64 protein-coding genes and 3 pseudogenes are annotated in these 93,898 nt (G+C 36.7%); 31 read left to right on the top strand and 36 right to left on the bottom strand.

Going from position 1 to position 93,898, the window contains the following annotated elements:
- Positions 1–231 precede the first annotated feature (231 nt).
- The 5 genes from A0J48_RS03325 (at position 232) to A0J48_RS03305 (ending at position 13,936) form a co-directional block, all read left to right on the top strand.
- Positions 232–2,637: an MASE1 domain-containing protein gene (locus tag A0J48_RS03325; protein ID WP_200320309.1), complete on the top strand. Its 2,406-nt coding sequence runs from the start codon at positions 232–234 to the stop codon at positions 2,635–2,637.
- Complete coding sequence (locus A0J48_RS03320; protein WP_200320307.1) at positions 2,630–7,123, top strand: PAS domain S-box protein; 4,494 nt, start codon at positions 2,630–2,632, stop codon at positions 7,121–7,123. Before A0J48_RS03325 ends, A0J48_RS03320 begins: the two co-directional genes overlap by 8 nt.
- Before the next feature lie 170 nt (positions 7,124–7,293).
- Positions 7,294–9,762, top strand: coding sequence for an MASE1 domain-containing protein (locus A0J48_RS26720; RefSeq protein ID WP_234300694.1), 2,469 nt, complete (start codon positions 7,294–7,296; stop codon positions 9,760–9,762).
- 6 nt (positions 9,763–9,768) lie between these two features.
- On the top strand, positions 9,769–12,195 hold the full coding sequence (locus tag A0J48_RS03310; RefSeq protein WP_200320305.1) for a response regulator: 2,427 nt from the start codon (positions 9,769–9,771) through the stop codon (positions 12,193–12,195).
- A 352-nt stretch (positions 12,196–12,547) separates the two neighbouring features.
- Positions 12,548–13,936, top strand: coding sequence for a diguanylate cyclase domain-containing protein (locus A0J48_RS03305; RefSeq protein ID WP_200320303.1), 1,389 nt, complete (start codon positions 12,548–12,550; stop codon positions 13,934–13,936).
- Between the two features lie 126 nt (positions 13,937–14,062).
- On the opposite strand, the gene A0J48_RS03300 is transcribed toward A0J48_RS03305, so the two are convergent.
- On the bottom strand, positions 14,063–15,274 hold the full coding sequence (locus A0J48_RS03300; protein WP_200320301.1) for a hypothetical protein: 1,212 nt from the start codon (positions 15,272–15,274) through the stop codon (positions 14,063–14,065).
- A 500-nt stretch (positions 15,275–15,774) separates the two neighbouring features.
- On the opposite strand from A0J48_RS03300, the gene A0J48_RS03295 reads away from it, so the two are divergent.
- The 6 genes from A0J48_RS03295 to A0J48_RS03270 all read left to right on the top strand — a co-directional run bounded on the left by A0J48_RS03295 (position 15,775) and on the right by A0J48_RS03270 (position 28,914).
- Positions 15,775–16,605, top strand: a complete 831-nt coding sequence (locus A0J48_RS03295; RefSeq protein WP_200320299.1) for a squalene/phytoene synthase family protein — start codon at positions 15,775–15,777, stop codon at positions 16,603–16,605.
- Positions 16,606–16,841: 236 nt separating this feature from the next.
- A complete protein-coding gene (locus A0J48_RS03290) occupies positions 16,842–21,626 on the top strand; it encodes a P-loop NTPase fold protein (protein WP_200320297.1) in 4,785 nt (1,594 codons plus the stop codon).
- Positions 21,627–21,764: 138 nt separating this feature from the next.
- Entirely contained in the window at positions 21,765–23,333 is a 1,569-nt protein-coding gene (locus A0J48_RS03285; RefSeq protein WP_200320295.1) for a P-loop domain-containing protein, read from the top strand.
- On the top strand, positions 23,334–25,490 hold the full coding sequence (locus A0J48_RS03280; RefSeq protein ID WP_200320293.1) for a WD40 repeat domain-containing protein: 2,157 nt from the start codon (positions 23,334–23,336) through the stop codon (positions 25,488–25,490).
- A 1-nt stretch (position 25,491) separates the two neighbouring features.
- Positions 25,492–27,840, top strand: coding sequence for a hypothetical protein (locus A0J48_RS03275; RefSeq protein ID WP_200320291.1), 2,349 nt, complete (start codon positions 25,492–25,494; stop codon positions 27,838–27,840).
- 3 nt (positions 27,841–27,843) lie between these two features.
- The gene (locus A0J48_RS03270) at positions 27,844–28,914 is read left to right on the top strand and encodes an AAA family ATPase (RefSeq protein ID WP_200320289.1); all 1,071 of its coding nucleotides are present in this window, start codon (positions 27,844–27,846) and stop codon (positions 28,912–28,914) included.
- A gap of 175 nt (positions 28,915–29,089) precedes the next feature.
- Here the strand turns inward: A0J48_RS03270 and A0J48_RS03265 are convergent, their stop codons facing one another.
- From A0J48_RS03265 to A0J48_RS03255, 3 genes are all read right to left on the bottom strand, one after another.
- Positions 29,090–29,416 carry a hypothetical protein gene (locus A0J48_RS03265; RefSeq protein ID WP_200320287.1) on the bottom strand — a complete coding sequence of 109 codons (327 nt, stop codon included), beginning with the start codon at positions 29,414–29,416 and terminating at the stop codon, positions 29,090–29,092.
- 307 nt (positions 29,417–29,723) lie between these two features.
- The gene (locus A0J48_RS03260) at positions 29,724–30,683 is read right to left on the bottom strand and encodes an orange carotenoid-binding protein (protein ID WP_200320285.1); all 960 of its coding nucleotides are present in this window, start codon (positions 30,681–30,683) and stop codon (positions 29,724–29,726) included.
- A 410-nt stretch (positions 30,684–31,093) separates the two neighbouring features.
- Positions 31,094–33,277, bottom strand: coding sequence for a recombinase family protein (locus A0J48_RS03255; RefSeq protein ID WP_200320283.1), 2,184 nt, complete (start codon positions 33,275–33,277; stop codon positions 31,094–31,096).
- A gap of 176 nt (positions 33,278–33,453) precedes the next feature.
- Here A0J48_RS03255 and A0J48_RS03250 point away from each other — a divergent pair, with 176 nt between their 5' ends.
- On the top strand, positions 33,454–34,767 hold the full coding sequence (locus tag A0J48_RS03250) for a proton extrusion protein PcxA (RefSeq protein WP_200320281.1): 1,314 nt from the start codon (positions 33,454–33,456) through the stop codon (positions 34,765–34,767).
- Between the two features lie 166 nt (positions 34,768–34,933).
- Complete coding sequence (mltA, locus tag A0J48_RS03245; RefSeq protein ID WP_200320317.1) at positions 34,934–36,244, top strand: murein transglycosylase A; 1,311 nt, start codon at positions 34,934–34,936, stop codon at positions 36,242–36,244.
- A 218-nt stretch (positions 36,245–36,462) separates the two neighbouring features.
- Here the strand turns inward: mltA and modB are convergent, their stop codons facing one another.
- The 4 genes and pseudogenes from modB to A0J48_RS03225 all read right to left on the bottom strand — a co-directional run.
- Positions 36,463–38,271, bottom strand: coding sequence for a molybdate ABC transporter permease subunit (modB, locus tag A0J48_RS03240; protein WP_200320279.1), 1,809 nt, complete (start codon positions 38,269–38,271; stop codon positions 36,463–36,465).
- Positions 38,272–38,502: 231 nt separating this feature from the next.
- Positions 38,503–38,811: a glutathione S-transferase family protein gene (locus tag A0J48_RS03235; RefSeq protein ID WP_234300693.1), complete on the bottom strand. Its 309-nt coding sequence runs from the start codon at positions 38,809–38,811 to the stop codon at positions 38,503–38,505.
- Between the two features lie 64 nt (positions 38,812–38,875).
- Positions 38,876–40,138 carry a flavin monoamine oxidase family protein gene (locus A0J48_RS03230; RefSeq protein WP_200320277.1) on the bottom strand — a complete coding sequence of 421 codons (1,263 nt, stop codon included), beginning with the start codon at positions 40,136–40,138 and terminating at the stop codon, positions 38,876–38,878.
- 114 nt (positions 40,139–40,252) lie between these two features.
- Positions 40,253–40,836, bottom strand: a pseudogene (locus A0J48_RS03225) (transposase); the annotation flags it as partial.
- Between the two features lie 205 nt (positions 40,837–41,041).
- Between A0J48_RS03225 and A0J48_RS03220 the strand changes: the two are divergent.
- A pseudogene (locus A0J48_RS03220) lies at positions 41,042–41,308 on the top strand (phytochelatin synthase family protein); the annotation flags it as partial.
- Positions 41,309–41,508: 200 nt separating this feature from the next.
- Here the strand turns inward: A0J48_RS03220 and A0J48_RS03215 are convergent.
- Positions 41,509–41,652, bottom strand: a complete 144-nt coding sequence (locus A0J48_RS03215) for a type II toxin-antitoxin system TacA family antitoxin (protein WP_200320275.1) — start codon at positions 41,650–41,652, stop codon at positions 41,509–41,511.
- A 240-nt stretch (positions 41,653–41,892) separates the two neighbouring features.
- Here A0J48_RS03215 and A0J48_RS03210 point away from each other — a divergent pair, with 240 nt between their 5' ends.
- Both A0J48_RS03210 and ggt read left to right on the top strand, forming a co-directional pair.
- The gene (locus A0J48_RS03210; RefSeq protein WP_200320273.1) at positions 41,893–42,795 is read left to right on the top strand and encodes a PDDEXK family nuclease; all 903 of its coding nucleotides are present in this window, start codon (positions 41,893–41,895) and stop codon (positions 42,793–42,795) included.
- 213 nt (positions 42,796–43,008) lie between these two features.
- Positions 43,009–44,643: a gamma-glutamyltransferase gene (gene ggt, locus A0J48_RS03205; protein WP_411841117.1), complete on the top strand. Its 1,635-nt coding sequence runs from the start codon at positions 43,009–43,011 to the stop codon at positions 44,641–44,643.
- Positions 44,644–44,651: 8 nt separating this feature from the next.
- On the opposite strand, the gene A0J48_RS03200 is transcribed toward ggt, so the two are convergent.
- The 7 genes from A0J48_RS03200 to A0J48_RS03170 all read right to left on the bottom strand — a co-directional run bounded on the left by A0J48_RS03200 (position 44,652) and on the right by A0J48_RS03170 (position 49,927).
- On the bottom strand, positions 44,652–44,909 hold the full coding sequence (locus tag A0J48_RS03200; protein ID WP_200320270.1) for a hypothetical protein: 258 nt from the start codon (positions 44,907–44,909) through the stop codon (positions 44,652–44,654).
- 367 nt (positions 44,910–45,276) lie between these two features.
- Positions 45,277–46,359 carry an AI-2E family transporter gene (locus A0J48_RS03195; protein ID WP_200320313.1) on the bottom strand — a complete coding sequence of 361 codons (1,083 nt, stop codon included), beginning with the start codon at positions 46,357–46,359 and terminating at the stop codon, positions 45,277–45,279.
- A gap of 226 nt (positions 46,360–46,585) precedes the next feature.
- Positions 46,586–48,019, bottom strand: a complete 1,434-nt coding sequence (locus A0J48_RS03190) for a bifunctional orotidine-5'-phosphate decarboxylase/orotate phosphoribosyltransferase (protein ID WP_200320268.1) — start codon at positions 48,017–48,019, stop codon at positions 46,586–46,588.
- 13 nt (positions 48,020–48,032) lie between these two features.
- On the bottom strand, positions 48,033–48,245 hold the full coding sequence (locus tag A0J48_RS03185) for a type II toxin-antitoxin system HicB family antitoxin (protein ID WP_200320266.1): 213 nt from the start codon (positions 48,243–48,245) through the stop codon (positions 48,033–48,035).
- Between the two features lie 37 nt (positions 48,246–48,282).
- Positions 48,283–48,432, bottom strand: coding sequence for a type II toxin-antitoxin system HicA family toxin (locus A0J48_RS03180; RefSeq protein ID WP_234300691.1), 150 nt, complete (start codon positions 48,430–48,432; stop codon positions 48,283–48,285).
- 47 nt (positions 48,433–48,479) lie between these two features.
- Positions 48,480–49,220, bottom strand: a complete 741-nt coding sequence (locus tag A0J48_RS03175) for a molybdopterin-dependent oxidoreductase (RefSeq protein ID WP_200320264.1) — start codon at positions 49,218–49,220, stop codon at positions 48,480–48,482.
- Between the two features lie 113 nt (positions 49,221–49,333).
- Positions 49,334–49,927 (bottom strand): cytochrome b/b6 domain-containing protein, encoded by a 594-nt coding sequence (locus A0J48_RS03170; RefSeq protein WP_200320262.1) that lies wholly within the window; start codon positions 49,925–49,927, stop codon positions 49,334–49,336.
- 114 nt (positions 49,928–50,041) lie between these two features.
- Here A0J48_RS03170 and A0J48_RS03165 point away from each other — a divergent pair, with 114 nt between their 5' ends.
- Positions 50,042–50,440, top strand: coding sequence for a hypothetical protein (locus A0J48_RS03165; protein ID WP_200320260.1), 399 nt, complete (start codon positions 50,042–50,044; stop codon positions 50,438–50,440).
- Positions 50,441–50,656: 216 nt separating this feature from the next.
- Positions 50,657–50,920 (top strand): hypothetical protein, encoded by a 264-nt coding sequence (locus A0J48_RS03160; RefSeq protein WP_200320258.1) that lies wholly within the window; start codon positions 50,657–50,659, stop codon positions 50,918–50,920.
- Positions 50,921–51,117: 197 nt separating this feature from the next.
- On the opposite strand, the gene mtnC is transcribed toward A0J48_RS03160, so the two are convergent.
- Positions 51,118–51,822, bottom strand: a complete 705-nt coding sequence (mtnC, locus tag A0J48_RS03155) for an acireductone synthase (RefSeq protein WP_200320256.1) — start codon at positions 51,820–51,822, stop codon at positions 51,118–51,120.
- 79 nt (positions 51,823–51,901) lie between these two features.
- Entirely contained in the window at positions 51,902–52,393 is a 492-nt protein-coding gene (gene ruvC, locus A0J48_RS03150; protein ID WP_200320254.1) for a crossover junction endodeoxyribonuclease RuvC, read from the bottom strand.
- Positions 52,394–52,626: 233 nt separating this feature from the next.
- Between ruvC and A0J48_RS03145 the strand changes: the two genes are divergently transcribed.
- Positions 52,627–54,000, top strand: a complete 1,374-nt coding sequence (locus A0J48_RS03145; RefSeq protein WP_200320252.1) for a gluconeogenesis factor YvcK family protein — start codon at positions 52,627–52,629, stop codon at positions 53,998–54,000.
- 65 nt (positions 54,001–54,065) lie between these two features.
- Positions 54,066–54,524 (top strand): tRNA (adenosine(37)-N6)-threonylcarbamoyltransferase complex ATPase subunit type 1 TsaE, encoded by a 459-nt coding sequence (gene tsaE, locus A0J48_RS03140; RefSeq protein ID WP_200320250.1) that lies wholly within the window; start codon positions 54,066–54,068, stop codon positions 54,522–54,524.
- A 19-nt stretch (positions 54,525–54,543) separates the two neighbouring features.
- On the opposite strand, the gene A0J48_RS03135 is transcribed toward tsaE, so the two are convergent.
- The 6 genes from A0J48_RS03135 to A0J48_RS03110 form a co-directional block, all read right to left on the bottom strand.
- Entirely contained in the window at positions 54,544–56,421 is a 1,878-nt protein-coding gene (locus A0J48_RS03135; protein ID WP_200320248.1) for a TubC N-terminal docking domain-related protein, read from the bottom strand.
- A gap of 232 nt (positions 56,422–56,653) precedes the next feature.
- The gene (locus A0J48_RS03130) at positions 56,654–56,959 is read right to left on the bottom strand and encodes a phosphopantetheine-binding protein (RefSeq protein ID WP_200320246.1); all 306 of its coding nucleotides are present in this window, start codon (positions 56,957–56,959) and stop codon (positions 56,654–56,656) included.
- A 15-nt stretch (positions 56,960–56,974) separates the two neighbouring features.
- Positions 56,975–58,288 carry a phthiocerol/phthiodiolone dimycocerosyl transferase family protein gene (locus tag A0J48_RS03125; RefSeq protein WP_200320244.1) on the bottom strand — a complete coding sequence of 438 codons (1,314 nt, stop codon included), beginning with the start codon at positions 58,286–58,288 and terminating at the stop codon, positions 56,975–56,977.
- Positions 58,289–58,290: 2 nt separating this feature from the next.
- Positions 58,291–59,940, bottom strand: a complete 1,650-nt coding sequence (locus A0J48_RS03120) for a PfaD family polyunsaturated fatty acid/polyketide biosynthesis protein (protein ID WP_200320242.1) — start codon at positions 59,938–59,940, stop codon at positions 58,291–58,293.
- Positions 59,941–60,039: 99 nt separating this feature from the next.
- Positions 60,040–62,793, bottom strand: coding sequence for a PfaB family protein (locus A0J48_RS03115; RefSeq protein ID WP_200320241.1), 2,754 nt, complete (start codon positions 62,791–62,793; stop codon positions 60,040–60,042).
- 146 nt (positions 62,794–62,939) lie between these two features.
- Positions 62,940–69,899 carry a type I polyketide synthase gene (locus A0J48_RS03110; RefSeq protein ID WP_200320239.1) on the bottom strand — a complete coding sequence of 2,320 codons (6,960 nt, stop codon included), beginning with the start codon at positions 69,897–69,899 and terminating at the stop codon, positions 62,940–62,942.
- 983 nt (positions 69,900–70,882) lie between these two features.
- Between A0J48_RS03110 and A0J48_RS03105 the strand changes: the two genes are divergently transcribed.
- The 4 genes from A0J48_RS03105 to A0J48_RS03090 all read left to right on the top strand — a co-directional run bounded on the left by A0J48_RS03105 (position 70,883) and on the right by A0J48_RS03090 (position 74,797).
- Positions 70,883–71,206 carry a hypothetical protein gene (locus A0J48_RS03105; protein ID WP_200320237.1) on the top strand — a complete coding sequence of 108 codons (324 nt, stop codon included), beginning with the start codon at positions 70,883–70,885 and terminating at the stop codon, positions 71,204–71,206.
- Between the two features lie 273 nt (positions 71,207–71,479).
- Complete coding sequence (locus A0J48_RS03100; RefSeq protein WP_200320236.1) at positions 71,480–72,679, top strand: ABC exporter membrane fusion protein; 1,200 nt, start codon at positions 71,480–71,482, stop codon at positions 72,677–72,679.
- Between the two features lie 204 nt (positions 72,680–72,883).
- The gene (devC, locus tag A0J48_RS03095) at positions 72,884–74,056 is read left to right on the top strand and encodes an ABC transporter permease DevC (RefSeq protein ID WP_200320234.1); all 1,173 of its coding nucleotides are present in this window, start codon (positions 72,884–72,886) and stop codon (positions 74,054–74,056) included.
- A 24-nt stretch (positions 74,057–74,080) separates the two neighbouring features.
- Positions 74,081–74,797: a DevA family ABC transporter ATP-binding protein gene (locus A0J48_RS03090; RefSeq protein WP_200320232.1), complete on the top strand. Its 717-nt coding sequence runs from the start codon at positions 74,081–74,083 to the stop codon at positions 74,795–74,797.
- A gap of 235 nt (positions 74,798–75,032) precedes the next feature.
- Here A0J48_RS03090 and A0J48_RS03085 read toward each other — a convergent pair whose 3' ends face one another.
- Complete coding sequence (locus A0J48_RS03085) at positions 75,033–75,356, bottom strand: hypothetical protein (RefSeq protein WP_200320230.1); 324 nt, start codon at positions 75,354–75,356, stop codon at positions 75,033–75,035.
- A gap of 213 nt (positions 75,357–75,569) precedes the next feature.
- On the opposite strand from A0J48_RS03085, the gene A0J48_RS03080 reads away from it, so the two are divergent.
- Together A0J48_RS03080 and A0J48_RS03075 are read left to right on the top strand one after the other, a co-directional pair.
- Entirely contained in the window at positions 75,570–77,042 is a 1,473-nt protein-coding gene (locus A0J48_RS03080; protein ID WP_200320228.1) for an aminotransferase class I/II-fold pyridoxal phosphate-dependent enzyme, read from the top strand.
- A gap of 146 nt (positions 77,043–77,188) precedes the next feature.
- Positions 77,189–77,698, top strand: a complete 510-nt coding sequence (locus A0J48_RS03075; protein WP_200320226.1) for a DUF2059 domain-containing protein — start codon at positions 77,189–77,191, stop codon at positions 77,696–77,698.
- A 97-nt stretch (positions 77,699–77,795) separates the two neighbouring features.
- Here the strand turns inward: A0J48_RS03075 and trpC are convergent, their stop codons facing one another.
- The 3 genes from trpC to A0J48_RS03060 form a co-directional block, all read right to left on the bottom strand.
- Positions 77,796–78,671: an indole-3-glycerol phosphate synthase TrpC gene (gene trpC / locus A0J48_RS03070; protein ID WP_200320224.1), complete on the bottom strand. Its 876-nt coding sequence runs from the start codon at positions 78,669–78,671 to the stop codon at positions 77,796–77,798.
- A gap of 90 nt (positions 78,672–78,761) precedes the next feature.
- Complete coding sequence (locus tag A0J48_RS03065) at positions 78,762–79,040, bottom strand: HetP family heterocyst commitment protein (protein ID WP_200320222.1); 279 nt, start codon at positions 79,038–79,040, stop codon at positions 78,762–78,764.
- A 271-nt stretch (positions 79,041–79,311) separates the two neighbouring features.
- Positions 79,312–79,500, bottom strand: coding sequence for a hypothetical protein (locus A0J48_RS03060; protein WP_200320220.1), 189 nt, complete (start codon positions 79,498–79,500; stop codon positions 79,312–79,314).
- Positions 79,501–80,563: 1,063 nt separating this feature from the next.
- On the opposite strand from A0J48_RS03060, the gene A0J48_RS03055 reads away from it, so the two are divergent.
- Positions 80,564–82,147 carry a sensor histidine kinase gene (locus A0J48_RS03055; protein WP_200320218.1) on the top strand — a complete coding sequence of 528 codons (1,584 nt, stop codon included), beginning with the start codon at positions 80,564–80,566 and terminating at the stop codon, positions 82,145–82,147.
- Between the two features lie 149 nt (positions 82,148–82,296).
- Complete coding sequence (locus tag A0J48_RS03050; RefSeq protein ID WP_200320216.1) at positions 82,297–83,157, top strand: response regulator transcription factor; 861 nt, start codon at positions 82,297–82,299, stop codon at positions 83,155–83,157.
- Here the strand turns inward: A0J48_RS03050 and A0J48_RS03045 are convergent.
- The 3 genes from A0J48_RS03045 to rsmA are packed head-to-tail and all read right to left on the bottom strand — an operon-like array spanning position 83,154 to position 85,340.
- Positions 83,154–83,477 (bottom strand): DUF3082 domain-containing protein, encoded by a 324-nt coding sequence (locus A0J48_RS03045; RefSeq protein WP_200320214.1) that lies wholly within the window; start codon positions 83,475–83,477, stop codon positions 83,154–83,156. The genes A0J48_RS03050 and A0J48_RS03045 overlap by 4 nt on opposite strands.
- Before the next feature lie 51 nt (positions 83,478–83,528).
- Positions 83,529–84,491, bottom strand: coding sequence for a 4-(cytidine 5'-diphospho)-2-C-methyl-D-erythritol kinase (gene ispE / locus A0J48_RS03040; protein WP_200320212.1), 963 nt, complete (start codon positions 84,489–84,491; stop codon positions 83,529–83,531).
- Between the two features lie 33 nt (positions 84,492–84,524).
- Complete coding sequence (gene rsmA, locus A0J48_RS03035) at positions 84,525–85,340, bottom strand: 16S rRNA (adenine(1518)-N(6)/adenine(1519)-N(6))-dimethyltransferase RsmA (RefSeq protein WP_200320210.1); 816 nt, start codon at positions 85,338–85,340, stop codon at positions 84,525–84,527.
- Between the two features lie 90 nt (positions 85,341–85,430).
- Between rsmA and A0J48_RS03030 the strand changes: the two genes are divergently transcribed.
- The 3 genes from A0J48_RS03030 to A0J48_RS03025 all read left to right on the top strand — a co-directional run bounded on the left by A0J48_RS03030 (position 85,431) and on the right by A0J48_RS03025 (position 88,327).
- On the top strand, positions 85,431–86,003 hold the full coding sequence (locus tag A0J48_RS03030) for a sporulation/spore germination protein (RefSeq protein WP_200320311.1): 573 nt from the start codon (positions 85,431–85,433) through the stop codon (positions 86,001–86,003).
- Between the two features lie 251 nt (positions 86,004–86,254).
- Entirely contained in the window at positions 86,255–86,377 is a 123-nt protein-coding gene (locus A0J48_RS27365; RefSeq protein WP_267910268.1) for a hypothetical protein, read from the top strand.
- Positions 86,378–86,635: 258 nt separating this feature from the next.
- Positions 86,636–88,327, top strand: a complete 1,692-nt coding sequence (locus tag A0J48_RS03025) for an MBL fold metallo-hydrolase (protein ID WP_200320208.1) — start codon at positions 86,636–86,638, stop codon at positions 88,325–88,327.
- A 32-nt stretch (positions 88,328–88,359) separates the two neighbouring features.
- Here A0J48_RS03025 and A0J48_RS03020 read toward each other — a convergent pair whose 3' ends face one another.
- From A0J48_RS03020 to tnpA, 5 genes and pseudogenes are all read right to left on the bottom strand, one after another.
- Positions 88,360–88,671: a DUF6679 family protein gene (locus A0J48_RS03020; protein ID WP_200320206.1), complete on the bottom strand. Its 312-nt coding sequence runs from the start codon at positions 88,669–88,671 to the stop codon at positions 88,360–88,362.
- 852 nt (positions 88,672–89,523) lie between these two features.
- Positions 89,524–89,739 carry a hypothetical protein gene (locus A0J48_RS03015; RefSeq protein ID WP_200320204.1) on the bottom strand — a complete coding sequence of 72 codons (216 nt, stop codon included), beginning with the start codon at positions 89,737–89,739 and terminating at the stop codon, positions 89,524–89,526.
- A gap of 539 nt (positions 89,740–90,278) precedes the next feature.
- On the bottom strand, positions 90,279–91,067 hold the full coding sequence (locus A0J48_RS03010) for a Nif3-like dinuclear metal center hexameric protein (RefSeq protein WP_200320202.1): 789 nt from the start codon (positions 91,065–91,067) through the stop codon (positions 90,279–90,281).
- Between the two features lie 137 nt (positions 91,068–91,204).
- Positions 91,205–92,563, bottom strand: coding sequence for a protein kinase domain-containing protein (locus A0J48_RS03005; protein WP_200320200.1), 1,359 nt, complete (start codon positions 92,561–92,563; stop codon positions 91,205–91,207).
- 995 nt (positions 92,564–93,558) lie between these two features.
- Positions 93,559–93,795 (bottom strand): annotated as a pseudogene (gene tnpA, locus A0J48_RS03000) (IS200/IS605 family transposase); the annotation flags it as partial.
- Positions 93,796–93,898 lie beyond the last annotated feature (103 nt).

Below are 93,898 nucleotides of genomic sequence, written 5' to 3'. Positions count from 1 at the left end.
GGGGAAGCAGGGGAGGCAGGGGCTTAAGCCCAGTTTTTTGGTAGAACCTAGATAAATCAAAGGTTTGAGGCTGAGAAATAGGAAAGTAGGTGCAAGGTTTTTGAAGGGTGTAGCATCAAAAGTGTGTATTTTGGATTGATATAGATCAGAAAATTTGGGGATGACAGATAGCTGAAACTGTTCCCTGTTCCCTGTTCCCTGTTGCCTGTTGCCTGTTCCCTGTTCCCTCCTATGAAGATTTTTCAACGGCTTGGTGTTGAGTATAAAAACCCTCGTTGGTGGTTTGATGTGTTAGTTATTGCCATGAGTTACTATGTTGTCTCTTGGCTGGTTTTGAAAAAAACGTCTGTTCCGGCTTTTGGTACTCCTGTTTGGCCAGGTACAGGTTTTGCTGTGGGTTTTTTGCTGCTGTGGGGGCGATCGCGTTGGTTTGGGGTCTTGTTAGGTGCAGTCTTTGCTAATTCTATCGGTATGAAAATACCAATTTTAGCTTTTATTGGAGGTGTTGGGACTACAATTGGCTCATTAATTTCTGTAATGCTAATACTGCGATTCACTGGCACTAATTACCCTTTGAATAAAGCTAGAGATGCAGTTATTTTCTCGCTGTGTACTTTATTTACTGGTACTATCTTTCAATCTTTGTTAGGTGTAGTTACAGTTTGTTTAGCTGGCTATGAATCCTGGCATCAATATTTAGCAGTCTCATTTAGTTGGTGGGTTGGTGATGCTGTAGGAATTTTAGTATTTGCTCCACCTATTTTAACTTTGTCCCGAAAGATACCTGATATAGAAGTTAAATCGTGGCTCAGTGGCGAAATGTTAGCAACGTTAATTATTTTAGGTATAGTCAGTTATTGTACTTTGATTCAACCAAAACCTTTAGAGTATTTACTGTTACCGCCTTTATTTTGGTCTGCTTTTCGCTTTGGCAGTAAAGTAACTACTTTATTAGTGGCAATGATCTCTACAGCAGCAGTTGTGACTACCAGTTATCGTTTAGGAGTGTTTTATGACGCAGCTTTGAAGAATCATTCCATTTTATTACTACAACTGTTTATGGGTGTCATATCTGTGACTACTATGGTCATGTTAGCTATTGTCACAGAAAATCATAAATATAGGTTATATCTAAAAACAGCCAATACAGAATTAGAACAACGAGTTTTTGACCGGACTAGAGATTTACAAGAAAGTGAAAGCAAAGCCAAGGAATTAGCAGCTAAAGCAGAAGCTGCTAACCAGGCAAAAAGTGTATTTATTGCCAATATGAGTCATGAATTGCGATCGCCTCTCAATGCCGTTCTTGGTTTTTCGCAATTGATGTTACGTGCTAATAATCTGCCCCCTGAGCAATATGAAAATGCAGGGATTATTTATCGCAGTGGAGATTATTTACTGACTCTAATTAATAATATTCTGGATTTATCGAAAATTGAAGCAGGTAAAGCTACACTGAATGTACATAATTTCGACCTCTATCGCTTGCTAGATGATTTAGAAGATATGCTACATTTAAGGGCAAGTAATGAGGGATTAAAACTCATATTTCAACGCACTGAAAAACTACCCCGTTATATTTGCAGTGATGAAGTTAAATTGCGTCAGATTTTAATTAATTTAATCAGTAATGCCATTAAATTTACCCGTGAAGGTGGAATTACAGTGAGTGCGAACAAAGGAAATGAAGAAACAACAGATGTTGTCAATCTTTATTTCCGAGTTCGTGATACAGGAGTGGGAATTGCTGCGGCTGAACTACCAAAACTATTTGATGCCTTTGCTCAAGCAGAAGCGGGAAAAGAGATGCAAGAAGGAACTGGTTTAGGTTTAGCTATCAGTCGCAGGTTTGTACACTTAATGGGTGGGGAGATTGCGGTTGAAAGTGAAATCGGTAAAGGTACAACTTTCAGTTTTTATATTCAGGCAACACTAGGTAAAGCAACAACTAGTAACAGTCCAGAAGAACATCAGCGAGTGATCGGACTGGCATCAGGACAGCCTACCTATAAAATTCTGGCAGTGGATGATAAACCTATTAATCGTCAACTGTTGATTAAGCTTTTGGAACCTTTGGGATTTGAGATTAGAGAAGCTAGTAATGGTCAAGAAGCGATCGCTATTTGGGATGAGTGGGAACCACATTTAATTTGGATGGATATGAGAATGCCTGTGATGGATGGTTACGAAGCTACAAAACATATCAAATCCACTACTAAAGGCAATGCTACGGCTGTGATTGCTTTAACAGCGAGTGTTTTAGAAGAAGAAAAGGCGATCGTTCTTTCGGCTGGTTGTGATGATTTTTTACGTAAACCTTTTGCAGAACATACAATTTTTGATGCCTTGGCTAAACACCTGGGTGTAAAATACATTTATGCAGAAACACAAGCGTTGGATTTGGATAATCCAGATGATAAAGCCGTGACATCAGCCAGCTTGACCTGTATGTCCACAGATTGGATTAATCAATTATATGCAGCGGCGCTAGAAGCTAATACTAACCTGGTTTTAAAACTGTTAAAAGAAATTCCAGAAACAGAGATTTATCTGGTAAAGTCACTAACAAAACTGGCTCGACAATTTGAATTTGAGCAGATTGTGGAATTAGCCGAACCCTTGATAAGCAATGATTAGCGATCGCACCAGTAAACCTCAAAAATCCCGACAAATTCCTCTGAGATTAGTGTTAATCATCCCCTTTGTCTTACAAATTGTGGGGGCAGTGGGACTAGTGGCTTATCTTTCCTACCGTAGTGGACAAAAAGCGGTAGAAGATATCGCTCAATCGCTGATGACAGAAGTGGGCGATCGGATTGAACAAAATTTAGCTAATTACTTGCATCAACCAACGGAAATTGTGAAAAATAATGCCGCAATTATCAAATTGGGTATTATTAACTGGCGTGATTTAGCTACAATAGAGAAATATTTTTGGCAGCAATCACAGATTTTTAATGATATCAATTCAGTAGCAATTGCCGATGAACAAAAACAAATTTTAATCATCCAAAAGCAAGATGATGGCTCTCGTGTAATTCGATTAAGGGATAAAACCACTAATTATAATTGGGACAATTATCTAGCTGATAGTCAGGGTAAACGTATCAAATTAATTAGACGTTCAACAACTTACGACCCCCATAAAGACCCCCCTAACAACCCTTGGTATGGAGCAATAAAAAAGGCTGGTGGTCCAATTTGGAGACTCAACGTTGCAATTATTAAAGCAAATAACCCGATTTTAGTTGCTGTTTACCTTGAGCCTTTATACGCTCCTAATAATACTTTTCAAGGAGTTCTCGGTTCTTCCATTTCTTTATCTCAACTAGGGGCTTTTCTCAAAAGTTTAAAAATTGGCAAAACGGGTCAAGCTTTTGTCATAGAAAAAAATGGGTTATTAATTGGTACTTCTACCGGCGAAATTCCCTTTCGTAAAGGGGTAATTGACCCAGCCAATCCTAACAACTGGGCAAAAAATGTAGACCCAAATCAACGCAGGCTAAATGCTCTTGCAAGTAGCAATATTTTAACTCAAAAAACTACTGCCTATTTAAAAAATAACTTTGGTAATTTTCATCATATTCATCAGCGAGAGCTATTGAGATTTAAATTTAAAAATCAATCGTACTTTGTGCAGATTTTACCATTACAAAGCCAACACAATTTAGATTGGCTGACAATCGTTGTTATTCCTGAATCTGACTTTATAGCAGAAATTCAAAACAATAATCGACAGACAATTTTATTATGTTTTCTCACATTTTTGACAGCAACGGGAATGGGAATTCTGACTGCTAGTTGGATTACTCAGCCAATTTTGCGATTTAGTCATGCGAGTCAATCCCTAGCTAAAGGAGAATGGCATGAATATTTATCAGAAGATATAGCAATTACAGAACTTCAGGTTTTGGCTGTTTCTTTTAATGAAATGTTAGCGCAAATTCATCAATCTTTTGATAGGCTAGAAATAGCCTTGAAAGAATCTACAGAAAAATATAAAATCCTCTTTCAAACCCTACCTATTGGTATTTTAATTACCGACGCAGAAGGAAAATTAATCGAAGGTAATACCATGTTAGGTAATTCTATGATCGGCCAGATTTTAGGCGTTACTTCTGCTCAAAATACCGAACATATACACAATACCAATAATTGGGAAATTATTTATCCTGATGGTTCTCCAATGGCATCTGAAGAATATCCTAGTGTGCGGGCTTGGAAAGAAAATCGCTTCATTCATGATGTGGAAATGGGAATTATCCAGACGGATGGTAGTATTTGCTGGTTGAGTGTTAGTGCAGCACCAATTCCCTTAGAAAATTATGGAGTAGCAATTGTTTATTTAGATATTACTGAGCGTAAACAAGCAGAATTAGAAACTTGGAGAATTCATAATTTCCTCAATTCTATTATTGAAAATATTCCCAATATGGTTTTTGTCAAAGATGCTGAAGATTTGAAATTTGTGCGTTTTAACAAAGCAGGGGAAGAATTACTGGGCTATACCAGAGAAGAATTAATTGGCAAAAGCGATCATGACTTTTTTCCACCAGAGACAGCAGATTTTTTCATTTTCAAAGATCGAGAAGTTCTGAAAAATGGTAAAGTTCTAGATATTCATGAAGAATTTATTTACACAAGGAATCAAAGTGTACGGATTTTACATACTAAGAAAATTCCTATTTTAGATGAATTTGGTAAACCGAAATATTTGTTAGGCATTTCGGAAGATATTACTGAACGTAAACAAGCGGAATTAGCTTTACAAAACAGTGAAGCTAGATTTCAAAAAATTGCTATCTCGTCGCCTGGAGGTATCTATATTCTTGTTCAACCTGTAGATGGTTCAATCTATTTTGAATATGTAAGTTCAGCTGTTGAAGATATTTGCGAGTTGACAGTTAAAGAATTACTAGAAAATTTCCATAACTATCAGGTGCTGATTCATCCTGATGATTTAGCGAGTTATCAACAAGTCATTGCTGATAGTATCAAAAATCTATCTCCTTTTCAGCATGAATGGCGCATTATTACCCCCAGCAAAAAAGTCAAATGGGTACAAGCAAGATCCCGCCAAGAATGCCGAGAAAACGGAGATGTGGCTTTGTATGGGGTAATGTTAGATATAACTGATCAAGTTGAGTCTAAACAACGCTTGGATCAACTAGCTCATCACATCCCCGGCATGATTTATCAGTATCGTCTCAGACCTGATGGTACTTCCCATTATCCTTATGCTAGTGATGGTATTCGAGAAATTTATGATGTCACTCCAGAGGAAGTAAAAGAAGATGCCACACCTGTTTGTCAAGTTATTCACCCGGATGATGTAGAGAAGATTAATCAGTCTATTTTAGAATCCGCTAACAACCTCACTCCTTGGTATATTGAATATCGAGTTTGTCATCGAAATGGTCAAGTAAATTGGGTTTTTGGTCATGCCACACCACAAAAACAACTGGATAATAGTATTATTTGGCATGGCTATATCAGTGACATTAGTGAATCCAAAAAACTCGCTGATGAACTATTAACTAAAACTACAGAGTTAGAGAGATTTTTTAACACTACTTTAGATTTATTATGTATTGCTGATACAGATGGATATTTCCGCAAAGTTAGTGCTTTATGGCCAGATGTTTTGGGCTATTCTTTAGATGAATTACAGGATCGGAAGTTTCTCGATTTTGTTCACCCTGATGATCTAGAATCTACCCTGGAAGCAATAAAAACACTTAGCAATGGAGAAGATATATTAAATTTTACTAATCGCTATCGCAGAAAAGACGGTTCATATATTTATCTAGAATGGCGTTCTAGACCTCAAGGTCAACTGATTTATGCCGCAGCAAGGGATATCACCGAGCGCAAAAAAGCTGAATTAGCCTTAGCGCAGGCCAAAGAGGCAGCAGAAGCAGCTACTAAAGCTAAAAGTGAATTTCTTGCTAATATGAGTCACGAAATTCGTACTCCCATGAATGGGGTTTTAGGTATGGCTCAGTTACTATCTAATACCAATTTGACAGAAGAACAACAAGATATTGTGCAATCAAATAGGAATAGCGGTTATGCTCTTTTAGTCATTATTAATGATATTCTGGATTTTTCAAAAATTGAATCAGGAATGTTGCAATTAGAAAAACATCCGTTAATTTTAAATGATATTATTAAATCGGTTTACAACCTATTTGCTAAACAAACAGCAACCAAAAATATTCAGTTAGAATATGCGATTACTCCTGATATTCCTACACATATTTTAGGAGATGCTGCTCGCCTTCGCCAAATTTTATTAAACCTAATTGGCAATGCTATTAAATTTACTGAACAAGGTAAAATTTATATTACCGTTGCCATTAATAGTAAACATAAAGATGAAAAGATAGAATTAATTATATCTATTCAAGATACAGGAATTGGTATTGAGCAAGAACGCTTAAATCAATTATTTCAACCATTCACCCAAGCAGATGCTTCCATCAGTCGTAAATATGGCGGTACAGGTTTAGGTTTAGCTATTAGCAAGAGTTTAGTCAATTTAATGGGAGGGACTATTTGGGTAGAAAGTCTCGGTCATATTGGTGGTCATCCTCTTGAAAATTGGTCATCAAATATCAAAAATAATAATTTCACGGGTTCAAGTTTTTATTTTACGTTTATCACAACAGCAGTTTTACCTAGTAACTTAATAGCAGAAAATTCTCCCCAACTATCTTCAGGGAAGACAATTAATGAAATATCTTCCATAAGAATTTTATTGGCAGAAGATAACAAAGTTAATCAAAAAGTTGTGCTATTGACCTTAAAAAAGTTAGGTTATAACGCAGATGTGGCTAACAATGGTTTAGAAGTTTTAAAAATATTAGAAAATAAATTTTATGATATAATTTTAATGGATATGCAGATGCCAGAAATGGATGGTTTAACTGCAACAAAGATAATTCGACAATCTGCCAAACCCCAGCCTTATATTATCGCTTTAACTGCTAATGCGTTAGAGGTGGATCGGCAAATGTGTTTAGATGTGGGCATGAATGATTATATCAGTAAACCTATTGTTATTACTGAATTTCAGGAAGCACTAAAAAATGCAACAATTCTTAAACTCTCCAAATTATAAGCATGATTGCAAGTCAGCACAGCAAACATATTTTTTCAATATCTCCTTAAGATTACTATTACCAAATATTGAAACCGAGAATATCAATAATTAACAAACATTAAAACCGATGTTCACTTCACAGTACCAGTTGCCGGAAATTGGTATAGAAAATTTGCATAATAAAGAAGATGAAATTAAGACAAAAAATTGAGCGATCGCTCACTAGAAATTACAAGCTACAACTCCTCATTGTTACCGTTAGTTATACTGCGGGAATGATCATGGCACTGGGACTTCATCGTTTAGATCCTCTGGCGTTAAGTGTTTGGCCACCTGCGGGAATTGCTTTAGGAGCAATGTTACTGTTTGGAATCAGAGTTTGGCCAGCAATAGTGATCAGTTTTATTTTATATATCATTTCTGGTGAAGATCCATTTGATTTTACATCATCAATCATGCCTCTGATATGCGAAATATTACAAGCTACATTTGCTGTCAAATGTTTAGATTATTTTCATTTTAATCGCCGATTAAATCGTTTAAATGATGTCTTTCAACTGATATTTGTGGGGGCTATAATTTCTACGCTTATTAAATGTATTTTGCAGATATCAACTATTTGTTTATTAAAAGAAGGATTTTGGATTGATTTTATTTGTATATCTCCCACAGGTGATTGGAGTAATTTGATTAATCTTTTTTGGACTTGGTGGGTGGGGAATGTCATGGGCATATTAATATTTACTCCCCTAATTTTATTAGTATATCCTGGTAATCAACCATCGCTCACATCAATTTTATTGAAAAGTAAATTAAAGAATATCAGATTACAATATCTGTTTTTATTGTGCTTAATCACTATTATTAGTTGCCTAGTATTTTACACAAAAATTGACAAACATCTTGCCAATTATCCTATAGAATATTTACCTTTACCTTTAATTATTTGGGCAACTTTAAAATTCGACCAAACTATTTCTAGTGTAGCTACATTTTTGGTATCACTAATTTCAATCTTAGCTAATTTTCAAGATGGGGGTCCTTTTCTGGCTAGAACTGGAAATATCAGCGAAGCAACTTTATTACTGCAAACTTTTATGGAGGTAATTACTATTACTAATTTAGTATTATCAGCTACGGTTAATGAACGTACACAAGCGGAAATGCAGTTACAAAGGTTAAACCAGGACTTAGAAAATCGTATACAAGAAAGAACCGCAGAGTTAGCCATTGCCAAGGAAAAAGCAGAGGTAGCAAATCAAGCAAAAAGTGCGTTCATTGCTAATATGAGTCATGAATTGCGATCTCCTTTAAATGCTATTCTCGGTTTTTCCCAATTGATAGTACGCAATAAAAATATCCCCCCCGATTTATATGAAAATGTAGGGATCATTTATCGCAGTGGAGAATATTTACTAACACTAATTAATAATGTTCTGGATTTATCCAAAATAGAAGCAGGTAAAACTATCCTCAATCCTACAGATTTTGACCTGTATCGCTTGCTTGATGATTTAGAAGATATGTTTCATTTACGGGCAAGTAATCAAGGCTTAAATTTAACATTTCAGCGGAATGAAAATGTCCCTCGGTACATTTGCTCAGACCCAGTTAAACTGCGGCAAGTGTTAATTAATTTAATTAGTAATGCTTTGAAATTTACACAATTAGGAGGAATAAGTTTAACGGTAAATAGTAGCAGTAAAAAAATCACAGATGTTGTAACTATTAATGTTCAAGTTTGTGATACAGGTATAGGTATTGCTACTGCCGAATTACCGAAACTGTTTGATGCTTTCTCTCAAACCCAATCGGGAAAAGATGCCCAAGAAGGAACGGGTTTAGGTTTAGCTATTAGTCGTAAGTTTGTACAGTTAATGGGTGGTGATATTTCAGTAAAAAGTAAATTAGGAAAAGGTACAAATTTTACGTTCTCTATTCAAGCTAAACTAGGGCAACCAAGTAATATTAATTTAGTCGAAGAACATCCTAGAGTTGTAGAACTCGCCCCAAGTGAAACTAAATACAAAATATTAACAGTAGATGATAAATCTATTAATCGTCAATTGTTAATTAAGCTGCTTAGTCCTCTGGGATTTGAGATCAAAGAAGCTAGTAATGGTCAAGAAGCTATTACTATTTGGGATGAGTGGGAACCTCACCTGATTTTCATGGATATGAGAATGCCTGTGATGGATGGTTACGAAGCTACCAAATATATTAAGTCTCAAATTAAAGGAAGTGCTACGACTGTAATAGCCTTAACAGCAAGTGTTTTAGAAGAAGAAAAAGCGTTTGTAATTTCAGCAGGCTGTGATGATTTTCGCCGCAAACCCTTTACAGAACATACTATATTGGAAGCAATATCTAAGCATTTGGGAGTGAAATATATTTATGCAGAACCTATTCTGAAAGAGAGTAGCAATTATTCAGAAAATGCATTAACTTCAGAAAATTTAACAATAATGACAAAAGATTGGATTGTAAGATTGTATCATACTGCACTAGAAGCAAATGTTAATGTCATAATGGAATTAATTCAAGAAATTCCAGAGACAGAGACTAGTTTAATTCAATCTTTAACTCAACTTATCTATCAATCTCAATTTGAAATAATTGCTGATTTAGTTGAACCTCTACTATTAGATACAAATTAATTGATCATGAAACCTAATCCCCAGCCTGAAAGTAAAGGCACGATTCTTTTAGTAGATGACATTCCTGAAAACTTACAATTACTCAGCGATATACTACTAAATCTTGGTTATACAGTTCGTAGAGTTACAAGTGGGAGGATGGCACTAAAAACGGTAAAAATTAAGAAGCCAGATGTAATTTTGTTGGATATCAAAATGCCAGACATGGATGGTTATCAAGTTTGTCAGGCACTCAAAGCAGAACAACAACTAGCAGATATTCCTGTAATTTTTATCAGTGCTTTAGATGAAGCTTTTGACAAAGTAAAAGCCTTTCAAATAGGTGGCGTAGATTATATTACTAAACCCTTTGAAATAGAAGAAGTAGTAGCACGCTTAGAAAATCAATTAACTATTCAAAGACATCAACGTTATTTATTAGATGAAATAGCTAAACGCAAAGAAGCAGAAGAAATACTTTATCAATCTAGATCATTACTTTCTAGTGTTTTAAATAGTGCGCTGGATGGAATTGCTGCTATGCAAGCCATCCGCCATCCCATCACGGGTGAAATTGAGGATTTTCGTTGCTTAGTCGTCAATCCAATTATTTCCAGAGCATTAGGAAGTAACCGCGATGAATTAATTGGTAAAGTAGCAGTTAAACAATTTTTGAATTATATTGATTCTACACTATTTGACCGATTTGTTGACGTTGTAGAAACTGGGGAATCATTAACTGAAGATTTATACTATCCTTTAGAAACATCTTGTTGGTATCAATATGCGGCAGTAAAATTGGGAGATGGTTTTGCTATTACAGTACGTGATATTACAGTCCGTAAACAAGCCGAAATTGCTCTTCAAGAATCAGAAAACAGATTTTCTACCATTTTTAATAATAGTCCCGATCCCATTTGGATTGCTACATTAGCAGAAGGAATTTGTTTAAATGTTAATGAGAGTTTTTGTCAATTCTTAGGATGTACATCAGATGAAATTTTAGGTCAATCCTGTGTAGACATTCAACTTTGGGAAAACATTGAGGATTTAAAATACTTCAGGCAAATGCTAATTCAGGAAGGGAAAATCCAAAACTTTGAAGTTGTAATTCGCACCAAGTCAAGAGAAGCTAAAAATGTTTTGTTTTCTGCTAAAAGAGAAAAACTGAATGGACAAGATTGCGTAATTGGTGTAATGAAAGATATTACAGAGCGCAAATTAGCCGAACTAGCTTTAGCCAAAGCCAAGGAAACCGCAGAAGCCGCTACTAAAGCCAAGAGCGAGTTTTTAGCTAACATGAGTCATGAAATTCGTACTCCGATGAATGGTGTATTGGGAATGACAGAATTACTCGCTAGTACAAATCTCACAGAGATACAGCGAAACTTTTTACAAACTATTAGAGAAAGCGGTGATGCACTGCTAAATATTATTAATGATATTCTTGATTTTTCAAAAATTGAGTCTGGGATAGTGGAGTTAGAACAAAGAGCTTTTATCTTAGAAGATATTTTGCAATCAGTGTTTAATCTTCTCAAGCTTCCAGCATTAGACAAACAAATTAATCTGCAATATTTACATCAAGCAGATATTCCCAAATTTCTGGTAGGAGATGGATCTCGTTTGCGTCAAATACTTCTGAATCTGGTTGGTAATGCAATTAAATTTACCGAGCAAGGAAGTATTTATATTGCCGTTGCTAGTCGAATATTACTAGAACAAAAACAGTGTGAACTGCTCTTTAAGATTAAAGATACAGGTATTGGTATTAATAGCGATCGCATCTTACAGCTATTTCAACCTTTCATTCAAGCTGACGCTTCTATTAGTCGTAAATATGGTGGTACAGGTTTGGGTTTAACTATTTGTAAGAGTTTAGTCGAGTTGATGGGAGGAACAATTTGGGTAGAAAGTTTTGGTCATGTTGGTGGTAATCCTCCCTTCAATTGGACTCCCAATCTGACTGAGCAAGGATCAACTTTTTATTTTACCATCTTGGTATCATTAGTCTCAGATATAGAACAGTCAAAAACATCTTTTTGTACACAGTTGGAAATTGATTACACAATCGCCCAGAAATGTCCTTTAAAAATTTTGTTAGCAGAAGATAACATAGTTAATCAAAAAGTAGCTAGTCAAATCCTCAAAAAACTTGGCTATCAAATGGATCTTGCTAAAAATGGGATAGAAGCTTTAAAAGCAGTTCAAAACCAATCCTATGATGTAGTTTTGATGGATATGCAAATGCCAGAAATGGATGGCTTGACAGCAACAAAATTGATTCGCCAAACACCGATTAATCAGCCTCGGATTGTAGCAATGACAGCCAGTGCTTTACCGAGTGATCGTCAAGCTTGTTTAGATGCAGGCATGGATGATTACATCAGTAAGCCAATCAAGATTGAAGAAGTTGTCCGCACTCTCTTACAATGTTATGGCAAGATGTCGTAAATATCATAGCAACGGACAAGGTGGTGAGGAAATCATAGGATGTTATGGATAACCCAAATTGCTACTTAGGAATTCACATCTTGGTGTAAGATATATTTTTGCTGAAACTAGCTCTCCTGAGTGGGATAATACAGAAAAAATATCTCCGACTATCTGATCATCTGGCATTTATGCCTGAAGAATAGATTAATCAGCTATTATGAAGCAACTATAGAAGAAAGTACCAATTCTGTTATGGAACTAAGAGGAGAAACTCCTAAAACAGAACCTCATTGAATACATTCCTTAACAGGAATAGCCCATTAATTTGAATTTCAACAGTTGGTTGATTTAGCCGCACCCTTGATAAACAATGAATCTTGATTCTGAAAAAGAAACTAAAGGTAATATTCTCCTGGTAGATGACATTCCCGAAAACCTACAACTGTTAAGTGATTTGTTAATCAAACTCGGCTACACTGTTCGCAGTGTCACCAGTGGCAGGATGGCACTCAAAACTGTCAAGGTCAAGCGGCCAGATGTCATACTTTTAGATATCAAAATGCCAGAAATGGATGGATATCAAGTATGTCAGGCACTCAAAATAGATGAAGATTTACGCAATATACCTGTAATTTTTATTAGTGCCTTAGATGATGTTTTTGATAAAGTCAAGGCATTTGAATCAGGGGGTATAGATTATATTACCAAACCTTTTCAAATCGAAGAAGTAGTAGCACGTCTGGAAAATCAGTTGACCATTCAACGTCAGCAACTTCTTCTGCAAAAAGAAATTAATAACCGCAGAGAAACAGAAGAGGTACTGTATCACTCTAGGGCTTTATTAGCTAGTGTTTTAAATAGTTCTCTGGATGGGATTGCTGCTATGCAAGCTGTTAGAGATCCCGTGACTGGAGATATTGAAGATTTTCGTTGCTTGGTTGTCAATCCTGTTATCGCTAGAGTCTTTGAACGTAGTCGGGAAGATTTAATTGGCAAATTGGTATTAAAGAAATTTCTCAGTCATATTGACCCAGAACTTTTTGATAAATTTGTGAAGATTGTAGAAACAGCAGAACCGCTAGAACAGGATTTTTATTATCCATCAGGAGATTCTTCTTGGTTTCACTTTGTGGCAGTAAAATTAGGTGATGGATTTGCAGTTACTATTCGTGATATTACAACGCGAAAACAAATTGAACTAGCTCTGCAACAGGCAAATCACAGACTGGAAATACTGGCAAATTTGGATGGTTTAACTCAGGTAGCTAACCGTCGTTGTTTTAATAATCGGTTGCTACAGGAATGGGAAGAATCGACACAAATACAGCGGCCACTTTCCCTGATTATTTTTGATATTGATGCCTTCAAATATTACAATGATTATTATGGTCATTTAGCTGGTGATGAGTGCCTATTACAAATTGCTCAAGCAGTGTATAAATTTATTCGTCATCTTGATGTAAATCGTCCTGCTGATTTAGTAGCGCGTTATGGTGGTGAAGAATTTGCGGTACTCTTACCTAATACAGATTTAAAGGGTGCTGTTAAGGTCGCAGTTAGAATTCAGGAAGCAATTCACAACCTGGCAATTCCTCATCTTAAGTCCACTGTCAGAGATATTGTCACAGTCAGTTTAGGAATTACGGCACTGATACCCAATAATGAAGTTAAACCAGATACATTAATTGCCGCAGCAGATAAAGCACTGTACGATGCAAAACAACAAGGACGCGATCGCTATTGTCTCCATGCTTTTTAAAGTAAACATTCAGCAGTAAGCTATCAGCAGTCAGCAAGAGGTAGAAGGACGATTAGAAAAGCAGTGAAAGATTGGGTGAAGAGTTTATAAAAATTTTTAGTAATCCCTAATTATTTACGAATTATTTTAAGGTACTGGATACCACTCACCAGACTGTAAAAATCGAATATCATTACCAACCAAATTGACATTATAAATCCATTTAATACTGGAACTGAGATTACTGACAGCATAATTATTACCTCCCAAAACCGTAACTTGCCATCCTGCTTGCACGGACTGACGACAATTTAATTTTTGGTGATCAATATTCAAGCAACGGTCGAAAAATTGAGGAGTTGTCCAATGTAAACGAATCATATCAACTGAGACCTTTCCCCGTTTAGCAGCATCTTTTTGAATTGCCGTTACAATTGAATTGGGTAAACTCTGCATTCCATCAGGTATGGGAGAAAAATTATGGTTAGCAATATCGTTTTTAGAAATATAGTAAACATAGCGATTAGCACCACTGGTCACTATCATTTGCCAACCTTCTACTTCTATATTTGGACAAGTCCCCATTTCTGGTCTTGAAGGACCTGCACCTCCACCTTGACACCAATTCCATTTTGTAGGTTTAATACTTTCTACTCGCAGATTAGAAGTTAAAACTTCATGGCGACTCACAACATCTTCTAACACCTTCACGCCAATATTACGAGGCATTTGTGCTGTTTGTTTGGGTAAAAATAAACTTAAATTTCCATAATTTAAATCTTTGCCATCCAGTCCCAATAAGAATGGTTTCTCTCTACCTTCTACAAGAACACGCCATCCTAAAATCGGCTTGACTTTGCAAGTAGCGTTAATGGGACAGTCAGGAAAACCTTTAGTTAGTTGTGCTGCAACAATACGCAAGCGATTGGGTTTTATTGCCAATTTTTTAGATAAAGTAGAGATAATAGTATTATTTAAACTTGCGATCGCATCAAGGGTAATAAATCCATTATTCGTGACATAATAAACCCACTTTTCACCTTGACCACTCATAGTTATACGCCAGCCAGAACGGGATCTAGCTTGACAAGGTTGAGGAGGAATAAGACCTGATTTGTTAGGTAAACAGTCTTCCCAGGTCGCTATTTCAGATTTAGTCAATTTTAGTGATTTGCTGTTAATTTGCAATGGCAGCGCCATGTTTTCCCGCACTGCGGTTTCTAGATTTTGGGGCAGATTTTTTGGTGTAGTGGCTATCGTTGCTTTAAGGGAATTCTGGGTTAGTATTTTTGGTGACAAAATCAGAGTGCTAATACCAATTAACCCCACCACACTACACAGAAGTATTTGGACTTTCATAATTTTTTCCATTTCATTGGGTCAACTTGTTATTTATTTGACTAAATTTGCGTAATTTATGTTTCTAACACATACAGCATCTTGCAGGTAAATAAAGCACAAAATTTACACCAAAAATCAAGTATCAAGCAAGTTTTACTCCTGAATGCTGATCTGAATTCTGGCGTAACTACTTAGACAACTGGGTGATTCAATTTTGCCTGAGACGCTGTAGCGTGACATTGAGCGCAACATCATATCCTAATCTAGCTAATTACTGATAGCAGCTTGTTTGTCTAGATTGTTCTCTATTCTCACAAAAAAGTTGTTGTCACCAAAACCCTATATACTAGACTAGAATTCCATAAATTTGAGATTTTTGTTAATTCCGATACCGTAAACTCTAAATTTTTAGATGAAATACTAGATAGTTTTTCATATTTTTTAAGTAGAAACTAAATCCAGTATCATCAAAAGACACGAAATTGATGTGGTGTGACCAGCAAGAGAGGAGTGAAACAATGGATTTACGTGGAGATGCATTGCAAATCCTAAAAGAAACTAGTCGAACGTTTTATATACCAATCAGTATTTTACCCCCAGGATTACAGGAAGCAGTTGCATCAGCCTACTTGTGTATGCGTGCCATTGATGAAATCGAAGATCATCCACAATTAGATAATGCCACCAAGTCATACCTGTTGCGAAATATCAGTCAAACATTACAAGCAGGAGTGGATGGTTTTCCGGTAGATGCTTTTTCTGTCGGGTTTAGCGGCCATGAAAATTCCTTAGCAGAAGTAAGTTTAAGAATTAGAGAATGGTCAATTTTAGCACCTGAAAGCATTGCGCCTCGCATTTGGGATGCTACAGCAGCAATGGCTGATAGAATGGCTTATTGGGCAGAAGTCAACTGGAAAATTAGCACCGAATCTGATTTAGATCGTTACACATTTAGTGTGGCAGGTGCAGTCGGCTTGTTACTCTCAGATTTATGGTGTTGGTATGATGGCACCCAAACCAACCGCACTCAAGCAATTGGTTTTGGCAGAGGTTTACAAGCAGTGAATATTCTCCGTAATAATGCTGAAGATTTAACCCGTGGTGTAGACTTTTTTCCCCAAGGGTGGAATCAAGACCAGCTTCAAGAATATGCACGTCGGAATCTATCCTTGGGAGATGCTTATACTAACTCCCTTCCTAACGGACCGGCTTTACAATTCTGTCAAATTCCTCTGGCTTTAGCACATGGTACTCTTGATGCTTTAGCTAATGGCAAGGAAAAACTCAGCCGTAGTGATGTTTATGCCTTGATTGAAAATCTGATGAGTATCAATGTGAAAGCTGGTTAATTATTACAAGAATAAGCCATCTTCTTTGATTTGTGAACAAGGAGAAAGTGGGTAATGGGTAAAATTTTCACCTATTACCCATAGCTGAATTATTATTCATGTCTGCGTTCACAACACAAATCGTTGTCAGATCCAATTCAGATAATTACTGTAAATAAACGTATAAAAGTATTTACAACCCAAAAGTATCGTAGTAAAACCAGTATCACCCACACACAACTGGTAACATTACTGGTATGGAAGCACCCCAAGGTCAACAAGAAATAAGCGGCCAACAATTTAGCAGCCCAGAAATCGAAGTTGGCATAGAAGCACCCCAAGACCTAGAAGCGGCAACCCCAGAACCGGAAAAACCCTTTGCCCAATTTATCTCTAATGTCCTGACTGTTGCCATTTCAGAGGATGGACGAATCATAGCCGTTGGTTTAGCAGATGGAACAATAGAAATTTGGGATTTGCTACTAAGAAAAAAAAGAGTGAGATTTAGCGCCCATGAAAATTCTGTGACATCCGTAGCCATGACTAAGGACGGGCAAACAATTGTTAGTGGTGGTACTGATGAGAAAGTAAGGTTATGGGACAGACAGGGGCAACCTATTGGTAATATTTTTACTGGACATGGCGGTCATGTCTATTCAGTTGCCATTAGCAAAGATGGGGAAACAATTGTTAGCGGTGGTGAAGATGGTACAGTGCGTTTGTGGAATCGGCAAGGAGAACCTATCAGCGATCCCTGGAATGAGAACGCTGGTGTTGTTAGATCGGTAGCTATCAGTAGTGATGGTGAGACTATTGTTAGCAGTCGCGGTGATCAAACAGTGCGGTTATGGAACAGACAAGGACAACCCATTGGCAATCTTTTCACCAAACATGAAGATTATGTAACTTCAGTAGCCATTAGTGAAGATGGACAAACAATTGTCAGTGGTGGTAGGGATGGAAAAGTGTGGGTGTTTGACAGAGAAGGAGAAAGCCTCGGCAACCCCTTTACTCAAAATTCTGGTTTTATTAAATCAGTAACCATCAGTAGTGATGGTAAGAATATCGTTACCGAAAATCCTGGTATTGTTCGATCAGTTGCTATCAGTAGCGACGGTCAAACAATTGTCAGTGCTGGCAGCAACCAAAAAGTTTGGTTGTCAAATAGGCAAGGAGAACTCATCAGTAATCCCTTGATTGGTCATGAAAGTTCTGTATACTCAGTAGCTATTAGTAACGATGGTAAGACTATCGTTAGTGGTGGAATAGATCGCACAGTAAGAGTGTGGAATAGGCAGGGACAAACCATCGCAGATCCCTTTAGTGGCCATCCAGATAATGTGACTGCATTAGCTATTAGTCACGATGGGGAGACTATTGTTAGTGCTGGTGAAAAAGGAACAGTACATTTATGGGACAAGCGAGGACAACCTTTAGTTTTCTGGGCTGGTCATCTAGGTTATATATACTCAGTAGCCATCAGCAATGATGGTCAAACTATTGTTACTGCTAGTAGTGATCATACATTGCAGTTATGGGATAGACAAGGTAATCATATTGCTGATACCTTTACTGGTCATGAAGGTTCTGTGTATTCAGTCGCTATCAGTAGCGATGGTGAGATGATTGTTAGTGGTGGCAGTGACGCAACAGTAAGATTATGGAACCCAGAGGGAAAAGCCATCACTAATCCTATTACTGGACATCAAGGTGCGGTTAAATCAGTAACCATCAGTCAGGATGGACAAACTGTTGTTAGTGGTGATAGTAACGGGACAGTAAGATTATGGAATAGAGAAGGAAAAGCGATCGCAAATCCTTTGAATGGCCATCAAGCAGGTGTCAAATCAGTAACTATCAGTCAAGATGGACAGACAATCCTCAGTAGTGGTGAAGATGGAACAGTAAGATTGTGGAACAGAGAAGGAAAACCTCTCGGTAAAACTTTTTTGTTCACTCAGCTTATGTCAATTCACGCAGGTTTTAGTCCTGATGGCAGTACCATTGTCACTGGTAGCGATGACGGAACAGTGAGGTTATGGGATGTTTCTGATCCCCAACGTAAGCGACAGATCGAAATTGGCCAACACCAACGAGAAGTTTGTGCGGTTGTTTTTGATCCCCAAGGAGATTACATTTTTAGTGCTAGTAAAGATGGTATCAAGGTTTGGCACTGGGAAGGGTTTAATATTCGTCGTGTTTCCCAACCTTTTAGCAATGACCAACCGACCGGTGAAGACTCTCTCGATGTAGCTAAGGAACTGCAATCTTTAGCTGATGTGTTGATGTTGCGGAGTCTTCAACCTCCTTTAGCAGTAGCCATCTTAGGTGGTTGGGGTAGTGGAAAATCCTTTGGAATGCACCTCATAGAAAAACAAATTACCAAAATTCGCTGTCAACAACTAACTGCAAAACAAACATGGGGTGAAAAAGGAGATGAACCAAATCTTTCTCCTTATGTTGGTCATGTTTATCAAATTAAATTTAACGCCTGGAGTTATGCTAAGTCTGATTTGTGGGCAAGTTTAATGCAGACTATTTTTGATCAACTTGACCGTCAATTAACTTTAGAAAAACAGTTAGGAGAAGTTTCTGATTTGCTGGCTGGTGGTGAAATTTGGCGTGTCATAAATCAGATGAATGATAGTGATAGGAAGGCAATTTTAGAATCGGAACTAACAGCAGAATTATTTGCTAACTTACAAGATAAAAATGCTGATAGTAATGCCCTTTGGGATATTCTCAGTCAAGTTAGACAAGAAGAACAGGAGAAACTCAAACGCACGGAGGAAGAATTACGAAATTTAGAAGCAGAAGTTAAAAATAAGAATCAAGAAATTGAGGATGAATTTAATCAAAAAATTAGGCAAATTGAACAGAGTTTTAATCAAGAGGTGAACAATATTGAGGCAAATGTTGAACAAGAAATGACAGATTTATCAATATTGATTGTTTTTCTGTCTCAACTCAAAGAAACACTTAAGGATGATTTTGGTGATTCGATCCTCAAAGATTTTCTCCATATCTGTGGCTTTAAAGATAGAAAAGATTTAGAAGCACAGTTTCCGATGCTGAAGTTAGATAAATTATCTGAATCTAATCTGATAGATATAGCACAGGAATTAGTTACTACAAAAGATGAAAAAATTCAAAATATTGTTAATAATGTCCAAAAAATAACTCATTTTCTGGAAGAACAACCTAGTCAAATAGTTGGGTTAATTGAATTTACTAAAAAAGACAGAAAAACATTATTTATCTTTTTAGGTGCAACTGCTTTACCATTTATTGCTTATTTTGTCATGGTTGCCGTTATACCAAAGCTGTTACCAGTTTTAAAAGAACTATCTATAGCTTTAAAACTTTGGGTAACAAGTGTGTGTGCTATCCCATCTATTTATAATGGAATAGAAATATTCAAAAGAATCCAAGTATGGCAAGTCAAAACAGTGAGATTTTTACAAGTGGCTAGGGAAAATGTCAAAGAAGAAAAACAGAAACTAAATCAAAGTAAAGAAGAAAAAATTAAAGCACAAATTAATCAACGCAAAGAAGAATATGAACAAAGTCAAGTTAAGGAAATTTTCGCTAGAAAGGAATTAGCGACACAAGAATTAACTGCAAAACAGCAGGAAATCGAAAAACTGCAATTACAAGTGGAAAGACAAAAACAGCGTGTTGGCTTAACTGCCCAGTATACATCTTTACTGGATTTTGTCAACAATCGTTTAGAGGATAATTCCTATCAAAAACTTCTGGGAATAATGCACCAAATTCAGGATGATTTACAAGATTTATCCGAACATTTAACCTATCAAACAGGACGTACAAATCCTGATAAAATAAAAGATTTGAAACCACTTTTCCCCAGGGGTCCAGCAAGAATAGTTTTATATATAGATGATTTAGACCGTTGTCCTCCTGATAGAGTTGTTCAAGTTCTAGAAGCTGTACAATTATTATTAAATACTGAACTTTTTATCGTTATCTTAGCAATAGATGACCGTTATATTGGTCGTGCTTTGGAACACATTTACAGAGGAGTTTTAAAACGTGGTGGTACTCCTTCTGGTGTGGACTATTTGGAAAAAATAATTCAAATTCCCTACAGAATGCGGCCTATTAGTAAAGATGTGACAGCAAGTTATTTAAAGTCTTTAGTAGATATTGAGGAGGAGGCTAAAAAAGACAATCAAGAAGATATGATTTTACAACAAACAAGAGGAGAAAATACTATTTCCAGCCAACAAATAAATGAGAAAATTAGCTTCTTAAAAGGATTAGAAGAATTCCCAGAAAATATTCAACAAGATGAAATTTTAGAAATACCTGTTGTTCCTGAAAAACAAACAGAGAGAGATGGGAATTTACAAGAATATACTCCAACTCCAAATTCAGGTATTAAAGTTATTTCTCAACCCAGAACTGAAGAATTTAATTCTGAAACTAATAGAAAGATACAACATTCTGCCAATACAGAACCCTTAGTAAGTTGGGAAAGATTTACTGCTGAAGAGTTCCAGTGGATATCAGAATCTTGTCAGCACGTTGACTTAACCCCAAGAACTGCAAAGCGACTAATTAATATTGGCAAAATCATTAAAATTATCTGGACACCCCTACCTAATGACACAACATGGAAACAAGAACCGAAACCAGAATATAAACAGACATTAATTGCATTTTTAGCTTTAGCTGGTAGATATCCCAAGGAAATGCGAAAGTTATTAGAAGAGATTTATTTGGAATTTGAAGAAACCGATGGATATACAGTCATAATTAAAAAAGATGAATGGTTAGACCGTTTACAAAAACAAGATGTATTTATGGATAGACATAACCAGAGGGAGTGGAAAAAGTTTAAAAATGACTTGATGAAAATGTCACCCCAAGACAAATTTTACTTTGAAAAGAGAACTTTCAATTTAGCTAGGTCTTTCTGTTTTGTTGGTGATGTTGGTTATGACCCCGATGATTATTATAATCGAGAGTATAGATTTGAAGACAGGAAGAAAGATTATGGTTTTCAAAGGGGTGAATAGAATTATCAATTGACAATTGATAATTGATAATTGACAATTAATTGATAATAACTTAGAAGTCCGGCTCCGATGCGGAGAGTGGTTGGAGTAAAGTTTATCGAACTCAAGTTTAAAATAGTTAATTTCAGGTAATCAATTATGATAGAATTTGCAGCTATTACTTCCGTAATTACTAAATATGCTCCTCAAGCTAGTCAATTAATCATTAAACAAGCTCAAAAAAACGAAGCCGTTATCAAAGTTCTGCAAGAATTAAAACTCAATCCTACCCAAATTCTTGAAGATGTTGATACTGTTTATGGCTACACTCTAGTAAAGTATGGTGTATTTAAGTCGGAAGCAATTTTAAATTTGTTTAGAGAGAAAGTAATTAAAGATTTTTTTTGGGATGCTTACAGTAATAATGCTCCCTTTCAGTTTGTAGAAAATACCAAAAAATTTCTAAATCAGAATAACGAACTAAAAACCCAGATAATTAACGCCAAAATCAACTTTTCCGCTGAATTAGAAGAATTTGGAGAAGCTTTTATTGCAGTCGCTAAACAAACAAAAGCCTCAAAATATCAGCCTTATCCAGATTGGAACTTAGATGTTTATCCCAAAGAATTTAAAGCGTTAATTTTTGAAAAAACTCGCTTATTTTGTGGTCGGGATTTTGTTTTTAAAGCTATTAATAACTTTTTCACAACTCAATCCAAAGGTTATTTTACTGTAATTGGGGATGCAGGAATGGGAAAAAGTGCTATTTCTGCTAAATATATTTCCGTGATTAAATGTCCTTGTTATTTTAATGTCTTTGCAGAAGGACGCAATAAGCCAGAACAGTTTTTAGCGAATATTCGTCAACAGTTAATTAAACGTTATTCCCTCCAAAATGCAGATAACGCTGATTTAAGGACTTTACTGCAAAAAGCCAGCGAAAAATTAACCCAAGGACAAAAACTAATTATTGTTGTTGATGCACTAGATGAAGTTGAACAAGAAGGAAATAGTAATCTGTTAGATTTACCACAAAATCTACCTGATGGCATCTATTTTTTACTAACGAGAAGACCTTATAATCAAGAAACAAAACGTTTAACTTTATCTCCCGATACTCCTACGGCTGAATTAGATTTAACAAAGGAAGATTATTCAGCTTTGAGTCAAGAAGATATCAAAGAATATATTCAGTTATTCTTGAATAACGAACCTAAACTGAAAGATTGGATTAACGAGCGTAATATTTCTGAAGAGAATTTTATTCAGGAAATAGCCGTTAAGAGTGAAAATAATTTCATCTATTTGCGCTATCTACTACCTGGTATTGCTGAAGGTAAATACAATGATTTAACTTTAAAGGGATTACCTCAAGGATTGCAAGATTATTATACAACTCATTGGCAGAGGATGGGCATGGATAAAGAAGCCAATGAACAGAAGGTGAAAATACTTTATATTTTGGTAGAAAGAGGTGAACCTATATCTCTAAATCTGATTGCAGAAATTCTGGATGAAGATGAATATGAAGTGAAATCAGTGTTAAATGATTGGGTTGAATATGTAACCCCGAAAGTAAATGCAGAGGAACAAAAAACTTACTATAGTATTTATCATCGCAGTTTCCTGGAATTTCTTAAAGGTCAAGATAAGTTAGGTAAAGGTCGGAAATTATTTAGAGAAGTTAATAAGAGTATGGCTAATTATATGCTCAAGGAGATGGAATAAATGGGGAGCATTGCCACTAAATTAGCTTCAAAATCAGCAGAATTTACAAGGATGTTTTTAGGACAGTTTCCTGAACAACAGTTAAAAGCGGGAAACTTAGAACAGTATTATCAAACTCTCACGGATTTTGATTTTATTTCTTTGAAAACTGAAAATCATAAATTTGGAGTAGAACCGCTAATCAGAGATTATGAGCTAATTGAAAATGCTGAAATATTAGAGAAATTAGAAGAGGATGAAAAACTAGAACCGGAACAAGTTAAAATATTGAAATTGATTCAACGTACCCTACAGCTATCAGCCCATATTTTGAATGAAGATAAAAACCATTTGGTAAGTCAATTATGGGGAAGATTACAGGGGTTTGAACAATTAGATATTCAGAAAATATTGGCAGATGCAGCAGAAAGTAAAAGTGAAATTCCGCGATTGCGTCCTGTTACAGCAAGTTTAACTACTCCAGGTAGAAATCTATTACGTACTTTGACTGGTCATAAAAGCTGGGTACAAGCAGTAGCAATTACCCCAGATGCTAAAAAAGCTGTTTCTGGTTCACATGACAAAATCCTAAAGGTATGGGATTTGGAAAAGGGAACAGAAATTTTTACTCTGACAGGTCATAATTACTCAGTATATGCAGTAGCCATTACTCCAGATGGTAAAAAAGGTATTTCTACATCAGTTGACAAGACGGTGAAGGTGTGGAATTTAGAAACAGGAAAAGTAATCTCTACTCTGACAGGTCATAAAGACTGGGTAACAGCAATAGCCATTACCTCCGATGGAAAAAAAGCTGTTTCTGGTTCTCGTGATTACACAGTGAAGGTATGGGATTTGGAAAAGGGAATAGAAATCTCTACTTTGATTGGTCATAATGACTGGGTAACAGCAGTAGACATTACCTTAGATGGAAAAACAGTAGTTTCTGGTTCACATGACAAGACCCTGAAGGTATGGGATTTGGATAAAGGAAAGGAAATCTTCACCCTGACAGGTCATCAAGACTGGGTAAATACAGTGGCTATTACCCCAGATGGAAAGAAATCTATTTCTGGTTCTCGAGACTACACAGTGAAAGTGTGGGATTTGAAAAAGGGAATAGAAATCTCTACTTTGACTGGTCATAATGACTGGGTAACAGCAGTAGACATTACCTTAGATGGAAAAAAAGCTGTTTCTGCTTGTACTGACCGAATCATCAAAGTTTGGGATTTAGAAAGAGGAAAAGAAATCTCTACTCTGACAGGTCATAATGACTGGGTAAATGTAGTAGCTATTACTCCAGATGGCAAAAAAGCTGTTTCTGGTTCCAATGACAAAACTCTCAAGGTTTGGGATTTAGAAATCTGGGATTTAGAAACAGGAAAAGAAATCTCTATTCTGACAGGTCATAACAATTGGGTAAATACAGTAGCTATTACCCCAGATGGCAAAAAAGCTGTTTCGAGTTCTGTTGATAAGACTCTGAAAGTGTGGGATTTGGAGAAGGGAATAAATATCTCTACTCAAACTAGCTATAAAAACTTGGTAAATGTAATAGCCATAAATATAATAGCCATTACCCCAAATGCTAAAAAAGCTATTTCTAGTTCTGTTGACAAGACTCTAAAGGTGTGGGATTTAGAAACAGGAAAAATAATTTTTGACCTGACAGGTCATAATAACTGGGTAAATGCAGCAGCTATTACCCCAGATGGAAAAAAAGCTGTTTCTGGTTCTGCTGACCAAACTGTTAAGGTATGGGATTTAGAAACAGGAAAACTAATCTCTACCCTGACTGGTCATAGCGGCTGGGTACAAGCAATAGCTATCACACCAGATGGAAAAAAAGCTGTGTCTGCTTCTAATGACAATACTCTGAAGGTATGGGATTTGAATCAGGAAATGGAAATCTATACTCTTCTTATTGGTTACAGTGATTTGGTAACAGCAGTGGCCATTACTCCTGATGCCAAAAGAGTGATTTCTGCTTATGACAACACCCTGAAACTTTGGGATTTAGATAAAGGAACAGAGATATCTACTTTTACTGGTGATAGTTCTATAAATTGCTGTGCAATTTCCCCAGATGGCTTAACAGTTGTCGCAGGAGACACATCAGGACGGATTCATTTCTTACGCTTAGAATTACCAGATATGCTCAAGGAGGTGTCATAAAATGGGGAATCTTGCCAATAAATTAGCCTCAAAATCACCAGAATTTAAAAATATGTTTTTAGGTCAATTTCCTGAACAACAACTAAAAGCAGGAAACACAGATAAATATTATCAAACCCTTACAGATTTTGATTTTATTTCTCTCAAAATTCAATCTCCTAGTTTTGGCGTAGAAGCCCTAATTAAAGATTATGATTTAATTGCTAATCCCGAAATATTAGAAAATTTAGAAGAAGACGAGAAACTAGAAAGCGAAAAAATTAAAACGCTGAAATTAATTCAAAATTCCTTACAATTATCATCCCACATTTTGAGTCAAGACCCAAATCAATTAGTCAGTCAATTATGGGGAAGATTACAAATTTTTCCACAACCAGAAATTCAGAAAATATTACAAGATGCAGCAGCAAGTAACAGTGAAATTCCTCGATTTCGTCCCATTACAGCCAGCTTAACTACTCCTGACGGACAACTACTGCGTACCCTCACAGGTCATGATAACGCAGTTAGAGCAGTAGCAATTACACCTGATGGGAAAAAAGCCGTTTCTGCTTCAGATGACAATACTTTGAAAATATGGGATTTAGAAACAGGAAAGGATATTTTTACTCTTATTGGTCATCACAGTTATGTAAATACAGTAGCAATTACCCCAGATGGTAAAACTGCCATTTCTGGTGCTGATGATAATACTTTAAAACTATGGAATTTAGAAACTGGTAAAGAAATTTATACCCTGAATGGTCATTACAGTTGCGTCAATGCTGTAGCAATAACACCAGATGGTAAAAAAGCCATTTCTGGTTCTGATGACCACACCTTGAAATGCTGGGATTTGGAAACTAGTTTAGAAATTTTTACTCTCACTGGTCATGAAAACTGGGTAAATGCAGTAGCGATTACACCAGATGGTAAAATTGCTGTTTCTGGTTCTGATGACAATACTTTGAAAATATGGGATTTAGAAACAAGTTTAGAAATTTTTACTCTCAGAGGTCATAACGGTTGGGTGAGAACAGTAGCAATTACACCAGATGGGAAAACTGCTGTTTCTGGATCTGATGACAATACTTTGAAACTGTGGGATTTAGAAACAAGCAAAGAAATTTTTACTTTAACTGGTCATAATAATTGGGTGAGAACAGTAGCAATTACACCTGATGGTAAGAAAGCGGTTTCTGGGTCTTATGACAAGACTTTAAAGCTGTGGGATTTGCAGACAGGAAAGGAAATCTCTACTCTTCCTTCTAAACATTATACAAATAATAATAATTCAGTAAATAAATTAGACATTACCCCAAATGGAAAGAAAGCTGTTAAACTGTGGGATTTACAAACAGGAAAATCAATTTCTATTCTCACTGGTTATAATGAATGGATAAATGCAGTAGCTATTACCCCAGATGGAAAAAAAGCCCTTGCTGGTTTAGATGATAAAACTTTAAAATTGTGGGATTTAGACACAGAAACAGAAATATCTTCCCTCACAGGTCATCATGATTGGGTAAATACAATCGCAATTACACCTGATGGGAAAAAAGCGGTTTCTGGTTCTGATGATAAAACTTTGAAATTGTGGGATTTACAAACAGGAACAGAAATTTATACTCTGACTGGTCATCATTCTTGGGTACAAGCAGTAGCTATTACACCAGATAGTAAAAAAGCCGTTTCTGGTGCATCTGATAACACTCTAAAAGTGTGGGATTTAGCAACAAAAAATTTAATTTCTACTCTCACTGGTCATTACGGTTCAATTTGGGCTGTTGCTATTACCCCGGATGGTAAAAAAATCCTTTCTGGTTCAGAAGATATCTCCTTAAAATTGTGGGATTTGAAAACAGGGAAAGAAATTTATACTTTATCTGGTCATAGAGGTGCAATATGGTCTTTAGCTATTACACCAGACGGGAAAAAAGCTATTTCTGGTTCTTGGGATAACAGTTTAAAATTATGGAATTTAGAGACAGGTAAGGAAATTTTTACCCTCTTTGGTCATAGTATGCGAGTGAAAACAGTAGCAATTACCCCAGATGGGAAAAAAGCCCTTTCCGGTTCTGATGATAAAACTTTGAAGCTGTGGGATTTAGAAACAGGAAAGGAAATCTCAACTCTCACTGGTCATGAAAACTGGGTGAGGTCAGTTGCAATTACAAATGATGGGAAAAAAGCGATTTCTAGTTCTGATGATAAGACCTTAAAACTGTGGGATTTAGAAACAGGAAAGGAAATTTCTACTTTTACGGGTGATTCATCAATCATAAGTTGTGCAGTTTCCCCAGATGGTTTGACAATTTTAGCAGGAGAACAATCAGGTCGAGTTCATTTCCTGCGGTTAGAAGGGGGTTAAAAAATGAATAATATCACCCAAAATTCAATTAATATCCCTAGATATCCTCCAGAATTTCAGCAAATCATCACCGCCAAAAATCACAACTTTGTCGGTCGTGAATTTGTCTTTGCTGCAATTAATAATTTTCTTAACCAATATGACCGGGGCTATTTTACTATCATCGGTGAACCGGGTATTGGTAAAAGTGCGATTATTGCTCATTATATCAGCAAAAATCCGGGAATTGTTTATTATAATGTAGAAATTGCTGATCCCCCCCAGCCCCCCTTAAAAAGGGGGGAGTATGAGCAATTTTTGATGAATATTTGCACTCAATTAATAGAAATTGCCCAACATCAAAGCGGTAAAAATATAACTGCTAACTTGACAGATTATACCACAGAAAATAGTGGTTTTTTATCGTTATTACTGCAACAAATCAGCGATAGATTAAATCCAGAACAAAGGTTAATTATTACTATTGATGGCTGTGACAGAATTGATATTAATAATCAACAACGTGGTTCAAATCTATTCTATTTACCCCGTTATTTGCCAGAAAATGTTTATTTTATCCTTACTCGTCGTCCGTTTCTATCAGAAAAATCAGGTTTATTAATTGAAACACCTTCCCAAAGTTTGGATTTATCGAATTACCCTGAACAAAATTGTGCTGATATTCAGGAATATATCAGAAATTTTAGCGATCAGAATATTAATGATAAGTTACGACAAATTAGTGAAAATGAAACTAATTTTATGTATGTTAGCGAAATCTTGACAGCTATTAATCAAGATATTGATCCTGAAAATTTACAATTTTATTATCAAAGTCATTTAGATAAAATGAATTTAACAACCAGTCAACAGCAAACAATGGCTTTACAGGTGTTAAATGTTTTAGTGCAAGAGCAATCAGTTACAATAGAAACGATAGCGGAAAGATTAGATGAAGATGAATATGACATCAAGGTGATTTTAGATAAATGGCGAGAATTTTTACGTTTAGAATCAATAGAAGAAGAAAACTATTATAGTCTTTATCATCCTAGTTTTCGTGATTGGTTGGGGCAGAAGTATAGCCTTTTCTAGGCTACTGAGGTACACCCAAACTTTGCTGGTTAATATTTTTGGATTTAAAGATGTACCTCACTAGATCGAGAAACGCTATATAGGGGATTATAAATCGCGACTACAAAGGCAAAATCAGCCTTTGCGGACTAACTTTACAGTGATATTCAGATAAATGAATGACAGCTATACCCAGCTACATCCGCGACAGAACAGCGACCTTGGATAGCTTGCCTTTATCCAGTCCTTCCAGTTCATTCAGATGTAGCCAGCCTTCCTTGATTAATCCAGCAAAGACAAAGAGGAGAACGGAGTATTGGTAGTCGTACTTACCCTCAACTTCATGCCTTTTAGCACTCAAGAAATCGTGTAACCGCCAGAGATCGCCCAAGTTCACGAGCGTACTTGCCTCCTTTTGAACTTGTTTAAGCAAAGCCTCAATTTCTCGTTCGTAGGCTTGATCAAAGGCTGTTCGAGCTATCTTCTTTTCAATTTCCGTCCACTCAACTTCACTTGCTTGCATGATTCAACCTGAAATTTGTGCGTTAGTTATTTGGTGAGGATTGTTTTGTTTGTCCAGAGTAATTGATCGCTCTTGGTTAACGGGACTTAGACAAAAAAAGATGGATGAAATAGCCTCAAATGATATCACAGAGAGATTTTGACATCGTTTTGGTTGGTTTCTTGATATATTTGGGTATCAGGCGTTTTTGGGTGTTTGATGTATTTTTCTTAGCAAACAATGGTTTGAGGCTTGTTTCATCGTCAAAAATGTTTCAGTCTGGTTAAGAGAGCGATCGCTTAGTGATTTACTTGTCTCTAATGTTTCCCTAGCGAACTAGGTTCAGAAGTTCTTTGGGAGAAGCTAATAAGTCAATTGCTACGAAAAAGATTTTGCCTTCAGGGTTGAGCAAGAACCGCCAAGCCATGTTCATGCCTACTGCTGCGCCAAACCAAGGGGTCTGAACTTTGCCTGTCACTTTCACCTGAGTATAGCCATCTTCTGCGGGTTCAGCGACACCGCGCTCTGGTATCAAATTGAGGTTCTGACACTCTTCCCGGAAAAACCGCAGGATTGCATCTTTGCCCACGATTGGTCTCTGGAAAGGAGGCTGCAAAGCACCGTCTGCCACGAATAGTTTGATCAGTTCATCAAAGTCATTTGCATTCAAGTTGTTCATATAGCTCAACACTGTTGGATTGTTGAGACCTTGAATCTTGACTTGAGTGCGCTGAGAAATTTCTCTGGGGGCGACTACAGGTTCAGAAATTCTGGTGTAGCCTTCTAGTTTACTAGCATCAAACCCCATGTCTACAACAGAGTTCCGCAAGACGGTAATCTGTTGTCCTTGATCCAAGGTTTTGAGAGTTTCCAATACGGCATTAGCGTTAGCTGATAGCTTGTAGCCAGCCGGAATTGGCGCGACAATGCCTTGCTCCATCCATTCCCCAAGCTGATTCCAGAAACCGAGCTTAATATTAGGCGACCAAGTAGCATAGGTACGGCAAATGGGGGTATCTGCGTGGTTTGCCAGATCGCACATAACCTGAGTTTGCTCAGGAAAAGTCATTTTCTTGATTTGGTTCAGGATTCCTTCTGCAAACTGCATACTAGCTGCGCCAGGAGCCGCAACCGTGATGGTTTTGCCCATTTCTAAGAAAGCGAACCATGTCCATGCCAGTTGATCTTCGGCGCTGAGTTGGTTGAATCGAGCGGTTAAAGCTGGCACAGCATCAGCCGACAGTGTGTTGGGGAAAATACCACGGGCAGAATCGATAGTAATTGCCATATAGAGGAATACCTCACTAAGTTTTCAACTGGCCCAACGTGGAGCGAGACTTACAGTTTTGCTCCCCAACCAAAATATCACAAATCTTTACAATAATTAAATAAACTTTATATATATTTAGCTCAAAAATCTGGCAAAACAAGGAGAGTCAAGACTGCTGGTTGATCGTTACCATCTGCGTCTAAGGCTTCTGTGTGTTGATTGCACCTAAACCACACCATTGACCCTAGGCATCGACCGAATTTAAATATGCTTATCCTAGTAGAGATGTTCCATGAAACGTATCTACATTCTTTTCACCAGATGTCTACTGTACTTGGGTATTCTGCGGTCGAGAAAATTTTAATTCTGCCATTGAACAAGTACTTTTAAGTAATTGCAATCATCTTTATAGTTAAATTTAAGTCCTATTAGGAAATATTAACCGCCCCAGAAGCATGAACTAAAGGTAACAGGGGACCGAGTTGTTCCTGTCCATTTACAGCTAAATTGCTGTGACACAAATAAATTCTCTGGGAAACACGAGCAAGTAAATCTGCTATAATGCGGCGTAACCTTTGCGTTTCTGCTTCTTGTTCATCTGCTGCTGTCCAAGGTTGGCCTAATCTATCCCGTAAGAACAAAGGCGCACCGTACAATGTGGCTGCACCACCTTTAGCCCAGAGGGGTGAACCGGCATCTAGCCAAAAATGCCATTTGTGATTTCTGCGACTAGCACGGTATTGGAAAATGGTGGCTAGGGTGACGGCTTTTCTGGTATTACCGATGGGACGCAAGGGGTAAGGGTTAGCGGTAATCGTACCACGGCGTAGGAGTTGAATAAATTCTGCAATCGCAGTTGTAGATGATGGCGGTTGTAGGTCGATTGGTTTTAATCTGGTGTCTACTTCCCAGTAATGTTGGGCGGTTTCTAATAATTCTCGCAGTGCGGCTAGTTGTTGATATGGGGGGCTGCTGTTTTGGCAGAGAAAGTGTTGAATAGCTAGATATAATAGGGAAATGGGACTAGCAATGATACCCTCTTCTAGTTGCGATCGCTGTTGTTCTATCCACTGTAATATCTCACCATAGGCTTTACTGGCTGCATAGCCGATTCTATCCCAGCGTTCAAAGGTTTTTACTTCTAGTAGGTGGGGGTTGTCTGGATGGGGTACAAAGCAGTAATCTGCAATTAAACCAGCCCTGACAGGATCTATATCGGTACTGTGTGTTGTATTTTGAGTGCTAAGTTCTGAAACAGTTTCTAATTCTAAAGTTGGTTTTTTCCGACTTAATACAACTAACATTTCTGCAACTTCATCTCGGTCTACCAATCTTCCCAAACCAGGATAAACTAAAGCTAGTAAGGTGAGTAAAGCTCTTATCTCTGGTGAACTAATTAGAGGAAGTTGGTCATTGAGAGATTCAACCAGAATATTTTGCTTAGTTAATATTTCTATCAAAGTATAACGGGCGATCGCATCTAAACCAGGCGCAATAATCGCCACCTCTTCTGGTGCAACTATTCCTGATTTTATCGCTCCAATCACCTCTTCTGCTGTGGCGCGCAAAAGTTGAGCGCGAGAACCAGTTTGAATCGACTGCACAAACTTTGGTAAACTTAACATTGCCATTGGTTCGGTGATTAACTCTACCATTTGTGTAGTTAGTTGATAGGCCAAACTATTTTGAGTGGGACTAACTAAATTTTCTACCCGACAACGTTTCGCTAACCCTTGTAGATATTTGGAATCTGCACCCAACCCCCAACGCACCGCCCCTTCAGAATTATAACTAAACGCCCCAATCGCACCATTATCTAATAAAAACTCAAACAAATTCCGGGCTATGGCTGGATAATCATCCACATCATCTGCTATTACTCTTTGATATCGTTGCATCAGCCGCTGCTGATAATTACTATTAGTTAATAGATGGTGGTTGTAAAGTTCTGTTATTAATGCATAAGTCAAAAATCCCCTTTCTAAACACCAATTACGCCAATTTAACAGCAAAGAACCGAAAAATTCTGGTGCTAAAATATTGCCAGTTTCCTCTAAACCTGTTTGCAAAATCTTAACAATTTCTTCACAAGATGTACCACTATAAGCTGCTAACTGCCATAAGTCTAATATCCGCCTCACTAGACGGTACTCATTCACTCCCGCACGTTGCAAAGTTTCTGCATCTAGTTGCGAACGCCACAGTTTAGTTGCTAATTCTTGCTCAGTTTCAGGGCGCAATCTTACAGGAAATTGTGCTTTAATTTGTAAAGATTCAATTAATAACGGCCAGAATAAAATCACTTCATCCTGAATAAAGCCCAAAGTTGTTTTAGCACGAATTGGGTATTTTCCTGAAGTCAAAGCCACAATTTGATCACTTAAGACGCGGCGATTATCATCATTCGCTGCTAAAACCAAAACCCCTGGTTCTGTTTGTCTAAGATTTGAGGTTTTAATAGTATTTTTATATTTCTGCTGCTGAGGTTTTTTAGTATAAAATAATTCTGTGTGTTGGTTGCCAATTTGTACCCAATGACAAAACTCCCAAGCCAAACGAGTCGTCTTACCGCTGCGACTACTACCGACAATCCAAACAGAATCAGAAACCACAAATCAACTCCTTCTACTTTTGTTAGTATAACTTTTGCGTTAACTTAAGTTATAGCGGTTGTCAGTTGGATGCGAAAATACAGTGTTCATAAAAATCAGTTACTAAAGAACTTTGAACCCTATTCTCTGTTCCCTGCTATCAATAATCACCAAATCATGTTGGATGTTCATCGACGATGAAAAACTCTGTGCTTAGTCAAAAAATCTACTCTTTTTTACTAGCTGCTTACAGATGGTATTTACTGACACCAGAACGCTCTTTAGAAGAAGCTTATCAATCAGCTTTGAAGATTAAGGAAATCGAAGACAAGCATTTTAATGGCAATAAAATATGCCCTGACTCTGCTATGTACAGTAGTAGTGTCATGGATTATTTTCAGACAGAGTTAAAGAAATTATTAAAAAATGTCCGAATGCGGTTGACAGAATTTAAAGCCAGCCGTTGGTTTTCTAATGAATCTAAGCAAGCAGCAGCCGCTAAAACCGGGATAGAATATCCCAATCCAGCTTCAGTTTTAGAGAAACTAGAATTTATTGATCAAGTCATTGCTAAATACATAAATAATGATTTAGAAACAACTCCTGTCAATTTAGTTTCTCCACCTAAAATTGTAGCAGATAATGGAGCTATTGCCCAACCGATTACAGCAAAATCATCATTGCCAAACAACGGTAGTAAACCCAAACGAAAAACGGATACTACAGGTGTTTTACCTCGGTCAATTTTAAGTACCATCACTCGTCTCCAAGTAGAATTAGATCCAAATTCTGAACAAGACGTAGTGCAGAATTTCCGCCAGACGCAAAAAAGAACAATTATATCTATTCGCTTTCTATTGTTATTAATAATAGTACCACTTTTAACTCACCAAATAGCTAAAGCTGTAGTAGTAGGTCCGGTGGTTGAGCGTTTTAGAAATGGGGAAACCGTGGAAATTTTTATTAATGAGGAAATGGAAGAGGAAGCATTGGTAGAATTGCAAAAATTTGAAGAAAGAATCAGGTTTGAAAATTTAATTAGTAATGCCCCGCCGCTATCCGTTGAAGCTATAGAAAATCAGATGAAAGAGAAAGCCCAAGAAGTAGCAGAGGAGTTTCGGCGTGCAAGTGCCAACGCGATTAAAAATGTATTTGCCGATATTTTTTCAGTAGTTGCTTTTATTTGGCTGTTACTTATCAGTAAGTCTTCTATTTCTGTTCTCAAAGATTTCTTTGATCATATAGTATATGGATTGAGTGATAGCGCCAAAGCATTTATTATTATTTTGTTTACTGATATCTTTGTAGGATTTCACTCTCCCCACGGTTGGGAAGTAATTCTGGAAGGTATATCAAAACACTGGGGTTTACCAGCAAATCGAGATTTCATCTTTTTATTCATTGCTACATTCCCCGTGATTTTGGATACCATTTTTAAATATTGGATTTTCCGTTATTTAAATCGCATTTCACCTTCTGCTGTTGCTACATATCATAATATGAATGAATAAATTCGTAATTTGTAGTAAGCATTCAGCCGTTAGCCGTCAGCCATCAGCTATGTACCTGAAATATTAAAATTTCCAGAATGAACATAAACAGATAATCCCTAACATTCCTGAAATTAAAAAGTCTGAATACTTACAATTAATTACTCTTGCCTTTCACCTTAAAATGATGAAAAAAATATTTAATACAACTGTTAGTTTACCCGTTTTTTTGACAATTTTTTTATTGGAAATGCCAGCCATAAAAAATCCAGAAATAAACAATCCAGCTATAAAAAATCCAGCTATAAAAAATCAAGATATCGTTTCTCCAGAATGCCAAATAACGAAGTGGAATTTACCAGTTGCTTTGAAAACTGACAGCACTAAAAATTCACCTGTACTTGTCCAAAGATTACCTGTTGGCTGTTGTGAAAATGATGCTTCTTGTTTAGATGAAAGAATTTATGGTGGTGTTCAAGATAAAACCGCAGATAAAAAGGCGTTACTCAAGTCTATGGATCAAAGTTTAAAATATTTAAGAACTGCTAGGGCTGCGGCTGCTTATCAAAGATATAAAATTGCTGGAATTACAAGAGATAGAGTTTATGGCAGTTTGCAAAGATTCCGCCAATTAGTGTTAACAACAAATTCTCCTCAAGAATTACAAGCAGCTATAGAAAAAGAGTTTGTCTATTATCAATCTATAGGTAGAGACAGTCAAGGTACAGTTTTATTTACAGCTTATTATGAACCATTATATTTAGCTAGTCGAAAACCCACCAAAGAATTTAAATATCCTGTTTATCGCTTACCACCAAATTTAGGTTCTTGGCCTAGACCTCATCCCACCAGATTAGAATTAGAAGGTGCAGATGGTTTACAAGGTGCTAAAGGAAAGTTAAAGGGTTTAGAGTTATTTTGGTTTCGAGACAGATTTGAACCTTATATCATTCAAATTCAAGGTTCTGCCAAATTAAAATTAACAGATGGAACGCAAACAAGTATAGGTTATGCTGGGAATACAGCGCATAATTATAAAAGTTTGGGACGAACATTAATAGAGGCAGGAAAACTACCAGAAAATGGCGTAACAATGCCGACAATTTTTGAGTATTTTCAAAAAAATCCTCAAGATTTGAATATATATCTTCCTCGTAACAACAGTTTTGTATTTTTTAGAGAAACTAACGGTAGACCAGCACACGGTTCTGTCGGTGTACCCCTAACACCAGAACGTTCCATCGCTACTGATAAATCTTTAATGCCTCCTGGTGCTTTAGCTTTAATTCGCGCACCTTTTCCCTTTGCTAATAATAAAGGTGAATTGGAACATCGGATAGTTAGCCGTTATGTCTTAGACCAAGATACAGGTGGTGCAATTAAAGGTGCGGGTAGGGTAGATTATTATTTAGGAACTGGCGACATCGCAGGCGATCGCGCAGGTGTTACAGTCAGCAATGGACAGTTATTTTATTTGTTGTTAAAAACTGAGAAATAGGGAATAGGTGACAGGTGACAGGTGACAGGTGACAGGTGACAGGTGACAGTGAATAGAAATAGGGAAGTTATTTTATTTATTGTTAAAAACTGAAAAATAGGGAACAGGGAATAGGGAGAAAAATTCATTCTTTCTTCTGAACTCCTGATAGCGCAGCGTGGCGTAAGCCATACTCCTGATAGCGTAGCGTGGCGTTAGCCATACTCCTGAACTCCTACCTACTCTTCCATCAACATCAACCTCACAGGATCTAAATGTACATACCAAGGAAAAGGTAGGTCTTTAATTGTCACCCATTTTTCCTTATAAACTTCCGCTTGCAAGTGATAATCATGAATATTTTCCGCCGGAGAATGTAACTTTAAAAATAAAGTCATGCGGTGGGGTGTTTCACTGGTTCTGACTAACCAACAGGGAAAAGTATTTTCTTGGTTAGGGTCATTGGTAAAAACAATTTGATGGGCGCGAATACCAATGTGATATAATTGATTAGGAATGGATTCTACAACATCCAAAGTACAACCCCAATCAACAGCTTCAACTTTTTGCGATGACACAAAAACAGCGCGAGAAAAGTTTTTACATCCAGTAATTTTAGCCACATTCATAGTTGCAGGATGCTGGAAAATTTCATATTTAGAACCATGATGTGCTTCTTTCCCATGTTCTAAAACTAATAAATTAGGACAAAGCCTATATGCTTCTTCCATATTATGTGTAACAAATAAAGTCACCCCAGAATAGTCAGCTAAAGTTTCCGTCAATTGTTGTTCTAACTGACTGCGTAAATGTGTATCAAGGGCAGAAAACGGTTCATCTAAAAGTAAAGCTTCTGGTTGACTGGCCAACGCCCTAGCTAAAGCTACCCGCTGTTGTTGACCTCCTGAAAGTTGGTGAGGATAGCGATCGCCTAAACCCTGTAATTCCATTGCTATTAATTGCTTTTCTACCTCTAATTTAATATTTCCATTAGATAACTCTTTAGGTAAGCCAAAAGCGATATTTTGCGCTACTGTTAAATGGGGAAATAAGGCATAATTTTGAAATAAAAAACCGATTTGGCGATTACGGCTAGGAACATTAATTCCTTTTTCGGAATCAAATAAAACTCTATCATTTAATACTATTCTGCCTTTAGTTGGTGTTTCTATCCCGGCAATGCAACGGAGAATCATGCTTTTTCCTGCACCAGAACCACCCAACAATCCTAAAGGTTGATTATCTGTATTAAAGGCAACTTGAAGATGGAAACTTGACAATTTTTTTTCAATGTCTAGAAATAAGCCAGATGAAGAAGTAAGAGGTAATGCTAAGGATTGATTTTCTAGTTCTATTTGCCTAGTTTCTGCTTTATCTTTGCTTCTAAATTTATGCTTACTTTCTTGCCACAAGTTAGTTAAAATAATACCTGATAGAGAAATTGCCACGATTACAATTGCCCAAAACCAAGCTTCATTCATATCACCAGCTTCCACCGCAAAATATATCGCCATTGGTATATTCTGCGTTTGTCCGGGAATGTTACCAGCTAACATCAAAGTTGCACCGAACTCACCTAAAGCACGGGCAAAAGCTAAAGTTGCACCTGCTAAAATTCCAGGTAATGCTAAAGGTAAACTCACTCGCCAAAATATTGTAAATTCCTTAGCACCTAGAGTTCTCGCTACTCGTAACAAATTAGCATCAATTTGTTCAAAAGCGCCCAATGAAGTTTTATACATTAAAGGGAAAGAAACCACAGTTGCAGCGATCGCCGCACCATACCAAGTAAATACTACAGTGAAGTTAAAAGGTTCCATCAATTTACCAACCAGACCATTTTTACCAAACAATAGCAGCAGTAAAAAACCCACAACTGTAGGCGGTAAAATCAATGGTGCAACGAATATCCCCTCAATTATAGATTTCCCTTTACCTCGATATCCCAACATCCAGTAAGCAGCAGTGATACCCAAAAAGAAGGTGATAAAAGTCGCTAAAAATGAAGTTTTCAGCGATATCCAGAGGGGTGATAAATCCTGTGGCATATTTTTTTAAATCCAACTTAGTTGGTATTATAACATAAATTACATCCAAAAACAGATACCCAACTTCTGGAAAAAATCGGGGATTGATAATATTTAAATTACTCATGTCACGGTTTAGTTACCAAATATTCTTGATTGAATTAACCGCAAATTATGCAAAGTAAGCAAAGGAAGATCACAGTAATTTTAAAGTGGTAAAGAGGTAGTTATTACCTCTAAGAAAATCACAAATTACCGATTGCCTACAGTATTTTTAAATGCTGGTCTTGCTGATATTTTATCCAGATATGCAACAATACTAGGATATTGACTATAATCGACCGATAAGAGTAATTTTGCAGAATGCAAATAGTAAGCAACTGCTATATATCCACCAGTGAGTTTTTCACTTAATACAAATGATTGTTGGTGCAAAATTTGATTAAGTGCCGCCAGTAAACTGGGCATTTCTTTTTCCCGTTTTTCTGCTATAAATAAAGCTGGTGAAAGGGTAGAATTAGCAAAAATTACCCACGGTTCAACTTTAGCTCTTTCTGACACATTTATTATAGTTGATTTTATGAGATATACTAGACTTTTGACCTTTAAATTTTGACTGACATTACTACCTCGATAAATGTACGGAATTATGAATTTGTTGAGCAGTTTTAATTCCTGATTCTAATGCTCCTTGTATCCATCCTCTAATTACAGAAGTATGTTCGCCCGCAAAATATATTTTCCCTTCTCTCCTACCAATTTCCTGAAATAATTTGTCTTCTTGATCAATAGTAGGATAAGCCCAACCTGCTTTTACCCAAGGATCATTATGCCAAGAATAATTAAATTCTCTCACTGGATATTGATTAGCTCCTGGGAGAATTTCTGCCCATCTTTGTAGTAATTTACGTAATCTTTCATCAGGTTTTAAAGCATCCATTTCTAAGGCACTTTTATCTTTTAGATAACCGTGTAATATGCCACGTTTACTATTAATATCCCAAGTAGGTTGCCATAGTTCTTCAGGGTGATCGCTAATCATTGCCCAACCATTCAAATTATCTTTTTCCCAAAATCTTTCAGGATATTCTACAAACATTCTGGTAGCAGCACGATAATTATAACCACCAATCATAGCAGTTTGTTTTTCTGAAGAAAGAGCAGGATCAAAACTAATTTTTTCTAATACAGTTAACGGAACAGTACAAACTACACAATCACCATAATAAACCTTTCCTGATTGACAAAAAACTCTCACTCCTAAAGAATTTTGTTCCACACGAATAACCGCATCTCCCAAATAAATTTTCCCTGTTAAAGACTTAGCAAAAGCAGTTGGTAATAAATCTAAACCTTGATCTATTTTTTTCCATTCCTGTATTTTTCCTACTGATCTTTGTACCCTGTCCACTTGGGTAGTTGCTCTAGCTAAATTTTCCCTTTGTTTTTCTAATTCATCCAATGATGATAAAGTCCTTTTTCCTTTATTCAAAGATACATATAAACCCTTATTGGGATAGAAAGGCTTCAAATTTAAACCAAAATGTTGAGTATAAGCAAAAGTTAAATTATGAGTAGAAGGAATTCTACAAGCACCAACATCAAAAAAATCTCCATAACTAAATTTATTTCTTAAAGTTAAAACTCTTCCTCCTGTGCGCTGACGAGCTTCTAAAATTCTCACTTGATGGCCAGCAGCAACTAATTCATAAGCAGCGACTAAACCGGAAATACCCGCACCAATAATAATTACATTTTGAGGAGATTTTGTTGGTTCTAATGCTCCTGGTGTTTTCGCTGTTGCTGCTATTACTTGATGATAACTAGTTGTAGTTGCTAACATCAAAGCACTACGCCATAAAAACTGACGACGATTAAACTTTAACATGGAATTTTAATGATGTTCTAACAACTTAATCAATTTGCCAAGGTCAATATTACCATCACCATGATCAACCAATTTTCAATTATTAATAATTATTATAAAAATGTTGAATATCGTTACAAAATATTTGTCTTTTTGCACTAATTCTTGCATAAAAATTAGTACCGCAAATCCCCTATCCATTACCCCTACTGCATCTAGTGGTCAGTAAGACATTATTTGTTATAGCTTGCGTAGCGTAGCCATACCAAATTTATAATCATGATTATGACCAAAATTTATCAAATTATCTTCTGGACTTCCTGTTGACAGATTGAGGGAGCTAAAAAGTTTTACCTGATGATGACCTAGAAGCCATAGTAACTTACTTGTTAACGTAATTACTGTTGAATCAATTGGAGAAATGGCGTATTTATCATGTAACTGTGGGCTTTTTTCTGGACTAATTTATTCAATTGATGATAAATCTTTTGGAAGATTTCTTGACTTCTGTGTGTGTTAGCCTTGGAAAAGGTCGAAATCCTTACATCAATCCCTGTATTGTTTAATCTTTTAAATAAGTCCCTCATACTTGTTAAACTATTATTCAAGGCATAAGCCAACCAACACTCAACGTAAAGACGGGTATTCAAAACCGGATAATCATTTTTTGGCAACCCTAGGATGTCTTTGACAATCTTGGGAAAAGAATTGATAATCATTATTAATCAATTTGTTTTAATGCTTCGCCCAAAATTTATCATATTTCGCTGCTCTTTTTATCACCTCTTTTTTAACATTCAACACTTCTGGGCAGACAGTTAAAAATTTACAAAGTTTGGTTCAAAAATGAAACATAGAAATCATCTAAAAATCTGCATTCAAACTTTAATTATAGGATTCTCATTAGCTGCTGGAAATGTCATTAGAAACTTAGCAGCAGAGAATTTAAAACAACCAGGAAATTTTGTAATTGTTAACTATTTACGTAAAGAAATAGGACAGGAAAGAGGCAGACATATTTCGCCTTTAGCTGCATATAATGAGGCAACTGATAGATTTTTGATTCTGGATGTTTCCCGTTATAAATATCCACCGATTTGGGTAAAAGCGGCTGATTTATATAAAGCAATGAATACGGTTGATTCTGATTCAGGAAAAACGCGGGGGTTTGTGTTTGTGAGTCGGGAATGATTCGTAATTAATTCTGTTATGGATTTTTGGATCCTACCTATAACCCGCAAGAAAATCAATTTTCTAGCTAATAGCTAAAGTCATCTAAAGATGACTAAATAATTTTAAAATTCCCCAGTTCACTTTAGTGGACTTGAGCTATTAGACCGGAACTTTAGTTCCGGGCAGGTATGGTAGCTAACAGATAAACAATTGATAAATTACTGTTTCAGTGATTTGAGTACATATTTCTTATATCGTTCAGCAGCATTAATTAATTTTAAACTGGGTTGAGGTGGGTTAAGTAATGCTGCAAGAAAAACCTTTTGATCTTCTTTACTTAATATCATTATTTCCTGATTCATAAAATTAAATTAACCTCCAATAAAGAAATTATAATTTGTGATAACAAATAACATATTTATCATATAATATTTTTACAATATTTCTGAAAATTAGATAATATGCCTTTTTACCAAGTTGATACAATCTAAAAAACATGCGAAAAACTCCACCCTGGCAATTTTGTCAATAGTCAAATTCTGGAAAGACAACACTTACAACCATTATTTAGAGATAATATTCAATCCATAGATCCAGATTAATTGATTATTGCAGAAGAATTTGGTAACTGGGAAGATAGCAAACGCAGAATTGATTTACTGGCGTTAGATAAAAATGCTAATTTAGTAGTAATTGAGTTGAAACGAGGAGAAGACGCTGGACAAAGTGAACTTCAAGCTATTCGATATGCAGCAATGGTTTCTACTATGGATTTTGAAGCTGTTGTCAATGCTTACGAAGAATTCCTAACTAAACTGACTAAACCAGAAGAAGACGTAAATAACGCACGTTCAGACATTAAAAAATTTCTAGCTTTGGAAGATGATGAAGAAGTTTTAATTAGTAATACACCACATATTATATTAATAGCTCCTAGCTTTTCTCAGGAAATTACTACAACTGTATTGTGGCTAAATGAACAGGGTATTGATATTCGCTGCATAAAACTAAAGTTATATGAGATTAATAATGAAATCTTCTTAAATATCGAGCAAATAATTCCTTTGTCTTCTGCTCAAGACTATCAAGTTAAAAGTAGAGAAAAAACTAATCAAGCAGTACGTGAAGCATCTAATCAACAACGAAGGGAAAAGAGTATAAAAATACTTATAGATTATGGTAAACTTAAGGATGGAACGAGAATTTACTTGAGACAGTCTCCCAAGCCTGGATTAAATATTAACGATATTGATAAAGATGCTAAAGATGCTACTTTCCAAGCAATACAGAAAAATTTTAAATGGGATCTTGACGGGGAAAATTACTCATTGAGTACGCTTTGTAGCAAAATTTGTGAACATCATAATGTTCCCCAGGACTTACGCAAAACAGAACGCAAGCAAGTAGGGGTAATTCATGAATTACCCCTACGAAAGAATAAGGCTTTTAGTCATATCTTGCGTAAGTCCTATTCCCGTAAGAAAAGGGGATTTTCCTGGTCCTGATTATTGGGCTATAGAAGGTGAACAAAAATCACTGTCAGACTATGCAAAAGAACTACTTCAAAAAGATGTAAATATTAGCAGTTGAATTTATTAAAAATGCCCACCATCACAAAAACCCAAAACCTCATTATCTCCTTCATCTCCCTCACTGCTATCCTCACCACCCAAGCAGTATCAGCCACCATTAGCGTACCTGTAAAAAGCAAAAAAGGAATGGTGACATCCGCCCACCCTTTAGCAAGTGAAGCCGGACTTTTAATGTTAAAAAAAGGTGGAAATGCGGTAGATGCAGCAGTAGCGACAACCTTTGCAATTTCTGTAGTTGAACCATTTTCCGCTGGTATTGGTGGTGGTGGTTTCTTATTATTTCATTCTCAAAAAACCGGAGAAATTAAAGCTTTAGATTTTCGGGAACGCGCACCCACAAAAGCTACAAAAAATATGTATTTAGATGCTAATGGTAAAGTGATTACCAGTGCAAGTACAGATGGTTATTTAGCAGTAGCAACACCGGGAACTGTAGCGGGTATGTATGAAGTACATCGTCGTTATGGCAAGTTACCTTGGCAGGAAGTTGTTAAACCTGCTATTTCCCTTGCTAAAAATGGTTTTATTATCAGTGATAGACCTTCTTGGCGTTCTCTTTCAGCCTTTGAAGAACGCAAACAAACAATACTAAAAAATCCCGCAGCTAGAAAAATCTTTACTCGCAATGGTGAATATTATCAACCAGGAGAAAGATTAATCCAAAGTGACTTAGCTAAAACATTAGAAACTATTTCCCAAAATCCTCAAAGTTTTTACACCGGAAAAATTGCCCAAATCATCGCTGATGACATGGCTAAGAATGGAGGTTTAATTACTCTGGCAGATTTAAAACAATATAAACCAATTTGGCGGACTCCTGTTTGTGGAAATTTCCGCCAAGCTAAAGTTTGTTCTATGCCACCTCCATCATCAGGTGGTGTACATCTATTGCAAATTTTAAATATTATTGGTGACACTGACTTAAAATCTTTGGGATGGCATCACCCAGACGCGATCCATTTAATGGTAGAAGCCATGAAAATTGCCTATAGCGATCGCGCTAAATATTTGGGTGATCCTGATTTTGTCAAAGTTCCTGTTTCTGAACTTATTAGTCCAGGTTATGCCCAAAAACGTCGCCAAGAAATCAACATGAATATGGCGACACCATCAGCAGAGATAAAACCAGGACTGAGTACAAGTCAAAAGTCAAAAGTCAAAAATCAAAAGTTTTTAGAATCAACTGAAACCAGTCATTTAAATGTAGTTGACACAGACAGAAATGCAGTTAGTTTAACCTTCACCGTTAACCTAGGTTTTGGTGCAGCAATAGTCACACCAGGAACAGGAATAATTTTAAATAACGAAATGGATGATTTTGCAACTGCACCAGGAGTTGCCAACGCCTTTGGGTTAGTTGGTAACGAAGCCAACAGCATCGCCCCTCGGAAAACACCACTTTCCAGTATGACACCCACCATTGTCACCGCCAACAACCGCTTGCGTTTAGTTGTAGGTGCGCCCGGAGGTAGCACTATCATCACTCAAGTATTGCAAATTATCTTGAATGTTTTGGAATACAAAATGGACATAGGTGCAGCCGTATCTGTTCCACGCATACATCACCAGTGGCTACCTGATGAGTTGCGAGTGGAAACATGGGGTTTAGAAGCGTTAACCTTGCAAGACTTACGCCGTCGAGGACACAAAATTACAGAAGCTGCACCTTGGGGTAATGCAAATGCAATTGCGATTACAGACAATAATTTCCTAGAAGGAGTCGCAGATCCCCGTGGTGAAGGTTTAGCTAAAGGTGATTAACAAGGTTATTAACTTTGCACAGTTGACTCTGCTAAGTCATTGCTAAACTCGTTTGCCCGTGCGCTAGGAACTAAATTCCAGCCTGCTTTCAAGAGTTTTTGATAAGTTGCCCAACCCTTAGAACCACCTGGTATTTGATAATCGGGAACGGAAAATTGAGGAAATGCAGTGTAAGGTCGCCAAGGTTGACCGGGTGCAGTTTGCAAATGCAAAATTTTCTCTTCATCGCTGCTAGACTTAGATAACCAGCACATTTGTCTTTGCATGGTAAACTCCTTTACGTTTAGCTTATGTTGCATCATGACAGGATTGTGTAAATACCTGCCTCAATCTTGTGGAAGAACTTATTAGCCTAAAAGATTAGACTAGAGGAATTTGATATTATTAAACTCAGGTAAATTCTGAAGAAGATAGACTCCTATATGCGGTGATCCGCGAGAGTAGAAGACAAACAGAGAACAAAAATGGTTGTTCTCAAAATGCTTTCTTCCAGTACAATATTTTTTTAATGTTATCTATGCTTGCAGGGATTGTATGTAACTATGACTACGATTTTGAGGAATAAATGCAAATCAAGTTATTAGTTTTTCTATTCAGAGATATAAGCTAATTAATATCTGCTAATCAATTAGCCTACTCTTTTCTTCCTGATGCTTCTGAAATCTCTAGTCCTGCTTCATTTTCAACCTCACCAGAGATAGCATCTATAGTATCTTTGATAACACCTGCCACAGGTACAGCAATTAATAAACCTAAAACCCCAGCGATATAAGTTCCCACCAGTAAAGAAATTATTACCCAAATTGGTCTAATACCTGTAAATTTACCCAAAAGACGGGGTGCGATCGCTTGATCAATTAATTGATCAATCACAACAGCTACAACTAAAATTTTTACCGCTAACCAGAAATCATGGGAAGCGACAATCAAAATTATGACTATTAAACTAACAACGTCTCCAAAAGGAATTAAGCTGAAAATTCCTACACTTAAACCAAAAAGTAACCCAAACTGAACTCGGAACACTAAAAACATCAATGTTTGGGAAATTCCCATCAACAAAGCTAAACTAATCTGACCAATCAAGTAATTTTGAAAATTTTGCTGGAGAGAATGTTTTACAGCTTGACCAAACTCTACAGGTAATTTTTTCAAAAATCCCTCAACTATTCTCTCACCATCTATTAATAGATAAATAGTCAAAACTCCTGTAATTAATGTTTCAGAAATACTGTCAATTGTATTAATAATTAAACTAAAAAGCTGATCAGAAATATACTCTAATTCATTAGGTAAACGATTGATAATATTAGTGAATATTTGACTTAAATCTAGTTGCCATCTTTGACCAAAAAACCAAATATTTAAATTTTGCAGTTTAGCTACACTGGTTTCAATCCACTGAGGCAATAATTTAACCATTTCGTGAAATTGCTGTAAAATATTAGGTATCAAAGTGATACCTACAGCAGCTAAAATTATCACCGTTAATAACACAACTAAAGTTACCGCATAGTTACGCTTCATTCCCCATTGCTGAACCACAGAAACGGGATAGTTTAAAATAAAAGCCAGCAAAATTGCTAAAACCAAAGTTGTCACCAATGGTTGAAAATATTGCAAAAGTGACAATAACAGCCACCCATTCAGAAAAATGAGCGGAAATAGTAAAGTCAAAATTAACCATTTCAGTAATTGTTCTAGGGAAAATTTTATCTGCATAAATGTAGTTGATAATACCTATCCATTAGCAACCTATATCAACAATAGAAAATTATCTCTCCCTCAAGGGTAGAGGATGGAAAGTAAGGATAGGTTTTTCTTTCTCTTTCTCTTGAAAAAAAGAGGGTTTAAAAAAAAGAGGGTTTAAACCTAATGAACCAATTATCAATTGTCAATTATCAATTATTCATTGATAAATAGGGTTGATTATCTCTATATACTAACTCTCCTGAAAAGCTAATAATTGTTCATCATTTATTCTTCCTACTTGGTGCAGAGTATTCACAATTTCCGAAATAGTTAACACAGAATGACCACAATAACCATTTTGTTTTAACCTATCTTTGACACCTTGCTCATGGTCAATAAATACCACAATATCATTAACTTTTAATCCCGCAGATTTTAACTTTTCGGCACCTTCCATTACACTTTTACCACTGATGAGAATATCATCAACCACTGCCACCGTTTCACCAGGATAAAAATTACCTTCAATTACTCTGCGTGTACCATGTGCTTTTACCTCTTTGCGGGGAAAAATCATCGGACAATGCAGCCGTAAAGATAAACCAGTTGCAGTAGGTAAAGAACCATAAGGAATACCAGCCAATCTATCAAAAGTGAGATTTTTTAAAATTTCCTCATAAGCAATAATCACCTGATTAAAAACTTGAGGATTAGAAATAATTTTCCGCAAATCAATGTAATAAGGAAAAGTTGCTCCTGATGCTTGGACAAATTCACCAAACATAATACAGCCAATATCAAAAAGTTGTAAAATCAAATCTTGGTGAGGGTGTTTATCTTTAACATTAATATCTGGCAACCAAACATCACATCTAGAAGCATCATGGATAAATTCACTTCTAAATTGATTAATTTCTGTGCGTAAAAATTGAATTTCCTGAGATAAATTAACACTACCCAACATATCTTGAGGAACAGGAATTAACAACCCATCATTGTTAGCATTTAACCCTGCTGCTAAAATTGGTTTTATATCCCCATCTCCAGCCCAAATACTCCGCACCATAATGATTCTTTCGGGAGCAAGTGAACGAATAGATTTTAAAACTTCAGCATTTATCGTTCCTACTTCCAAGCCTAATTGTTCTGGAGTTCCCCAGTTTTTTGACTCCTGGACAACCTGTAAATAAAGCGGTGAATTATGATTAGGAAATTGCTGTAAAATTGCTGCACCAGGGTTAGAAGTACAACATAAAATAAATACAGCTTTATCAGGATAAACTAAAAATGGTGCGACATGATCCTGTCCAGTATAGGGACTCAGAGTAACAGCATCTACCCGCCATTCTGTAAATACAGTACGGGCAAAAATACTGCTAGTATTTAAATCACTGTGTTTAGCATCTAAAATAATCGGAATATGATCAGGAATAGAGTTTAAAATTTTGATTAATAATTCTAAACCACGCACACCTAAAGCTTCATAAAATCCCAAAGTTGGCTTATAAGCACAGACAAAATCAGCCGTTTCCGTAATCATAAATTGCAACCAATTTTCCAAACCTGTCATCAAGTCAGATGATTGATAACGGGCAGGAATCATTTCTGGATTTGGATCAAGTCCTACAAAGAGTAAGCTTTGATTTTGGGAAATACTCGTATTTAATTTATCAAAAAAGTTCATTTAAAATTTCCTATTAAATTAAAACTTCAACTTCCTGGGCGATACTTGTAGGTTCAGAAATTGGTAAACCTTCCTCGATTAAACCTTCTATATGAAATTCTATAGCTTCAACAATCAGTTGTTGGACTTCTGCTAATGTTTCTCCCGCTGCTACACAACCTGGTAAATCAGGAACATAAGCACCATAACTGGTATTTCCTGTTTTAATGACTACTGTATAACGCATTATTCTTCCTCCAATTGAGCTTGTCTCCAAATACTTTTTAGTGTACGGGTACATCAATATTAGGTTGACCGGAAACTGTAACTGTACCAGGTTTATCAGGATGTTTAAACTGACGATGACTCCCTCTAGTTCTTGCTAAATACCAACCATCAGCTTCTAGTCGCTGAATTACTGCTCGTACTTTCATATTAATGCCTATTTGTATAGGTAAAATTCCTGGTGTATGTAAACTATTTACAACCCCGCAAACCATTCATAACCCTGATCTTCCCAATAACCTTTAAAAGCTGATAAATGGCTAGTTAAAGTAATTCTTGTCACCCATTTACTCTGTTTATAACCCAGTTTAATCGGAGAAGCTAGACGTAGAGGCGCACCATTTTCAACAGGCAAATTTTCGCCATTTTTTTGATAAGCTAACAAAGTTTGAGAATGGGTAGCTGAAGCTATATCCCAACTTTCATAATAACCATCGGCTGATTCAAAAAAAGCATACTTAACAGATGCTTGAGGTTGAGCTAAAGTAATAAGATCACGTAAGCGTATACCACCCCATTGTACAATCGCTGCCCAACCTTCCACACAAACATGACGAATAATCATAGAAGTCAAAGGTAAAGCCTGAATTTGTTCCATGCTAAGACTCAGGGGATTATTTACTTCACCGTCAATAATTAAGCGAAATTTATCAACATCAATAATTGGTGTACCACGGAAACTATTAATTATTAGAGCTTCTGGTTGAATTTCACTAGCAGCAAACTCTGGAACAAGTTTCTGTGGTTTAAATATTAATTCTTCAACTTTTTGATTGAGAGGTTCAGAAATCTTACCTACTAAATCTTCCAATGCTGGAGTCCCACAACCACCCAGAAACAACCCCATACTAGAAATTCCTGAAATTTGTAGGAACTTTCGGCGTGATAATTGAGGTTTGAAGATATGAATTAGGTCTTTTTGATTAGCATGATTCATGTTTTAATAGCTCCACATTTTTATCACAAAAAAACTGACATCTATTTGATAATAACCAGAAAAATATCTGCGGTTATCTGTGGTTATCTGCGTTTAATTATTAATTCAAAAAACTACCAAAACATAGAAGTTGTCAGTTCGTCTCCTCCAGCTTTTTGTCCTAACCGCCAATGAATAATTACAAATATTACCACCAATGGTACAGAAGCAAAATGTACGATTCTTAAAGCTTGCCAGTCCCCAAACATATCAACTATCCAAGGAAATTGGGCAGGTTTGTACATTCCGATTCCAGTCAATATTGCTAACAATAATATGGGAATAATAGATGTGTAAATAATTCGATGCCAAGCATAAGTTAGACGTTGAGGATTTTGAGTTTTTTGCAAGGCTTTGATATCATTACTGCCCACAAATCTATGTCGCCAACGTCGGGTGATTAAAACGTAAATTCCATACCATAAAAGATTGAGAGAAAATATCCACATCGCTGCAAAATGCCAGTGTCTACCTCCTGCTAACCAACCACCTAAAGTAAAAATCGGTGGTATCTGTAAACCTGCACGTCCACCAAAAACGGGATTAGCATTGTAAATTTGCAATCCACTGGTAAGCATGAGGAAAAGGCTAATGATATTGATAGAGTGAAATATTTTAGCACCTAGGGCTTGAGTTGGTAACTTCCGGGGTTTTGCAGAAGAATTCATAGCAGTAATATTTGCGCTGACCTAAAAATTATCTGTTTAAAATTTTACCCCTTCAAAACAAATCAGAGCAAGTCAAATCACTTTTCATTTTTGGGAATACTAAAAATAGGCTTGATGCTGAAAAATAAACAACAAGTACAGACCTCAGTATACATCAGAACACCAATATCACCCTGTAAAAATGAAAAAATCACTTCATTGCTGTTTACAGCAACATTTTTAGCCAGCTTTTTATCCAATTTGGGCATGGGAATAAATAGCAAGCAACTTATTTCCTCAGCCATAGCCCAAACAAATAATTCTCAAAGTTCGCAAATGCAACCCTTAGAGTTTACCGATGAGAATATTAAATTTACCTTACTAGCGCCTCAAGGTGCAAAGGTTATTAAAGAATCTTGGGGTACTATCAAAATTCAGGCAGGTAATAACTTTACAATTGAATTAATCTATGACTTACGCAAAATATCTCTCAAACCCTCTTTCCTTTGTGTCCTTTGCGTTCTTTGCGGTTAGTTTTTCCGTAAGTCGTGGGTAAGTCCTATCATCATATCAGATGAAACTGTATTCGACTCTGATACAGTTGCTCCAAATCCCACTATTTTTCACTTTTAGAATATAAAAAAATATTTCTTAACAAATCACTCCTGAGAAATAAATAAAATCTTACACATTTAGTACCTTGAAAATGGAGATTGCATAAAGCAATATAAGTCAATAGGAGTAATTACAATGGACTGGTTCAATAATTTTGAGCAATTTTTCCGACAATTAAGCGAATTCCAAAGTATGGTTTTCAATAATTGGACTTCAACCTTATCAAGTATGCAAAATCTGAATTTATCAAATCCACCAGAGAATTTGGAGCAAAATATGAAAATACAAGAAGATTTAGTGAAACATTCCTTAGACTTTCAAGAACAGGTCAGCCGTTTTTCCATCGACACCCAAAGAAAATTATGGGATAGTTATTTTCAAATGATGCGTAGATCATAAGCCATTAATGTAGGTTGGGTTGACGCAAGGAAACCCAACATCGTCTTATATAGTTACAACTTCATAGGTTTCCATGATTGCAACTTGGGGTATTAAAGTATGTTCCTAGATGTTAAAAACTAAAGAAGGTATCTCAATCCTTCGTAAGTTGTAAACTTAGAGATGATCTTGTAAACAAAAGCTTACAGAAGTTTTCATCATAATTCTAAAGGAATTTGTGAGAAATTTGTCACATACATAAAGTCATTATCTACAGCCGTGGTTTGTCTATTTAAGCCACAAACGTTGAAATTAGCAGATTTAGCCGCAGCTAACTCTTTGGAAGAGTCAGAGAGAAACAAAATTTCCTGTGGGAGAACAAGTAATTTATCGGCAATGGTAAGGTATGACTGACTCTCTGTTTTGTTGCCTGTAGTTGTATCAAAGTACATGGAGAATAATGGAGTTAAATCCCCCATGACAGTATTCTTAAACAAGAGTTTTTGAGCAGCAATAGAACCGGAAGAATAGATAGCTAATCTTAAACCCACAGCATACCAATTTTGAAGATATTCAAAAGCATCAGGATACAGATGAGACTTCAGTTCACCGCTGTTATAACCTGCGTCCCAGATTAAACCTTGCAGGGTTTTTAATGGAGTAATTTTGCGGTCTTCATTGTGCCAAATCATCAACTGACTGAGGCAGCTTTCTACATCAAGATTTGATTGGCCATTAATTTCTCGGACTTGTTGCAGGATATCCTGAGTAATTGGCAATTCTAAGTGATTAAGTACCCAGTCTGATAAATGTTTTGCAGAATAGGGAAAAAGAACGTCATGAACAAAACTAATATCGGTTGTAGTACCCTCAATGTCGGTCAGAATAACTTTAAGTTGGTTGCCTTGGTAAGTAACTGTCATAGCTAGGAAACTTTTCTTCTTAACCTTTAGATTATTACAGTATTATTCTACTTAAAAAGTTTATTCCTTGTAATTAAATTTACAACTGAAACGCAGCAGTTAAAGCCACCGCTAAAGCATCCGCAGCATCATCTGGCCTGGGGATTTCATCTAAATCCAACTCCCGCGCTACCGCCTCCTGTACTTCAGACTTATCAGCCTTACCATAATTCGTTAAAGCCTGTTTGATTTGCGGAGGGGCAAATTCTACATAAGAAAGCTTGCGCTGTCCCAACACTAACATCAGGATACCCCGCGCTTGTGCAACAACGATAGTATTTGCCATACGATAGAAGAATAATTTTTCAATTGCTACTAAATCAGGTTGCAACTCGTCCATCAGGGTGTGTAAATCGTCAAATAAAGTACATAGTCGCTGACTCATTTCCATATCGGCGGAAGTACGAATGACCCCAAAATCTAGCATTTCTACCGTTGAATTTTGGACTTTACCTTGATTCTGCCGTAATGTAATTGCACCAAATCCGACAATTGCCAGTCCTGGGTCTAATCCTAAAATTCGCTTTTCCATAAAATTTCCATAAAATTTCCATAAAATTCATTTATTTTTACTAAGTCAAGGTGCTTAACTCAAGTTACGCTTCGAGTTAGCCATCAGGGGGAACGAATGAATCAGCACTTCAGGCGTTTTTGCTGGTGTGGCCTGCGGTCGGCAGTATTTTGAATTGATTTCACCCTTGGTCTTGAAGCCAGGTGGTGTACAGTTCTGTTAAACAATGTTTGTACCACTGTTCCCTATTAGGTATGTCAATCGGTTTTCTTAAACAAGCTATCAATGCCTTACAACTCCAGTCACATAGCCGCACTTCCCATCGGGTTAACCAGTGGTTTAAGTGGTTATCACCTGGATTATCCGTAAAACGCTGGTTCCTAGTCAGTGTTGGGGGTGTTTTATTGGCAAGTCTGGGGTTGGCGATTTGGATTAAGCTAACCCCAATTTTTTGGACACTAGAGTTTCTTAGAGGTTTGTTGGGTTTCCTCACGGACATCCTACCCAACTATATCAGCGGACCTTTGGTGTTGCTGTGTGGTGTGCTGTTGTTGCTGTGGGGACAATCCCGTACAGTAGGTTCAATTACAGAAGTTTTAAGACCACAAGGCGATGAAGAAGAACTCATAGATGTTCTGCTGGCACATCGCCGTTTGTACCGAGGCCCAAAAATTGTAGTTATTGGTGGCGGTACTGGACTTTCTACTTTACTCAGAGGCTTAAAAACCTATAGTGCTAATATTACTGCTATTGTGACAGTGGCTGATGATGGTGGTTCTTCGGGTAGGTTACGTCAAGAATTTGGTGTTTTACCTCCGGGAGATATTCGTAATTGTTTGGCTGCACTAGCGGATGAAGAAAAGTTATTAACAGAATTGTTTCAATATCGTTTTCGTGCCGGGGATGGGTTGACAGGCCACAGTTTTGGTAACTTGTTTTTAACTGCCATGACTGATATTACAGGAGATTTAGAAAGGGCTGTTGCAGCTAGTTCTAAAGTGTTAGCAGTGAGAGGACAAGTTTTACCTGCAACCCTTAGTGATGTGCGTCTCTGGGCAGAATTAACAGATGGCCGCAGGATTGAAGGTGAGTCTAGCATTCCCAAAGCTGGGGGAAAAATTGTCAAAATTGGCTGTATTCCTGAAAATCCTCCCGCTTTACCCGCAGCTATTAAGGCGATTAAAGAAGCTGATTACATTATTATTGGCCCTGGTAGTTTGTATACTAGCTTAATCCCAAATTTATTAGTACCAGAAATTGCCGATGCGATCGCCGCCCAAAATGTTCCCCGTATCTATATCTGCAATATCATGACTCAACCGGGAGAAACAGAAGGATACACGGTTGCTGAACATATTCAAGCCATTGATGAAGCTTGTGGAGATAGAAAACTGTTCGATGCTGTATTAGTACACAGAAAAACTCCTTCCGCCCAAGCTTTAATTCGTTATGCCCAACAAAATTCCCATCCCGTTTTCTTAGACCGAGAAGCTGTCACCAAGCTAGGACGGCGAATAGTACCTGCCAACATTTTATATGAAGATGAAACAGGTTTTGTTCGCCATGACCCACAAAAATTGGCTAAGGTTTTATTCAAGTGGTACAGTAGAACGCATCATGGGAAGTAATTCCTATATTTGTAATTCCTAATTAATTACTTTCCCTGTTCCCTTTTCCCTGTTCCCTGTTCTCTATGACTAAACTTTTCCTTCCTGATACAGAAGCAACACAACAGTTAGGTATTACCTTGGGTAAAAACCTAACTGCTGGAAGTGTAATTTTATTAGAAGGTGATTTAGGTGCAGGTAAAACTACCTTGGTGCAGGGTATTGGTAAGGGTTTGGGGATAACTGAATCTATTGTCAGTCCTACTTTTACCCTGATTAATGAATATACAGAAGGGCGCATTCCCCTTTACCATTTGGATTTGTATCGTCTAGAACCTCAAGAAGTGACAGGATTGAATTTAGAAAATTACTGGGAGGGAATAGAAGTAACACCAGGAATTGTGGCGATTGAGTGGGCTGAACGAATGCCATATTTACCAGATAGTTATTTCCAGGTAAGTTTAATCTATGGTGAAGATGGCAGCCGTCAAGCAGAAATTATGCCTGTAAATTGTCAAATGGTAGATAATATCCTATGCGTTTAAAAGTTGAGAATTAAATAGCTTAAATTTCCCCATTACCTAAATTTGCTTTCAAAGAAGCAAAATGTTGTCCACCTAATTCAATTTGTTCTGCGACACACCCATGTTTTAACCTATCAACTAGATAATCCATATCATGAGCAATAAAATTTGTACCATGATCTGGTTCTACTAAACTAACCAATTTAATATTTGCAGTTTTTTGAGTAGCTAAGTTAGAAAGACCCAAAAAATTAAACACTCCGGACTCATAAGTTCCACAGGGTACAGAAGGATTATTAACACCAACACAATATTCATTTTCTTGGAACCAATCAAATGCAGGATAGCCGTGAAAATGAACTATTGGCGCACCATATTTAATTAATTCTGGTGTGTATAAAGCAGCCGCCAAACTAATAGCCAGCATGACATAGATATCATAGGAAGGTTTGAAATCTGATTTATTGGATTGAGTTCCTATGGGTAATTGCAGATGTAAATTATCTTTTAAACCAATACGAATGATATCTTGCTGAATATTTAAGTCAGTTTTATTAGAACCTGAACGCGAACTCACTAACCAAATATCAGGAATTTGTTTAAATACATATTCTCCATCAATGATGAGTTTAATATAACGTCTACCTGCTTCATTTTTACGCACTTCATTACTACTAAAACCAGCCACAGGTAATAATTGATCCCACTCATGAGTGGTTATTTCTGGTTTTCCTACATAGTAAGGAGGTTCTGCATAAGCGACAAAACCATAAGAAACTCCAGTTCTACCATTGACAATGACATTTACAATATCTCTGTGGGATTTTCTCTTAATAACTTCAGCCAGCTTAAACCCAGGTGGGAATAACCCCGTTGAAGCTAGTTCTCGACCTAGTTTAACTAATTGATGAGCATATTTAGATTGATGAGGATTATACTCTCCGATTGCAAATCTACTCATTAATAAAGGAGTAATGGGAACAAAAATTTTAGGAATAAGTGATTTGGTGACAAAATTATCTATCTCTGATTTAGAAAAAATTGAATCAGAGAGATTCATGTTCAAAATAGAAATTTTGTTATTAGATACGCCAATGACAATTTCCGAAAATGTTTTAATGAGCGTATTAATACCAATCTTGATTTTGTCTTGATACTTGGTAAAAGGATTAATAAATTCATGATTGATGTCGCTGAGAATAATTACCTGAGTATTTGTGGGATCTTCGACATATTTAGCCGCATGATCTTCAGCCCAACTACTGAGTTTAGCAATTTGTATAACAGACATTTTCTGTTTATTTATTAGCCAAGGATAAGATAATATATAAAAAGTTTCAGCCATGAATATTCCTAATTTTCTCACCCAGGAATTTTGTCGCTCTACATCAAATACAGCATCAATTTCCGCTTTAACTCCTTTCATTTTTATCAACCGATGCCAATTAATGATAGGAATTTTAATATCATAGGAAACATCTGTTGTCGCTTCCTGCCAAGAAACAATATTAACGCCCAAGTTTTTTAACTTAAATGCTAATTCCTGCCGAAATTTCATAACCACTTGATTATGATAACCTTGAGGTAAAGGTCTAAATGTAACATTAAGGTTTTCAGCCATTAATTTCGGGTTAATAATTGGTGGCTGATATTCTACAGGTGAATCACCAGCAAAACCACCAATTAGCATCCCAATAGTTTGTAAGCTAATTCCCTGACTCAAAGGTTCAGATGTACATTTTGTAGCGATATTCATCTCTTGTAACAATGCCAACATATCTTCCTTATATGTGGCTATTTCTGCCTGAATTTCTGGTGTAATTACACCTTTAGGAGAACGAATATGCAGTTTATTATCTTCAGTCCAAAATTGAACACCTTGTTGAGTGAGTTTCGCTAAAATTTCTGATGCGTTCATGACTAAATCTCCCAGTTTTTAACGAACTATAAAGACAAGAAAAAAGAAGACACTTCCCGGAATGATATTTCCTCCATCCTGGTGAAGTGTCCATCTTCTAGGAGGAAAAACTTAAAAAACTTTAAATTCTTTATTGCTTATATAGCAGTTGCCAAGGTGATGAGGATATTGTACAATCCAGATACTAAAAAACTTTTCTCACTGTCACCTGTCACCTGTTTCCTGTCACCTGCTACAGTTGCAAAATTTCTGATTGTGATTTTTCCAATTCTTCAACTAAACGTTGTGAAAGTTCTTCAATAGTGGGGTAATACCACAAATGAATAAGAGATAATTTAAATCCTAGAAATTTCTCGGCTTTACCAGCCAGAACCATAGCTTGTGCGGAATCTAAGCCGTAGCTATCTAAAGGTTCTCTAATATCTATTTCATCTGGATTAACCCCTAGTAAAGAGGAGATATTGGCAACTAACCATGCTTGAATATCTTCTGTAGTGTAAGGTTTTTTTTCAGGTGAATTATTCAGATAATTGCTCATTTATCTACCTCTAATCTAGAAAGTATCTGATGAAATATTCAAGATATGCTCCATTGTTTGTTCAACCAGTTCTTCCATAGTTTCTCGACTTATTGCAGGTTGAGAAAAAGCAAAATTTAATAGCATTTTTTCTTGAAAAGTTGCCGCATGAAGGATGAACATACCAGCATACAAAGCATGAGAACCCGCAAAACTGATTTCTTCTAGTTCTAATTCTCCATAAATGTTGGGAATATTGACTTTGCCAATATTAGACAATGAAACAGTAGCTGCTATTTGTTGGGGAAAGAGAAAACAAAAATTTATGAGTTGGTTGGCAATTAATACCATCTTAAAAATATCACCATTACTCATGCCAGTCTCTAGAGTTTGTTTTACTTCCCGCGCTAATTCCCAGAAAGATGTATGGCTTTTTATATCGTGAAATCCTATTAAAGATGTCGCTAAAATAGCTAGGTTGTCTTCACTTATGGAAGGCTGAAAACGTCTGCGTAAATCAAGATGAGATAAACAACTAACTTGCACATTTTTCTGATGAAATTGGAAGATTTTTCTAGCTACTGTCAACATGAGGACTGCACATAAAGCACTGTGAACTGTAGTTTGTTCTTGTTTACATTTATAAACAAACATCTGAGTTAAGTCAGCATCCAGTTGTTTGTGAATAATTTCACTGCGTCGCTTGGGAATGGGAACATATTTTTCAAAACCTAATGCTTGTGGTTGAAAATAAAGTTTGAGAATACCAATTTTTAGCGATAATAAAATACTGCTAAGATTTCCTCTCCAACCCTGTGTATTTTTAGGCAGCAATTTTTCAATGGGTGGTAATGCTTCTAGGGTGGTGACTGGTTGAATAGTGCCACCCGATGCAAGTTGTTGATAATATTCTAGAATTTCTGAGTGAATCTGAATGCTTGATAAGCCATCGGAAATTGCGTGGTGGATGGTTGTAATTAAGTAATGAAGATTTGGTTCATCCAAAGTATGAACAAGTACCACTCGCATTAAACATTTATGGCTTTCAATTTCTTGATTCATTTCTTGGTTAACGATTTCTTGCCATTGTTTTTCAGGCAAATCATTAACTATTCGCAAAGGAATTTTTTTTGTACCTGCTGTTTGAAAATAGAAATTGTTTCTAAACCGAATAATGCAAGAATTTAAACGAGAATGACGATGTTGAAGAATATCTAAAGTTGGTCTGAGAACTGCTTCTTGGAGGTCGCCTTTAATACGGCTAATGGTAATGATATTCCAGGTTTTAGCACGTCTATTGAGGATTTCCATTGCTCCTTCTAGACTGCTTAGTTTTCTATTATCTGGCATCTTTATAATCTGGAGGGATGATATTGACTGTATTGACTAGGAATTTGTAAGCCTTGAGTTTTTAAACTTTGAATTCGGTGTAAATATGCTGCTCCTACCATAATGTGGTCAGCAATTTCTACAACTTGGCGATTTTTTGGCTCTGATAAATATGAATCTTTTACCCAATCATTAAAACTACCCATTGCTGGACCACACCAGATTTGATAATCAATTTCTCTACCTTTTTCACCAGTGTTAGACCAACGGGAAGATAATCCTAAATACCAACGAAAAATTAAAGCCATTTTTAGTTTAGGATTACTAGCAGATTTAGCTAATTTTTCTGGGTTACGTTGGGATAAATAATTAACTGTTTCTTGCCAAACTTCCTGCACAGGTTTTTTCAAAATTTGCTTTTCTAATTTCTCTCTTTCTGTGGGGGGAATTTCTTCAATTGAGTTGTAGTTTTTGTATAATTCATAGAGTTTTTGAGCGCGGAGAGGAAAGAGAGTCCCACGTTTGAGAACTTGCAATTTTACACCCATTTCAAACATATCGGCTGCGGGAGCCATCATCACATCAGCCATTTCTGCTTGCGCTAATAATTCTTTGGTGTGTTCAGAAGTTCCGGCTTCAATACAGGATTGATTGATAGAACCTGTGACAACATAAGCCGCACCCATCATAAACGCAGCTAAGGCTGATTTTGGTGTAGAAATTCCGCCAGCTACACCAATTCTGACCGGGGTTTTATAGCTGTATTGATGCTGAATTTCGTCTCGTAATTCTAAAATGGAAGGTAATAAACAAATCAAAGGACGATTATCTGTATGACCTCCAGAATCTGCTTCTACGGTGATATCATCAGCCATAGGAATTTTTTCAGCAATGGTGGCTTGTAATTCACTAATTAAACCTTGTTGAACTAATTGTTTGAGAATTTTTGTAGGTGCAGGTTGAAGAAATTTAGTAGCAACTTCGCGGCGGGAAACTTTGGCAATGACTTTGTTTTTAATGTCGATTTGATTAGCAGAATTTAAACTTAGTCCAGCGGCTCGATAGTAAACAATATTGTCAGTTAAATCTAAGAAAGCGGAAGCTTCCACAATTCTGACTTGATATTTAAGATACAAATCAATGCTACGTCGTTCAATTGCTGGTTCACTGGGACTATGGAGTAAGTTAAAAGCATAAGGTTTTTGTTGTAAAGCTTGTTGAATTTTGTTAATGGCTGCTTCAACACGGGCTGGAGATAAACCTCCTGCACCAAAAGAACTTAAAATTCTGGCTTTTCCCAGTGCAATCACCATTTCTTCTGAAGCAATTCCCTGAGCCATTGCACCAGTCATATATGGATATTTAACACCATAAAAATCTAGAAAATTGTGATCACCTAGTTGTTGAATTGATATAGTTGGAACAGAAATTAGCAGTTCTAATTGGTCTGTTTTACCATTATTGATGTGAGATAAATTACCTTCATTAGTAATGCCAATTTGGTTTTCTTTTCTTACTATATAACAGGGTTTTGCTAAGTGCCTCAGTTTGAATTTAATTGTTTCGGCATCAAAAGCAACACTGTTTATGTCGCCGTGCCAATGTTGGATTTGATTAGAGAATGTGGGAGAAAATTGGAGTTCATTATTCAAGATATTTTCTGTATTTAACATTTTAGTTAATCTCTAATTTTTTGTTTTTTGGGGTATTGTTAGCACTATATATTTGTCTCACGCAGAGGCGCTCCAGTTACAGAGGAGAATCAAGGTTGATTATTTTGTTTTTTGGTTTTCAAATATTTTTTTGTAGGAGTCGATTTGTTTTTGGATGAGGAGGTTGATTTGTTGCAGTGATTGTTGGCGAGATTTTAATAAAAAGGTGTGAGATTTGGTCATGAGTGCATGATTATCTATCAATTTTGGATGGTAGGAATTAGGTGGAAGGGTAGAAAGAGATTTGAAGATTTTCTCTGGTTGTTCAACTGTGGAGTTTTCTGGAGCAATTAAGGGTTGATTTTTGTGAGGGATGTTAATTTTTAATTGGCTTTGTGAGGAGGTATACAAGGGTGATAAATCTAATGCAACTTGATGGCTAAGTAGTTTAGCTAAAGCTCTGATAATTGAAGTATGATCATCTACTCCTCTTCTATTAATAGATACGGCAATGTGTTCTTTTTCTTTCAGAGTGGAACTAATCCATCGAGAACAATTACTACCAACTCCTACTTCAATAAATACTCTGATGTTATCTTTGTAGACACGATTAATTAAGCGAGGAAAATCAAGTTGTTGGCATAGGCATTTAGCAATGTTGTTACCTATAGTATGAGTATTGAGAGTAATTGGTTCGTAGTTAGCAGCAGAATAAAAAATTGAATTGGGGATATTTTTGATAGGTAAAGTGTTAACTTTTACGAGTTCGTCGTACTCTGAGTGCATTGGTTCACAATGAATTACATGATTGATGGATGTGGGAAAAGCATCACAATTCAGTTGTTGAATTACTCGTTGACAAGCTTGTGTTTCTCCCGCAATCACAACTTCTTCTGGTGTATTAATCAAAGGGATATAAACCCGGTTTTCATGTTTAATTGCTTCTTTAACTTGAGAGACTGGACAAATGAGGATATAGTTACTCCAAAATTCTTGATTATCACCATCTAAAGGCATTCCCCAAGCTTGACGAACTGCATTTTTAGGGCCTGACAATTGAGTTCTAAATAGAGGAGATGAGTTTAAGTAATCGCTAGTATCTTTAAAGCTAGTCCAGATACCTTGAGCTAACATCATGCTAGTTTCACCAAGACTATAACCAAAAACACATTGGGAGTGAATTTGGAAATAATTTTTGAGAATTGCGGTCATTAGTCCAGCAAAGCCAACTTCTGATTCCAGCATGGATACTGGATCATCTATTAATTTCTGTTCTATGCTTTCTAGTTGTCTTTTAGTTAATTTAGTTATACTGCGGGGATAAATTAGTTTTTCGATATTCGCAACTCGTTCATAAACATTGCTGATTACTGGGTCATCATAAATTTTCGGAAATAGTCGAAAGAGATTTCTTCCTAGTCCAATATAAGAAGTAAAAGAACCAGGATAAACAAAAGCAACTTTACCTTTTTTACCTTGTGGTTTAGCAGTAAAATAGCTACCACTGGGAGTTTGCCAGTCTTTTCCCGTCTCAAAGGCAGTATTAACACCTGGAATTGCTCGCTCTATTTCTCGTGTTAATTCTTGTTGATTACGTGCTAAAATTACTAAGGTATAATTTGCATTTTGATGTTTTTGAAATTCTGTGAATGTTTGGTTAGCAAGTTGAGATAGTGAAGGTGTATTTTGCAGACTTTTTTGCAGTGCAGTAATTTGGTTGATTAAAGAAGCACGATTTTCCGCAGCAAGGGCAAATAAATAATAAGGCATTTGCTCTAAATATTTGCTACTGCGTTCTATTTGATTTGTTGCTTCTGATAAAATCAAATGTGCATAACTGCCATCTATGTCCATACTATTAATAGCAGCTATTCTTTTGTTGACACCTGATTCTAAGAACCAAGGTTTAGATTCTGTCGCTACATAAAAAGGACTACCACCCCAAATATCTGGTTTTTTGACATCAGTCCATTGGGGAACTGCGGGAATGTAGCGATGATAGAGACAAAGTGCTGTTTTAATTAAACTAATAATTCCTGATGCAGCGCGAGTATTACCAATATTAGCTTTGACGCTACCGATAGCACAACTGAGATTTGCATTTTCAGTTTTATAAGCTGTGATTAAACCTTGAATTTCTGCTTCATCTTGTTGAGGAATTCCACTAGCATCAACTTCCAAATAGCCAATATCTTTGGCTTGAATATTTGCAAGTTCAAATGCTGTTTTACAAGCTTGAGTGACTGCATCTGGTTGATGGGGTGAATGTTGCACCACACTTAAAGCATCAATTACTGCATAGATGCAATGATTTTCTTTGATTGTTTCATCAAGTTGCAATACTATAGCCGCTGCACCGTCTCCTACTAGAATATCATTGGCGTTTTGGTCGTAACTGAGGGTATGTACATTGGGAACTTGATTTTTTTCTGTTGCGAAATCCATTGCTGCAATTAATACAGCGTCCACCTGTTTATTTGTTAATAGTTTCTGCGCTAAATTCAAGGCTGAAAAAACAGACTTTTCTTCACCGAAAGCCGGACTGGTTGCATCCCATAGACGAGAAATATAACTTGCCAATTTATTCGGTTTGTGATTTTGGGATTCACTCACCATAATCACGGCTATTTTTGTCTCTGGATGTAATTTAGCATTTTGGAGAGCATTATTAGCTACCTTTAACATTAATTGTTGTTGAGGTAGTAATTGTTGAAGTTCTGCGGTAGGAATTGGTAATAAACTTGTGTGGCTATGGGGAAGAGATAAAAAGTTCTGTTTACCTTCGTAAATACTACGTTCAAATGTATCTAAGTCTTGATAGCTGTTGACAATGCAATTTAGTCCTAGAACAGCCATTTTGGCAAACTTGTTCATGATTATTCTCCATTGTTTAAATTAAAAGTAAATATCACGCAGAGTCGCAAAGCCGCAAAGAGATTGAAGAGATGTACGTTGTTATTAGTTTTGATATTTTGGTCAATCTTTTTATCTCTGTGTCTCTGCGTTTCTGCGTGAGATATCTATCCTATTGGTTTGGGTAAAATAGTTCCTTTTGCGCCAATCATGCGGTTATAAATTTGTCCTTGGCGATTGTGGGTAATGACATCAGCAATTACATTTGATTCTGTTTTAGATTTGACTTCACAAGTGACATAAAATGTTTCGTCAAATGGTACAGGTGCAAATTGTTCAAAGGTTTGAATTTCTGCGGGTAAGCAACCTATTTGATGAAAATGTTGAGTCCAAAGCCAGAGGGCGTGAATCTGTACATCTGCTATGTATGGATTGAATGTTTGGACTGGAAATTGTCCCTGTTGCTGTGCTGTGGGTTGTGGTAATTTACATTCGATTGTGAGTTTACCAGGACTGGCGTTTAGGACAGATGTTACGCCTTGGAAGGTAGTTCCATGAAATAGGCTAATTCCCCCGTTTTGATAAAGTGATTTATTGGTTATTAGGAATTGCTCATCTTGAGTTAAGTTTAGCAATTCATAGTTGGGGGCAGTGTCAATTTGGCGCTTCAGTATCAAATTTGTACTGAAATGATATCTGATTTTACCTTCGGGGTTGATACTGCTAATTTTAGCAGCTAATTCTATTTCTTTGTTTTCAATTTTAGCAAGTTCTTGGATTTCTAAAATGTATTCACTTGCTAAATTTTCATCAAACACAATTCCTTTTAAGACTTTGAAGTTGTGACAACTAAAGGCTTTGAATCCGGGATGGATTTGTTCGCAAACATTAGCCATCCATAATAGTCCACAAGTGGCAGGAAGAACGGGACGACCTGCTATTACATGGTCGTGTAAAAATGGGTTAGATTCTAATGTTAATTGGCGTTTGATGCGATAGTTTTTTAATTCACTGTTTAGGGCAGGAGGAATATATACTAAGGGGCTACCAATTACTACTTGTGCATTTTCTAGACTGGAGTTTGTTAGTTCATCAACTAACATTTGTGTGCCGACTTCTATGGGTATAGTTTCAATTCCTCTTTCTGCAAAGGCTTGCTTTAATTCTGGTGATACCATGCCACTTTCCCAAGGACCCCAGTTAATAGCAACTACATGACAATCAGGATAATTGTGTTTGAACAGATGGGCTGATTTATTGAGTATTTCGTTAGCCATTGCATAATCCGATTGTCCCACATTACCATAAAAACCAACTACTGAAGAAAACAGAATTAAATGTTTGAGTTGGCTAGGTGGTACACAATTAAATAGATTTTCTAAACCCTTAACTTTGGCAGCATAAACTGTTTCAAAATCCTGAATTGTTTTTTTCTCAATCCGTTTATCAGCCAAGTTACCAGCACCGTGAATAATTCCCGTGATTGTCCCTAAACGTTCTACTACAGGTGCAATTTTTTCTGCTAATAAAATGCTTTCGGTAACATCCACACTCAAATATTCTGCTTCTCCTCCTGCGTCTGCAATAGCTTTGAGGGTATTTTGAATTTCTCGCTGGGAGGAAATTTCTTGATACTTTTTCTGTACCATGATTGGTGTTGGTTTTTCCCCTTGGGCTTGAAAATCCTCCATAATCCGTTTTTTCAATTCGGCTTCATTTTCGCAACCCTCAGCCCAAACTGGTTCTGATTCTCTACGAGAACGACCTAAAAGAATGAATTTACATTGATATTTTTGGGCTAATTTAATCACACATTGGGCTGTGATTCCTTTTGCACCTCCACTGACGAGAAAAACAGAATTGGTATCAATGTTAGTGGGTTGATCCCCCCTTACCCCCCTTAATAAGCGGGGAATATTGCCCCCCTTTGTAAGGGGGGTTGGGGGGATAGAAGGTTCTGCAACTAAAGTAAATCTACCTTGGCTGCTATATCCTACTTCTGTAACCAGTAAATTTGGATCATGAATTTCTGTCAGTATGTGTTTGACTGATGTTTTTAGGTCTAAATTAGGACTTAAATCAAGGGAACGACAAAATACATTTTCCCATTCTTGATTTAAACTTTTGGTTATTCCAAATAGTCCAGCACTAATAGGACTAAACTTAGTTGTGTTACCAAGCCCAAATTCACCATCTAGACGCGCGACACTAAGAAAACAACTGCGTGTTTTTGTTGCTGCTTCATTCAGTGATATCTTGAGATGTTTAGCGATTAAAAAGACGTGACGGAGAATGGATTTTTCGATTTCATTGCTACTGCTGAATACAGGGTTTAAATGAATGAAAGTAGCTACAGTACCAAAATTTTCCACAATGTTGGTTAACTGTTGTTGTAAATTCTCCTCACTCCAATCAGTTAAGTTTACCCGCTTAACTTCCGCAGGTAAATTTGATTGAATTGCTGGGAAGCTTAATACTACAGGTTTTACTCCTTTTTCTATCAAAGCTGTAGCTAATTTTGCGGTAGTGGAAGTCCCATCATCAGTAATTAATATGATATGGTTTTCTGGAATCGTGAAATCTAACGCATCAGGTGGGTAAAGTGATTTTAATTTTGCCGGACTGCGAAGAATTCTGGGGTTTAATTCTGTTGATTGAACTGCTTCCTTTGCTTGAGTTAGTAACTTGGTTACACCCTCAGCTTGATGTTGCATATAATCAGCAATTTGCCCCAAGGTTCTTAATTCTGCTAATTCTTCAGGGTTGGGTTTAGGTAAATCTGGGTAAAGTTCTAGCAATCCTCCTAATATTTCTACCCGTTTGATAGAATCAATTCCTAAATCTGCCTCAATATCCATTGATAGTTCTAACATTTCCACTGGATAGCCGGTTTTATCACTAACAATGGTGAGGAGAATGTTACTCAAATCTGCTGGTATTGTTATTGTTGGTTCATTTTTTGCTGAAGTTTTCACCTCATATTCGTTTGGTGTAACAAGATTTTCTGTGTCAGAAATATGGGGTTGAGATTCTAAAATCTGTGGTTCATTTTCAACAACTGTGTGAGGAACTTCCACTAACATTTGTGGTGGAAAAGTTGTTGCTTCTGAAATCTGTGCTTGTTGATTTAATAACTCTGGAACTAGAGTTTTTATATACTCTGCTATTTGTCCTAGTGTCCGCAGTTGACCTAATTCTTCAGGGTTGGGTTTAGGTAAATCTGGGTAAAGTTCTAACAGTCCTCCTAAGATTTCTACTCGTTTGATAGAATCAATTCCCAAATCTGCCTCAATATCCATTGACAGGTCTAACATTTCCACTGGATAACCTGTTTTATCACTGACAATGTTGAGTAGAGTTTCACTGAGATTAGAGGTATCAATATTAATGGGAAGTGAAGGTATTGCTGTGATAGTGTTTGAGTTTTCTTCTATCGGTTTCTTTTCCTCTTGTGTGGGAGGAGAAATAAACTTTTCTTCTAGGATTTCTCCTGGGAAGGTATGGGAAATATTAGCACTATTTTCATTCACAGACGTTGTGACAATTTTCTCTCTTTCTATAGGATTGAGAGGAAGATAAATGTCATCAGTACCCGACAAAAAATTATAGTGTTGTTGCAGTAATTGAAAGTAGTTGTTAGCGTAGTCTTGCTGATAATCCAAATATTTTTCATGAATGCGGAGGGTATCAGCTTGATGATCATGCAGCCGCATCATGTTGCGTTCAGAACTGGAAATTGCTAGTTGTTGTGTTTGTGCTTGATATTCATTGACTTCTGTATTTCCTAGTAAGGCATACTGTTGTTGCATCAACTCGTAAAAAGTCTTTGTGTATTCGGTTTGATTTTGCAAAGACTGTTCATGAACGTGCATGACATCACGTTGTTGACGAGTAAATTCTGCTAAGGAATGTTCTAAGCTGTCAAGAACTCGGTCGTAATTAGGAAGGGGAATTTCTACTTTTTCTAAGTTACTATTATTACTATTTTTTACACCATTATTCACAGACATAGCATGACTGAAATCTTCCTCTAACTTTTCCTTAATTGTGGGTAAGGTAATTGTTGTTTCTGCAAGCACAGGTTGAGGTTCTACTGGTTCTACTTGTTGTACTAATTGAGGAGAACTTGCACTAATTTTATGATCATTTGCCAAAGCTTGTGCAAATGCTTTTTGGGCTTTGTCAGTGATATTAGTGCTATTTAACCGCACATTCAAAACCTTTTTATGATTAACTGCGGGAATTTTGGTTTCTATTTGATAGGGGTCGATATTTTGCAAAGCTACGCCAGCAACGCGCAATTGTATTACTGCTTCTCGTAATCCCAAATCGCTATTTTTAGTAGAGTTAGCATTTAAAGCGACAGCAATATGAGGTTTATCACCTAAAATTTCTTTCACTAAATTAGTGAGAATGTTTTTAGGTCCAAATTCCACAAAACAATAACCACCTGCTTTATAAATATTCTCAATTTCCTGTTGGAATAACACTTGATTTAACAAATGTTCTTTGAGAATTTTTTGCATTGCTAATGCTGCATTAGGGTAACGTTCACCAGTGAGATTTGTATAAACTGGAATTTTGGCAGAATTAAAAGTTACCTTTTCAATTGCTTGGGCAAAAGGTTTTTGGGCATGGGCTACTAATGGTGTATGAAAAGCTGCGGAAACTCCTAATAAAAATGTAGAAAACCCTTTTGCTTTGAGAACATCTTGCACTTTGGTAATTTCTGCTTTCTTACCAGCTAAAACCACCTGGTGCTGAGAATTACAATTGGCAATGGCAACCTGGGGAAAATCTTTAATTAATTCTTTGACTTGACTAACTTCACCTTTCACAGCTAACATTCCTCCCGCATCAAGTTCTGCGGGTGTAGCCATTGCTTTTCCTCTTTCTTTAACTAAGAAGAAATAATCTTCTTCACTTAAAACACCACTAGCCCACAAAGCTGTTAATTCTCCAAAACTATGACCAGCAACAAAATCAGCTTTAAAACCAGCTTGTTGTAATATCTTGTACAAACCTGCACTAAAAACGCCAATGGCTGGTTGTGCATATTCTGTTTTTTGTAATATTTCTAATTGATTTTGTTTTTGTGATGGCTCAAAAACTGGTTGTGGAAATACAACTTCCGACAAGGGTTTTAATCCATCTTCACACAGCAAATTGTCCATGTGAATATAGGTTTGACGTAAGTCAGGAAAGTTAATTACTACTTCCCGTCCCATTTCCAAATATTGCGAACCTTGTCCAGAAAATAACGCGACTATTTTACCTGTAGTTTCTATGCCTTTTTGACGGTAATAAATTCCTTTGGGATGTTCCCAGGACTCAGTTTTTGGCTTGTTTCTTAATTGGTTAATACTAATTTGTAAAAATTCCTCAGTTTGGGTTAAAGAATCAGCAACAAAACCGATTCTAGCACTGTTAACAGGAATCTCTACCAATTGAGATTCTTTAATTAGTTGTTGATAATGTATTTCTTTTTCGGTTGATGTTAATTGGTGTTGGATATTTTCACAACGAGATAACAATTCTTCAGGTGTGGATGCAAATAATAAAATAGACTTGGCAGTATTATGTAAACGATATGAGTGATAATTTTCCCTTTCATATTCCTCCAAAACAACGTGATAATTTGTCCCGCCAAAACCAAATGCACTAACACCAGCGCGTCTGGGTTGGTTACTAATCCAAGGTCTAGTTTCTGTATTTAAATAAAATGGTGAATTCTCAATATTTAGTTTTGGATGTGGTTTAGTAATGTTAATTGTGGGTGGTAATACTTTGTGATGTAATGCTAAAGCTGTTTTAATTAAACTTGCTGCACCGGCTGCGGCTTTGGTATGTCCAATTTGTGATTTAACTGTGCCTAAAGCAATATGTTGTTGTTTACAATTGTTGTCACTAAATACTTCTTTAATAGAGATAAATTCTGTGGGATCTCCCACCATTGTGCCTGTACCATGTGCTTCAATTAAACCGACTGTTTCCGGTGAAAATCCGGCATTTTCATAAGCACGACGTAAGGCTTTAATTTGTCCTTCAGAATGGGGGGCGTAAATGCTTTTATACTTGCCATCGCTGGAAGTACCAATACCTTTAATGACAGCATAGATGCGATCGCCATCTCGCACTGCATCATCTAACCGTTTGAGTACCATCATTCCTACACCTTCACCCAGCATCATTCCATCAGAATCTGCATCAAATGGTCTGACTTTTTCACCAGGAGAAACAGCCGGAGTTTTACTAAAACACATATAGGCGAAAATCGAATTATCAGTATCAACGCCACCAGTAATCATCATGTCGGCGCGATGTTCAACTAATTCGCTAATTGCCATTTTTAATGCACCTAAAGAACTGGCACAAGCTGCATCAACTACACAGTTCATTCCTCCCAAATCTAGGCGGTTGGCGATACGTCCAGAAATTACATTAGCTAACATTCCGGGAAATGCGTTTTCTTCCCATTGCACATAAGCACTTTTCAGTTTTTCAATCACTTTTTGAGTGTCTGTGTCTGATAAACCACTATTTTTGAGAACTTTTTCCCAGACAGGATATTGCAACCTTGCACCTAAAGGCACTGCTAATTGTCTACCGATAGCTACACCTAAAATTACCCCAGTACGTTCACGGTTAAACTGGCGAGATTCACTGTAACCAGCATCTTCCATCGCCTCTTTTGCTACTACCAAACCTAGCAATTGAGAAATATCTGTCACCTCTAAAATATTGGGAGGTAAGCCAAATTCCATTGGATTAAAATCAATATCTGGAATGAATCCGCCCCTTTTACAATAAGTTTTATCTGGTGCTTTGGGATCTGGATCATAATAATCTTCTATACTCCAACGGGAAGGAGGTACGTCAGTAATACAATCTATTTTCTGAATAATATTGTCCCAATATTCCTGTAAATTTCTTGACTGGGGAAATATGGAAGCCATGCCAATAATTGCCACATTAGTTTGTCGCAATTGTGTATTTATTTCATTCAATAAATTTGTGTTTCCTGACATATTACTTTTACCTTTTATCAGCGTAAACAGAGCTTTTTCACAATTGCTGACTTCAAGTTGCAATTGTGCCAACGCAGCTTCTAATTTGGAAGCAGCCATGACTGTATTTTCACTAGGTTGTTAGTGGAATGTAGAGACTGGAAGAAATTAACTAGAAATTACAAACTTCCTTCTCTATGCAAACAAAATATGATTGATTGCAGTTCTTCAATTTGGTAAAATGCTGCGCTTGGCGGTTCAAGCTGGAATAGTTTTTAGAGAAAACTTTATTCTCTACCCTGTAATTTTTTAACTACCGCTTATGTTGATATTAGATGGGTGACAAAACTTTTGCAACTCAAATGCAACTAAATCAAAGTAGAAAAAATCTCAAGTTGCTTGAGGTATTGAAATATATGGGTGAAATATCTGCTTATCCAATTAATATCAATAATTAACTGAGATTACTAAGTTAATTACTAAAGTTGCATATAAATTGCACGAAAGCACAGGTAAGGTGTAAAGTCAAGTAAAATTGATACGAGGGTAGGTATTGAGACAAAACTAATAGATATTTTTGCATCTATCTGAGAGAAGATTTTTCATTAATAGCCTTGATTTGATTGATTCGGGAGTTAATGAGCGGCACAATCAATATTTTGGCAAATTATTAATTTTAAAAGTTGTAAATTTGATTACTCGTTAATATATCTAAGGTATGAAAACATTAAGGTTATAAACTATTAATTTACTAAATTTGGCAAAATTGGTAACAAATGAAAACAAGATTTATTCACAAGTAATTAAATTACAACTCAATAAAAATTTGATTTAGACATATTTGTTGCATAAGGCTTGAAATTGTGTATTAATCAGTTTATTGTTTGTGGTTGAATGATGTAAATGTAAATCCATACTGTTGGTTAAGAGCATGAGGTAGACATGGAATTAGGTAGATTAAATATATAAATCCATCTTATTAATTCGTCAGTCTATCCAATTTTAAACTGATAGTATCGCAGTACAAATTCATGCAATTCAACCAAATTGCGTTTACGGTTCTGCAACCTTGGAATTACAAGAAACTATAAGGGCTTGCTGGCATGAGACTATCTGAATTAGATCCACTCATACCGCTCAATGAGTTGAGAGAAGAACTTCTCAAGTTACCAAAAGGCTACTCTTTTTATGAAGACGAATTGGTAGATTTCCTATCACGACGCAGATGGCCTGAGAGCGATCGCCGGATTGATAGAACAACTTTCTGGCGGTGGCGGAACGACAACGGAATTGAACATCAAAAAGTATTTAGCCGCTTGGATATCCTGAAACTCTGTCAAATTTGTGATCATTATCGGGTGGATGGAACTCGCAACGAATACCTAGCCATTATGAAAAAGAAAAAAGAACTGATGCTTAACAAATAACTCTACTCACAGTCAAAGTAATACCAATATTGGATTTGAGGTTGTGAATTAACAGTCATTACTAACTATCCCTATTTGGTATCAGAGATGGATAGATATTTTTATCATCTGTCCATCTTCCTAGCTTTATCTTTACCCAATATTTTGAACTTTTTTAACCAACGTTATCAGGGAATGCTATCAAGTGTACTTTTCTGTTTGATCAGAACAGAAGTAATGTCAATTCGAGAGAACGAAGCGACAACCTAATTATTCATCTCCAAGACAAAAATTATGGTACACAAAGACAAGCAGTCATTGACAAACCCTGTAGGTTGGTTGTCTATTCCTTTGGCAATTACTACAGCTATAACAGCTGCTACAGTATCTCTCTACAGCCTGTCGCAGTTTCATTTTAAATCTAAATCAAATACTCCAGTTCCTGTTAGTAATTCCACTCCTACGGTAACATCTGTTGCAGCTTTAGGGCGTTTAGAACCGGAAGGAGAAATTATTCGTTTATCTGCTCCTAATTCTCTAGGGGGAGGAGTAAGAGTCGCTAAACTCTTGGTGAAAAAAGGTGACAGAGTTCGTCAAGGACAAGTAGTAGCAACTCTTGACAGTTATGCTCCTAATCTAGCAGCTTTAGAAAAAGCTAAACGACAAGTGCAAGTTGCTCAAGCTAGTCTCAAACGAGTAGAAGCTGGCGCAAAACAAGGTGATATTTTTGCTCAAAAAGCCACAATTTCTCGCTTAGAAGCTGAATTACGTGGCGAAGTTATTACTCAAAAAGCCACAATTTCTCGCTTAGAAGCTGAATTAAATAATGCAGAAACAGAACATCAGCGATATCATAAATTATATGCTGATGGTGCTATTTCTGCGTCTGATGCAGATACTAAACGCTTGCGAAGAGATACTGTACAACAGCAACTAAATGAAGCTAAAGCTGCCTTAAATCGCACTGTAGAAACGCTGCAAAAACAGTTAAATGAAGCCCAAGCTAGACTTAATAGTATTGCAGAAATCCGCCCCACCGATATACAAGCAGCCCAAGCTGATGTTGATAGCGCAAAAGCATCTGTTAAACAAGCTCAAGCAGAACTCGATTTAAGTTCTATCCGTTCACCTATAGATGGTCAAATTTTAAAAATTAATGCTTGGCCAGGAGAAATAATTGGTAATAATGGCATAGCTGAATTAGGTCGCACTCAACAGATGTATGTAGTCGCAGAAGTCTACGAAACTGATATTAAAAAAGTGCATTTAGGTCAATCAGTTGTCATTACTAGTGATGCTTTTACAGGAAAAATACAGGGAACAGTTACAGATATTGGTTTGCAAGTTGGTAAACAAAATATCTTCAATAATAATCCCGGTGCAGATACAGATAATAAAATAGTTGATGTCAAAATTCGCATTGATAAACCCACAGATAACCAACGGGTTGCGGCTTTGACAAATTTACAGGTGCAGGTACTCATCAAAGTATAATCCATGTTGGATTTTGGATTTTGGATTTTAGATTTTGGATTTTAGATTACAGCCTTTCCCAGTCAGAGACTGGGAATACTATTACAGAGGCTCTACCTTTACTGTTAAAAGCAGAATTTTCTAGAATTCATTCTCATACTCTGTATGGGAACGAGAAAGTACATAAATGGCTCAATTGGTCTAAGATTTTCAGAGGCTTTAAACATGATTTTAAATATACCTCTAGCTTGGCTACAACTAGCTAAACAAAGAGTTCGTTTTCTTGTTGCTTTAGCAGGAATAGCTTTTGTTGCTGTTTTGATGTTTATGCAAATTGGCTTTCAAGATGCTCTGTATGCAAGTGCTACACAAGTACACAAAAATCTCCAAGGCGACTTATTCTTAATTAGCGCCCAATATAAATCTTTGACTTCTAATCAAAGTTTTTCTCGCAGTCGTTTATACCAAACATTAGGTTTTTCAGATGTTGAATCTGTCGATCCTTTATATGTGCAGTTTGCTAAGTTAAAAAATCCCATTAATGGACGCAAGTATCCTATCTATGTACTTGGCTTTGATCCAGTAAAACCCATCTTTAAATTACCAGAACTTCAAGAAAACTTTAAGTTACTGCAAATACCAGATCAGGTTTTTTTTGACCGTGCTTCTCGTCCTGAGTTTGGTCCTATTGCTGAATATTATCAACAAAATAAACCTATGAGTTTGGAAATATTTAGTTATCTGGGTTTAAGAGGTTACAAAATTAAAGTCTGTGGTTTATTTAGTCTGGGTCCTTCCTTTGGGGTTGATGGTAATTTAATCGTTAGTTCTTCTACCTTCATGCGAATATTCCAAGAACGTGATGCTCACAAAATAGATATAGGCTTAATTCACCTCAAACCTGGTGCTGACCCCAAAAAAGTTTTGGCAAATTTAACCGCCAAGTTACCTAAAGATGTCATTGTCATGACTCGCCAAGAATTTATTAATTTTGAAAAAAACTATTGGACTCTGAGAACACCTATTGGATTTGTGTTTAATTTGATGGTATTTATGGGTTTTGTGGTTGGTGTCATTGTAGTTTATCAAATTCTTTATAGCAATATATCTACCCATTTTGTTGAATTTGCTACTCTTAAAGCAATGGGATTTAAAAATAAATATCTCTTAATTGTCGTTTTTCAACAAGCTTTAATTTTAGCAGCTTTAGGCTATATTCCAGGGTTTGCTATATCTTTAGGACTTTACGATATTGCCAAAGATGCCACTAAATTACCAATTGCTATGGATTTCAAAAAAGCTTTAATAGTCTTAATTTCCGCAATTTTGATGTGTTTAACATCTGGATTTTTCTCTACTAATAAATTACGCAAAGTAGATCCAGCAGAGATTTTTTAAAGAAAGTTTCTAATTTGATTTAATATGATGGAATCAAACTTTATTCTGGAAATAAGTAGCCTTAATCATTACTTTGGTAAAACCAAATTACGTGACCAAATATTATTTGACATTAATTTGCATATTAAATCTGGTGAAATTGTGATTATGACTGGTCCATCTGGTTCAGGAAAAACAACTTTACTAACTTTAATTGGTGCTTTACGTTCAGTTCAAGAGGGAAGCCTGAAATTTATTGGACAGGAATTATTGGGAGTTAGCAATGAAAAGTTAGTACAAGTACGTCGTCAGATTGGCTATATTTTTCAGGCACATAATTTGCTGGATTTTTTAACAGCTAGACAAAATGTACAAATGTCTCTGGAATTACAATCAAATATTTCCCAATGGGAAGCTAGAATGCAATCAGAAGCAATTCTTGAAGCTGTGAACTTAGGTAATCGAATTAATTATTATCCATCTGATCTTTCAGGAGGACAAAAGCAAAGAGTCGCTATTGCTCGTGCTTTAGTTAGTCATCCTAAATTAGTTTTAGCTGATGAACCTACAGCAGCTTTAGATAGTAAATCAGGTCGGGATGTGGTTAACTTAATGCAAGAGTTAGCCAAAGAACAAAATTGTGCTATTTTAATTGTGACTCATGATAACCGAATTTTAGATATTGCTGACCGGATAATTCAGATGGAAGATGGTCGGTTAATCAAAGACAGCAGGGAACAAGGAATAGGGAAGAGGGAATAGGATTAAAATACTCTTGGTATATGGCTTTTATCAAGTAATTATTTATTTCTTTTTGAGTTATGAATCTTTCTACCCTGCTATTACGGCTTTTTTGTGTCTTTTGATGTCAATTTTTCAAAACAACGTCTTTTTCTCATCAGTGCTAGGGCGGAGAGGAAGCCAACTTTCGGGATGCTTGGTTGCACCTCTCTCCGAGGATGTCCATTCTTTCCTTCAATAAAATAATACACTTACATCAGGATTTCTTTCTTCTTTCTTTTGTTCTTCTCACGCTTCCCGGTATGTATCTTTTTTTTCTGAATTGTGTTTCATCCCCACTATTTTGTGCTACCATTCCTCTCATTGTTTGTCCATTTATTGTTGCTTTTATTCCTTTTATTGTATAATACCCACTCAGTAATTTACCCGTGGTTGTAAATGCTTCAGACGCATTTATTAATCCACCATCTGTATAACTCCCCAAGTCTAAAGCATGAGCAGGATAAGCACTACTAGCCACGATACTAGTAGCAGCAGCACTACCAACAACTAATTGCAGAAGACGAGATAGTTTCATCATACATTAAACTCCTAGATAATAATACGCATATACAACCACGCTTAAGCTAGGGTTGTGTCTATCCCTAGAAAGGTATATGCAAAGACACTACTAGTATAGGGTAATTTGGTAGTATGAGTAAATATAGCGAAGCTGCCACCAAAGGCATTCTGAGACTGAAAACTTTGCTGATGTAGGGAATTTTAGATTTTAAATAAAATCTGTTGATCAAAAATGTCCAATCAAAACCAAACTCCCTTGATAGATGCCTTAAAAGCTGCCATCGCTCGTCATCATGCACCATTTTACACACCAGGACACAAACACGGTGCCGGAATTTCCTCAACTTTAACCGATTTACTAGGTCAAGAAGTCTTCCGTGCTGATTTAACAGAATTAGCAGAGTTAGATCATCTCTTCACACCCCAAAGCGCAATTTTAGCAGCACAAGAATTAGCAGCGGCAGCTTTTGGTGCTGAAAAAACTTGGTTTTTAGTGAATGGTTCTACCTGTGGAATTGAAGCAGCTATTCTCGCTACTTGTGGTATGGGAGATAAAATTATTCTCCCCAGAAATGTTCATTCTTCGGTTATTTCGGGATTAATTCTTTCTGGTGCAATTCCTATTTTTATTCATCCTATATACAACTCAGATTTAGATATTGCTCATAGCATTACACCGACAGCATTGAAAACAGCATTATCACAACATCCTGATGCTAAAGCAGTGCTGGTAGTTTACCCTACGTATTACGGTGTTTGTGGTGATTTGAGGGCGATCGCAGAATTAACTCATCAATATAATATTCCTTTAATTGTAGACGAAGCACATGGCGCACATTTTGCTTTTCATCCCGATTTACCCACATCAGCATTAACCTCATCTGCCGATTTAACTGTGCAATCAATTCATAAAACTTTGGGTGCAATGACACAGGCATCAATGTTGCATATTCAAGGTAAGAGAATTAACATTGATAGGTTAAATCAAGCATTGCAATTAGTTCAATCTACCAGTCCTAGTTTTATTCTGTTAGCTTCCCTTGATGCCGCACGTCAACAAATGGCAATCAATGGAGAAAAGTTAATGTTTCAGACTTTACAACTAGCTGAAGCAGCAAGAATGCAAATTAGCCAAATTCCTGGTTTGTCCGTTTTACAGATTCCCCAAAACTACATCAATAACAGTAACAATGGCTTTGTAGATTTAGATACAACACGGTTAACTGTCAATATTTCTGAATTAGGTTTCACAGGTTTTGAGGCTGAAGATTTACTCAATGAAATGGGTGTGACTCCAGAATTTTCATCCTTGCAAAATTTGACTTTTATTATTAGCTTGGGTAACAATAAAACTCATATAGATGCATTAGTACAAAGTTTGCAAAATCTGAGTCAGATACCACAATTGACAAGTCAGTACAAAAAATGTAAATATAGAAACGATGATATGATTAGCGGTAATATGTGCATTTCTCCCCGTGAGGCTTTTTTTGCTCATAGCGAAATTTTACCTTTGGAGGAAACAGAAGCAAAAATTTGTGCAGAAATTGTTTGTCCATATCCCCCAGGAATACCAGTCTTAATGCCGGGGGAAATCATTACAAAACCAGCTATAGAATATCTGCAACAAATTCATTCTTTGGGGGGATGTATTAGTGGTTGTATGGATTCCAGCCTCCGCAATTTAAAGGTTATCAAAACCTAATACAATTTTGGATTGTGGATTTTGGATTGTTAAAGGCTGAGTGAATCAGCTTTGCAGTTTTCCATATATCGCTATCATTTTTTAAATTAGTATAAGTTATCATTAGTCTAGCTATGAAAACCTCAAATTATGAGAAAACAAAACTTATGAAGATACAATGTTTAATTCAAGCGGTAGTAGTTTCACTTCTCACAAATATAAATTTACCAGCATTTGCTCAAACTTCGACTCAAAGTCCCACATCTGGAAATGAAATTGTTGCTGATGCTCAAGACACTGAAAAAACTAACAACATCAAAAAATTGTTGGAAATTACAGGTACAAGAAACCTGACGCAACAAATACTCAAGCAAATGTTAAATTCCATGAAAGCTGAATATCCTCAAGTACCAGCTAAATTTTGGGATACTTTTGCGGCTGAACTCAACCCAGATGACATGATCAAAGAGTATATTCCTGTGTATAGTAAATATTTTACCAATGAAGATATTAAAGGCATGATAGCCTTTTATCAATCACCATTAGGGCAGAAAACCTTGACTCTACTTCCTCAAATTAGTCAAGATTCCACAGAAATTGGGATGAGATATGGCAGAGCCGCTGCCCAAAGAGCTATAGAAAAGTTACAATCGGAAGGATATATTCGCAATCCCTAACCATCAACAAAAACCATTGAGTATGTTAAGTTATCAGCTATCAACCATCAAGTAAATTAGAGTTAACTGATAACTGATAACTGATAACTATTCACTGTTAAAATCCCTTTTTCGCCAGGTCTTTATAGACGTGAGTTTTAGTCTTAATCAGACTCCGCACAGCTTCTTCTAAATTTTCTTGTTGCAGTAAAGAATCTCCCATCAAAACAGCATCAACACCAGCGTCAGCCATCAGAGATAAATGATCAGATGTTTCAATTCCTGACTCACTCACCACAAGAATACCTAAGTTTTGGATATGCGATCGCCTAGCTGCCATTAACTGCTGAGTAGTGCTAAGATTAACACTAAAATCTTCTAAACTGCGGTTATTAATTTCTATTATGCGTACATCTTCTAACTTGAGTACGCGATCTAATTCCCCTAAGTTATGGACTTCCAATACAGCATTCATTCCCAAGTAATGAATTACTCGCAGAAAGTTATGTATCTCTTCATCGGTGAGAATAGCTGCAATTAGCAAAACTGCATCCGCACCTGCTGCTCTGGCTAAATAAATTTGGCAAGGATCAAGAATGAAATCTTTGCACAACAGAGGTAATGCTATCCGATGCCGAATAGTACGCAGATGGTCAAAACCACCCTGAAAAAACTTTTGGTCAGTAACAACAGATATACAAGTTGCTCCACCACGTTCATAAGATTTAGCGATCGCCAATGGATCAAAATCTAAACTGATTATATCTTGATGAGGTAGTGTTCTCTTTACCTCTGTAATCAAGCTAGGTTTGTGAAGACTCTGCTGTAAAGCAGTAAAAAAATCTCGTACAGTAGGAGCAGCCGTTAACTGACGCTGTAAAGATGCAAAGGACATTTCTTGATGCATTTGTGCAACTTCCAGCTTTTTCTGCCATACAATCTCTCGCAGTATGGGTTGCAACCGACTATTATAAATAGAAACAGGGTAAATCATACTCAAAATGGATTAACAACTAATGTGAAGAAGAATTTAGGTGTCAGGAGTCACCTGCTATAAATCAACAACTACTTTTAACACTTCCTCTCATAAACGTATCCAACGCGATTTCATATCAAACATTTCTACTTCTTTTTTAGAGGTTTGCTCTTGCTGAGAACCACCCAATAGACAATTAGTTTTCAGCAACCTGATATAAGTGCGGTAAGGTATATAATCAATAGGATTATGTCCAGAAAAACGTAAAAGTAAAACACAAGCCCAGGAATACTTACCAGCTATAATTGCTTTAACTATTTGTTCAATTTGTTCAGTGTTAATTTTTTTATTGATTTGTCTATTGTAATCAACTATATTTTGGCTCATAGTATGCACTCCTATCTATGTGTGAATAAAAAACGTAAGCATTCAGTTATCAGTGGTCAGCAGTCAGCTAAAACTAGTTTTGAGACTGAGTTTAAGGATTTGTTTTGGGGAAACTTACACCAAACTTAATTAGTAATCCTTTGATCAGAATGCTCATAAATTCATGCTTGAAACTTGCTGATAGCTGACGGCTGAATGCTTACCTTTGTTAAGCCTACTCAAAGTTCAACCTTGGATACATGAACTATTTTTTGATTGACTTGTCTATTTTTTAGGTGTTGATATTTTCTTGATTATCTTTGAGATCCTCAACTTCTTCAATAAATTTAACATCTTGTGGTTCACGCAATGCTAACCCATAGCTTACGCCTAGGCGTAGCCTGTCAGCAGGATTTATAATTGAATATTTCTCTAGTCCTGCCAAAATTTTTTCATCCATAAAATACAGAAATTTAGGCATTGAACAAGGTTCTTAAAGGTTACAATGCCTGCCCATGATTTGAGTTTAATTGATTTGTATTTCTCAATACATCTATTCTTTACAAAATATCTATCTGTGGGTATATATTTAATCATTAACCACATATTGGTTAAGCAAATAAATCTTTCTTGAGAAGGATGACTTGGCATATTTTTATATAGTTAAATGACTGAAATAGCAAATTAAAATAATTCAAAAAAAAACAAGTAAGTTTTTCTATTTACAAACAGACTTTAGGGTAAAAACTAAAGAAATAAAATTTGACAAAATAGCTATTTCATGTTTAACAAAATTCTTGATTTAGGTATTTGCTATATCAATCCTACCCCAATCATGAGAAAATACGTGGATAAAAATCCTTGCTTGATAAGCATTTGAGCCTTGTTTAACTCTCCCGTATCATTCAGGATTGCTATATCTGAATTTCTCAGTTGTTAACTAATAAATCAGTCCTCAATACCAGATTAGGTTTTCAGTTAGGAAGTTGTCAGTAAATTTGGATAAAGGTTTTTCTCCTTTCCCCTTTCTTTTTGACTGCGTTTTTTGAATAAATCCCTAAATGTTCCCTATGATTTTTCAGTGATAAAAATTTTTATGCTGGTTTTTTAACTACAAAAATCACTTAACCCAGGAAATAATTTCATTATGATATGCAATGGGAGAATCACAATTTCGCCAAAATAACCGCAGCAATACTAAAAACTCTCTTAGAGGATATCTGATAGCTTGCGTAGCGTAGCCATAAACTTATTCCTGTAGTATCTAACACTCGTATATCCTCCTAAAAAAAGAGGACTTTGAGTAAGTTATCCCCCCTTTTTAAGAGAGTTCAAGGGGGATATTGATCAATTTTCCAAAAAATCAACTTACACATTTGGGCTGCTCTCTATGCAACAAACTTGAAGATTTGATTTTCTTATTGCTAAAATCAAAATCATTCAATCTTTTAGTGTAATTAATCATGGATTGTAATTCACCAGTTATTTATACACTTAATTACTGGCAATAATAAAAAAAATAATTATCAGGAGTAAATACAAATATGAATTATGGTGATTCCACCTTACAAAAATCAAATTCTCAATTATTTTTACAGCCGGAAGCAAATTGGAAACTTGCTGATTTTCTGATCAATCAATTTATGGATGCTGCATTTTGTATCGGAAAAAATGGAGAATTTCTCTATGTTAACAATGCCACCTGCTATCTAACGGAATATTCTCGTCAAGAATTGCTATCTATGCAGCTAGGTGATTTAGATACTGATTTTTCATTACACAACTGGTTAGAGCAATGGCAACGTCTAAAAAATATGGATAGCATCTCCTTTAAATCTCGATACCGTACAAAAGGAGGACGAATATTTTTAGGAGAAATAGATATGATCTGGATAAAATACCAAGACAATGAATTTGGCTGTGCTGTCATCCGAAAAAAAGATGATGAATTAGTAGGATTGAGTGTAAAAAAATTGATTTATGAACACAGAAATAGCCAACAATATCTACAAACTAAGATTGGCAATATTCACTACATTGATGAATCCCAAAAATTGAGAGAATGTAGATTTCGGATTTTATTAGAATCTATTAACGTCGGTATTTTTATAATTAAAGATCAGCAAATTTGTTATGTAAATTCAACTGCGGAGTTACTCACAGGCTACACAGAAAAGGAATTGTTGACAGAATTAGATTTTAATCAACTCATCAAAAGTAAAACATCCCAACCTGGTGCAACAAATAATTCTGAATATAACGAGATAAAAATTATCACCAAAGATGGTACTGAGAGATGGTTATTTGGTATGGTAACTCGGTGTAATGACGTGATAGATTTTGATGATAAAAAAGTTGAAATTTTCACTCTTATGGATATTACAAATTACAAATATGCAGAATTAGAATTGCATCAGACTTTAGAACAAACAAAACAACTCAGTGAACTGAGAGCGCATCTTGTGGCTATAGTCTGTCATCAATTTCGTACTCCACTCAATGTTATTTCCTTTTCTAACAGCTTGATAAAACGCAACGTAGATACATGGAAAAGCGAAAAAATACTACCTTTTGTTAAGCATATTCAAACAGGGGTTGAACAAATAAATCAGATATTAGATGATATTTTACTCTTAGCTAAAGCAGAATCAGTACAATTTAGTTGTCAAACTGAACAAATTAATTTAGTTGAATTTTGTCAGGAAATAATATCAAAAATTATTATAATTAAGGGTGATCATCATATTGATTTTAATTATCAAGAAACCTGTTTCAACGTTTGGTTGGATAAAAAACTGGTAGAGCCAATTTTAAATAATTTAATCGAAAACGCTATTAAATATTCTCCTCTTGGAAGTGTTGTAAATCTGCAAGTTAATTGTGATCATAAGCAAGTCATATTTCAGGTTAAAGACCAGGGTATTGCCATTCCTGAAATAGATCAGCACAGACTTTTTGAACCTTTTTATCGAGGTAGTAATATTGATAATATTCCCGGTACTGGACTAGGTTTATCCATTGTTAAAACCCTTGTTAATTTACATGGAGGTCAAATGACAGTAACAAGTAAAGCGGGTGTAGGGACTACATTTACTGTGGTACTACCATCAATTCCCTATCCTCAGTAGTAGGAGTAGAAAAATTCATTCTTTTTCATTAACTACTGATAGCAGAGCTTGGCTTAAGTCCTATTTCTCCTGTCACTTATTTAGAATACAGTTCTCCTGAACACACATTTTGTTAATCATTCCCGGTTACAACTTTTATTGGGTACAAAATGATGCACGAATCGTCAAAAAAAATTCTGGTAATAGAAGATGATGCTGCTACCCGCCATATCTTCTTAGACGGTCTTGAGGCTGAAGGTTTTGTCACGATAGGGGCAGAAAACGGTTTAGCTGGTATCCAGCAAGCACAAGCGCATTTACCTGATTTGGTAATTTGTGATCTGATCATGCCAGATATGGACGGTTACAGTGTTTTAACTAAGCTGCGTCAAGATCATCTAACTGCTATTATTCCTTTAATTTTTCTCACAGCTAGTAATACTAAAACATCTCTGAGAAAAGCTATGGAGTTGGGAGCAGACGATTATTTAAGTAAACCTTGTACAGTCGATGAGTTGCTAAAAGCAATTAATATCCGACTAGAAAAACAAGCTATTTTTCAAAGATGGTATGCCAATAATTCTCATAATTCTCAATCATCACCAGAAATAACCCCTAAATCAGAAAATTCTGAATCAATTTTTCCTAATCTTCCCCACCTTCAACAAGTTTTTGACTATATTGAACGTCATTACCATCAAGGGATTACTTTGTCTGATGTAGCGGAAGCTGTTGGTTATTCTTCTCCTTATTTAACTAATCAAGTAGCCAAACAAACAGGAGAAAGTGTCAATGTTTGGATTGTCAAACGCCGCATGGCGGCTGCTTGTTCCTTACTAAAAAACACTAATCTGACAATTGAAGAAATTGCTACCAAAATAGGCTATCAAAATGCCTGTCATTTTTCTCGCCAGTTTCGTCAATATCACCATTTGTCTCCCACAATTTGGCGAAAAGAAAATCAATCACGTCAAGTTTCACAACCTACCAAGCTGCAATTCCTCAAAAATCATTCTCAATTAGTAAGTTAACTATTCTTGGGTTGTTTTAACTGCTGCAATAATAATTGCATTCCTAAAGTTAATAAACCCAAGGCTACTATACCAAATACCCCCGTTCCTAAAGCCATAATACCGACAACCAGGGTGCGGACAGCAGAGGATATATTCAGCACTATAGGGTTATTGGAATGAATTGGTTTGTTGGCAAAACTGGTGGCGATCGCCATCATTAATGAATAAGCTGCAAAGGCCAATGCTGACGAAATTGTCGCCCCTATTATACAACGTAATGGTGTTGTCTGTTTTTCGTCAGGGGTATCTTGTGATGGTGTAATATTTGGTTCATTCATAATAGGGTGTGGGGAATAGAGTTTCTTCTTTTTACTGTCACCTGTCACCTGTCACCTGTCACCTGTTTCCTGTAATATTTGTATGCCATTGGCGATGGTCTGAGTAACAAACAATTCTAAATCTTCGTCAGGAATTGCGGTTCTGATTTGCTGCTTGACTACTTCCGCTTGTGCTTTTGATTCAACAATGGCAAATACCGAAGGACCAGAACCTGACATCATCGTGCCTATAACCCCTTCTTGACTAGCAAATAATTCTCGCAGTTGTAATACTTTGGGATAAGCTGGCAAAACTACTTTTTCTAAATCATTGTGCAGTTTTTGGGATATTTTCGCTGCATCTTTATCTAAAATAGCTTTGACGATTTCTCCTGAATGCACAGCATTAGCACGGGCAGCTAAATCTTCAGTATTTTTAACATAAGTATTAGCAAATTCTTGTCTATAGGTTTGATATGCCCAAGGTGTAGAAACTTCTAGACTGCGATATTTAGCTAATACTAGATGAATATGATTTAAACTTGGCAAAGGAGCAAGTTGTTCACCTCTACCAGTAGCAATTACTGTTCCGCCAGCAATACAAAATGGCACATCTGAACCGAGACTTGCACCCAATTCTTCTAATTCCGATTTAGTTAATCCCAAGTTCCAGAGTAAATCTATCCCTACTAATACTGCTGCTGCATTTGTTGAACCTCCAGCTAAACCGGCAGCTACAGGAATACGCTTTTTGACAGTAATATCAATACCACCAAAATTACTAAAAGCGCCGGGAAATTGGTTCGCCATTAATTCAGCAGCCCGGTAAGCTAAATTACTTTTGTCTGTAGGTACTTGAGGATGATTACAGTAAACACGAATTGCTTCAGTGCTGGCAGGGTGTAAATCAATTTGGTCTGCAAGATCAATGCTTTGCATGATCATTGCTAACTCATGATATCCATCAGGGCGTGAGCCAATGATTTCTAAATATAAGTTAATTTTTGCAGGTGCAATTAAGCTATAAGAACGCATTTTGAGTGCTGAGTACCGAGTGCTGAGTTGTAGTTACTGAGGAGTTAAACAGTTACTTAAATTGACCCACTGTGTAACGCTGAGGTCTTCGGCGCGAACTTGGGGATTGATTTCTAATTGTTCCAGTAATTGAGTCAAGCGATCGCGTTCAATTACCGATTGCAAATTATTTCTTAACATTTTCCGTTTCGCTCCAAATCCCAATTTAACCAGATTTTCTAACTTTTTGGGGTCATTGGCTACAATTTCTATCTGTCGGGGTAGCAATCTCACTACAGCGGAATCAACTTTTGGTGGTGGGTAAAATGCACCAGCAGGAACTGTACAAATCAACTCACAATCTGCCAAATACTGCACCCGCACCGACAGCGCCCCAAAAGTTCTTGACCCTGGGTTAGCATACAATCTTTCTGCTACTTCTTTTTGTATCAGTAGCACAATAGAATCATAAGGTTCTGGGTTAGGATTAGCTATAGTACCCAATAGTTTTTCAATGATTGGGCCAGTGATATTATAAGGAATATTGGCTACAACTTTATTTTGTTTTTGGAACTTAGGAAAAGCTGTCAGTTGAGATGGGACATCAAGGGTCAAAAAATCCCCTTGCAGCAGTAAAAAATTTTCTCTTTCTCCTAGTTGTTTTACCAGTAATTTACACAAATCACGGTCAATTTCTACAGCCAGTAGAGAGTGAACTAAAGGCAATAAACGCTTAGTCAGAATCCCTGTACCGGGTCCAATTTCCAGAATCCTGTCATTTTCTTGACACTCGGCTGCTGTGACAATAGAGTTAAGTGCCTTTTCACTTTTTAGCCAATGTTGAGCAAATTGCTTGCGCGGTTGCACCATTTATATTTGTTTCTCCATATTTTATTTCTTACCTGTTTGACTTCTTAACGCTAATTGCTGTTATAGTTTACTTCATCTAGAAACATGACTATGAACCTGAAAAAATATATTTTTTCTCTAGTTTTATTAGCAGTTTGCACCAGCATTAGCAGTTGCAATTCCAGCGATACATCTAATAATACAACTTCAGCACCTACACCAAACAGCACTGTTTCCCCAACACCCCTAAATTCTCCCATCGCATCTCAACCATTCTCCACCCAGCCATCTCCTACTGATCAGCCACCCACTTCAGGCTCAAAAGCTGTTTCTGGTAAAACCACTAATGTCACCCTATACACAAGCGATGCTCAATGTCAAAACTATGTTTCACAACAAACTTCAGTGTCAGCCGATGAACCCATTAACGAAGCTGTAGGTAAAGTTTTACAGCAGCGAGAAACAGCAGATTTTAGCTTGGTTGGGTATCGTGTTAACGTCAACAATGGAGTTGCGATAATTGATTTACGAATTGCTCCTGAGTCTAAGCGACAAATGGCATCTCTTTCTAGTTGTGAGCAGTTTGCATTATTTGGTAGTCTCCGCAAAACCTTAACCAGTAATGCCCAATGGAACATTAAAGAAGTGCGCTTCACTGAGAAGGGAGAGCAAATAGCTCTTTAAATAGGTGACAGGTGACACAGAAGAAGCAGGGGAGCAGGGAGCAGGGAGCAGGGGGAAAAATCAAGTCAAAAGTCATGCATTCAAAAGTCAAAATTAAGAACTCTTGCCTTTTATCAATGCCCCATGCCCACTTGCCCTGAGCGAAGCCGAAGGGATGCCCCATGCCCAAAGTAAAGATTTTCTAGCGATTCTGCCCAAATAGAGAATCAGACTATTACTATAAAAAATATTTAGCTAAGGAGGGTAAACAGATGGATGTTAAGCTGATTTTAGTAGGATTAACCGTTATATTTACCTTTGCGTGCTTATTTTTTGGCACAAAAAACGGATTTTATGATTCAGATAACTATCATGGCAACGGTTCAGCACATTAATAATGCAAGTTGCTAGTTTTAGTTGGGATGCAAAAGGCAGGTGACAGGTGAGAAAATTTTAGATTTTAGATTTTAGATTTTAGATTGAAGTTGCTCAAAACAATCCAAAACAGGACGGGAGCAAAACTAACGGAATTCTGTCATTCTGAACGTAGCGTCAGGAGATTGAAGAATCTCCCTAGTCCAACGCTATCCAAAATCCAAAATCCAAAATCCAAAATAAAGAACACCCTACACCCTTTTATGGAGCAGAAAAGCATGAGAGATGATCTATCGGTATCCTCTCGTTTTGATGCTGGTGATATGGCTAGTGAATTGGAATGTCTGTCCTATAGTGTTCAGCATGAAGATGAAGGTGTCTGTCTACTAGTGAAAATGGGGCCACACCGGATTTTATTAGATTGTGGTTTGGCGGATATTTCATCCTTGACGAGGGGAATTACTAAATCAGCACAAAAAGGTAGTTCACCATTACCAGCAGATTTAGTCTTAATTAGTCATGCTCATCCAGATCATGCTAGGGGGTTGCTGGCGCTAAATCAAGCTTTTCCGTTGTTACCCATCTATGGTAGTGAGGTGACTAGTAAGTTATTGCCTCTCAATTGGCCAGAAGAATATTCTGAGGAAATTCCTTCATTTTGTCAGGCCCTACCTTTGCGATCGCCCATCGAAATTCAAGAAAATCTAGTTGTAGAATTATTTCCCGCCGGACATCTACCAGGGGCTGTGGCCATTCTCCTCACTTACCACACCCAACACCGTGATTACAAATTACTGTACACAGGTGATTTTTTCCTATCTAACTCTCGACTGGTAGAGGGGTTACGGTTAGAAGAATTACGGGGTTTAAATTTAAATGTGTTGTTAATTGAGGGCAGTTACGGCACATCCCGCCATCCCCACCGTCGTCACCAAGAAAATCAACTAGCGGAAAGAATTAATCGGGCGATCGCAGACCACTGTTCTATCATTTTACCCACACCCGCCCTCGGTTTAGGCCAAGAATTGCTGATGTTGTTACGTTCTCATCATCATTTTACAGGTCGGGATTTAGACATTTGGGTTGATGGTGCTGTGGCTACAGGTTGCGATGCCTATTTGGAACTTTTAGCCCATCTTCCGGCATCTGTCCAAAATTTTGCCCGTCATCAGCCCCTATTTTGGGATGAACGAGTTCGTCCCCGTGTACGGCGCTTAAAAGTAGAAAATTTGGCAACTTTGGGACATTCACCCTGTATTGTCCTCACTGACTCCAGTGCGGATTTAAGTAAATATTGTCAACCCAACACAGGCCCTTGGCTAATTCTCCTACCAGAAAAAATTGACATTAAAGTTAATCAAGAATATTTAGCGCCCACGACTTTTGAAAGCTATCTTTTAGCTCAACATAGTGATGGACCCGGAACAACCCAACTAATTCACAATTTACGACCCCAGCACGTTGTGTTTGTTCACGGTTCACCTGCCTACTTAGCTGACTTAACTAGTTTAGAAGAGTTACAAAATCGTTACCATATCCATTCTCCAGCCGCTGGCATTTTGGTAGAATTGCCCATTGGCGAAACGTTTTTACAGCCTTCTGCACCAGAAACCAACTATGAAGGCGAGTTAACAGAGTTAGAAAAAGTAATTACAATCTCTCTCCCAGATGCAATTACAGCTGATCCCCGTTGGCAGCAATTTGCTGATACTGGTTTAATAGAAGCCCGTTGGCAAGGAGAAGAGTTGATACTAAGAGGCTTGTCTCAAAGAGAACTCCTCAACCAAAATACTGTAGACCTCACCCGCAGCAGGTATCCCTATACATGGTCTGACCTAGAATGTTGTGGTACGTGCAAATACCAAAGGGGGCAACGGTGTTGGAATCCCGCTGCCCCGTTGTATAACTTTAAAGTTACCCTTGAAGGTTACTGTCCTGCCTTTGAAAACCTGTCTCATCAAGAATCCTGAGTCGTAGTTAAAACATCAGAATTCGTCCTTAATTATTCTGGATTCAAATCCGTGAAACGGTTGCGTATCCGCTCCGACTCAGGACAATCTTCAGTCATGAGAGGCTCTACATTACCCCGTGGTACGGAAGCTAATTTTTGCGTTACAGCGCCAATGCTTTCTAGGCGAACCATCTCTTCCCAAGAACAAACTTCGTCTTCTTCATCTGTTTCATAGCGTAGAGTCACTAAATCACCCTCTATATCAATGATGCGGGCGCGCTCTATCCAGCGTTGCTGATCCCGCAAAAAAACACATACCTCCCGCCCGTCGCAACACAGTTGATAAATCTTGCGGTGTAGCATGTACAGCTTCTGCCTTTTTAAACAACGTAGTTAAACCTGTGAAAATATGGGTCTTACCCCAATAAGATACACCCTCCAGAGTTCAATTTCACCTTTTGTGAACTAGTGTGTCTAGTAACCCAATCTTACAACGACTCGATTTTGGTAGTCAGAAATAGGAAAATCTTGGGTCATAAACCAGTGGTTACTGCATTAGCTGAACTCAATCTCTTTTGGGTCAATGCTAGAGAATGTCTACTTCATAGAAGTCAAACATCTGGAGGAGTTGTCCTAACCAGGTTAAGGTGTGGTGGTGATTCCTTATTACCATTATGTAATAAATAGTACTGCAAAACAAGCGATAATTGCGGTTGTTTGAGTTGCCTACTTGTAGTCATTGGCATTTTTAGGAAGTCTGGGGACTTGGCTATACTTTTAACCCTAATGTATTTGATCTTAACTCATTCTCACCCTGAGCTTCATGGTTTTACACAACAATACCTGAATAGTTTTCAGGTTTTCTTTGTAATTAATTGTAATACAAAATGTAACTGATTCAATAATAACTAGGACTTAGGCAAAAAAACGAAAAATCAAGGGTTTTGACAAAGGGGTAAAGTGATGGAAAAATCCAGGTTGAGGAGAGGAAAACCCCTACACCCCTACACCTTTACACCCAGCTTCGTTAACATAAGTTTAGAAGCAAGGCAGTGATAAATTATTTTCCCTTGCTCCCTATTCCCTATTTTTTTTAATTTTTAATTTTTTGGGGCAGGCTTTTCAGTCTACCCCATAGAAAGTCTATTCGCTGCCAGTGGTAAAGGCCAAGGTGCAAGTAAGTCTAGCTTCATATTTAGTTTGATTGGGCATTTCTTAGTGAGTTTTGTTGAGTACAGGCAATTCGATCAGGATCTTACAGGAAGCTTCGCGTTTAATTTTACCTATGCGGATTGCTTCGTATAGAGCAGTAAGAGCTTTTAAATCCTCTGACTGATAGCATCTAGTAGTCAGTACCTGATGGAGTAAACCCTCTGATTCAACACTGAGATAGCCGGTTTGGAAAGCAGATGCAATAAGTGTGCGAATCATGATAAATGGGGCGTAATGAACGATTTATCATTTCTAGTGTCGGACACTCTCTCCCTAAATACATTGATGTGGGACAGCAAAGATTAGTGATTGTAATTACAAAAATCTTGTGATCAGCATCACGAATCAAAAATACAAATCCTATAGTATATACATTTTTGTCTAAGCACGGAGAAAAGATAAGCGTAAAAAAGCACTATAAAATTTTATAGGGCATAAATATATAAGTATTTAATTATACTGAATTTTTATAAAAAAAGCAAATAACACTAATTAGAAATTCAAAAGATAGGGAACAGGAAATAGGCGAAAGGTCACTCGATTTTGGATTGACTAATTTTTTTAATCTTAGGGCTGACGCACGAATCACGGAATATCGTATCCCTGACGGGAGCCGTCAGGCATACCGCAGAGGACGCAGAGGACGCAGAGGACACGGAGGAATAAGAGTTTTGGAGGATTTTTGCGTAAGTCCTGAATCTAAAATCTAAAATCTAAAATTCCCCCCCACATCCTCCCGATTGCCTTTTGCCTCATAGTCAGATCAAAAACTGGCGGAAGTCTTCATCCTTTTGACTTAGCTGTACCCAATCTAAGTTGAGTGACTGGAATTTTTGTGCCAAGCGATCGCAGGACGGGCGCTCACTGGCATAATGTCCAACGTCAATGAGAATCAATCCTTGATCTCGACTTTCCTGAAATTGATGGAACTTACAGTCAGCGGTGACATAGACTTGGGCGTTGGTTTTCACGACGGCTGAAATAAAACCTGCACCTGAACCACCCAAAACCGCAACTCGTGAAATCTTTTGCTGTAAGTCAGCAGTGGGCGAAAAAATCAGCTTTGGGGGCTTCAGTAGAGTTTGAATAGTGGTGAGTAATTCCTGTAATTTTAATGATGGTTGTAGCTCTCCCACACGCCCATATCCTAATCCAGCTTGGGTGGGAACTATAGGCGATACTGATTGCAATTGTAGCATCTGTGCTAAAACATCCGCTGTGCCATCATTTACCTGGTCAAAATTTGTATGGGCGCTGTAGATACCAATGTTGTGAGTAAACGCTAACCGCACCATTTCTGTGAGTGCATCCCCAGTGCGAAGAGATTTGAGAGGATGAAAAATTAGGGGATGATGGGCAAAAATCAGATTAGCATTGAGGGCGATCGCTTCTGTCATCACCTCTAAAGTTGGTGTCAAACACACTAATACCCGTGCTTCTTTCAATAACACACCAGGTTCAATTTGCCAACCGCAATTATCCCAGCTTTCACACCAAGCCGGATTAGCCCATTCTTCAAACCAGGTGATTAAATCCGCAATTTTCATGAGATATTTCAGTTGTGATTTTAAGTAATTACACAGATATTTGATGATCCCATCATTGTATCGTCAATTGAGTTACTAATTGTCATCTTGTAACTGCGCTTTTAAGTGGCTTTGCTTATATGTAACTAAGAAAATAGTTAATAAATAGTTTTTATTAATGCCTGTTTAAACTCTTCCGCAGTTTGAAAAGTAATTTGCGGCTTTTCCACTAAAGCTAAATCTATCACTTGCGCTAACTTGTGAGGAATAGTATTATTACGCCGATGAATAGGTACTGGATCATTTTGCAAGACAGCTAACCAAGGATCGCCTGTAAAATCTCGTGGGAAATATCCCGTTAACATATTATATAAACAAGCTGCTGTTGCCCAAACATCAACCGCTGGTAGTGCATTTTTAAAATCTAGTACCTGTTGACGTGGTATAAATGCAGGTGTCCCCATCTGTGTTCCTGTCAAAGACTGCCCACTTAAACCTGCTAAATCAAAGGCTTTTGCTAAACCATAATCTCCTATTTTCGCAACTGCGTTTCCATTTACATAGGTGATTAAAATATTGTTGGGATTTAAATCTCGGTGAACCAAGCCTGTAATTTTTTCTGTTTTCTCATTACCTGATTCAACATCAGCAATTTCTACGTGATGGGCATATATTAAACCATCTAAAACTTGAAGAATTATGTCTACAGCTACATTAACAGGTACACGCCATCCTAACTTTTGCATGAAGTCCCAAATGTTACCACCTTCACAATACTCCATGACAAAAAAGAAAGTTTCTTCAGCAAACCCATAATTTAACAACGGTACTATATGAGGATTTGTTAAAAGTTTGGCATTTTCTGCTTCCCGCAGAAACATTTCTACACTTTCTTCTTTAGCACACACAGCAGGTATCATTACTTTGATAGCCACGTATTTTCTTAACTGACTGTGTTCGGCTAAAAATACCTCACCTAATCCACCTTTTCCCAAGGATTTTACTAATTTATAGCCGGCAATAGGTTGGAGGTTTTTATCACCTTGTAATGACAACTTGATCAAATTTTGAATACTACTTAAAAAGGAGGGATTTTTTTGGGATATTTTTTCTTCTTCTTTCAGAATATTTGGTGTTTCACTTTGTTCTGGCTCTCCCAAATCTACACCAACTTTGAAAATAGTATCACCTAACTTAAGTTCATCGCCATTTTGTAAATCATATTCTGGATGTTCTAATTTTACAGCTTCTTGTGCCGTTTGATGACGCTGCCTTTGACCAATTTTTTTACCATTTACAAAAGTACCGTTTAAACTCCCTAAATCCCGTACCCGAATATCTGGAGGATTAATATCCAACAGGCAATGATAGCGAGAAATAGTCATATCAATTTCCTTAGCTAATTGTAAGTTACAATCAGCATTTCTGCCTATAATACAGGTACTACGGGATGCAAATATATATTGCTTCCCAGCTAGTTTACCTTCAGAGATGGTGAGTATAATTTTAGATGGCATGAGAAAGTTTAAACATTAAGACTAAATAGAAGTGAACCAAAACTTTTGTTACCAATTGGAAATTGATATTTCTTGTATATTGTACAATCAAACTAGTATTGCTCAGTTATGGGCTTGAATCTAGGTTTTTTCCTATTCTTTACTCCCTCTCTCAAGTCTATACTATGGGGGAGCGGCCCCATGAAAGCCAAAATAAACGCAGCAATACTAAAAACTCTCTTAAACCCTCTTAACTTTGTGTCCTTTGCGTTCTTTGCGGTTGATTCATATCAAGCCTGGGAGCAATTGCCTTTCTTTCCAAAAAATAAACTTACACAGTTGGGATGCTCCCATACTATTGTCCTAAAAAACCCGCAAACAGTAGAGGTAAGAGTATCAGAGCAGAGGCAATCAAAACGAGAGTTGCTGGATCAATTTTAATATGATTTTTCTGTGGATCACGCATTTGGTAATGTTCCTAAAAATAGGTACTTTAACTCAGACTGAATTAGATATAACCTTTTTTCACATCTATTTTCACATTTAATTGAGTTGAGAAATGTAAAGTAAATCGACTTCATTTCTTCCAAGGAAGTTTAGTACCCATTTCAGTGTACGCAGAAAAAATGAGATAGAGAATGAGTAAAGTAACACCTACAATAAACGCTAGTAAATCCTTATCCATAGTTATACTGAACATCACCAATGATTAAATTAAGTATATTAACGCAAGTTGATAATTAAAAGTAGTTCAATTTGCGGCACACTAAACCCTATGAATGGATACACCACTTCCTGGAGTCACACTCCTTATTCTTTGTAAAGAGGGGGAAAGGAGAAGGGGAAAAAGGGTGATAAAAAACCTTATTCCCTTTACCCAGTCCAACTCACAACTTTTTGGTTGTTTATCAAGCAGTCTTCTATCTAAATTTATGAAAATTTATTAATAATTGTATATTTTCTATTGAAAATAAAACATCTGTAAAATAAATATATCTTTACAATCAAAATGTCATTATGCATTTACTAAGTTCAACGTCTGGATGGTATTGAAAAAGTACATGAACATGGTCTTCCTCTCCGTTGAACTCAATCAGTTTGCAATCCCACTGTTCTAGTAATTCCTCAACTATAGTATTCAATCTGGCTAGCATGTCTGCCGTGAAAGCCTTGCGTCGATACTTAGTCACTAAAACCAAGTGAACTTTCAAGTCACTTACTGACCTTCCTTTAGAAACAAGATCATTTTTCATCTTTTCGTAATTCGCTTCCAACTCAGTGTATACTAAAACAGTAACACTTACTAGGTCGAACAAGTGAGAACATCCTATCAGTACCGCTTCAAGCCAACAAAAG

This window comes from Sphaerospermopsis aphanizomenoides BCCUSP55, from assembly GCF_001586785.1.
In the GTDB taxonomy this organism is placed as follows: Bacteria; Cyanobacteriota; Cyanobacteriia; order Cyanobacteriales; family Nostocaceae; genus Sphaerospermopsis_A; species Sphaerospermopsis_A aphanizomenoides_A.
This window is presented reverse-complemented; position numbering and strand designations above follow the sequence as displayed.

Bases quoted from the DNA above. Each gene is read 5' to 3' on its own strand.
- A0J48_RS03325 (WP_200320309.1), top strand. From the start codon at position 232: ATGAAGATTTTTCAACGGCTTGGTGTTGAGTATAAAAACCCTCGTTGG.
- A0J48_RS03320 (WP_200320307.1), top strand. From the start codon at position 2,630: ATGATTAGCGATCGCACCAGTAAACCTCAAAAATCCCGACAAATTCCT.
- A0J48_RS26720 (WP_234300694.1), top strand. From the start codon at position 7,294: ATGAAATTAAGACAAAAAATTGAGCGATCGCTCACTAGAAATTACAAG.
- A0J48_RS03310 (WP_200320305.1), top strand. From the start codon at position 9,769: ATGAAACCTAATCCCCAGCCTGAAAGTAAAGGCACGATTCTTTTAGTA.
- A0J48_RS03305 (WP_200320303.1), top strand. From the start codon at position 12,548: ATGAATCTTGATTCTGAAAAAGAAACTAAAGGTAATATTCTCCTGGTA.
- A0J48_RS03300 (WP_200320301.1), bottom strand. From the start codon at position 15,274: ATGAAAGTCCAAATACTTCTGTGTAGTGTGGTGGGGTTAATTGGTATT.
- A0J48_RS03295 (WP_200320299.1), top strand. From the start codon at position 15,775: ATGGATTTACGTGGAGATGCATTGCAAATCCTAAAAGAAACTAGTCGA.
- A0J48_RS03290 (WP_200320297.1), top strand. From the start codon at position 16,842: ATGGAAGCACCCCAAGGTCAACAAGAAATAAGCGGCCAACAATTTAGC.
- A0J48_RS03285 (WP_200320295.1), top strand. From the start codon at position 21,765: ATGATAGAATTTGCAGCTATTACTTCCGTAATTACTAAATATGCTCCT.
- A0J48_RS03280 (WP_200320293.1), top strand. From the start codon at position 23,334: ATGGGGAGCATTGCCACTAAATTAGCTTCAAAATCAGCAGAATTTACA.
- A0J48_RS03275 (WP_200320291.1), top strand. From the start codon at position 25,492: ATGGGGAATCTTGCCAATAAATTAGCCTCAAAATCACCAGAATTTAAA.
- A0J48_RS03270 (WP_200320289.1), top strand. From the start codon at position 27,844: ATGAATAATATCACCCAAAATTCAATTAATATCCCTAGATATCCTCCA.
- A0J48_RS03265 (WP_200320287.1), bottom strand. From the start codon at position 29,416: ATGCAAGCAAGTGAAGTTGAGTGGACGGAAATTGAAAAGAAGATAGCT.
- A0J48_RS03260 (WP_200320285.1), bottom strand. From the start codon at position 30,683: ATGGCAATTACTATCGATTCTGCCCGTGGTATTTTCCCCAACACACTG.
- A0J48_RS03250 (WP_200320281.1), top strand. From the start codon at position 33,454: ATGAAAAACTCTGTGCTTAGTCAAAAAATCTACTCTTTTTTACTAGCT.
- mltA (WP_200320317.1), top strand. From the start codon at position 34,934: ATGAAAAAAATATTTAATACAACTGTTAGTTTACCCGTTTTTTTGACA.
- modB (WP_200320279.1), bottom strand. From the start codon at position 38,271: ATGCCACAGGATTTATCACCCCTCTGGATATCGCTGAAAACTTCATTT.
- A0J48_RS03230 (WP_200320277.1), bottom strand. From the start codon at position 40,138: ATGTTAAAGTTTAATCGTCGTCAGTTTTTATGGCGTAGTGCTTTGATG.
- A0J48_RS03215 (WP_200320275.1), bottom strand. From the start codon at position 41,652: ATGAATCAGGAAATAATGATATTAAGTAAAGAAGATCAAAAGGTTTTT.
- ggt (WP_411841117.1), top strand. From the start codon at position 43,009: ATGGTGACATCCGCCCACCCTTTAGCAAGTGAAGCCGGACTTTTAATG.
- A0J48_RS03200 (WP_200320270.1), bottom strand. From the start codon at position 44,909: ATGCAAAGACAAATGTGCTGGTTATCTAAGTCTAGCAGCGATGAAGAG.
- A0J48_RS03190 (WP_200320268.1), bottom strand. From the start codon at position 48,019: ATGAACTTTTTTGATAAATTAAATACGAGTATTTCCCAAAATCAAAGC.
- A0J48_RS03185 (WP_200320266.1), bottom strand. From the start codon at position 48,245: ATGCGTTATACAGTAGTCATTAAAACAGGAAATACCAGTTATGGTGCT.
- A0J48_RS03180 (WP_234300691.1), bottom strand. From the start codon at position 48,432: ATGAAAGTACGAGCAGTAATTCAGCGACTAGAAGCTGATGGTTGGTAT.
- A0J48_RS03175 (WP_200320264.1), bottom strand. From the start codon at position 49,220: ATGAATCATGCTAATCAAAAAGACCTAATTCATATCTTCAAACCTCAA.
- A0J48_RS03170 (WP_200320262.1), bottom strand. From the start codon at position 49,927: ATGAATTCTTCTGCAAAACCCCGGAAGTTACCAACTCAAGCCCTAGGT.
- A0J48_RS03165 (WP_200320260.1), top strand. From the start codon at position 50,042: ATGCTGAAAAATAAACAACAAGTACAGACCTCAGTATACATCAGAACA.
- A0J48_RS03160 (WP_200320258.1), top strand. From the start codon at position 50,657: ATGGACTGGTTCAATAATTTTGAGCAATTTTTCCGACAATTAAGCGAA.
- mtnC (WP_200320256.1), bottom strand. From the start codon at position 51,822: ATGACAGTTACTTACCAAGGCAACCAACTTAAAGTTATTCTGACCGAC.
- ruvC (WP_200320254.1), bottom strand. From the start codon at position 52,393: ATGGAAAAGCGAATTTTAGGATTAGACCCAGGACTGGCAATTGTCGGA.
- A0J48_RS03145 (WP_200320252.1), top strand. From the start codon at position 52,627: ATGTCAATCGGTTTTCTTAAACAAGCTATCAATGCCTTACAACTCCAG.
- tsaE (WP_200320250.1), top strand. From the start codon at position 54,066: ATGACTAAACTTTTCCTTCCTGATACAGAAGCAACACAACAGTTAGGT.
- A0J48_RS03135 (WP_200320248.1), bottom strand. From the start codon at position 56,421: ATGAACGCATCAGAAATTTTAGCGAAACTCACTCAACAAGGTGTTCAA.
- A0J48_RS03130 (WP_200320246.1), bottom strand. From the start codon at position 56,959: ATGAGCAATTATCTGAATAATTCACCTGAAAAAAAACCTTACACTACA.
- A0J48_RS03125 (WP_200320244.1), bottom strand. From the start codon at position 58,288: ATGCCAGATAATAGAAAACTAAGCAGTCTAGAAGGAGCAATGGAAATC.
- A0J48_RS03120 (WP_200320242.1), bottom strand. From the start codon at position 59,940: ATGTTAAATACAGAAAATATCTTGAATAATGAACTCCAATTTTCTCCC.
- A0J48_RS03115 (WP_200320241.1), bottom strand. From the start codon at position 62,793: ATGAACAAGTTTGCCAAAATGGCTGTTCTAGGACTAAATTGCATTGTC.
- A0J48_RS03110 (WP_200320239.1), bottom strand. From the start codon at position 69,899: ATGGCTGCTTCCAAATTAGAAGCTGCGTTGGCACAATTGCAACTTGAA.
- A0J48_RS03105 (WP_200320237.1), top strand. From the start codon at position 70,883: ATGAGACTATCTGAATTAGATCCACTCATACCGCTCAATGAGTTGAGA.
- A0J48_RS03100 (WP_200320236.1), top strand. From the start codon at position 71,480: ATGGTACACAAAGACAAGCAGTCATTGACAAACCCTGTAGGTTGGTTG.
- devC (WP_200320234.1), top strand. From the start codon at position 72,884: ATGATTTTAAATATACCTCTAGCTTGGCTACAACTAGCTAAACAAAGA.
- A0J48_RS03090 (WP_200320232.1), top strand. From the start codon at position 74,081: ATGATGGAATCAAACTTTATTCTGGAAATAAGTAGCCTTAATCATTAC.
- A0J48_RS03085 (WP_200320230.1), bottom strand. From the start codon at position 75,356: ATGATGAAACTATCTCGTCTTCTGCAATTAGTTGTTGGTAGTGCTGCT.
- A0J48_RS03080 (WP_200320228.1), top strand. From the start codon at position 75,570: ATGTCCAATCAAAACCAAACTCCCTTGATAGATGCCTTAAAAGCTGCC.
- A0J48_RS03075 (WP_200320226.1), top strand. From the start codon at position 77,189: ATGAAGATACAATGTTTAATTCAAGCGGTAGTAGTTTCACTTCTCACA.
- trpC (WP_200320224.1), bottom strand. From the start codon at position 78,671: ATGATTTACCCTGTTTCTATTTATAATAGTCGGTTGCAACCCATACTG.
- A0J48_RS03065 (WP_200320222.1), bottom strand. From the start codon at position 79,040: ATGAGCCAAAATATAGTTGATTACAATAGACAAATCAATAAAAAAATT.
- A0J48_RS03060 (WP_200320220.1), bottom strand. From the start codon at position 79,500: ATGCCTAAATTTCTGTATTTTATGGATGAAAAAATTTTGGCAGGACTA.
- A0J48_RS03055 (WP_200320218.1), top strand. From the start codon at position 80,564: ATGAATTATGGTGATTCCACCTTACAAAAATCAAATTCTCAATTATTT.
- A0J48_RS03050 (WP_200320216.1), top strand. From the start codon at position 82,297: ATGATGCACGAATCGTCAAAAAAAATTCTGGTAATAGAAGATGATGCT.
- A0J48_RS03045 (WP_200320214.1), bottom strand. From the start codon at position 83,477: ATGAATGAACCAAATATTACACCATCACAAGATACCCCTGACGAAAAA.
- ispE (WP_200320212.1), bottom strand. From the start codon at position 84,491: ATGCGTTCTTATAGCTTAATTGCACCTGCAAAAATTAACTTATATTTA.
- rsmA (WP_200320210.1), bottom strand. From the start codon at position 85,340: ATGGTGCAACCGCGCAAGCAATTTGCTCAACATTGGCTAAAAAGTGAA.
- A0J48_RS03030 (WP_200320311.1), top strand. From the start codon at position 85,431: ATGAACCTGAAAAAATATATTTTTTCTCTAGTTTTATTAGCAGTTTGC.
- A0J48_RS27365 (WP_267910268.1), top strand. From the start codon at position 86,255: ATGGATGTTAAGCTGATTTTAGTAGGATTAACCGTTATATTTACCTTT.
- A0J48_RS03025 (WP_200320208.1), top strand. From the start codon at position 86,636: ATGAGAGATGATCTATCGGTATCCTCTCGTTTTGATGCTGGTGATATG.
- A0J48_RS03020 (WP_200320206.1), bottom strand. From the start codon at position 88,671: ATGCTACACCGCAAGATTTATCAACTGTGTTGCGACGGGCGGGAGGTA.
- A0J48_RS03015 (WP_200320204.1), bottom strand. From the start codon at position 89,739: ATGATTCGCACACTTATTGCATCTGCTTTCCAAACCGGCTATCTCAGT.
- A0J48_RS03010 (WP_200320202.1), bottom strand. From the start codon at position 91,067: ATGAAAATTGCGGATTTAATCACCTGGTTTGAAGAATGGGCTAATCCG.
- A0J48_RS03005 (WP_200320200.1), bottom strand. From the start codon at position 92,563: ATGCCATCTAAAATTATACTCACCATCTCTGAAGGTAAACTAGCTGGG.